Genomic DNA, 84,634 nt, shown 5'->3' with positions numbered 1-84,634 from the left:
TGTTTGGTCACCAACCAGTCTCAGATCTTCAATGTGAGTGAACAACCTTCTTAGATTTCACACCTAGGGTACGGACCTAAAAGATGCAGCGGTGGCGATATGACCGCTCTCCAGACCTCAAGCTGAATAGGCGTTGCAGCGGATGAATTTCGGGACGTCGATATAGCTGCGCATCAGAACGAGCCAGGCTTCGCATTCCGGTTTTGTGTTGAAGCAGCCGGCCTGGGAAATCACGTACCGGACCTCGAAATTATAAACAGTGCCGCTTGCAATGCCCTTCCAGCCGGAACCGGAAAAGTTGCGGCAGTCATATTGCGTGTTCCGGGTGTAGGGAATCTGGTTACGGTCCTTGCTGAAGGCCGGGCCGCCGAAGAGGCCGTAGGGCGTCTGAACCTGCTGGCATGCGACAAGACCCAATGCGGCGGTCGCCACCAGGGAAGCCTTCAAGACGGAGGCGAATTTACGGGCAGTGTGCGTGAGGCTGCGGATCCGTTGACCCATTGAGTGCTCCAGTGAATATGGCTGCATATCCCGTCCGAATATCCAAGAGACTGATTTGCAATAGGTATCACTTGAACGGAAGCGTGGGGTAAAATCAAGACACGATCCGGCGCGCGCGGCCATTTCATCGGGGAAATGGCAATACAAAAAACCGGCGCCATTGGCGCCGGTCGATTTGCTTTTCTGCCGTCAGGTTACTGTCAGTTGACGTTGATCCAGCGCAGCATCAGGAAGTTGTCGGCACGCTGGGTCAGGTCGATGTTCGATTTCGACCCCCAGAGCAGCGGTTGAATGTGCAGCGGGACATAAACCACGTCGTCGCGGACGATTTTCGCGACCTCGTCGAGCATGGCCTGACGCTTGTCGGGATCGATTTCCTTCTGAATCTGCGGAAGCAGTTCATCGACACGGGCGTTCGAGTAGCCGCCGAAGTTCCAGCTGCCGAGCTTCTTTTCGTCGTTCTTGGTGGTGACCAGGAAACGGATCGGGTGCTCAGCGTCGAACGTGCCGGGCGACCAACCGAGCAGGTACATGTCGAAGTTGCCCGCGCGCAGTTCCGGCCAGTAGTTGCGTACCGGCATCGCGTTGAGCTCTGCCTTCATACCGGCCTGGGTCAGCATCGCTGCCATCGCCTTGCAAAGTGCTTCGTCGTTGATGTAGCGGTCGTTGGGGCACATCAGGCCGAAGGAGAACCCGTCGGGATAGCCGGCTTCTGCAAGAAGTGCCTTCGCGCCTTCGAGATCGTAGCCGATGCGGTCGGTGGCAGCATCGCTGTGGCCCTTCATCTGAGCACTTACGAGCTGTGTCGCGACCTCGGCGTTGCCGCGCATGATCTTGTCGACCAGGGCTTCAGCGTTGACTGCCTTTTGAACCGCTTCGCGGACTTTTGCGTCCTGGAACGGGTTCTTGTCGCTCGTTTCGTCCGAGTATTTCAGCGCATCGTGGTTGTGGCCGAAGCCGAGCATGATCACGCGGGCCTCAATGCCCTGATGAAGGCTCAGGCCGTCCTGGCTTTCGATACGTCCAACGTCCTGGACAGGAACCGGATTGATGAGATCGACCTGGCCGCTCAGGAGACCGGATACAGCGGTCGCAGGGTTGGCGATCGGCAGGAACGTTGCCTTGGTGAGGTTGTGCTCCTGTTCGTCCCACCAGCCGTCAAACGGCTCCAAGACGGTCTGGACACCCGGCTCGCGCGAGACGAGTTTGAACGGGCCGGTCCCGTTTGCGTTGAGGGTTGCGTAAGTCTCCTCATCCTTTGCCGGGCGCACCGCGTCGTTCGCTTCCGCCCAGCCTTTGTCCAGGATCATGAAATTGGCAATGCTGTCCGGAAAAATCGGATTGGGGGCATGGGTCAGGAAGTCGATCGTGTAGTCGTCAACAATCTTGACTTCCTTGACCGGCGCAAACCACGAGCTTGTGTCTGCCGCTTCTGACGACGCACGCTCATAGGAGAAAAGAACATCCTCAGCCGTTAAATCCGAGCCATCGTGGAACTTAACACCTTCGCGCAGTTTGAAGCGCCAACCGTCGCCACCAAGGGGTTCCCAGCTTTCTGCAAGAGAGCCCTCGATCTGCATGTTCTTGTCGCGGCGGACAAGGCCTTCATAAACATTGTTGAGGAAGCCAAGGACTGGCGCGGAGTTGACCGCATGCGGGTCCATGGTCTGCGGGTCGGTCGGAGACGACCACTTGAGTTCCGCAGCGCTTGCCATCGAGACGGAAGAGAGCAGGGCGGCGGCAAGTGTAATCGCCGCGGCATAGCCCTTGGGCCTGTTTAATGACTGTGACATGGAACCTCCGATCAACTTAAGTAGAATTTCGTAGCCTATACTTGGACATCCCACAGGCAATGTCATTCCCCATCAGAACGCACCTGCTCACGAAATTTTGACTTGCTGAGGTCTGAAACTACGAGGAGCGGGCCAAAGCAGCATTGAAACAGTTGACGTTTTGGAACGCGCACCGTTCAATTCAGTTATTATGTTTTGTGCGTCTCAGGGAATCCGGAGCCTCGCAATGCGATTTTTGATTTTGCCTGTTTTGATTTTTTTCGCAGCTGTCGGAAGCCTGGAAGCCGCCGAGGAGAGGCGCGTGGCGCTCGTTATCGGCAACGGTGCCTACGAAAACGTGGCACCGCTTGCCAATCCGACAAATGACGCGTCTGCCATTGCCGAATCCCTCGAACGATTGGGATTTGAGGTCATTTTGGGCCTGGATCTCGATCACAGGACCTTTGTCAAACACATGAAAGATTATGCGAGGCGGCTTCAAGGGGCCGATCTTGCCTTGTTTTTCTATGCCGGTCATGGCCTTCAAGTGGATGGCACAAACTATCTAGCCCCCGTCAACACCGAGTTGGCAGACGAAATCGACCTTGAATACGAAACGGTTCAGCTGAATGCGATCATCCGGCAAATGGAAAGGCGGTCGCGAACCAGCCTCATCTTTCTGGACGCCTGCCGCAACAACCCTCTCGCTCGCAATCTCGCCAAGTCCATGGGGACGCGGAATGTCGGCTCGGAGCGCGGCCTTGCGCCCGTAGAGACAGGCATCGGCACCTTGATTGCCTATTCCACCCAGCCGGGCAACGTCGCGCTGGATGGAAGTGGCCGAAACAGTCCTTTCAGCGCAGCCCTCCTAAAGCACATGGAAACCCCCGGTGCGGACATTGCCATGGTGTTGCGGCGTGTCAGGCAACAGGTTCTGACCGAAACCGGTGGTAGACAGGTACCGTGGAGCAATTCGTCTCTGACCGGAGAGGTGGTTCTGAAATCTGGGTTACGTCAGGATTTGGTCGAGTTGAAGCGCCTCGAGGAAGAAGCTTTTTGGACCAGCATAAAAGAATCCTCTGACCCCGGGGTCTTGGAAAACTACATAAAGCGGTTTCCCGAGGGCCTCTTTGTTGACGAGGCGCGCCTTGTCGTTGAAGACCTCATCGCACGTCGCAGTGCTGAAAAGGCCCAGATTGAGCAGATAAAGGCGCAGGCGGCGCAGCAGGCAGATTTTCTGCGCAGGGCGGAACGTGAAAACGAAAAGCTGATGCTACAGCTGCAGGCCGGCACCGAGAGCCAGCGCGCGCGCTTGGAAGAGGCCCGATTGCAGGTAGCGGAGCGCGAGAAAGAACTTGCCGATTTGTCAGAGCAGAACGAGACCCTGAAGGAGTCCTTCCAGCAATCCGTCCTTGCACTGGAGACCCGCCTTCAAGAGGCCGAAGACAGGCAAGAAGTGCGCGAACAAGAGGTCGTCCGCCTGCGCGCTGAAAGATCAAGTCTCGAGAATCAGGTTGAAGCGCAAACGGAAATTCGCCAAACGCTGCAAAGCGCTGTCGAGAGTGCGGAGAAAAGTGCCCTGGAAACCGAACAGATACGTTCGGAGTTGTCCGCTCTGCGGTCCAAGTCCTTGACGGAAATCTCCTCCCAGAACCAGGAACTTGCCCGCGCACGCCAGCAAATCACCAAGGCACGAAAAAGTGCAGAGGCACACAGATCCGAATTGCTGAAGCTGCAGACAGAACGGGATGTGTATATCGAGCAATACCTGCAGCAGCTCCGGAAATCGGAAAGCGAACGCGAAGCGCTTGCTGCGCGCCTCGCTGAGCTGGAAGAAGAGAAGAAGCAGCTTGAGGAGGCGCAGTTTGCCAGCACGTCATCAGCTGCTTCAGCCAAGACGGCGGAAGCCTTCCGGCCAACTGTCAAATCCGTTCATCTTGACAGGGCAGGCAGGATTGCCCTGCAAATGTCCTTAAAGGAATTCGGCTACGATCCGGGTGCAGCAGACGGGAATTTCGGGCCACAGACTTTCCAGGCGATCATGGGTGCAAGGCTGGCTCTAAACCTGCCGGAAGGCAGCCATGTTGACCGCGACCTGATTAAGCTTCTTCCAGACGTTTCCAAGCTTTTCGGCGCCTATGACGGAGCCTGGGTTGTTGTGCGCACCGCTGCCGACCCCGGAGTTTGCGGTTGGACACAAGTCAAACAGAGGCTTGAAATTTCCAGGGGATCGATAAGCGGCCCCGGCTATGTCGGGGAAGTTTACAGCGATGGTTCGATCGAAATGACACGGAGTTTCATCCAGCGTCACAAGAGGAGGCAGTCGCTTTTTGAGGGAAAGATCGGGGAGACCGGTGGTGCGGGAACCTTCGCGTACGACTTCAATGCCTGCAAGGGGGAGTTTGTGCTGCACAAGGGTGACGTTGTCAGTCTGCACGAAGAGGATTTGTTCCAGTTCGACAGGAAGGACAGGGCACTTGTCAGTGCAATCCAGAGCGAGTTGAATCGCCTGGGTTGCGACGTCGGAACTGCGGATGGCATTTGGGGGGGGCGCTCTAGATTGGGACTGCGGACTTTCAGTTCAATTTATGGAAAGCAACCGGACAGTCGCGTTCACACAATGCCGCTGCTGGACATGCTCAAACAATCCCCGGACGGTTATTGCAAGGCTCGCGAAAGTGCGCGCAACTGAGGATGGAGTTTCGGATGCCAGTTCCTCCTGACATCCGAAACATTTTTGTCCGGGCGCAGACTTAGGCCTTACCCGCCACCATCAGCGCAAAGGCCTGATTGAGCGCCACTTCTTTCAAACGGTCGAAACGGCCGGACGCGCCGCCGTGGCCTGCTTCCATGTTGGTCTTGAGCATCAGGAGGCTGTCGCCTGACTTTGTGGCACGGAGCCTGGCAACCCACTTGGCAGGTTCCCAATAGGTGACACGCGGGTCCGTCAGGCCAGCAACGGCCAGGATCGCGGGATAGTGCTTGGCTTCCACGTTGTCATAAGGCGAATAGGACGCGATGTACTCGTAGGCCGCCTTGTCCGTGATCGGATTGCCCCATTCAGGCCATTCAGGCGGCGTCAATGGCAGCGTATCGTCCAGCATCGTGACCAAAACGTCGACGAACGGAACTTCCGCGATGATGCCGCCGAATTTTTCGGGCGCCATATTGGTCACCGCACCCATCAGCATGCCGCCAGCGGAACCGCCATGGGCCACGATACGCTCATAAGACGTGAAGTTTTCCGCCACCAGATGGTCGGCCGCCGCGATGAAGTCGGTGAAGGTGTTCTTCTTCTTTTCGCGCCGGCCATCCTTGTACCAGCGGAAGCCCTTGTCCTTGCCACCGCGAATGTGCGCGATCGCATAGACGAAACCCCGGTCCACCAGAGACAGGGCGTTGGTGTTGAAGCTTGCCGGGATCGTGATGCCGTAAGAGCCGTAGCCATAGAGCAGCAGAGGCGCCGATCCGTCGAGAGGCGTGTCCTTGTGGTAGAGAAGTGACACCGGCACCGTTTCCCCGTCTTCGGCAGGCGCCATGATCCGGCGCGTAACGTAGTCGGATGCGGTGTGGCCGGACGGAACCTCCTGTTCCTTCCTGAGGATACGATCGCGGGTTTCGACATCGTAGTCGAAGGTCTGCGACGGTGTCGTCATGGAGGAATAGCTGAACCGGATGGTCGTGGTGTCGAATTCGTAGCCGCCGCCGAGCCCGAGAGAATAGGCTTCTTCGTCAAACTCGACGGAGTGCTCGACACCATCTGCCAGACGGCGGATGACGATGCGCGGCAGGCCGTCCTCGCGCTCCAGCCTGGTCATGAAAGTCTTGTAGACACAGTGTGACAGGATCAGGCAGCCCGGCTTGTGCGGAACATAGTCTGTCCAGAACTCCCGTCCGGGTGTCGCCTTGGGTGCCGTGACGATCTTGAAATCTTCCGCGTCGCCCAGGTTGGTCAGGATGTAGAGCGTATCGCCATGGTCTTCGACAGAATATTCCACGCCAGTGTCGCGCGGAGCGATCAAGACCGGTGGTGTTTCGGGTTGATCGGCGGGGATCATCCAGACTTCCGATGTCTCGTGGTCGTGGATATCGATCAGGATCGTATTGCCGGACTGGGTTTTACCGACACCCATGAAGAAACCGGCGTCCTTTTCCTCGTGAACCAGCACGTCTTCAGCCGGATCTGAACCGACCTTGTGACGGAAGAGTTTCGACGGTCTGTGATTGTCGTCAAGGCGGATGTAGAAGACGAAATCGCTGTCCGCCGAAAAGACGCCGCCGCCGCCAGTGTCCGCAATGCTGTAGTCCAGGTCCTTGCCGGAAGCGATGTCACGCAATTGCAGGGAATAATATTCCGACCCCTTGTCGTCATATGCCCAGGCAAGCAGCTTGTGATCGGGAGACTGGCTTGCGCCGCCAAGTTTGAAATAGGCTCTGCCGTCCGCTTCCTTGTCGCCGTGCAGGAGGATGGTTTCCTCACCGCCATCACGCGGCGTGCGGAAAAAGATCGGCTGCTGACCGCCGGTTTCGAATTTCAAGCCATAGGCAAAGGGGCCGTCGGGTGATGGGACGGAACTGTCATCTTCCTTGATCCGTCCACGCATCTCGGCAAACAGCGTATCCTGAAGCTCTTTTGTCGGCTCCATGGTCGCGTCCTGATAAGCGTTTTCCGCTTCCAGATAAGCCCGGATGTCGGCATCCAGCACCGAGGGGTCACGCATGACCTCCTGCCAGTTGTCCGCGCGCAGCCAACCGTAGTCGTCCTGCCGCGAAATGCCGTGGGTTTCGTAGGTTTTGGGGCGCGCCTCGGCGCGCGGGGGAAAAGCATCTTGTTTCATGGCATCGCAGGTAGGATCTTTGACCGGTGAAGGCAAGTGACATTCTCTACAGGATTGGTTCGGGCAGAGGCTTATTCTGGATCGTTGGGAATTTCGATTACAAGTGGCCCGTCCTCCGCCTCCCAGACGCCCCGGGAGGCGGCTTTGCGGCCGGAAAAGACGATGTAGCTTTGGCGTCCGTAATGCGGCAGGGGACGCGTGATCTGCGAAAGCGCGTTGCTATCGACTGCCGAAATCAGCAAAACAGGCTCGCCGTCCTCCCTGCTGCTTGTCCAGACGGTGGCAGATGCGTCTTCCGACCCCGCTGGCGGCGCATCCAACTGGTGCTCGGTAACAAACTCGGCCAGTTTGTCAGGTGTGCCAAAGACCATGAGGGCACCTTGCGGCAAGTCTTTACCGGCATCTTCCATTGATGGTCGCGTACCGGGTGCCGCAAGCCTTGCCACGATCTTCTGCGATGCCCTTGTGAACGCGTCATCGTCGGACAGCACATTTACCGAAACGTCCTCGGCAAGCATCACGTCCCTCAGGATGGGCGGACTTTCGCCCGGCAAAAGGTCTCGAAAAAGATCGAACTCGGGGTCGACCCGCACGCGGAGCGGTTTGGCTTCGGTCCTCAGCTCAACACTGGTGTTTGGCCCCGTCACCAGAATGTCCTCGCGAACTGTTCCCCTTTCGGTTTCAACCTGGACCGGCACCTTCAGTCTGTAGGCCGGTTGCGTCTGCATCAGCGACATCTCGGTAACGTAGCCCTCAGAGCCGGTTTCCAGTCGGACATCGGCAACGGAAAGGGTGGGGGCACCCGTGCGGTCCAGCCATTGCGCGAAAAACCAGCCAAGGTCACGGCCAGATGCTTTTTCAAAGGCAGCCCGCAAATCCTGCCAGCCGGCGATAGACAAGCGATGGTCGGACCAGAACTGTTTGACAGCATCGGAGAATGTGTCGGCGCCGATTTCGTTCTTCAGCATGTGGAACAGATAGGCGGCCTTGTTGTACCCGATGATCTGGGATGCCTGATGCCGTTTGGCGACAAACGTCCGGACCGGAGCATCGGCTTCATCTGGAAGGGCCGCATAGTCCCGCAGCCAGCCAAGCCGCATTTCGCGCGCGCGATCCGGGCCTGCCTTTGCGGCCAGTCCGTAGTCAGCCATGTAAGTGGTCAAGCCTTCGGCCCAGTTGCCCTGGCGATAATCGACCTGGACCCCGTTTCCCCACCAATTGTGCAGGATTTCATGGGCAAGCGACCTTCCTTGCATGAACGGCAACGGGACGATGCGCCTGTCGATAAAGGTCAGGTTGGGAAAACCCAGACCGACGGGCAATGGTGCGGAAACGATGAAGAAGTCCCTGAACGGGTAAGCTCCAATCTCCTCCTCAAAGCCGCGCAAATAATCAGCGGAGTTGCTCAGATACTGCTCGGTGAAGTCGGACAAGCCTTCGTGAAAATAGGTGCGCAGCCGGACCCCGCCGACACGTTCTTCCCGGATGTCATACGAACCGGCGAAGATCGATGGACGGTCAAACGCGAGAGCCGATTCAAATGTTGCCGCATAGCTTTCCGCCGACACCGTTTCGTCCGTCAGTTCACCTGTTGCCACCGCCCGAAAGGAAGCCGGTACGGAGACTGCCAAGCGGTAGCTTATGGTCGTGTCGCCACTATCCGGCATCCAGCCGGAAGATCCGAAAAGATAAGCCCCGTCGGGACCAGCGCCCGCTCTGGACGTTGCCTCAGCCGGGATCTTGCCACTCAAGCGCACCGTCAACTTGTTCGGTCCAGGTTTTGAAAATGTTGCGGTGAGCCGCGGGGCACCCTTGATCTGACGCGCGGTCCCATCGTCAACTTCGACGTCTTCCACCGAGAGCCATTCGGCGAAGGCAATTGTGAGTTTGTCCCGGTCATTGACTGCGAGCGTGCTTTGAACCGTGACCGATCCGGTTTCGGGATGAAGCCAAAGGTCGATATCATGGTGGACTGCTGGCTGAGCCGCTGCACTCGCCGCTTTCGAGACCGCGAGCAACACAAGCGTCAGAAACGCAAGTGAGAGAAGCCTCACTGGCCCGCGTCCGCTTCAGCGGGAAACTTCGCAATGATGGTCAGATCTTCACCGTCTCGCCTGATGTCGAGTGGCAGCCAGGTTCCGGGGGCCTGCCTTTCGATTATTGTGACGAGATCGCGTGTTGTTGCAACGGGGGAGCCTGCCGCGTTCAGCACGATATCACCCGCATTGAGGTCCGCTTCTTCGGCGATGCTGCCTTCGACGATGCTGCTCAAAAGCAACCCGCCTTCGGAGGCCGGTTCAATATAGACACCGAGCCTTGGACGGTCCCGAACAGGCTCTGAACTTTCTGACCTGTCAACGACAAAGACTGCGTCCGCCAGGCCAGCCTCAAGGGACGCGCAGCCACCGTCCGGCGTCACCGGCAGCAAGCTGGTTACTGTGTCGATGCCGAGATCGGCCAGCTGATGGGGAACGCCATGCCCGTGTTCCACGTGGCCGCGTCCCATGATCCCAACGACGACGGCTTCAGGATTGTCCCTTGAAGCTTCGGCCAGCGCTTCCGCCATAGCGCGATCCCAGGTCAGCTGCGCTTCTACAAACCGGACAAATCCCGGCTGCTCTTTTATTGGCAGATCCTCACCTGAGGTACTCTTGGTGTCGTCGCCACCCGAGGCGCGGCGCAGCTGGGCCTTCTTCGCGTAAACGTCCGCGAGTGCATCCAGATAGCCGGGACTGGCTGGCGCAGGGTCGCTGAGGCCTTCGCGTTCACCGGCCGGGACAGATGTCCACCCATTCTGACCGACTTTCGAGACCAGCGACCGGTCGACATTGAGTGCGATCACGGGAACTCTGTTCTGCCGAGCAAAATCGAACATCGGCATATAGAAGTCGGCATCGTAGCCCCAGACTTGATCCCATCGTGTTGCTTCCAGGAAAACGGGCTCTGTGAGTGAGCCGCTTGACCACTCGTCGAGCGACGTCTGGACGCTTCTTGGAAAGGCCTCGAATCCGACGATGAGCTCAGGCTGGTGCGCGTAAAGACCGGCAAGGACAGATGTTTGCCATAGATGGTCTTCGCTGGATGTGTGAGATTCGCCGAGGAGCACGACCTGACCGGCGGCGGCGCGTGACAGTACCGCTTTTGGTCCCAGCGTCTCGCCGGTCGCCGGGTCAAGCCATTGACCGGCGTCTGCGCAGACGGAGGCATCGGCTTCGGAGGATTTGGTGCCGCTTTTGCCGAAAGCGAATGCCTGGCCTCCAGTTGCCAATGCAAGGGCAATTGCCAGGGTCAGCTTTCCGGCCAGATGACGGCTTGGCGTGATCGCCAGAAAGTTGGCTGAGCTGTTTTGATCGGTCACCTGCGTTTCTCCGGTTTCATACGCGATGCGTGAGCGCCGCGTGAAGGTATCGAACCGCCCGTCCTGCGATTTGCCAGCATGCCCCTACTGTTTGATACGAATTGGGACTAGCCGCAGATTGCCGGAAAACTCCAATGAGCGCACAGTGGCCATAGGACGCGGCAACGCCTTGTTGCGCTACGGCCTGAAGGCATCTGCCTTAATGCGGCGTTCCGGCTATCAGTGAACCAGTTATGGCCGTGCTGACCTGATGGCAAGTGACATTTTCTTCACGATTGCCGTTCAAAGCCCCCAAGACAGGGTATCGCTGACGGCAGCGTTCGAAAGGGTCTAATGGGTCAGGTCGGTATCGTGTCTGAGGGCATCGGCAAAGAACTTCAAAAGGGTTTCGATACTGGGTTGTTGTCGAAAGTCCCTGTGAGTTGCCACCCAGAGATCGATCTCCGGACCGCTGCCGATTTCAAGGCAGCTTCTCAGGTGCTCGGAATTTCGACCGACAAATCCGGGAAGCATCGCGAGCCCAAGTCCCCGATTGGCCAAGGCAGCGAGCGTCAGAAAACTGTCCGCAGAGAACTCGGAGCGGGTCCGGACGTTGGAGAATTGCCATTTACCAGCAGTAGACTGCGCAAATCCAGGTGCGACACCCAACCATTTGTGCTGTTCGATCGGAAGACTGGTGTTTTCGTTCAGGTAGTTCCGCTCACCGAAGACACCGAACGTAACGGACGCCGCACGGATGCCGCTGAGCTCAGAAGGCAGATCAGCCCCTGGTCTGATCAGGATTTCCGCGCCTGAAAGTGACATGTCGATCGGGTCATTCGAGACAGCGATTTCAATGTTGATGTTTGGGTGTTTTCCCCGAAGAGCCTCAAGATAGCGGGGCAGCAGGAGGCAGGCTATGGCGTCTGTTGTTGCGAGCCGAAAAGTGCCCTCGATACCCTTTGAGGTGGAATCCAGATGTCTTCTGATTCTTGCAGAGGCGTCTTCCATCAGTTTCAGAGAAGCCAGCAAAGCACGCCCTTCCGGCCGCAGCCGGTATCCGTCATTGGCCCGGTCGAAGAGTTTGACGTCGTGCGCGGCCTCAAGCAATGCGATCCGTCTCAGGACTGTCGCATGATTGACACCCAGGATGCGGGAGGCTGCTGACAGAGAACCGTGTTCAGCTACCGCATGAACGTATTGCAATTCATCCCATCGGATCCTGTGCATGAGTGCACACCCTTCTACCTGTTTTTTCCGAATTTACGCAGTATTCCTATTATGAGAATAACAGGATGTTTAATTTTGCACATCCTGGGAGGGTGCGATGAGCCCCAGAATCTTGACGATTTTCTCGCTTGTTCTTGCTGCGATCATTGGTCCAGGCCTGGCAAATGCCGCCGGTGAATTCGACAACGCAATCAAGTCGCGCAAAGCTGTGATGACACTCTATGCCTGGAACCTCGGGCAATTAGGGGCAATGGCGAAAGGGGAAGCCGACTACGATCCCCAGGCTGCCAAAACAGCGGCTGAAAACATCAGGATACTCGCCACAATGAACAATGGCGCATCCTGGCCTCAAGGTTCCGACAGCACCGCATTACCCGGTCAAACCCGTGCCAAGGTGGAAGCCTGGACAACCTATCCGGAGAGCGCGGAGATCAACAAACAGCTTGCCGCCGCTGCGATCGCCATGGCCGAGGTTGCCGACACCGGTCTGGAAAACGTCCAGGCAAATATCGGAGCTATTGGCGGGGCCTGCAGTGCGTGCCATACGAAGTTCCGCGAAAGCGAATAGTCCGGCTGGAAAGACAAAACATGAGTTGGTGGCTGAAGCTAGGTGGCCTTGCCACCGCAGCGTTGATGCTTGCAGGACTGACGATCGGAACTGCCTACACCGCGGATGAGCGTCTCCCCAAGCGGGATGGCCTTGTGCCTGCGACGACCAAAGGTGTGCCGCACATACAGATCGGTGCAAAGCCGATCCCGGCGCTCTCCGAACGTTTGCTTGGCCGGGTGTCAACGCTTCCGGGTGTAAGGCTCCGCCCGACCGTTATTTCACTGCCGGGCGCAAAAGGGTTCTGGTTGAGCGAGAGTTTGGACCTGGCGCGTCCCAAGGCAATTGTTGGCGGCAGGGAATTCGCACATCTGCACCCGGACGGCAGCCTCCATGCGTCCTTGCCGCCCAAAAGAGCACATGAAGCGGTCGTGGCCGGTTGGGCAACAATGCACCCATGGGCAAGCAGAAGGCCCGGCTGGGAAGGGTTCGTCCTGCTTTACACGCCAAGATCCGTTGACGAAGCGGACGTTGTTTTTCAGCTCATTGTTGACGGCTACAACTACGTAACCGGTCAAAATCACGTCGCGAATGAACTTTGACGCGGCATCTTTGATGGCGCTCGCTGCCCCGGTGCGCTGCGTTTGCAAATCGTCAAATCGAATACAAAGTTGTTGGGCGCTCTACAGAACCACACCCATTCGCCAGGCAAGCTGATCGAGCCTGTCCTGGCCGTAAAAGGGCTCACCTTCAAATACGCAACAGGGCACGCCCCAATGCCCTGCATCAAGCAGGGCCTTGTTGTTGGCCAAGAGATCGGCACGAAAGTGATCCTTTTGAGCGTCGATCAAGTTATCGAGTTCTGCCAATTCCAATCCAGCGGCAGAGACGGCCTGGGCAATGTGATCGCCGAGGTGCCAGTTTCGGGTGTTTCCATCCCAGATCAGGCGCATCAGCCTGTCGTAAAGCTCTAGCCCGGAGCCGAGAAAGCTTGCGGCCATCAGCAGGTCCAGAAGCCGCCATACCCGAGGCTGATCCGGTTCCGCAATCCATAACGAGCCAGGTTTGAAGGCGACTGGATACGGGTCAGCTTCTTTATATGGAATACCAAGAAACTGAGCCGTTCGCTGAACGTCCAGGATGAAATAATCCTGTTCCATGGTGTCGCGGTCTGTGAAGGCGTCAGCAATCCTGAGGACACCTGGCATGACCGGCTTAAACTGCACCGAAACCGCCGGGATTTCCGCCAAACGCTTCAGGCGAGGGACTGCGAAATAACAGTATGGGCTCTGGATGGAGAGGTAAGCGTCAACGCTCTTATTCATGTGCGGCGCCACCGATCGCGTCTGAATGCTGTGGCCGGCTTTCATGGGCCTTTCCGGCGCGGATGCGCGAGACGGTGCCCTCGAATTGCGATCTGTTTTCCTCATCCGTGTTCTGAGCCATCAGGGCCTCTAGCCTGAGGTCGACTGTTTCGGGTGCAAGGTGCCCGGCATGGCGAATGCCTTGAAGGCGCGCTCCGAGCGCCAGTTTTTTGCGAAGCTGATGCGGCTGAAAGCGGTCCATGTCCCTCGGGGAGAGTGATTTCTCGGCCGTCAGATATCCCGCTTCTATTGCCTCGTTCAAAAGGGTTTGCCCGCGCGAACTCCGGGCCAGCACCGCGTTGCTGCCGGGATCCTTGTGGTGATCCGATGCCTGCTCAGGCGAGGGGGCGCCCCCGATCCAGGTGTCCGACGCAGCGATATCCGCAGCTTCTCCGATGCCGTCAGGGCAGATTTTGCAGCGCCAAGGCAAGGACCAGGCGCTTTCGTCTTCGCCCCAGAAGTCGAGATACGTCTTTTCGACAGCTTTGCCATCGTCCTGCTCCATCCGTGTCGGACCAGGGCATCCGTTTCCGCGATATTGCAAGCTGGCCAGTCGTTCGAACGCGATGCCGAATTCGCCGACACGTTTGCTTAGCGCCGGCGTTTCCATGAAACCACCGCAGACAGGTGTCATCATGATCCGGCAGAATTTGTCCACGCGCTCGTCAAAGCGTGCCAGATTACGCAAGGCGGTGACATCGCAAGGGGTGCCGACAAATGCGAAGGGTCGTTCTTCGGCGAGCCTGTCGTCAATATCGATCAGGGTCGCTGTGGGTCCGTATCGTGAGCCGGCGCCCTCAAGGACTTCGGCGCGCGTCCGGCTGACGTGCGGCGCGCCGAAACTAGGATGCGTCTTCGATGCCTTCGCGTGGACAATAAAGTCCACCTGCCCGCTTTCCAGGAGATAGAGGGAGAGTGCCGTCAGCGCACCGCCCGTTGCTGCTCTGAAACGGACATCCTGATCGCTGGCATGAGTCATCAGGATCTGCCGATAGGGGCCCCAAACGAGATCGGTCTCGGTCTTTGCGTCCACAAGGGTGTCGGGAAGACTTGCGATGCGCGTGCCCGGGCAAACTTCAAAAATCCTGTCCACGAGCCCAGCATCGAGAGGACGATCGAGGAAGGGGCGCAGGCTCCCGTCCTTGGTCGGTCCAACCTTTATTTCGTTGTCAGAGAGCGCCTCGCACAAACCGCATCCGATACAAAGTGCATCCTCGACGATGCGGAAAAACCGGTCTTCGGGGGCGAGTTGCGTCATCTGGTGCTCCAGGGAAGGGCGACGGCCTACCAAAACAGGCGAGGAAGACCCTCTCCGCATCGATGCGTCACTGTTTGAACCACGTCAATCCTTGTACTCCGGGCACCGCTGGTCCAGCAATCGCAGAAGGCCGGCCCATTCGGTTTTGCCGTTGTAATTGTAATGATCCGACTTGGCCATCTGGTCCTGATACCGGGCTACCTTTTGCGGATTGATCAGATGCAGGGGCCGTCCCATCGACAGGGTTTTGATCTGCGCCGAACAGGTCTGACGTAGAAAATATGCTCTGAAAAATGCTTCCGAAGCGGCTGTGCCGAGCGCATAGTAGCCGTGGTTGCGGCTGATCAGGATTTGGTTCTGTCCCAGCGTGTCAACGAAATGGCGGCCGAATTCTTCGTCCTCTTCAAATTCGTATTCGATATAGCCGGTGATGTTGCCGAGATAGACCGCGGGTTGGTTGAGCGGCAGCAATCCGTCTTCGATCGAACCGACCGCCATGACTTCTTCTTCGTGCCCGTGGACGAAAAACATGGCCTCCGGCCGCGAACCGAAAATCCATTGGCACAGGTTCTGGACACCATCATTCAGCCAGGGCCCGTCTGTTGCAACCGGCTGTCCGTCCGGACCAATCTTGATCATCGCCGAGGCTGTCGCTTCCTCCCAGAACATGCCGTATGGGTGCACGAGGTAATGATCCGGCTGATCCGGAACCCGGGCTGCCACGGCTCCATTGGCTAGGTCCGACATGCCGTAGTGCGCAAGGATACGGAAAGTGGCAGCAAGGTCGACCCGGGCCTGCCATTCCGCGTCGCTACAAGGATGCTGTGAGAGTCGCGTGATGCCGTTCATGGTTTGATTTCCTGTTTCAAGATGCGTTCTGCAGCACGGACCGCCGAGTAAAGATCGTCGCGGTCGGCATAGATCCCTTCAATGAACCTGCTGCCTCCCGCCGCGTCATAACCGTTGCGCCCGTGAAGCGCGCGGCGGTTGTCAAATGCGAGCAGGTCGCCAGGCCGGTAAGCGAACGTCATCTGGTAGCGGGCCTGCTGGGCCCGGGCAGCGAATGCGCGATAGCTGCGATAGGCCCGGTCTTGCTGATCCAGAGACGCTACCAGGGGTGCCCTTAGCCAGGTGTTGTAGCGTATGCCGGTAACAATGCCGTCGCGATCGCGCTCGATCACCGGACCGCTTGCCTTGTAGCTCGTTGTCCTGGAGCGGTTGTTGTAGGTCCAGTCGATGTCGCAGAGCGCCCGAAAGTGCTCAGGTTCTTCAACGCGCAAATCTTCGGCAATCTTGTAGCCATCCACATAGATGCCTTCGCCGCCGCTGGTGGAGTTGGCCCTGCAGAAGAGAAACTGAAGACCGTGGGGGCACTCACGTGTCGGCATGTCGATATGCTGCAGCAGTGCGTCGGAGGTAAAGGCGTTGCTGTCCGGGGCGTCCTTGATTTCCAGGGTGTACATGCGCCCGAAATTGGATTCGCGGATCGCGCCAATGCGTTCGACGACACTTTTCAGCAGCCCGTCCGCATCAGGCAATCCTTCCAGGCGGGCGACGCCATAGTCGCGCAAGGACACAAGCCAGTCATGCCAAGCCTGGATATTCTTGAGTGCATCAGGACCGTTTATCGTAGGTGGTTCGGGCTGATCCTGGCCAGTCCAGAGGACCGGGGCCTGTTTTTTGCCGTCTTCGCCGAACCAGCCGTGGCTCCTGAGCCAGCCGGCGTGAAAGCTGGTGGGCGGGCGCCCGTCCGACCAATGAACCTGGACGGCACCAGTCGACAGAACGGCTGGCGCAAAAACAGTCAGATCGTCGGGTAAAGAGAGCGGTGACAACGTGGTTTCGCGCGAAAGAACATGCAGCGTTTCAGGTGAGGGGTCGTTCTCTGCCAGCAGGAACGGATGGTAGAGGCTCTTCCTGCCATCAGACCAATTCACGCAGAGCGCGCCGTCTTCAACCGAGACGGTTTCCGGCAAATGTTCAACGGGCCAGACATCGAAATCCGGAGTGATCGGATAAGGTTCCGCGGTTTTCAATTTTCCGTCCTCCCTGTTTCCAGAATTCTAGCTGGGCAATGCCTGTTCGGATTGATATGAAACAACAAAAATCTGACGCTAAAGAACAGTCTCATGAAGAGTGTTTGCATCCACATTGCCGACGGTTTTCCGATCCTGTCGCTGACGCTGGTGACAGAACCGCTTCGCGTGGCTAACCGGGAAGTTGGGAAGACTGTGTTCGAATGGGCTCTGGTGTCGGAGACTGGCGGCACCTGCCGGTCATCAAGCGGCCTTGCCCTTGAAACGTCGACGCTGCCGAGTGGCGTGCCCGATGCCGCTGTACTCCTGGCATCCTACCAGCCGGAGCGCTCTGCCACGGAAACGACGCTGGCGTGGCTGCGCCGTATCGACCGGCATGGCGGCTTGTTGGGCTGCGTGGATACAGGAGCGCTGGTCTTTGCGCGCGCTGGGCTGCTTGAGCGCCGCCCCGCTGCCGTTCACCCGGAGGCGATTGCCGGTTTACAGCGCCAGTTTCCAGGAAGCCTCTTTGTGGACCGGATGTCGGATTTTTCACCGCCGCGCTTCTCAAGTGCAGGCGGCGTTGCGACGCTCGACATGACGCTGGCACTCATCTCCCATTTCGCCGGCGCCCAGATTGCACGTCGCGTCGCCGACATTCTCACCTACGCACCGCGCTCCGGCAGCCTGGCCTCTGCGCAGCTTCCAGGCAGCGTCCCGCGAGAGGTGCGCGATGCCGTCGCGATCATGGAGGCCAATCTTGCGGACGGGCTGCCCGTTTCCGAGATCGCCAGGCGGGTCGGTGTGCCGGTCTGGAAACTGCGCCGCCTGTTTCTGCGCCATCTACATGCTGCGCCGACACAGTATTTTGTCGACCGCCGACTTGAGCGGGCGCGTGACATGCTCCGAAACACGACGCTCTCCGTTGCGGAGGTCGCCTCTGGCTGCGGATACAACAACGCGGAAGTTCTGAGCCGCGCCTATCGTGGGCGATATGGATGCGCGCCTTCGGAAGACCGCCATTACTAGAATACGAAATTGGTCACCCGGCATCTTCCAGAACGGTATCCGGCATTGCCTCCGGCGGAAGAATTGCGCCTTGGGCGAGCACGACACGGGCCGCGAGTGCATGCCCGGAGGCGACAGCACCGGCAATGTCTGCGCCGTTTAACCGGCTTGCAAGAAAGGCGGCATTGAAGCTGTCGCCGGCTCCAGTTGTGTCCACTGGTCTGGCGACCCGCTCAAGCGGAAAACTTCGTTGTCCTTCAGGGCCCGAATAGTGCACGGGCCCACCACCGGTCTTTAAAAGGACTGCGGGCGCGCCTAGAGAGCGCAGGGTTTCAAGTGCCTGGACCGGTGTGTCGGCGCCCCAAAGTTCGCTCACATCGTCAAGTGAGGGCAGGGCCAGCGTCGATGCTGCAACGGCATCGGCAACCGAACTGCGCGCAAGATCCGCATTTTCCCAAAGCGCGGGGCGGTAGTTAAGGTCGAAATAGACAGGGCGGCCGCTCGCCTTTAAACGCATCATGTGCCTGACAAGGCGGGCGCGCGCGCCCGGGCTGATAATGGCGAGCGTTACCGCGGACACGAAAAGAGCAGGTGCTTCTGCAAGTGCAGTGTCCTCTGCGGCGTTTTCCTGCAACAGCTTGCGGGCGGCTGATTGTTCCCGCCAATAGGTGAAGGAACGTTCCCCGTCGGGCGCGCATTCGATCATGCTCAGACCGGGTGTCTTTCCAGGCATCCGCATGATCGAGGCCGTATCGATGCCTTCATCGGCAATCTTTGAAAGGATCCAGTCGGAGAGCCGGTCGTTCCCAAGGCGGGTGACATATCGTATCTGCCCAGGGCCGAGCATGCGGGCCATATATACCGCTGTGTTGAGCGTATCTCCGCCAAGACCCTGTCGAAAGACACCTGGCTTGTGGATCGGTTGCGTCAGTTCGACGAGAGGTTCGCCAATCAGAACCATTCGGGTCATTTTTTGACCTCCAAAGGTGTGACAAGCGGGCGTCCGTCGAAAAAGGCAGCCAGATTGTCGATTACCAGGCGTCCCATTGCGCGCCGGGCATCGGTCGTTGCCGAAGAGACGTGCGGTGTGACTATGGTGTTAGGCAGATCCATGATTTCATGCCGTGGGCTTGGTTCATCCTGAAAAACATCAAGGGCTGCCCCACCGACCTCACCATTTCCAAGGGCGCTGATCAGCGCTTCTTCATCGACAATGCTGCCGCGAGCGACGTTGATGAGCATGCCGTCCGGCCCGAGGGCTCGCAAAACGTCTGCACCCACAAGCCCGTTGGTTCCGTCGCCTCCGGCGGCCGCGACGATGAGGACATCCGCGTCCCGGGCAAGTGCTTCGGGCGACGCCCGATAACCGGCTTCTTCGCCCGGAACAGCAGCAAGGTCGGAATAGATCACGGTCATTCCGAATCCTCGCGCCAGTTCGGCAATTCGCCGTCCGATACGGCCATAGCCCAGGATGCCGACTGTCTTTCCCTTGAGGCCGAAGCCGAGATCGAGCTTGGCTTTGGCCCAGGCTCCGGTTCGCACATGTGCGTCACCTGCAACAATGCGCCGGGCCGCAGAGAGCAAAAGTGCCAGAGCGTGCTCGGCGACCGCATCGGTGAGCACACCTGGTGTTGTTGTCACTGCGATCTCCCGGTCCCTTGCCTGATCAAGATCGATCCGGTCGACGCCAACGCCATAAACCGCGATCATTTGCAGGGCGGGAAGCCGGGCCATCAGATCGGCGGGAAGGCCGATGTCACCCTTAGTCGCGACCGCTGTGATCCTGGACGGATCGGCGAGTGCGGCCGCTTCGTCCCGGGTGTCGAACCGCGCGCGGATCTCATCGGTGATCTCCTGCGGCTGCAGAGGGCTTCGCAACATAAGCATCAGCGTCCTCCGATCAGGTCCGGCGCGATCCAGTTGGGCAGACCGAGCGCAATTTGAGGAAAGACGATGATGGCCAGAAGCACAAGCAGCATACCGGTGAGATAGACCAGCGTCGGCCCCATCGATTGCAGGAGCGCAATGCCGCCGATCTTGGAGGCGATCATCAGGCAAAGCCCGTATGGCGGCGTGATCAGACCGAAGCCGAGTGCCATGACGCCGACGATCCCGAAATGAACCGGGTGAATGCCGGCGGCGAGCGCGAGCGGCAGAAACAGTGGTGCCAGGATCGCCATGGCCGGAAGGCTGTCCATGAACGTGCCGATCAAAAGCATCACCAGGGCCATGACAATCAAAAGCATCGTCGGGTTGGAAATGGTGATGCCGCCCATCAATGTGCCCGGGATCTGGTAAAACGAGATCAGGTACCCGAAGACCGAGGCGCCGACGAGGCTGAAGAGCGACAGTGAAGCGAGGCGCACCGTGGCACTGGAAGCCTCAAGCACTTTGCGAGCCGTCAATGTCCGATAGATGACAAAGCCGAGGAACAGGGCATAAAGGACGGCGACCACGGCAGCTTCCGTGGGTGTGAAGATGCCGATACGGATGCCCCCGACGATAATGATTGGGATCGCGGCGGCCAGCAGCCCGTCGCGGGCGGACGACATCACCTCCCGCATGGAGGCGGGCTCGTGAACCGGCACGTCGTATTTTCCGACGAACCAGTAGTTTACCGCGAACATGGATAGGCCAAGCAACAGGCCGGGAACGATGCCGGCCAGGAACATGCCGCCGATGGATGTGTTCGTCAGAGCACCCCAGACAATCATGTTGATGGAGGGTGGAATGATGATCCCGATCACGGATGATGCGGCGGTGACGGCTACCGCAAACGGGGTCGGATATCCCTCACGCTTCATCGACGGGATCAAGATGGCACCGACACCTGCGGAATCGGCGGTCGACGATCCCGAGACACCTGCAAACATGATCGATACGGCAACGTTCACATTGGCAAGCGCGCCTCTGAAACGTCCGAAAATGTTCAAGGCGAACCTTATGAGTTTGTCGGTTACCTCCGCCTTGTTGATGAGGTTGCCGGCGAGAAGGAAGATCGGAACCGCAAGAAGCACGAAACTGTCCATGCCGTTGTACATGCGCTGGAACACGACCCAGGCTGTGACGCGATCGTCGAGAACGACCATGGTGATGGCCGTCAGCACGAGGCTGAACGCGATCGGGATGCCGAGAGCGATGTAGAGAAACAGCAGGCCGAACAACAGCCAGGGGAAGAGGAAATAGAAATCAGAGCCCAGCATGTCAGCGATCCTCGTCCTTGTGGCGGAGCGGACCGTCGGGGTCCAGATCGCCTTCGCGCAGCGCGATTTCTTCGGGAGGAAGCGAATTCAGCTCCAGTTCCATCTTGTCGAGCCCCTTGGTCAGAAGGGTCAGGACGCGCTGGAGCATGAACAGCGCCATGACGACACCGGCCGTGAAGAAGCACACATAGATCCAGAACATCGGAAGCTGGGCAGCCGTGGAACGCCGCCGCCAGCCGGTTTCGGCGAATTCCCAACCGGACCAGATGAAAAAGATCGCGATGAGCACCAGCACGATTTCGCGCAGGTACCTTGTGAACCGGTCCATCCGGGAGTTCTTCGGAAAGGCGTCCAGGACGAAGTGATCGGAATGATAAACACCGAGTGCCGTGCCGAGCATGATCGTCCACTGGAAGGCGAACCGTGAGAACTCTTCCGTCCAGTAGATCGGGGGCAGAACAGGCAGGTTGCGGCTGACGATCTGGTAGAGAATAAGGCTCAGGAAAAAGGCCAGAAGTGCCAGCAGCACCCATTCCAGCACCTTTTCGAGGCCGCGATTGAAGGTGTCGAGACCGCGCAGCATGACGCATCCTCCCTTCGGTCTGCGGTGGCAGAACCGTGCGAATTCGTTTGTTCTTGAGATGGTCCGGACCCGCCCGTTGTCAGGACGGGTCCAGGTGTTTTGGCTTAGTTGCCAGTGCTCACGTCGCCGGCGCTTGACTGGATGCGGCTGTAAAGATCAGCCAGTCCCATGCGGCCAGCCACTTCCAGAACGGCGGGACGAACGAGTTCCTGCATTTTTTCGCGATCCATTTCGTAGAGCGTCGCGCCTTCTTTCTTCAGAAGTTCCATGGCCTCGGCATCCTGACGAAGCTGGACCTGACGCGCGAGTTCTGACGCCTCGGCACCGGCACGCAGCACGATTTCACGCTGTTCGTCGGTCATCCGGTCCCAGGTCGCGCCTGAGAAGGTCACCAGCCTAACGGTGATGTCGTGTTCGGACAGACCGATATGCGGAGCGACCTCGTGGAAGCGCATGCGGTGGATCCATTCGGCCTCGTTCAGCAGGCCGTCGATCGCACCGAGCTGGAGACCGGTGTAGATCTCGTTCCAGGCAAAGTTGGTCGGCCGCGTTCCCAGCGCACTCCAGGACGCGATGAGCGGATCGGTCGGGTTTGTGCGCAGCTTCATGTCGGCCAGATCATCCAGCGAGTTCAGCGGGCGGTTGGAAACGACCTGACGCTTGCCGCCGCCGAAATAACCGATGATGTTCACACCGCTTTCGCCGGCGATCAGCTCTGCAATGTCCCGGCCGACATCACCGGACAGCACCGCGTTCCAATGATCTTCATCGCGATAAAGGAACGGGAAGGTGAATATATTGGCAGTTGGTGCGAAATCGGTGATCTTGCCCGGGTTTACGATCGAAATGTCGAGGGCGCCGGCCATTTGCTGCTCGAAGAGCTGGCCTTCGTCACCCAGCACGCCGTTGGGGAAGATCTGCACTTCGATCGCGCCGTCCGAGTACTCCTCGGCGAGCTTCTTGAATTCCTCGGCACCGGCCTGATAGGCCGTGTCTTCAGCGCCCAGATGACCGAAACGCAGTGTCAGGTCGGCCGCCGCAGCAGTGCCTGCGGCATAGGCGAGTGCAGCGCCTGCAATTGCAAATGTGGCTATCTTGGTGAGTTTCATGCTAGGTCCTCCCTTGCTTGTGGACGGGCTTCTTCGCCCGGTACGTAAGCGCGGCACCGCCTTTGGTTGTCAGGCCTGGCGCGGTGCCGCTCCTTCGAAGTCTTAATCGGTGAGTGTTGCTCCGCACGACTGCCTGATGATGAGCCGTGTTGGAATGATGATCCTTTCGCTGGCCATGTTCGGGTTGGCGATCCGCCGCAACAACAGATTTCCTGCCTCGCGCCCGATGTCGTGGCCATGCGTTTCAACCGTTGTGAGCGGCGGATAGGCTTCCGAGCTGGCATCGATGTTGTCGAACCCGGTCACGGCGACGTCACGTCCGGGGACAAGACCGGCGGCCCGTATGCTCGCCATGGCACCAAGCGCGACCCTGTCGTTGAAGCAGACGATTGCCGTTGGCGGATCATCGGCTGCAAGCAAGCGCGCCGCGCCTTCGCGGCCTCCGCGGCTCGTATTTGCTGTCTTGATGATGGTGTCGGCAGGCAGATCTGCGCGGGTAAGCGCGGCCCGGAAGCCTTTCAGGCGCTGACGCGTTGCAGAGTGTTCAAGATCACCGCCCAGAAATGCGATCCGGCGATGTCCCAACCGGACGAGGTGCGAGCAAAGCGTTTCAATGCCGCTCTCGTAATCCGCGCTGACGAAATCGCCCTCGGTGTCGGAAATGGAGCGCAGCATCTGGATAACGGGAATGCCCCAGTTTCGAACCGTTTCGAGCAGGTTCTTGCTTGTTCCGGGGGCGGGGCAGACGATGAGCCCGTCGACGGATTGTTCGCGCATCCGGGTCAGGAGTTCTCTCTGGCGATCAGGGTCTTCGCGCGTGTTCAGAAGAAACGATATCTTGCGCGCCTCACCGATGACCTCGTCGACACCGCTTACCAGTTCGCCGAAGAAGCTGTTCGAGAGCGTTCCAACAACAATGCCAACCGTGTTGGACTGGCCGGTGCGAAGCAGCGCGGCACCGCGGTCGTATACGTAACCGAGTTCCTCAGCCACCTCTTCGACGCGCTGCCTGGTCGCGAGCGATACACCGGAGTTGCCGCGCAAGGCCATGGAGACGGACGCGGTCGAAATCCCCAGTCTCTGGGCAATGTCTCCCAAAGTGACACGTCGCGCCTGTTCCGAAGATTGCTTCATCGATTTATCTTTTTTCCCCAGATTTATCGTCAGTTTTTTTAACGGTTTTTAATTTTTAACTTAATCGATTAAGTTTGTCAAACCACCTGACGACAATGTGAAGGAAAGAGAGATAGTGGGCGCTCGCAGTCGGATCGAGTTCATCACCAGCTCGTGCACATGCACACGCCGGTGCTGCTCAATTGCCATGAGTTTGTCTTGGGGAGCTGAAGAGTGGGGAAGGCTGCCATTTCCGGTCATTGGCTGGTAGGCTTCCGGGTGGTTTCTACGCCCAGATGCGGCACAGGTTGTGATGCTCATTCCGGAGAAAATTCTTTATCCCCTGTTTCAAAAGATAGCCGCACGGCCGGCTTTGGCCGAGCTCGTCTTCTTTTTCGATCCGTGGGGAAATCCTTTGGGCGAAACCTTTGCCCGCGACCCCTCTGATGCGGTTGCGGCAATGCATCGGGAAGGGCCGGTCACCTACCGCGCCCTTTACCGCCACTGGATTGTGACCGGGTACGAAGAAGCGCTGGAGATCTTTTCCCGCGACGATCTGCTTGTTGGCGATCCAATTGGTGTTCTGCTGGGCGTTAAGCCCTACAAAGAGCTTTCTGCGCTGGCAAAGTGGACGTTCCAGAACCTCATCCTTGTAAGCGACCCACCGAGCCACACCCGCTTGCGCCGTGCAGTCCAAAGAGAGTTCACACCCAGCAGGACAGAGCGGCTTGAAGCGCGCATCAAAGAGGTCGCCGAGGATCGCCTGGCACATTTGGCACAGAACCCGAATGCCGATCTGGTGCGCGATTATGCGACGCCCCTCGCCAATGCAGCAGTTGCCAGCCTGATTGGAATTCCAAAGGAAGATTGGGGTTGGTCGCAGGAAATGACGAATGTGATCGTGCAGTTGCTTGATCCACTCCTGCGGTTCGATCCGGAGATTGTCAGCGGCGCAATCGATGAATTATTCGCGTATTTCGAAACTCTCTGTGACAGGCGCAAACAGCACCCGCAACAGGATCTCCTCAGCGCAATGCTGCAGGTGGAAGACCAAAAGCTGAACCGCAAGGAAATCATCACCATGGCGATCATGATGCTGGGCGCGGGCTCGCAAACGACAGGAGGATTGCTCGCCAATTCCGTTTTTGCGCTGTCGCGGTTTCCGGATCAGCAGGAATTGCTGCGCAAACAGTCCGGTCTTTGGCCAAATGCGATCGAAGAGTTCTGCCGCTTCGACACATCTGTAAAATTTGCGCCGCGCACCACTGTCAGTGACCTAAAGATTGGCGGCAAGACGATCCCAAGTGGCTCAAATCTCATGATTCAGATCGTTGCCGCAAACCGGGATCCACGACGCTACGCGGACCCTGACCGGCTTCAACTTGATCGCAAGGATCCGCAGCCTCTGACATTCGGATATGGCATGCATTTCTGCCTCGGCGCTGCGCTGACACGGCTGGTTTTGCGCGTTGGGCTCACCGCTCTGCTGGAAAGGTTTTCAGCGTTCGAGATTGACCAGAAAAGCACAACATGGCGCAAATCGCTGCTGCTGCGCGGTGCGAACCTGATGCCGTTCAAGGGCGTGCAAGCCAGATAGCCGTATTGGCTCCATCAAGTGGCTCCGTAGTCTTCAAAAGGGCTCTTAAACGGCCAAATCCGAAGGACGGCAAAATGGCTGTACCTCGCAGAGTCACCGTGCTTGACCGGGCATAAAGCCCGCTCTGCACACGCTTCCTCCCGAGATTTTGCCATTTCTGCCGCCAAATCGGCTTCATTTATGGGTCCGAACCCTAGTGTGTGGCCCAGCTCGCCTCGCAAACGATGCTTCGCAGCCAGTCGGCTTCCGGTCCGAATTTCTTCAGTTCCTTCAGCGCAAGCGTCTGGTAGGTCCGGCTTTTTTCCACCGCGCCGTTTACGCCGAGCCAGTCCGTCGATGTAAATTTGCCCAGATCCTTGCCCACTTCCTTGCCGACTTGGTCGGCGGTTGCGGTGACGTCGGCAACATCGTCCATGAACTGGTATGACAATCCGAGATAATGGCCGGTCCTCTCCAGCCGGTCGGCGTCCTCGTGATCTGCGCCGCAGATGATCGCACCGGCGCGCGCTGCGGCACCGTAAAGCGCAGCGCTTTTCAGTGTGTAGCAGTCCAGCAATCCATCCGAGGAGCCATCCAGGACATCGCTGGCGAGATCGAGGCACTGGCCTTCGATCATGGCTAGGCCTGCGCTGCTGAGGCTGAGGGCTGCCCGGACGCGTCGTTCCTCCGGTACACGTTCGTTGTTCAAGCTGATGTCATAGGCCATGGTCACCAGAAACACCGGAGCCATGTCGACCGCCCATCGCGGAAAAACAAGGTGGGCGCAGGGTTTGCCGCGACGCAGGGCCGCGTCGTCCATCGAGGGCAGGTCGTCGAGTATCAGCGAGGCGGCGTGCGCGAGTTCCACGCCGCATGCGCCGGGCAATCCGATCTTGAGGGCGTCCCGATGGAAAATCCGTCCGGAGGCAACGGCGACGATCGGCCTCCAGCGATGACCGCCTCCCAACGCGACATATTGTGCAACCTGCCGAACTTCCGTGTCCGGATAGCGGAGAAACCGTTGCTCAAGATAGTGTTCGACCGAGTCTCTGACCTCCGCTTTTTCCGATTTGTAATCAATTTCCTCGTCAATCATTGTGTGCTCCGGCAGCGGTGGATTCCCGCTGCCTTCCCTTGTTGAAAAGTGTTTTGAGTCGAATGGAAACGGGCTTCGTCAATACGTCCAGCAAGACCGGCAGGCGAAGCAGGGCATAGTTGTCGACCATCCCCATCGTTCGATAAAGTGCGGTGATCGTACGTTGGCTCTGCACCCTGATCGCCCGATCGACATACCAGCTGGTGATCCGGTGCAGGATCGTGCGGCGTCCGTCTACGCGGTGTCCGTGCCTAAGGTCTTCGGTCGTTGAGAAGAGCCAAGGCACCGTCAGCATGCGTTCGCACGCCTTTTGTGCAGAACGGATTGCCCGCCGCAACGACTGTCGGTCCCTTAAATTTCTGCCGGCGAGTTCCTGTTTGATCTTCTGAGCCTGCAGGGCCGCGATCGTCATGCCTTGACCGTAGAAGGGGTTCACCGTGCAAAGTGCATCGCCCAGAACGAGCAGACCATCCAGCTTGCGCGACAGATTGCTGAAGGACCTCTTGCGGCTCCCTTGCATCCGGTATCCGACAATGTTGGAAACCGGCTTGCTTTGCCGGATGTGCTCAAGCAGTGCCGGGTCTTCCAGTTTCCGGACGTGCTCCAGAAACCCGTTTTCGTCCGTGGAGGGCCGGCCGTCCAAAGCACCAACCAGGCTCGCAATCCAAATGCCGTTTTCCTCAGGGTAGATTCCACCAGCACAGCGGTTTTTCGGCGGAAACCAGGAGATCGCGGCAACTTTCCAGTCTTCTTTCCAGACCGCAGGGCGTTCAAAACGGCGAGAGGCGTATCCGACATGGGCGTCGACGACCAATTCGGGAACCTTGATCTGCCGGTCTCTTAGCCAATGCGAGGCCACCGATCGCTGGCCGCTGGTGTCCACGACAAGATCTGAATGGATTTCCTCAGGTCTGTTTTCCGGGCCGGAAATGGAAATTCCGGAAACCCTTGAGCCGGCTTCGTCATACAAGAAGCCGGTCACCCTGCTGCGTTCGCGGAAGGTTACATTGCCGAGTGCCGCAACACGTCGGCGGATTTGCCACTCAAGCAGGTTACGGCTCAGGAGCAGACCCTTCAGGTCAGACGAAAATCTGGGCAAACGTCTTCCGCGAACATTGACGATTGCGTCGCGGCACGCATCGCCCGGTATCGCTCCAGCTTCAATGAGTTGTTCCATGATGCCGGGAAACAGATCAACAATTGCCCTGACACCGCCGACGAGCAGAATGTGCCCATGGGCGGACTGCGGCGTGCCCGGCCGGCCCTTTGGGCTTTGCGGAAAACTGTCGCGGTCGAAAATCGTGACTTGGTCAAAGACGTCGGCAAGCACCCTGGCTGCAAGCAAACCAGCTATGCCTCCGCCAATAACGGTCGCGCATGACGTTGGAAATACTGATGCGGAATTATTTGCCGGCGTCCTCATTAGGGAAGTCCGATGAAAACAAAAAACAATGCTTGGCAATTATTTGATCAAATATACCGAGATCAGTCCATTAAAAACGATCATTAGAATGTCAAAGTGAACCCTAATTGGAGTTTTTCAGCTGGGGCATCTTCTAGAAATAGTACTCAGGCAACTTTACGACTTCTAGTTATGCTGAAACAATTGCTTCAAATACTCATTTCTTGAACTGAACGGAGCTCAATTCAACGAAAGAGCCGTTCGAAGGGGGTCTGGCACTTGCCGTCAAGGTCAACGCAGCACCGCGAAGCGACCACTTTGCTCTGTGCTCCAGCTTCTGTTTCGTGCTTGTTTCCTTTGCCTCAAAGGTGAAACTAATCTGGTTTGCATCCTTTCGGCCGGAAATAGCCGCATCGCCTCCACCGCGAGGGACCCGCCAACGTCCCGTGACACGGTTCGATGAAGCTGAAACAGCAATAAGACCGTCCAGCGTGAATGTCTTGTTCGCAACAGCGCATCTGCCGGTCGTCTTAAGTTCGCTCTTGTCTTTCGAAAGCGCATTGCGAATACGGCAGAAGACAGCTTCCTTCGGTGCTTCCAGGCTTTGTTTCGCCCATCCGCGGCCGGTCCAGTTTCCCGAAAGGTCGGCAAGCAACGTGTCCGCTTGGGCCGGCAACAGGACTAGGGGGAGAGCAACTGCTGCGATAAAAATTCTTGCCAGCAACTGTATAACCTCCGATCGGCGAACCAGCGCCTCTGTTAAAAACCGTTCAAGAAAAGCGTGGCTATGGCAGAAATGTCATGCAGATAGCCTTTTATACTCCATGAATTCTGACAAACTGTAGCATCACTTTACGTGAGGCGTGCATATACTTGGCGAATTTTGAAACATAGCATCATGGGTGCGGGCTGTTTTAGGCGATAAAGGAGGGGGCAGTGCGGGTTTTGTTGTGGCCAGGACTTTTTACTCTGTCGCGGCCGCTCCTGTCTCTTTTCGTGCTTCTGGTCCTGTCCGGGCTGATGTTTGTTTCCGTCCTGCAGCTTCGATTTGAAGACGATATCACGGCGAGCTTTTCGTCAGGCAGCGGACATGCCGAGGCTTATTTCGACTTCTTGCAATCCAATGAAGGGGTCTCGCCCCCAATTCTTGTCGTTGTCCGTTCACCCGAGCCCTTTGATGCGGACGGCTACGGTGCGCTTCAGGAAATGCAGTTTGACTTCGCGCTTATCGAAGAGGTCGCTACCGTCGTTTCTGTTGCATCTGCCAGGTTTCCTTCTTGGCATCAGATCTACCCGGACGAACCGGTTTTGCCTTTTGAACTGGACCTGGATGCGATTGAGGAGAGGGCAGCCGCCTATGAAAACCTTGGACTTCAGCCCCGGCTCGCACTCTCGCCCGACAGGAGAACGGCGCTCTTTGCCATCGGACTTCGGGGTGGCTTTACGGATGGTCTCCTGTCTGAATTCAGGCAAGTCGCTGACCGGGCATCATTGGGCGGTTACAGCATCGACGTGACAGGTGCCCAGACGATCGGCCCGGAAATGGTCCGGGCGCTTCAGACGGATTTGCTTGTGTTCAACTCCGCTGCTGCGGTTGTTGCCCTGGTTGTTGCCTGGCTGGTGCTCGGCAATCTGCGGCTGGTAGCCTTGACTGTTGTTCCGGCGTTTTGCGCTGCCTATTTCTCGCTGGCATTGTTCTTTCTCCTCGGATTGAAAATCACTGTTTTGAACAACGCAATTCCGCTGTTGGTGATGGTGTTGGCGCTCGCAGATGCTGTCCATCTGATCTTGAACATGCAAAACAGGACGGGTGTCAGCGGGACGATGGAACGCGTCCGAAAGACCTACCTGGAAGTCGGACCTGCCTGTGCGCTGACGGGCGTCACGACATCGATTGCCTTTTTCATGATCGCAATGACCGACAATGCGCAAACAAGAGAAATGGCACTGCTCGGGGCTGCGTCGGTGCTTGTCGGGTATGTTGTCGCCATGGCCGTTTTCTGTCTGCTGGCGCCCAGACTTTGGCCACTTGAAGCTGGACAACGCATTTCTATCCGATTTGCCTTGCCGCCAAGCCTTATCTCTCTGATTGCGACGAAATCCCGCGCCATCAGGTTACTCAGCTACCTGATTTCCGTCGCCGCTGTCATTGGACTGATCACGGTCGAACCCTGGTTCAAGATGGACGACAACTTGCCCGCGACCAGTGCGATGAGGAACGTCAACGAGGTGATCACAAAGGATTTCGGAGGTTTTTACCCGCTGTGGTTCGAGCTCGAGGCGCAAAATGAACAGGGGTTTGAAGCACCCGACGACTGGCAGCGTTTGGTTAACTTGGTCAGCGTCATCGAAACGGCGTCGCCTCACGCCACCAACCTGTCGCTTGTGTCGCTGGCCAAGTGGCTCGATCGCCCGGATCGCCTGCCTTCGCGCGAGGACATCGAGAACTGGCCGTCGGATACAAAAGACGTTTTCCTGTCTCCTGACGGGAAGATCGCGCGGGTCATGACGCTCGTTCCGGAGCCGATGTTTGACAGGCGGATGCTCGCAGCGCAGGACACGCTGGAAGAGGCTGTGAGGGGTGCATCGAATGCCGCCATTGTCGGGCAGCCGATGATCATGCGCTACGACACGCTGGATCTTGTCAGGCAACATGCATTCGGTCTTGCTGCGGCCTGTCTGGCAACGGTGCTGGTCATTGCCGCCTACTACCGTTCCTTCGGTCTTGTTCGCATATTGCTGTTGCCCAATCTCCTGCCGGTCGCCATTGCGATCGCGGCCCTTCACATCATCAATGAAGGTCAGTTGACACCGGCAGCGCTGCTGGCAGTGACGATCGCCTTTGGAATAGCGGTCGATAACTCAATTCATTTCATCAATCGGTATTCGTTGGAAAAGAAGAAACAGGACACACAGCAACAGGCTCTGGAAGCGACGATCGCCGAAACCGGCCAGGCGATGATCATCACAACCGTCCTGATCTGCTCCGGGCTCGCGGTCACGCTTGCGAGCGCATTTTTCACGGTGAAGCTGTTCGGCATGTTGCTCATCGTAACCTTCCTGGCGGCTCTTCTCGGCGACCTCTTGCTGCTGCCGAGCCTGATCGCCAAGCAGGAGCGGAGCGGCGCTGAGCGCGTGGGGCCCGGTTCACGGAACAGCTAGCCAAATGAGATTGTGGTAGGCTTGAAACGAAACCTGAGAACAGCGCCAAGCATATGACGGCGCTTGAAAATCAACCGTATCCCGGAGTTTTCGGTAGTTTTTTTCATAAGTTAGCGGTGCCCATGTGACCGACAGTCCTGACCGGAAAATTGAGTATTACGAAACTGGATCCGGAGCCCCGGTTCTCTTCGTGCCGGGTTCTTTCAGCACGTCCGTTGCCTGGCGGTCCATGCAGAAATGTCTGCCCGATGGGTATCGCTGCATCGGCACCAGTATTTGCGGGTATGGGGAAACTTCAGAAACGCGAAGTGGCGACGATTTTGATATCGCGCACGAAGTGGCCGTGATCGAAATGGCTGCTCAAAGGATCGGTTCGCCAATTCATCTCGTCGGGCATTCCTTCGGCGGGACGGTTGCGCTGGCGGCGGCATTAAGCGGCCGGATCGATGTGCGCAGTCTCGCGACCTTCGAGGCCAATCCACTCAATCTCATGCGCGAGCATGGTGACATCGACCTGTATGAAAGCGTTCAGCGCATGGCGGCCGACTTTGAAGAGGCACATGACGCAGGCGAGCGGGATGCGGCTGCGCGCATTATCGACTTCTGGGGTGGCACCGGCTCGTTTGCAGCGCTTCCTGAGAGTGTTCAGGACTATTGCAGGCAAACGGCGGCTGCAAACGTGTTGGACTGGCACACCTGCTTCGGATTTACGCTCACGCGACAAGATCTCTCGCGCTTGGGCATACCTGTCCTGATCGTGCGTGGTGGACTTGCCAACCCGGCAATGGTGGTGATCAGCGGCGTGCTCGACGAGGGCCTGCCAAAGTCACGTCAGGAAGTGGTCGAAGGCGCAAGCCACTTTCTGATCAGCACGCATCCAAGCGAATGCGCCGAGCTTCTATCCGGCTTTCTGGCTGCCAATAGCGGCTGAGAATTCGCCTTAGCTTCGTGACGCGAAATCCGCATCGCGCGGATCGCCATGCGTGACGCTGTTCAAGTACGCTTTCTTGATCCGTTTGCCTTCGAAATTAAAGAAAGCAATGGCACGCGTTTCGAACTTCTGGCCGGTGACCAGCGACTTGCCGCGCGTGTAATGCATACTGAAGAGCCTGTCGCCATCCTCCATCATCTCCACGAAGTCCTGTTCCTCGACGTCCGCGTCTTCCCGCATCCGGTTGATGCGGCTTTGAAACACATCGCGCGACAGGCGGTGCCCGTCGATTTCCGCTGAAAAGTCAGGCGTGAAATAGGTGTCCATGACTTCCTGCGGGCTTTTCTTCGGTTCAAACACCCAGTCGAACATGAAATCCTGAAAGACCGTCTGGAGCGGTCCTGAAAAACCGCCTCTGTTTTGCTGTCCCGACATTTGTCTTTACTCCACGTTCCTTCTCCGCAGACAGTTTACCAGCATGGCCGGTTCGAACCCAGAACAAGTCCGACAGGTGTCACTTTTTGACCTCTGAAGGTCTGGTGGAGATAATGGATGACAACGGAAATTGAATAGATTACGCTACGTGAATCGAGGATCTCAATTTTAGGAGACCCTCGAATAACCAGATACTTATTGATTATTGAATAGCAACAAAAACCGTCGCTGAAATCGAGCCAATTGTTTTTTCCGGTCTGATGAAGCGATCCTGAATTTATAACTATAAAGACGACTCTCCCGGCTATTCAGCTGTCCTTTTGGAGATCCGGAATGAATTTTGAAATTTATAAGGAAAATGACATTTGCATACTCAGGCCCACTGGCCGAATGGATAAAGAAACAATTCCAGAGTTTGAAGAACTTCTTTTCAGCCTGATCGACAGCACGCCGGTCAAACTCCTGATCGACATGCAAAGAGTGACCTTTCTTGCAGGAGCAGCACTTGGTGTACTGCTTGCTGTCGCCAAGCGGCTGAGCGGTGGTGCTGACAGACTCTGCCTTTTCGGACTGTCGGGCCGGACCCGGGAAGTTTTTGAAGTGTCCGGGTTCGTTTCGATCCTGGAAATCCACAGCGACGAAATTAGTGCACGCGGAGAAGTCCGCTGACACAGGATGGTTTTCAGATCGCCGCAACGATGTTTGCGGGGCTTGGCCTGTTTTTCTTCGCCATGCATTTTCTTTGCGTCAATCTCAAGCGCCTGGCCGATCAACGGCTGAGGCAGCGCATCGCAAAGCTCACTTCGACCACGCCGGCTGCAATGCTCGTCGGCGCGGTCATGATTGTCATGACACAGAGCGGATCCGCGCTTGTTTTCCTGCTTGTCGGTCTTGTGCGTGCAGGCATGATGACACTGAAGCAGGCGCAACCCGTCGTTCTGGGTGCAAATGTCGGGGCAGGGCTGGTCGTTCTCTTTCTGACCATGGATATTCGCATTGCCGTCTTGCTGCTGATCGGCGTGGCAGGTTTGCTCTATGCCTTCAGTGCACAAAACCGGGAGCGTGTCACCGGGGCTGCAATCAGCGTGGGACTGCTTTTTCTCGGCATGCAGATCATGCGGGACGGAGCGTCGCAGCTGGAGGCGACCGACTGGTTCGCGCGTTTCGTGGAATCGTCCGCAGGATCTCCCTTGTTGGCGTTTTTCGCCGGTGCAGCTCTAACCTTCTTTGCGCAATCTTCGGTCGCCGTAACGGCTGTCATGATTGTGTTTCTTCAGTCAGGGCTGATGGGGCTTCAAGACGGCGTCATGTTCGTTTATGGCGCGAATATCGGCGGGTCGCTGCTGATGATGGTGCTCTCGGCAAACCTGTCCGGGGTGCAGCGGCAGGTGGCACTTTACAAGTTCGGATTCAATCTGGTTGCCGCACTGATATTGGTGCCGCTGTTTTACGTAGAGCTGTTCACCGGGGCGCCGTTGGTGATCGCCTTCGTATCGGCGCTGAGCGAAAATGCTGGCACGCAAGCAGCATTGGCCTACGCGTTCTTTAACGCATTTCCCGTTCCCTTGTTCCTGGTTCTGCTCGGACCGACTGCCAGTCTTCTCAGAAAGATCAGTCCCGAGACGCGCTCGGAACTCGGAGCAAAAGCCAAGTATCTCGCTTCTTCAGCACCTGACCAGCCTGCCATTGCGCTTCGGCTGGTGGACCTTGAAACCAAACGATTGCTCGACCTGATCTCGACCGGATTTGAAGCGTTGCGACAAAGTCGCGACGTCAAGAAATTGCGAGAACATCTCGACGCAGCTGAATTGTTGAGAAAAGTCATTCTTGAGGCGCTGAACGACGCTGCCTCCCGGCGCTCACTGAGCATCGAGGACTACGAGCGTATCGACATGCTCATGCGGGTTCACTACGCCATCGGGGCAATGCGCGATGCCCTTGAAGAACTTGGTGCCGAGCTCGCCTGTTTGCGCCGGAAAAGGCCGGACCTCTCTTTTTCGGATTCGGTGGTCGAAGGGTTGGACGCCATTCTTGCTGTCCTGATTTCGGTGGCACGGCGGCGCGATGAACATGACATTGAGGTTCTGTTGAGACTGACGTCCAAGGAAGGGAACGGCATCAACACGATCAGGCTTGCCTATCTCCAGGGTGAACATCTCCTGAAGCCGCAAGACAGGGAGCATCTGCTCAATGCGATGAATGTGTGTGAGCGTTTGATCTGGCTCTTTGGCGAAACGGGCAAGGCATACGGTTCTTTGGGCCGCGCTCAGGTGGAACTTCTCGCTCCATTTCTTGAGGAGCAGCGCAGATCCGGAAGGGTCACTGCATAACGGCGAAGAGTGAGCGCTGCGACAGGTATATGCCTGCCGGTGCGTTAAGGGCCCGGTCCGCGCTCCAACGAAAGGGGTGACTGAAACTCCGTTGACAATCGACCTCGATTTCGTCACACAAGATGAGATGGTTCTCGAATCCGGAGCCGGATCGAGATTAAAAGGGAACACGGTGAGGCGTAGCCAGAAGGCACCAAATCCGTGACTGCCCCCGCAACTGTGAGCGGTAAGCGAACCTGAAAGCGCCACTGGGAATGCCCCCGGGAAGGATCAGGCTAGCGATGACCCGCAAGTCAGGAGACCTGCCATTGCACTTTCAACTTCAACCCGGACGGGGTGTTCCGGAGGAGCGGATGAGATGGCAAATCGGCATAAGCTGACACAGTTCGACATTCGGTTCTTCAACGCCCCGCGCAATCGCGGAGGGCGATATGAACCGGATACAAGACGAACAGACTGAATTTACTCCTCTTTTTTTAGCCAAAGCCAGGAGCCTTAGCGAGCGTGCTGCGCGAGCGATGTGCCCGAACGGCACCATGCCGGGTGTTGCATCGAACAAGAAATGTAATGTAATAACATTACAAAAATCGAATTCCTCCAATCTGTCGGGGGCTGCAGAAAGTCCGGACCTAAGTGCCGGACCAATTTCGAGGGGCGAAGCGAACCATATGGGTGGATTGGAACGCAAACGCCGGGGGCTGCCGGATGAGCGCTGAAACACACAAGATCTTTGTCTGCACTTCATGCCGCCACAAAGGCACGAATTGCCGGCCGGGTTACCAGCTGATCAAAACCTTGCAGGAAGCCTTGAAAACCGCCTTGCCATTGACAGGGGACGACTTCGAAGTTTCGGGCATCGCATGTATGGCTGGCTGTTCCCGTCCTTGCACGGTCGCCTATCGTGCGAATGCGAAGGCGACATATCTCTTCGGTGATATTGATCCGGAAGCGGACATAGACGATCTGGTCGCGTTTGCCCTGCAATACAGGGAACTCGATGACGGCTGGTGCAACTCCGGCGATCGACCCGGCAAGCTCAGCCGGACAGCTTTGGCTCGCATTCCCGCGGCGATTATCGTCGCGGAAGCGAACGAGGCAGCCGTCTCATGAGCGGCGCGACGCTTTCGGTCAGGCAGGCCAGCTGGAAAGCCGGGCAGGGCGAAACGATCCTGCATCCGGCAAGCTTTGACCTTCCGGCCGGACAGGTTCTGGGATTGGCCGGGGCAAATGGTGCCGGCAAGTCCACGCTGCTGCGTCTTCTCTACCGGTTCCACAAACCAAGCACCGGTTCGATCCTCCTGGACGGTGAGGATATCTGGAAAATGTCTGCAAGATCAGCGGCGAGAAAAGTTGCTGCCGTTTTGCAGGAGCAGCCGACTGATTTTGCTCTGACCGTTTGGGAGATCGTCGCACTCGGACGGCGCCCGCACGGGTCCGGCTTTGCCGGTAACGGCAACCGTGACCTGGAAATCACGGAAGGTGCACTGGACCGAATGGGACTGTTGCCGCTTGCTGCGCGATCCTTTGGAACGTTGTCAGGAGGTGAGCGCCAGCGGGTCATGGTGGCACGCGCCCTGGCACAGGAGCCGCAACTGCTCGTTCTGGATGAGCCGACCAATCATCTCGATATCCGGCATCAATTGGAGATTGTTGCTCTGATCAGCAGCCTCAACATCACCATCGTCACGAGCCTGCATGACCTTAATCTCGCGGGCCGCGTCTGCGATCGTGTGCTGCTGCTCCACCGGGGCGCAATGGTCGCCTTCGGGGAACCTGAAGACGTGCTGACACCGTCGCATATCGAGAAGGCCTACTCCGTCCAGGCGCATCTTGAACAGCTCGCGCCGAGCGAACAACCGCACCTTACCTTCCATCTTTAGACACTGGAGAGTTTCATGAAACACATCGCCCTTGGCCTTGCGGCCTCACTTTTTGCAGGATCCGCTCTTGCAGAAACGACCGTTCAAAGTTGCGACCGAGAAGTGTCGTTCGACGCACCGCCCAAGGCGGCCATATCCAACGACGTCAATCTGACAGAAATGATGCTTGTTCTTGGCCTGCGGGATCACATGGTTGGCTATACCGGGATTTCAGGCTGGAAGACATTGGATGAGGAAATGCGCGACGGCGTTGCCGAGCTGCCCGAGCTGTCCGCGAAATATCCCACCAAGGAAGTTCTGATCGGAGCCGATGCGGACTTTTACTTTGCCGGCTGGAACTACGGCATGAAGGTGGGCGGCGAAGTGACGCCGGAAACCCTGGAACCCTTCGGCATCAAGGTCTATGAGCTGACCGAGTCCTGCATTCACATCGGCGAAAAGCCGAAGGTTTCCATGGCGGACATGTACAACGACCTGCTCAACCTCGGTAGGATCTTCGAGGTTGAGGACCGGGCGAAGGACCTGGTTGAAGGCTATAAGGCTGACCTTGAAAGCTACAAATCCGCTTTGAAAACCGGTGACGACCCACTGCGTGTGTTTGTCTATGACAGTGGTGAGGACAAGCCCTTCACAGCAGGTCGCTACGCGATGCCGACAGCTCTGATCGAGGCAGCAGGTGGCGTCAACGTTCTCGATGATTTCGACAAGAGCTGGGCCAAGATTGACTGGGAAACCGTCGTCGAAAAAGACCCGGAATTCGTGGTGATCGTGAACTACGGCAACGTTACCGCGGAACAGAAGCGCGATTTCATGAGGCAAAATCCGGCGCTGGCGGAGATCGACGCGGTCAAGAACGACAGGTTCGTCACTCTTGAATACGTGGAAGCAACACCGGGACCGCGCAACATCAAGGCTGTCAAGAAGCTCGCAGAAGCCTTCTGGGGAGAGTGAACCTTGTTGCAACGGCCGCACGAAAAGAGCACGCAAGTCAGCGTTCGTGGAATTGGCAACCGTTCGTCGAACTGGGGCTTCGGCTTCATGTTGCTGACAGGTGGTCTGGTTCTCATCGTGTCTGTCGTGGTGGCCGTGTCCGTCGGTGCGATTTCCGTTCCCGCCGGCACGGTTTTCGGGGTCGTTGCAAACAAGATTGTCCCAGGAGCTGTTGAAGTTAACTGGTCCAAGGGCAGGGAGGCGATTGTCTGGGACATTCGCCTTCCGCGCACTTTGCTCGCCGGATTTGTCGGCGCAGGTCTCGCTATCGTCGGGGCGGCGCTGCAGTCGGTGACACGCAACCCGCTGGCCGATCCTCATCTGTTGGGGATTTCGTCCGGTGGTGCTGCGGGTGCCATTCTGGCTCTTTTGCACACCGGTCTTTTCCTCGGACTGCTGACAGTCCCATTGATGGCTTTTGCAGGAGCACTCGTGGCAACGCTTGTGGTTCTCGGCATCACCCATTTCGCCTCGGCAACCAGCGCTGACAGGCTGGTGCTGGCAGGTGTCGCAGTCTCCTTCATCATCATGTCCTTTGCGAACATTCTGATTTTCCTCGGCGACCCGCGTGCGACCCATACAGTTGTCTTCTGGATGTTGGGCGGGCTCGGTCTGGCGCAGTGGAACCATCTCTTGTTTCCTCTGGGCATCCTCGTCCTGACCGTGCCTTATCTGTTGGCCAAGGCGGCCGATCTCAATGCCATGACGATCGGTGATGAAACAGCGTCCACGCTTGGCATTCCTGTCGCGCGCTTCCGGCTGGCCGTATTTGTGGTCGGCGCGCTGATCACCGGGGTCATGGTGGCTTTTTCCGGGATCATCGGGTTCGTCGGTCTCATGATCCCGCATATCGCCAGATTTCTGGTCGGAGGCAACTACACGCGTGTGCTGCCCGCCAGTCTGCTACTGGGGGCGATCTTCCTGATCTGGGCGGACATTTTGGCGCGGACGCTTATGGCTCCGGAAGACATGCCGATCGGCATCGTGACCGGCCTGATCGGCGGCGTCTTCTTCATCTTCCTGCTGCGGTCGCGGGCCGAGCGCGGCGGCCGCTGAACAGAATGAAAATCATGACGGCCATGTTCAGGAAGTTCCAGGCAATGCCGTTCAGGAACGCTGCCTGATAGGACCCTGTCAGATCGTAAATCAGACCCGACAGCCAGCCGCCGAGCGCCATGCCGAGGATTGTCGACATCATGACCAGTCCGACCCGCTGGCCGGCTTCTTTTGCGGGCAGGTATTCCCGCACGATCACGGCATAGCTCGGCACGATACCGCCTTGCGAAAGGCCGAAGATCAGAGAAACCAGATAGAGCGATGCCAGGCCATTGAAGGGTATGTACAAGAACAGCGCTGCGCACTGGAGAACCGACCCGATCAGGAGCGTCCTGACGCCGCCGATCTTGTCGGCCAGGAAACCGGACACAAGACGGCTGACCACGCCCGCGCCCGTCATCAACGCGATCATGTCTGCTCCGGGCGCAATTCCGTAGCCGAGATCAACGCAATAAGCGACGATGTGGACCTGCGGCATCGACATGGCCACACAGCATCCGAGCCCGGCGATCACCAGAAGGATTTGCAGCGCTGTCGGTGACAGTCCGGTAGATTGTTGCCCGAAGGCCAGAGCTGCAGGCTGCGCGGCAAGAGCTGCCTCCGGTGGAGGACGTCTCAGGATCAGCGCCAGCGGAACCATAGTGATCACGCATATTGCCGCGATCAACAGGTAGGTTTCGCGCCAGTCATTGGTCAACAGGCTCCACTTCACGAAAGAGGGCCAGAGGACACCGGCAAGATAGTTGCCGGATGCGGCACAGGCGACCGCGAGACCGCGGCGTTTCAAGAACCAGTGCGATACATCGGCCACCAGCGGGCCGAATGTTGCCGCTGTTCCAAGGCCGATCAACACGCCCTGAGCAAGTGTAAACAGCCAGATGTCGCGGCTGACCGCCGCCAGCGAAAACCCGGCTGCCAGAAACAATGCAGATGCGATCACGGGCGGCACGATCCCGTACCTGTCAACGAAGCGCCCGAGAATGTAGTTGCCGACCGCGAACCCGGCCATGGTCGCTGTATACGGTATGGACGCTCCCGCGCGGTCGACGCCGAAGTCGGCCTGGACGTCCGGCAGCACAATGACAACCACCCACATGCCCGCACCGCCGATTGTGCTTAGCAAAATCGAGATCGCCAGCCGGAACCAGGCATAAGGGCCGTCTTGTGTGAATGGATCTGACGCGGGCTTAGGAGGCATTTCAAGGCTTTCAAACTGGCTGCCAATCTCTGCCTATCAGCTCACGTGCAACGGGACCAACAAATATCCTTGAAGTGTATCACTCACGTTTTGAATGAATCGGCGGAGGCTCGCGAAAGCCTCCGCCCTTTTTTACGGAACATGGATGTCGAAAAGTCAGGCGCTGGTCTTCGTTGGTGTGAGCGCTTCGGCGACAAAAGAACTTAAGCTTTTCGTCGGATGGCCAAGGATGCCCCGCAGCGCTGTCGATGCGTTGAAGAGTTCGCCGTTTGCCGCCCCGCGATCGGCATCAGCAAGTGCTTTTGCGAAGCCCTCGGGCAACCCGGCGCCGGTCAGCATGCCCGCGTAATCTGCTTCAGACAGGTTCTGAAACGGGATGGTCCTGCCACTCTGCAGCGAGATCTCTTCCGCAAGATCGGTCAAGGTGATTGCCCCATCCCCGGCAAGCTCGATTGAACGCGTCGAAAGGTCATCACCGGCAATGATCCGGGCGGCGGCCTCGGCGTAATCTTCCCGGCCTGCAACGGAAATCCGGCCACTTGCGCTTGCGCCAACAACAGCGCCGTGTTCAAGGGCTGCGGCAACCGTTCCGGCATAGTTTTCCAAGTACCAACCGTTGCGAAGCACGGCATGAGGAATTCCGCTGTCGATTAGCAGTTGTTCCGTTTCGATGTGCTCAGCGCCGAGGATGAGGCTGGAAGACGGCACATTGAGCAGACTGGTGTATGCGATGAACTTGACCCCGGCGGCCTTTGCCGCATCGATGACTGCCTTGTGCTGACCGACACGTTGACCGACTTCAGAACCGGAAATCAGCAGCAAACGCTCGACACCCTCAAGAGCCTTCGGAAGCCCCGCAGGGTAGTTATAGTCGAACTGTGCGATGCTGACCTGATCGGACGAAAGGTCCAGCGCTTTTTCAGGTGAGCGAACCAGCGCACGAACCGGTGTGTTTGTAAGGCCTGCGAGATGTTTCAATACGAGCCGGCCCAATTGTCCGTTCGCACCGGTGACCGCAATCATGGCAATTCTCCTCGTTGTCGGTGATGGATTTGATCCGATGCGGCTGATGTAGACTCAAAACTTACTTTTTGTTAGTACGTACAAAAAGGTTAGTTTTGGAAGATCTGAGTTTATGACCTCTTCAAAGCATCACAAATCGCCGGAAAGCCCGCCTTCAGGGGCCATGCTGCAAGAGCCGGACGGCCACAGACTGTCCGACATGCTGCGGCGCGGAGAGCTGTTCAACCAGAACTGTCCCTCCAGAGAAATCCTGAAGCATCTGACCAGCCGATGGGGCGTTCTGGTGCTGATTGCGCTCCTTGAGCGAGACCATCGATTTTCAGATCTCAGGCGGACTGTCGGAGGGGTGAGTGAAAAAATGCTGGCGCAAACGCTCCAGACGCTGGAAGCCGACGGGTTTGTCGACCGGTTTTCGCATCCCGTTGTTCCACCTCATGTCGACTACAGCTTGACGCCCATCGGGCGCGAAGTTGCGCTCAAGGTCAGAGACTTTGCCGACTGGATCGAAGTGAACATCAACCGGATTCTGGCAACGCAGCTTGAGCGAAGCCCCGAGCAAACCGGGTAGGACTGGCGGCAAGGCAGAGTTACCCGGATGGGCAGACCTCCGCGACTTTACGGTCTTCCAGAAGCATCTGGACGCAACCGGTCGAGGAAGAATTACCGGACCGTTTTGCAGACTTGACCGGCGACCGGAATGTTGCCCGATGGAGTTCTTCAGCACGGCCATTGCGCAAGCCGATCACGCGCAGCGTCCGCCGGTCGTTGGAGGGGACAACGATGTCGGTCTTGCCGTCGCCGTTAAAGTCGAGATCTGCGGAAAGGGCTTGCTCCCGGGCCCCGATCTTGTGGTTCGAAAAGCCGGCAACGGAGGCTATCGGCGCCAGTGATCGACCCTGCCATTCAACGAAGTAAAGCGTCCCGCCGATATGCGGTGTTTCAACGTAGGCTATCTGCGGCTTGCCGCGGCCCGCGTAGTCGGCAATCCCGGCAATGTTCAACCATCTGTTCGGAATGCCGATCGGAGCCGTCGCTGCCAGTTCCACGAGCCTGCCGTCTCGCAAACCGAAGATCGCGACGCTCGCGCCCGCGTCAAGGTAGGCCCGGATCGTGATGATCTCTACCGCGCCGTCACCGTCGAGATCCATGATCCTTGGGGTCCGGTCTTCGAAGACTTCGTTTTCAGGAAGCGTAAGCTCGTAAGTGCTGCCGTTCTTGACGGCGACATGCAGGGAGCCGGCCTCGATGGCATCACCCAGGATGCCGTGACGATAGCGGCGTGTGGGCGATCCATACCAGGCCGCGACTGTCTGGCCGTCGTCCCGATACAGCGCATAGTGTCCGTCCGGCAGACCGTTTTGCGGTTTTGTCGGCTCACCTGACCAGACGTTGACGGGTAAGGAGGACGAAGCCGCCTCGCCAGGAGGAATTGTGATTGCAAGGAATAAGAAAGCGAACAATCCGGCGAACAGTCTCAAGGCTCCCTCCTATTCGGCTGCAGTAAGGTCTGCGGACTGGCCTGCCGACTTCAACAGGCAACTCTCCGTCTCCACATCCATCGGCACCATCATTTCGATCGTCATGCCTTCGATAACGGCATCTTGCACGGACACGAGTTGTCCGAGCATAGATGTCACCCGGAGCTTCGATCCATCCGGACCGAGCACCTCAATCGGTACAAAAACGGGTACGTCCTCCCGAAAGGTCTCGTCGAGGCCATCGAGCAGACCGCTTGCGTGGGCCTGTTCCAGAAGGTCGGCAAGGTCGGGATCTTCCGCCGCCTCCCGATAAAGCCGGGAGGCAAAGACCGGCGCTGCTTCATTCCAGTTCAAAATCCGCTGCCGGAACGCGGGTGACAGGAAAATCCGGAAGAGGTTGGGCGGTTCGTTCTGATCGCCGACAAAGCCCGCCAGAAACTGCTTGCCGGGTGTATTACTCCGCAGGATCGTCCAGCGCTTGTCGAGCACAAATGCCGCGAAGGGCCAGTTTGCAAGGATCCGTGTTTCGATCAGGTTGAGCGCGTCCTGGATGTCCGGCGCATCTTCCGCCCGGCACTTGTAAGGGCCGGCAAGCCCCGCCGTCTCGTAAAGCACTTGGCTGCGGCTGACGGGCAGGGCGAGCTCGCGTTCAATCCGCTGGATCATGTAGCGCGACGGCTGCGCACGGCCGGTTTCCAAAAAAGAGATATGGCGCTGGGTTGACCCGAGCCGGTCGGCGAGGGCGGTCTGGCTGAGACCGCGTTCGGCGCGCAATGATTTAAGGGAGTTTCCGAATGCCTGGCTGTGCACGTTCATGTTCAGATCCGTGACCTTGCGTTCTATTCCCTGCAAGGGAATTGCTGCGACTGCAGAAAAATCTAGGCTTGCGGCCGAAATCATTCAACACACGAACGCTGGAGCAACCAATGACAACGTGGATCCTTGCCGTTCTGGTGCTTTATTTCTGCCAGATCTATCTGACTGCCCTCATGTATCTGCCGACGGCTGGATTCGTGCGTCTCGCGGGGGGACGGGACGCGTTGCCGGACAAGGGCAAGTTCGCCGGGCGCGCAGACAAGGCGCTTGTCAACATGAAGGAAAATCTGCCGTTCTTTCTCGTCCCGGCCTTACTGATCTATGTCGTGCCGAACGCCAATCTCGGCTTGGCGGTGCTGGGAGCACAAATGTTCTTCTTTGGCCGGCTGATTTACATTCCTCTTTATCTTTCCGGTATTCCCGGACCGCGATCCATTGGCTACGGGATTGCGCTGATCGGCAATATTCTGATCGCCTTGTCGCTTCTTGGTGGATGATCGAGAGGGGGCGCACTGCGCTGGTTGAAGTGACCGCCTGACCCAGTTCGGTCAGGCGGTTTCGTTTGGAGACGTTTAGGTCTTGTCTTCAGACTTTGCCGGTGGGCGCCCGCCATGGACGAAATTCATCGCATGCCCGTTGAGGCAATAGCGCAAACCGGTCGGGGCCGGGCCATCCGGAAAAACATGGCCCAGATGGGCATCGCACTGATTGCAGCGGATTTCCGTTCGGACCATGCCATGCGACTTGTCTTCAAGTTCCCTGATGGCGTCTTCGTGGACGGATTCAAAGAAACTCGGCCACCCGCAGCCGGCATCGAACTTGCTATCGGACATGAACAACGGGGCATCGCAGCACACACAGTCGTACCGGCCGACCAGCTTGTTGTCCCAATGGGGACCGGTGAAAGGTCGTTCGGTTCCAGACTGACGCGTTATGTAGAACTGCTCAGGCGTAAGCTGTTCCATCCACTCGGCAGTGGTCTTTCTCACTTTGGGAGGCTTTTCGTCCATTTGGGTGACGTTATCACTCATTCTGATCTTCCCGATTTTTAGCGTTTTGCAATGGACATAGGAAAAAGAGCAAGACTAGGCAAGAACAGGCCGATCACCAGTCTGTCAGCGGGTTAGTTTGTGCATGACTGTCTTGACTCTGTTTCCACCTTCCTGACGAGCCTGAAAAACACAGTTTTCCGCCGCAGCAAGGATGAATTCCGGGCTTTCCGAGATGCCGGTCTGTTCCGCCACAGCACATGCGGCACCGACGGACGCGGTCATGACGCCGTTGCCGGCAGTGTTGCCCGGATTGGGAATTCCCAGATCCTCGATGGCAACCTGAATATACGCGCTGATCGTCTCTGCACCCATTTCGTGGGTCCTGGGCAGAAGAAGTGAAAACTCCGAGGAGGCGGTGCGCGCAGCGATGTCGGCCGGCCGCCTTGCGGTTTCGTTCAACAGTTCAGCGACCTTTGCCAGACAGTCTTCCGCAGCTCCAGGTCCGTAGTTTTCTGCAAGCGATTCAAAGCGATCCAGCGTGACTTTGATCAGGCTTGTATGGGTCTTTTCGCGAAGCGCGATCGCCCATTCCCGTTTCAGGCTGTCTTCAAACGACCGTCTGTTGTGAAGACCGGTGAGGGGATCTGTTTGCGACGCCGCCTCAAGCTGGCTTTCCAGTTCGCGCAGTCGCGCGATGCTCCGGAAGAAGATCGCGAACGCATATGGTTCTGCGTTTTTGTCGGCCAGCAGATGTGTGGTGACCTCCGCCCAGACTAGGGGGCCGAAGGCTGATCTCACCTGAAGGTCTGCATGGGGAAGGGGACCGGCAGGATCGCCGCTACCAGACAGGATCCGGTGTAACGTCTCAGCGTCCGTGTTCAGTTCCTCAACGTAAACCAGGTCGCTCAGTTGCTCGGCGAGCGCGCCCGCATTCCATCCAAACAGTTTTTCCGTCGCCGGGGATATATAGGTTGGTGCACCGTCAAGCGAGAGCAGGATAACGGCGTCCTTGCTCAGTTCCACGATCGTTTCAAAATCTATGTGCGGCGTCCGGAGCAGATCTGTTCCCACAGAACTGTTCTTGTTGGTTTCCAACGCCATAACTGCCTCGCTCAGCATTGCTGCGACAATGCTACGTTCTTGGCTTCGCTGTCTCAAACTGAACGGTATTTACGCTGTGAAATCAAGTGGCTTGGGCCCTGGTCAATTGGCTGATTGCCTGATTTTACTTCCTCTTTTGGTTAATTTGCACAATTTAACTAGAGTTCGGCCCCGGCAGATTTATGCATGCTTGGTGATACTGCCGAACTCTCCGTCAACGCATGCGACAAAATCCCACGCTTGACCCACTAGACCAGCATAGATCGTTCGGTTCGTCGAAAAATCGTTCCGGAAGTGCTTGAAGACGCCTATCCATGTCCCTAAGACATGTCATAAGTCTTCCGGCCCGCTATGATCTGGCGAAAAGGTGTTGATTCGAACAGGTTTGACACCGGTCGTTTTATGAAAAACGTGACGAAAGCTCAGTATGACGCCAGCAGTGATCGACGACACTACTTTATACGCCGTACTTGCACCGTTCGCCGCAGCTCTCGTTGCGCCTGTTCTGACTCGCTGGTTCAAACACAATGCGGCGTGGCCTCTCGCGCTTGTTCCGGGGCTCATCTTCCTGCATTTCGTCGGCTTCATCGGGCCGGTTTCACAAGGGGAAACCTTTGTGGCCGCGAAAGCCTGGGCACCCAGCTACGGCATTAATTTCTCCGTCTATGTCGACGGGCTGTCGACGTTGTTCGGCCTTCTGATCTCGGGCATCGGCACCTTTATTATTCTGTACGCCGGAGGTTACCTGAAAGGACATCCGCAACAGGGCCGTTTCTTTTCGTTTCTGTTCCTGTTCATGGGCGCGATGCTCGGGTTGGTGCTCGGCAACAACCTGATTTCGCTGTTTGTTTTCTGGGAGCTTACCTCGATCACATCATTCCTGCTGATCGGGTTCGACCATCTTCGCGCCGCCTCCAGAAGAGCTGCCATTCAGGCGCTTGTCGTTACCGGCGGCGGCGGGCTCATTCTGCTGGCCGGGTTCATCCTGATCATCGCTGCGACAGGCGAGATTGAAATGTCCGTCCTGCTCGCCTCGCCGGACATTATCAAGGATACGGGTCTCTACCTGCCGATCTTCCTGCTGGTGCTTGGTGGCGCCTTTACAAAATCGGCGCAGTTCCCGTTTCACTTCTGGTTGCCCAACGCGATGGAAGCGCCGACACCTGTTTCGGCGTATCTGCACTCCGCAACCATGGTCAAGGCCGGTGTCTATTTGCTCATGCGCATGCATCCGCTCCTTGGCGACACCGTTCTCTGGACGACCGTGCTGCCATTGTTCGGCGGTGCGACGCTCCTCGTTGGGACTATCCTGGCCATCCGTCAGACAGACCTCAAGCTGATGCTGGCCTATACGACCGTTGCGTCTCTCGGGCTTCTCGTCATGCTGACGGGTACAAGTTATGAAAAGGCGCTCGAGGGGGCTGTGCTCTACCTTCTGGCGCATTCGCTCTTCAAGGGCGCGCTCTTCATGGTCGCTGGCACAATCGACCACGAAGCAGGAACGAGAGACATCACCAAGCTTGGCGGTCTCAGGGGCGCAATGCCGATCACGTTTGCAGCGGCCTGTCTTGCCTCTCTCTCCATGGCCGGTCTTCCGCCATTCATCGGGTTTATCGCAAAGGAAATCCTTTACTACGGTACCTCCGACATTGATGCCTTGGGTCAGCTTGGCGTGATGGTCACGATCGTTGCCGTCGTCGGTAATGCGCTGATGCTGGTGATTGCCGCTGCCGTGGCAATCAGACCATTCCTGGGCGCCCAGGTGGAAACGCCCAAACATGCTCATGAAGGCCCGATCCTGCTTTATGCCGGACCGGTTGTCCTTTCGGTCACCGGCATCATCCTCGCACTGATTGCGCACACGACCGGCGTGCTGTTCATCGGCCCGACCCTTTCGTCCCTTCTTGGTGAATTCACGCAGATCGATCTGCACCTCGTGCCGACAAAGATCAACGCCCCGGTGATCCTGTCCTTTGTCACGGTAGGCCTCGGCATCGCGCTTTATACCCAGCTGGACAAACTGCGGAGCATCACCGCGTCGGTGCTTCAGGCGATCGGCTGGGGACCGGACAAGGGCTTCGATCAGTTCATCAGCGGGACCGTCCGTATTGCCACGGTGCTGACGCGGGCGTTGCAGACCGGCAAGATGCAGACCTACATGCTTCTTACATTCGTGTTCACCGCGCTCGCAGTCCTGCTTCCAGGCTACCTGACAGACAGTTTCCCGGCGATGCCGAAAATGCCTGAATACCGCTTCTATGAGTGGGGCATCTTCCTGATTGCTGTACTCGGTCTTATTGCGGTTCTTATTGCCAAAACGCGCCTGACGGCGATTGTTTCACTCGGCATTCAGGGCTTTGCCGTTGCGTTGATCTTCATGATGTTCGGCGCACCGGACCTCGCATTCACGCAGTTCATGGTGGAAACACTGTCCGTTGTTATCCTCGCGCTCGTCATGACGCGTCTCAACTTGTCACCGCGCGATCACCGGTCAGTACCGGCGCGCGTTTTGACAGGCGTTGTTGCAGCCACGGTCGGGCTTGGACTCACCCTCACGATGCTTGCCATCACACAGCAGCCTTTCGACAGCAGGCTTTCGGAGTTCTTTACGGAATTCAGCCGTTCGATCGCTCACGGCCGCAACATCGTCAACGTGATCCTCGTCGACTTCCGTGGCTTTGATACGCTCGGTGAAATCGCGGTCGTCGTGCTGGCGGGGCTGTGCGTGCTGGCGCTTATCCGGATCAGGACCAGACCGGAACCGGACGAGGACGCTTCGCCTGACGAACCGAACCAGACTCAATCAGTGGAGGCACGCTGATGCGCACGGTCATTTTCCGCACCATCGCGCCTTACCTGGCCGCACTGATGGTCCTCTTTTCCATCTTTGTCCTGTTGCGCGGGCATAACGAACCGGGTGGTGGCTTCATCGGAGGGCTCATTGCAGCTTCCGCGCTTGCCATCTTCGGGATTGCCTGCGGTGTGGCGTCCGTCCGGCGGGCCATCGTGTTTCATCCGATGGGCATTTCCGGTTTCGGATTGTTCATCGGAGCGCTGGCAGGCGTGCTGTCCTTCTTCAACAACCAGGCTTTCATGACCAGCCAGTGGCTGATCTTTGATTTCTTCGGCGTCGAAGTCCCATTGTCCACGCCCTTGGTTTTCGACATCGGCGTCTATCTCGTGGTTGTCGGAGCCATCGGGTCAATTGCCCTTGCGCTTGAAGAAAGGGAGGCCGACTGATGGAAACAGGCGTTGCTATCCTGATTGGACTGTTTTTCACGGTCGCCGTCTACCTGATGCTTTCCAAGCAGCTTGTGCGGATCCTGCTGGGTATCGCCATTCTGGGCAACTCGGTGAACATGCTCATCTTCACCAATGGAAGACTGACACGCGAAATTCCGCCGCTCATCCCCGCCCATCTCTACGTGCCGGAGACAGCGACGGCCAACCCGCTGCCGCAGGCGCTCGTTCTGACCGCCATCGTGATCTCGTTTTCATTTTTTGCGTTCTTGCTGGTGCTGGCTTTCCGCGCCTATCAGGAACTTGGAACCGACGAGATCAACAAGATGCGCGTCGCAGAGCCTGAAAACGAACAAACTCCGCCTCAAGGGTATTAGACTGAATGGCCGGTCCCTCTGTTTCCGTTGATTATGCCGATGCAATGATCACCGCGCCGATTGCGGCGGGTGACTGGCTCATTGTGGCGCCATCGCTGATTACCATGATCGGTGGCGCGCTGTGCCTGATGCTGCGCAAGAATACCGACCTGCAGCCGAAACTCGGAATTGCGCTTCTTGGCGCACTGGTGCTTGCAAGCCTGGCGCTGCTGATACGGGTTCTGGATCATGGTGTCATCACCATGGTCATGGGCAACTGGTTGCCACCCTTCGGTATTGCCGTAACGGCGGACGCGCTCGGCGCGACGCTGACGTTCATCGGCTCGGTGGTGGCCTTTTGCGCCGGCCTCTTCGGTATGAAGACCGTCAACAGTTCCGGCAGGCGGTACGGCTTCTATCCGTTCCTGCTGTTGCTCATGACGGGTGTTTGCGGGTCGTTTCTGACAGCTGACGTCTTCAATCTCTATGTCTGGTTCGAAGTGCTGCTGATCTCTTCTTACGGACTGCTTGTGCTCGGCAATGACCGTATTCAGCTTGATGGTGCGGTGAAATACGGTGTGCTCAATCTGGTCGGGACCAACCTGTTCCTGATTGCAACGGGTCTGCTTTACGGCATTTTCGGAACACTCAACATGGCCGACATCGCCACGAAGGTCGCTGCGTTGGACAACCCGGCCTCCGGTACGCTGGCGACCGTTGCAGCGCTCTACTTTCTTGCCTTTGCGATGAAAGCGGCAGCTTTTCCGGTCAATTTCTGGCTTCCGGCTTCCTACCACACGCCAAACATCGTGGTCTCGGCCGTCTTTGCCGGATTGCTGACCAAGGTCGGGGTTTATGCCCTGATCCGCATCTTCGTGCTCATTCTTCCTGCATCGCGTGAATACATGGCCGATGTCATCGGACTTGTGGCGATCCTGACGCTGATGACTGGCGCACTCGGCGCGCTGGCGCAAACCGAATTGCGCCGGCTGCTCGGGTTTCTTGTGATCGCAGGTATCGGTTCGATGCTTGCCGGACTTGCAGTCGGATCGACGCTTGCGATCTCCGGAGCGATTTTCTACGCGGTCCATTCGATCATCGTCATGACCGCGCTCTATCTGGCTGCAGGCATCATGAACATGATGGAAGGGTCTTACAATCTCAGGCAGCTCGGCGGGCTTTACCAGAGAAACGTGGCCTTTGCCGGCGTGTTTCTCGTATTGGCGTTTGCCGTATCGGGCTTGCCGCCGTTTTCCGGTTTCTGGCCGAAGGTGATCCTTGTCGATGCGGCATTCGGCGACGAGCGTTTCTGGCTGGGGGCAGCCATTCTCGTCAGTGGTTTCCTGACCACCATGGCGATGGGACGCGTCTGGATCTATGCTTTCTGGCGCGGGGGACCGGAAGGCACAGCAGATGGCCAAAGTGTCGCCGTGACAGCGTCTTCGCCGCCGGAACTGGCAGGTGGAGCCGTTTGGTTGCCGCTTGGCGTTCTTACAGCTCTGGTCGTCTATTTCGGTATCCAGCCGGAATGGATGATTGAACTTTCAACGCGAGGGGCGAGCGGTGTCGTTGACCCGCTCGGATACCTGCGCTCAGTCTTGGGAGAGCAGGGATGACCAGTCTCTTTCTGATCAACATTCTCATGGCGCTTGCCTGGGGCGCGGTCACGGGCAACTTCTCGGAGATCAATCTTGCCTTCGGCTTTGTGCTTGGCTCCGGCGCGCTTTACCTGATCCGCGAACAGGTCGGCACGTCGGTCTATTTTCGCCGGTTCGGTAAATCGATCGGGCTGGCCGCCATGTTCGTTTACGAGCTGGTTTTGTCTGCCTGGCGTGTCGCGATGATCGTGTTGCGGCCGAAGATTGAATTGGAGCCGGGTATCATTGCGCTTCCCCTCAGTGTCGACAGCGATTTCGAGATCACGATGCTGGCAAACCTCATCACGCTCACACCGGGTACACTGTCCGTCGACGTGTCGGAGGACCGGAAGACGCTTTACATTCACTGTATTGACGTTCCGGATCCGCAAGCAACGATCGACGACATCAAAAACGGATTTGAGCGCAAGATCATGGAGGCGTTCAGATGACGGGATTTGAGTCATTTGCGGCAGAGTTTCTGGCGGGCGCCGTGAAGATTTCGCTCGGTATCCTGACCGTGTCTTTCATTGTCATTGTCTATCGGACGGTGCGGGGCCCAAGTCTGCCGGATCGCGTGATCGCGCTGGACATGCTGGTCGCCGTCGGGATCGGGTTTATTGCCGCAATCGGCGTTTCGACAGGGATCTACCTCTATATCGACATTGCCATCACGCTCGGTCTCGTCGGTTTCCTGGCAACCGTCGCCTTTGCCCGGTTTATTCTCAGCAGAGGCACGGCGGGTGACGAAACCATCATGCAGGAGGTTGAGGAGAGCATCAAACGCAGGGAGGCGGGACAATGATCGGTGCCGTCGTCGACATCGTCACCGGCTGCATGCTTGTCATTGGTGCGTCTTTTGCCTTTGTCGCATCGCTTGGGCTGGTCCGGCTGAAAGACGTCTACATGCGCACGCATGCCGCTTCCAAGGCGGGTACTCTCGGCTCCGGCCTCATGCTTCTGGCGCTTGCCGTTGAGGCAGGGGACCTTTCGGTCATGACCCGCGCGGTTGCAGGTGTCGTCTTCTTCTTGCTGACAGCCCCAATTTCGGCCCATTTGTTGGCAAAAGCTGCTTATGCGGCAGGATATCGTCCTTGCGCGGACACAAAAGTGGATGCTTTGGCCGAAACTGTTCGGCCAAACGAATGAATTCGCGCGCATAGCAGCCATGCGAAACTAGAAGACTGGCGTAAGGGAATACTATAGGATCATTGTCAATACCGAATTGTCGGAAATAGTCGGTATCTATAGAATTTGATTTATATTGGCAATGAGAGGGTTTTATTTGATTTTCGGGGTTGTGTGAAAAGGAAAGCAGCGATATAAGGCTGTGACAATCACCTGCAAAGTAGAATCGTTTTTGATTTCTAATTCCGCAAGTAACGTAGATTTCTAGGCGTTTTCGGGACAAATTATTTGCAGGGTTATACCGAAGCACAATTCGAATTTGGAAGAGAACAGGTGAAATATGACTGACAATCCGGTGGATGCTAATCTGATTGATCTTACGGCGGACATTGTCTCTGCGTATGTGAGCAACAATACGGTTGCTTCGACCGACCTGCCGAGCCTGATCAATGAAGTGCATGGTGCATTGCAGAAAACAGCATCCGCTTCCAGCGAGCCGGAGCCGGAGCCGCTGAAGCCCGCCGTGCCGGTCAAGAAGTCTGTTATGCCGGACTACATCATCTGCCTGGAAGACGGAAAGAAGTTCAAGTCGCTCAAGCGCCACCTGCGGACTCATTACAACATGACGCCGGAAGAGTACCGCGAGAAGTGGGATCTGGGCGCAGATTACCCGATGGTTGCGCCGAACTACGCCGCAGCGCGCTCCGAGCTTGCCAAGAAGATGGGCCTCGGACAGCAGCGCAAGCGCTCGAAATAAGATTCAGACTTTCTGAAAAGACAGACAAGCCGCCTTCGGGCGGCTTTTTTGTGCGTTGGAGCAGGGATGCGCGATGAGGTGAGAGGTCCTTTTTCGTTCGCCCGATCCTGTGACCGCGAGGCTTATGTCCCGGACCTGGGGATCAGGCAGCTGCCAGTGCTCCCTGCGCATCTGTACGAATGCGTCCGACCATAGACCGGAGCCCGTTGGACCTCTGGGGCGTCAGGTGATCCTGAAGGCCAAGCTTGGCAAAAATGCTCTCAACATCCGTATCGAGAATATCCTGCGCCGTTTTGTCGTTGAACAGGGATGTAACAATCGCAACGAGACCTTGAACGATCAACGCATCGCTGTCGCCTTTGAAACTCAGCACCGGTTTTCCGTCCTGTCCAGGCGTGACCGTGGTAATCAACCAGACCTGCGACACACATCCGCGCACCTTGTTCGCATCCGTGCGCTCAGCGGCGCTCAATTCGGGCAACTCCTTGCCCAAATCGATCAGATATTTGTAACGGTCTTCCCAATCGTCGAGAAAATCGAACGTCTCAAGAATTTCGCTGATGCTTGTTGTCATGTCACCGGTCTTTGAAGGTCTGTTTCGCCTTCATATAACTCGCATCACTGAAAGTGCAAATATTGGATCCGGTGCAGGTTCTGCTGTTTGGAAAGAAGTCTGTTTGAAAAGAAAAATACGCCGCAGATGAAATGGGCAGCTATCCATCTGCGGCGCAGCGGAACGAGCCGCTGAAGTTTAGCCGTCGCTGCTGCGGTCTCACAGCATCGCACTAGCGAAGTGAAATCTTTGGCATTCCGGACAAGGCAACAGCTGGAACTGTGGCCTTGCCGCTCAGGAGTTGCGGCCTGAGCGCGGCTTGGGTCTGGGGACGGGCCCTTGAGCCGTCTCCACCTTTGACAGTGTTTTTTGAACTGGAACCGGAGGCAGGAATGCTTGCGTTCCGGTTTGGACGGCAAGCGGACGTTCCGTTGCGGTTGAACCGGTCACCAGCACGTCACCAGCCGGATCGTCAGTGATCTGCGTGTCCAGGAAGTCAAAGACAATGCGGGCACCGTCCTTGGCGCGGCTGCCGATGACGGTCAGTGCATTGCCTCCGGTTTCACAAGCTTGCGGATTGCGGCTACAAAAACCGCCAATGTCTGAAACCGTTGCCTGCGCGGCTATAAAGGCGGACACCGGGTCCACAGCCGCGGTCTGTTCTGCCGGGCGCTCTTGTTCCGAACCGAGCGGAATCAGAACGAGCACCAAGGTGAGCCAAAAGGCCGTCCTTAGAAGAAACAACATATCGCTACCCATAGTCTGTTCAGAGTTGCGTACCTTTTTTTGCCGGCACGCTTGTTATGATCAGACCCTAGCAGAGACATAAGAATGTCCGGTTGAGTGCGTCAGAGCAATTTTCATAAAATAAATCAGGTATTTGAATAGAGTTTTCTGAAAGATTGATTCAAATTTTATCTAATTGGGCGCAACGCACTGGATCATGAGGGTTTTTCAGTTTTTTCGCGCCTTTGGATTCATCCTTTATCGTTCATTAAGCGCTCCAGCCGACAATGACCACACAGGAGTTGTAAGCGGAAGAATCCGCTAGTGTCGTGTGGTAGTATAGAGTGCGTAACCTTCTGAATAGTATTGGGAAATTCTGGAAGCTCTGGTCCGTTCGCGTTGATGGAATGATTCATCCGCTTGCTGCGGCCGATACATTTCAGGCGCCGCTGCACCGTTCTTTCCTGATCGGATGCCTCATAAGCGGCTCCACCGCACTCGTAATTCTGCCCTTGCACCTGGCGTTTGCCGGCGCTCCGCATGCCGCAACGACGCTGGTGCTGGCTTGGATGCTAAGTCAGTGGCCGCTTGCAAACTATCTTTCACGCTCCGGCGCGCTTAACCGGGCAATCGGAATTTCGTCGACATTGTTTGCAAGCTTTGTCGCGGCCTTTTGTCTGGTGACAGGTGGAAGCAATTCTTTCGCACTTCTGTGGCTCCTCGTGCCACCGATAGAGGCGGCTCTTTCAACAAACCGGAAAATAGCTGCCGGGGTCTCGGTCTTGTGCCTTACACTTCTGGGCGGCTTGTTCCTGTTCTCTGCCAATGTACAATATGGCGGCGTTCTGCCACCTGAAGCTCAGGTTTTGATGACGCTTGGGGCTCTCATCTATGTCGGACTGCTCGCCGTCCGGATATCGTCGGACCGCGGTCATGCGCTGCGAGTGATCAAATCTTCGGTGCAAAGGCAGGAGACGGCCTGTGGCAGTGTCTCCGATGCGCTGTTTGAACTTTCGCAAACAGGCCGCCTTTCTACGATCGGCGGGCCCATCGGCAAATATTTCGGGGTCGTGCCCAAGGAGAGCGATGAAGACTGGCTGTTCCATCGCCTCCATGTCGCCGACCGCCCGCTTTATCTTACGCAGCTTGCGTTCGTACGGGTTGGAGAAAACGTCCCGTCGTTTCCTGTGCGCCTTCGCGTTGGTGCCGCAGAGCCCGGTGAAGCCGGGCGCGCTCGGTTCCAGCGGTTCGAGATGCGGCTCAAGCCGGTGGCCGGCAATGAGCAGCGTGCGCATTCAGGAACGATCGTGCTTACGCTCAGCGAGCGTGAAGATAATGGCATCCAGACTGTTGCGCCAACGCTGGCCAACCTGCAGGATGCCCTGAGCAACGCTTACGGCAGTGCCCTTGAAGAGGCGGTTGATACAGTCCGTTCAGAAGCTTCGGACGTCGTCGATCTGACGGCCAGGGTAGAAAGCCGGGACGATGTGCTTTCTGAAGGTTGCTTCGACCGGATGGCGAGGCAGCTCGAGGAAGTGGGGCAAACCGGTGCCGACTCACTCAATGCCATATTGGACCTGGTGCCTGACGCGCGTACCGGCACGGAAACGGATTATGGCCGGGTCGATATCGCAGCCTGTCTGGATCATAGCTGCAATCTGATGCGTCCACTTGCCGACCGCCTCGGCGTTGGTATTGAGCTGGAAGCAAGCGCAGATCTCCCGGAAGCGCTTTTGGACCGGAAAAAGTTTAGGCAATCCGTGCATCTCCTGTTGTCCGATCTGGTTGAATCCGTCGGTGCCGGAGCCGTCGTTCATGTCAGGGCCTCTCAGCAGTCGCAGGGGCTGCAGGTGAAAGTGACGGTCTCAAATCGGATGTCCAACCCGGGCCGGAACGCGGAAGGCTTGAACCTCGTCCTGGAACGGGCTGCCACGCTGCTTGCTGAGACGAGCGCGCATCTCGAAACCCGATCCGAACCGGGGAGTGGGGAAAGCATTATCATTCAGGTGCCCGTTCGCGCGAGCAGACCGGAGCATCCGCCCGTGCCGAATGAAACAAACAAGCCTTTGGCGAAAACGGCATAGGCGACGATATGGCAAGAGCAAAGAAAAAGAACGAAACTCAGAAGACATCTGAAACCATCATGGCAAGGGCCGGACATATCGCGCTGGACAATCCGGTCGCGGCAGGAGGGGCGGTCGTCATGGGCCTGACAGCCTGCCTGATCATCGCCAATGCGATCGGCTTGCAGCCTGGCCGCCATCCGGCTCCCATTTTTGCAACGCGCGACCGACCCGAAGCACCGCGGCTGCCGGAACCGGACGATCGGCGGAGCGGCTTGCAGGTTCAGGAAATTTCCACTCTGGTCCTCGATCTTCAAATCTCGCTGCGCAAGATCGGGCTCTATGAAGGTCCGCTGGATGGGCTCAGCGGTCCGGCCACCGAGCGCGCGATACGGGCCTTTGAACGCCGGTCCGGACAGGCGGAAACCGGCGAAGCCAGCGAAGCTTTGCTTGCTCTGATCCTTTTGCATGGCGATGCACCTCAGGCCTCCTTCGTACCGGTACCGCGTGCCAAACCCGGATCTTCAGGTACTGTTATGCAAGTCGAAGACCGCGTTGCGTCTGCGGACGTGGACACGGATCCGATGCTGATGAGAATTCAGAAAGCTCTTTCCGAACTCGGTTACGGACCACTGAAGGCAGACGGGGTCATGGGGGCCAACACGACGGCCGCCATCAAACGTTTCGAACTGGACCGCGGCTTGCCATTGACCGGGGAACCGGGGCCGAAAACGATCGAAAACCTTGAGATGATCAGCGGCCGGTCCCTGTCCGGGTAATTGCGGCGGCGCCGGTTCTGGCGTAAATCCCAAATCAGATAAGACTTGGAATGTGCTGCCCGGCGCGGGTGGCGCGGGTAGGTAGATGCGGGTTACGTCAGAGTTTTTTGTCAGCGCACTTGTCCGCCGGATATTCGGCGAAGGAGGGTTTGCGGCTGTCTCAAGGCGCGGTGCGGAGGAAGCCGGCGCAGTTTTCGTCAGCGTCGACCGCCTGGACGGTACTTTCGACCTTTATGGGCCAGCGCCTCAAGCCATGTTCAGCGACCAGCCGCAGGGGCGTTTGTTTGAAGCGGTGTTCTCGCAGACCGACCAGCCGACCATCGACGAGCGCTTGAAGCGCGAAGCCCGCATGGACCCCGACTTTTGGCTCGTTGAAATCGAGGCGCGCGACGGCAAAGTAGATCTGCCGCTCGCACAGGAAGACGAAAAGTCGGATGATCCGGGCGCTGGCTTCTTCAAGACATGACGCCAGAACGGCCTAATTTTCAGCCGAATTCGTGAACCGGATTTTCTTGTCGGCGTTTTTGCTGCGGCCAAAGACCGGTTTGGCCGATGCTTTGCGGCCGCCTGCCTCCTGGTACTGCGAGGAGTAATGCGCATTCGTTTTCTGAACGCCCTGGTCGTGCAGCAGCCACTGGCTCACGAGGGCTTCCGCCGCTCCGTGGGTGAGTGTCCTGTGCATGCGCAACAGGCCACGAAGGTCCGAGAGCTGCGTTTCGTCACCGAGCAGCCGGACCAGAATTGTGGTTGTCTGAAACTCCGGAAGGCCGAGCGCTTTCAAGGCAATCGTCAGGCCTTCGCCCTGATCGCTGCGCAGAAGAAGGTCGCAGGTTGATCGCGACAGGCCAAGGCCCTGGCCGAGAAGATCGGCAAACCGGGATCTGTTCTGATTGAGCGCTTCCTGAACCAGGGCTTCCTGGATCCGGAGACGGTTCTTGTCGGGTCGCTGAGACATGTTTCCACCTGGTGTCTGTGCCTGTTTGACGAGGCTGGTCATTTCAGCAGCGGCAATCGCCTGCTTCTTCAAAGGTGCCGGCAAGTGTAGGAACTGACCCATGAGGCCGTCGGGATTGAGAGCGTCCTGACCGGCAAGTTCGAGGCCGAGAGTCGCGATGATTTCGCTTCTTCGGCACAGTTTGGCCTGATGGGTTTTGCTAAGGGTGATGTCGTCCCGCTCAAGCAGAATCGCGATGACGCTCGCTTCAGCATGATCGCAAAGGACCGAGATGATCGATTCGCGCAATGAGGGGCGGGTGGCAATGGCCTGCCTGGAGATTTCAGGACCGTTCTGTGCGATCGAGGCAAGGAGATCCACAGAAAGCCTCGGGCTCTTGCGAAGTGCCGGCGCGGCAGTTTCGGGGTCTTCGTCCCGTGCCAGGCGCTCTTGCAAATCGTCCGGAATTTCCGGGTGGCCAGCAAGTAGGCTGGAGATCCGCCGGCGGTCCTCGACCGGTGTGGACGGAAGCAGATTTCGGGCGAGCTCCAGAAAAATCCTTTTTTCTTCAATGTCATGCGGCTGCCGTCCAACAAAGAATTCTGTCGCCGGAAGCAAGACCTGCCGGGCGGGCGCTGCCGTGGGCCTGGTGCTGGAGACCTTTTTTGAAGGAGGCTCATTGGGATTGAAACGTTGGCTCTGCCGCATGACACCCGTCTACGAAATACAAAAGACCGATCGACCGTCGAAACTTGTTTCCTTCAAATTGCAGCAAAAGCGTTAGCATGCTGTTAACCCTGACAGCTTCTTAATGAACTCGCAGGAAGTAATGCGTCGCCCGTTTGACCGTTTCCGCTCGGTAATACGCCGTTGAGGAGACCGGAACCGAAGGAGGAGACGATGGGCACTTTGTTGGATTTTGCATCCGCTCAACGGCCCGCTGCGCGTGTGGGCCATCGTTCCAGACAGGAACAGTCGGTGGGACGGGAGAGCTTCGGCGAAGTTATCCTCTTCCCAGGTGTCCGATATGAGCGTCACGACCTTGATCTTGCCGCACGAATCAACACCATCGGAAAGGCAGCTGGACCTGCTGGTTCCGACAAGGACTGACGGTCCAAGCCTCTCCAGCCGCGTTTGGGCGGAACATCGCCCGGGCAAAGACAAGAACATGCGGTTCGGAGATGTGCCCGATGGGCAATGGCAATGCGGCATTACATTGCGCCGCCTCGATGAGAGGAGGGGCGCTCAGCGTCAGACAGGGCATCCTGTCAATCGCTCTTGTTGCCATTTGTCTTTGTCTGTCCGCGTGCACGCGCCCGACCGGAGACTTTGACCGGGCAGAACCATCGGTCATTCATGATGATCTTATGCCGGCGGTTGGAGAAAACGCGGCGCGTCTGCGCGGCGACCCTGTCTCCAAGTTCAACTACACCAACGACGAAAAACTGCTCCGTGATCGCGGCTGGACGCTGATCCGTCCGCCCTGGACCAAGGACTGGATAGGCGGAACGATGGTGGAGCTGTCGCGCACGCGCGTGCTGCCTGAGACCGAAGGCCGGGTTCCCCCAGATCTCTATCTCATCTATCTGCGCTCAGACAAATTCCGGTCCTCGGATGCACGTTACGACAAAATCGCTTCCGACGCGTCCGGCGACGCAGAACTGGTCATGCCCTTTTGCGAGGTGGCGCTTCGGGTACAGAAGGCGGACGATGAACGCCTGAGAGTATTGCGCAACCAGCCGGTGACCACTCAGGAAACCTATGACGGTGCGAAAGCCAGGGTTTGGGAAAACCGGGTCATGACCAAATGGGTCGGACAGGCGCTGCGCTACCGTATCATCGCCTACAAAAAAGCTCTGAAGGGGCTGGAGATCGAAACCCCGAGCGAGAACCGCGTCTGGAAGGTCAACAATGCCATCCGGGAACTGGAAGGGCAGGTGCGTCTTGCCGAGGCCAGCTGCGAGGCGGGCAGTCTCTACGCGCAGGAGCAACCGGCCAAACGCTCACGCATTTATACTGGCTGGAGCACGGAACGGCCTCCCGTGACCAAGTAAGTCGTCGATCCGTACCCGTCGCCAGGCAGCCCTGGTCAGATTAATAATGCGCCTCTAGCAGATTGCACTTTTCCGGGCACAGCATTATTGCATGGGTTAGATGAAGCGGCCGGGTCAGTCGCGAAATCCGATGCCGGGCAAACCGCCGCGATTGCCGGCGGACCACAGTTTTTCAGGAGACTTCATGAATCAGGGTGTGACACAGCTAGTGCAGGAAGCGCTGAGCCATCAGCATGCCGGGCGGATTCCGCTCGCGATGACCTTGTTCGAAGAAGTTTTGCGCCTTGATCCGCGCAACCCACAGGCCAATTTCTCGCTCGGTATTGCAGCCTATCAGGAAGGCAGGATCGGCCTGGCGATTGAACGGTTTCAACTCGCGGCCAAAAAGGCCGGGAAACACCCGCAAGTGCATCAGCTGCTCGGAATTGCGCTGATGAATTCGGGTGACCTCGACGGAGCCATGGCGTCCCTGAAAAAAGCGGTGTCGCTCGCCCCCAAGGAAGCGGACATGCACGCCCAGCTTGGGGACGTTTATCGGATCAAGCGGATGCCCGTGCTGTCGCGCCAAAGCTATGACCGCGCGCTGAAGCTCGATCCGGAAAACGGCTACGGTCTTGTCGGCATGGGACAGCTGGAGATCTCGGTCGGCAATATCGACGCCGCCATCGTCTGCTTCGAAAAGGCCATTGCTTGCAAGAAGGAATTGCCCACGGCTTTTCAGTGTCTCAGTCTGGCCTGTTCCTTCAAGGAAAAGCCGAAAGAACTCGATCAGATCGAAGCTCTTATTGCCGATGGCGTGCCGCGTCCGGGACCTGACCAGGCCAATCTGCACTGGGCAGCGGGCAAGATTTACCAGGACATTGGTGAGACCCCCCGTGGCCTTGAGCACTATCAGAAGGCGCGGCAGCTCCATTACCCTCCGTTTGATGCAGGGGCTTACAAAGCCCGCATCGATTTCATGAAAGACGTTTTTGACGAAGACTATTTTGCCAGCCGCGCAGACGTTGCGGAGGGGTCCGAGAAACCGGTCTTTATCTTTGGTCTCCCGAGATCGGGCACCACGCTTGTGGAACAGATCATCAGCCGTCATTCGCGGGCTGCGAGCGGCGGCGAGATTTCCTTTTTCCGGCACCTGCAGGAGGATATGGGTCTCAAGGGCAAACCAAGCGCGGCGCTGGAAACCCGTTTGAAGAACATGGAACCCAAGGAATTCAAGCGGATCGCCCGAAAATACCTTGCCGTGCTGGATGGCGTGAACCGCCGGGCCGACCGTGTTACGGACAAGATGCCCCACAATTACGAAATGATCTGGCTGATGAGCCTGCTTTATCCCAAGGCAGCCTTCATACATTGCTACCGTTCACCCGCCGATACCTGCATTTCGCTGCTCTCGCATCCCCTGTCTCCGGCGCACAATTATGCGCTGACACAAGAGACTGTCGGCAACTACTACCGTACCTACATGTCCTTGATGGACCATTGGGAAAAGGTGGTGCCCGTTGAAATGCACACGCTCACCTACGAGACCCTAGTCGACAACCAGCGGAGCGAAAGCGAAGTCCTGTTGGCGAAGTCCGGACTGGATTGGGAAGACGCGTGCCTGGAGTTTTACAAGAACGAAGGTCCGGTTACGACCTTTTCCAACACCCAGGTGCGCAGGCCGATCTTCCGGTCTTCGGTCGGCCGCTGGCATGGCAAGGAAGCGCACTACAAGGAGCTGTTCGACGCCCTCGGTCCGCTGGCGCCACAGCAATAACTGCAGCCTCAATAACCGGCGCCAAAGTTCCTGTTCAGCCGATTGTGCCGCAACTCGCGTTCTGAAGGGCCCGGTCGACAACGTCGGCTCTGGCCTCATCCGGCGTGTAGGCCCTGAGCAACGCAAAGCCGCTGATCTCGCCGGTTTCGATCACGATCAGGTCTTCGAGATTTTCCGGCGGGTTCTCGCGCAGGATCGACAATTGCGGGGATGTGAGCACCAGCATTGACAGGCGTTCGGCACCCGCTGTGCGGTTGTTGAGGCTGTAAATGGCTTCTCCGGCGGAATTGAAGAGGCCGATTGACCAGAATGACGTGGGGATGCTGGCGTCAAACAGCACCGGTCCATCAGACAGCTGAAACCTGCAGGCCGCATGTTTCATGGCCGGATCGAGATCCGGCAAAGCCTCTTCGCCCGGGTGCACATCCGGAAGCAGGTTGAACTGGCGGTCCGGGCCGTGGGTTGCCACGTTGTCATAGGCGCTGTGCCGGACATTCAGCGGAATGCTCAGCACCACGAGAATGTGAATGATGGTCGCCAGGAACAGGATTGCCACAATCGTGAGCGTGAGCGTGAAGCGCGGTGACAAGGTCATGGACAGCCCTGCCTTTCGATTACCGGCAGGCTGACCCCGTCCAGTGCGGCGCCCGTCGTGACCGGGGCATCATAAAGGCGCAAGACGAAACGCAATCCATCGCTCGCATTTGCGCTTGCAGCCAGTGGCAGCCAGTTTCCCGAATGTGGCCGGCTGGCGGCGTTGATAACGAATGTGCCGTCGGTCTCACGCAGCAGGTTCTGGCTGTCCAGGTGAACCCGGCCGGGCAGTGTCTCGACAAGTCGGCCGTTGCCGTCCGTAACCGTCAGCGTCCACAGCCTTGCCGCCGGGGTCTGGCCCGAAATCCGATAGATGCAGGTAGGATCGAGAAGATGCCCCCGGTCGTCCTCGCGGGCGACCATCGCCAGTCCTTCACCCGACGCCAGCGGAATCACGGCGCCGCGCGTATAGATGGCGACCGAATACGGGTCGGCTTCTGACGTGCCGGCTTTTGGATAGGCCCGCCACGATCCTATGGTGACCGCATTCAAGGGTTGCTCCCGCTCGATCATCAAATAAGCGGAGCTGATGCCGATGAGGGCTGCAGAAACGAGAATTATGGAAAGGAGCACCAGCGTCCGAATTGGATGACTTCGGTGAGGCCGGATCGCGCGCGGCAGCTCCTGCTCGTACCAGTCCGCTTCGCCGTATCGCGTGCCGTTCGTGCCCGATGCCGTGTCGGTCATTGCGCCGCCGCGAAATCGGTTGTTTCGGTGCCGGATCCGGTTTCTGCTTCGGCACTTTCCTGCTCGATCAGGCGCCTGAGATCACGGCCGATCCCAAGCAGCAGCCCCTGCGTGCTTCGCTTGAGGACACGGGGCTGCGAGAACACCGTTTTCTTTTCTGCGACATTCGTGCTGGCTGGTCTGGAAAGGCGGGGCAGGGACTCTGGGTCGACACCCGGCATCCCGGCAAGCTCGATACCGTTATGCGCATAGGCCATATAGAGCTGCCAAGTCATGGCCGGAAGGCTGCCGCCCGTAACGCGCCGCGTCGACGTGAAGTCGTCGTTCCCGACCCAGACCGCGGTTGAGAAGTTTCCGGTGTAGCCGACGAACCAGGCATCCCGGTAGGCGTTGGTCGTTCCGGTTTTGCCGGCCGCAACGACACCGTCGATCTGAGCGCGGCGCGCCGTACCTGCCTCGACCACGTTGACCAGGATACTGTTCATCATATGGACCTGCTCCTCGGGCAGGACGCGCTTCGGCTCGATCGATTCATCGCGCTCACGCCGGTACAGCAACTTGCCATCGCTGTTCCTGACTTCCAAGATCGCGTAAGCGGGTGCGGCGTACCCTCCGTTGGCGAAGGTTGAATAAGACGAGGCCATGTCGATCGCGGTCACTTCCGATGACCCGATGGGCAGTGATATCGAGTTCTCCAGCTCATGGGTCAAACCCATCGCATAACCCGTCTCGATGATTTTATCCCGTCCGAAATCAAGCGAGAGGCGGACCGGAATGGTGTTGATGGATCTTGTCAGGGCGGTCCTGAGTGTTACCGGACCGCGATAGCTGCGGTTGTAGTTTTTCGGAGACCAGTTTCCGATCCAGATCGGCCGGTCGGGAACGATACTCTCCGGTGTGTACCCATTCAGGAAGGCCGTCATGTAAACGAACGGCTTGAAGGAAGAACCCGGCTGACGCAGGGCGTTGACGGCGCGGTTGAACTGGCTCTCGCCATAAGACCGGCCGCCGACCATCGCGACGACGGCGCCGTCCGGGATCATGGAGACCAGGGCCGCTTCCTTGGCATCGCGCAGTTTGCCGTTTTCGCGCAGGATTGTCTCCACCGCGAGGTCTGCCTGACGCTGCAACGCGGGATCAAGTGTCGTGCGTACGGTCACGATGCGGTCACGCGCGAGCGCCGGGTTTCGGCGGGCAAGTTTCTTGACTTCCTCCAGGGCCCAGTCGAGGAAATATTCGGGGAGCTGGTCCTGGGACCGGTCGACAGCAAGCGCGGGATTTCGGCGTGCGCCGATGACCTGTCCCTCGGTCAGAAGTTCGGCCTGAACCATGTTGGTCAGCACTTCGTTGGCCCTGGCGCGCGCAGCCGGCAGGTTGATGTGAGGCGCATATTTTCCGGGCGCCTTGTAAAGACCTGCAAGCATGGCGCTCTCGGCCAGTGTCAGTTCGCGAACATTCTTGTTGAAGTAAAATTCCGCGGCCGCGGTCACACCAAACACGCCGCCGCCCATATAGGCCCGGTCCAGATAAAGCTTCAGAATTTCCTGCTTGGTGAGATTGGCTTCCAGCCACAGCGCCAGATAGGCTTCCTTGATCTTTCGGCTGAGGCTGCGTTCGTTCGTCAGAAACAGGTTCTTTGCAAGCTGCTGCGTGATCGAGGAACCGCCCTGGACCACTCCGCCGGCCCGTGCGTTTTCCACCATTGCCCGGAACGTGCCGACGGCATCAATGCCGAAATGGAAGAAGAACCGGCGGTCTTCGGTGGCGAGTGTCGCCTTGACGAGTGAATCGGGAATTTCCTCCAAAGGCACACTGTCGTTGAGAACGATGCCCCGGCGGCCGATTTCCTGGCCGAACCTGTCCTGGAATGTGACCGCAAAGTCGTCCGTGGTTTTCCAGTCGGCGTATCGGGTTGCTTCAAAGGCCGGTTGGGCAAAGGCAAGGACAACCACGAAGCCGGCAACGCCCAGGGTCAGGCCTTCCGAAGACAATTCCGCGAGCCCGCGCCAGATCCCCTTCGCCCGGAACCGCCGCAAGAACGCATCGTAGCCTTCGAACAGCCGGCGGAAGCCTGAACCGGTCTTCCAAAGGGCCGTGTCGACCAAGGCGTCGATCGATAGAAAAAACCGGCGGATACGCTGCCCAAGTCGAGGGCGCGCATTATCTGCGGAATCATTCGATTGCGGCTGTTCTGTCACGCGAGCAGTCTCTCCGGATCAATCTTCTCTCAAACCAGGGTTAGGACCCAATTCTGCCGCCAAATCAACATCGTCTAAGCATCGCACCCTAACGCTTTTTGGCGGAAGAGAAAACTGGTCTTCAAAGGCTTTAACTATTGCTCCCAGTTTATTGATCCTGCTTCTTGAACGCAAAGGCTAACGCAGGGTGATTTTCCATTGCTGTTGCCGCAGGAGATGTTGCGTGATAGGCGCTCAAATCCAGACACAGGGAACTGACCCGGCCAATGGACATTCACAGCAGCGAAGAAGACACTCCTTACTGGAAAAGCAAATCCCTCGAGCAGATGACGCCTGCCGAATGGGAGGCGTTGTGTGACGGCTGCGCGCGTTGCTGCCTGAACAAGCTTGAGGACTGGGATACCGGCGAGATCGTCTGGACGAATGTTGCCTGCACACTTTTGGATGGCGAGAGCTGCCGCTGCAAGGACTACGACAACCGGGCTGCGACAGTTCCGGACTGCATTCAGCTTACACCTGGTGAAGTCCGAACACTGACGTGGCTGCCGCCCACGTGTGCCTACAGGCTGGTCGAAGAAGGCAAGGATCTCTACTGGTGGCACCCGCTGGTGTCGGGCGACAGGGAGACCGTTCACCTTGCGGGAGTATCGGTGCGCGGAAAAACCGTACCGGAAGACGGCATCGAAATCGAAGACTATGAAAATCACGTTGTGATGTGGCCCGGCGAATTGCCGTCGGGCGATTAATCCGGCTATTTGGCGGTGTCCGCCTTTTCAGCGGCAGTGCCGGCCTGGCGCTGCTTCCGGTCGTTATGGAAGACAACGTAGTACTGATAGATGTTGCCGACATATTCGACCGGCTGGCGCCCGACACGGGCAGCGACAATCCACTCCACGTTGCCGAACCACTTGTTGGGGTCGTAGCCTTCTTTGCTGGCCTGATCACGGAATTTTCCGAAGCGGCTTGGTCCCGCATTGTAGGCAGCAAGCGCAAAGAATGTCTGGTCTGCCGGGACATGGGCCAAATCAGGAAAGTACTGGTCGGCGATATAGCGCAGATACTTCACACCCGCGTGGACGTTTTTGTCCTCGTCCGTTGCAATCCCGTTGATGTTTATCGGATTTCCTTCGGCGGTCGAAGGTTTGATCTGCATGAGGCCAACAGCCCCGGCGCGGCTGTGGGCCTTCGGATCGAATTTCGATTCCTGAAAGCTTTGTGCGGCAATCAGCAACCAGTCGAAGTCGTATTCCTCGCCGTACTTCCGAAAAAGCTTGGTGAACTTTTCAAGGCTGGCCTCGTAAGTCTCGTCACGCATGTTTCTGAGGTATTCGGCTTCCTTCAGGTACCGCTTGAACAGCAGGTTCCCGACCAGCGTGCCTTTTTTCACCGTGTCGACAAATCCGTTGATGACCTTCAGGAGATCAGGAGCATCGCTGCGGACGGCAATCGCGATTTCGCCGTCTGTGCGAACGGCGGCCTCGGGGTGCAGCTTGAGACCGTCAAGGACCTCCAGCCAAAGCTCTGCCTTGTGCTGGTCCACAATTGTCGTCGGGAATGTGCCAGCCGCAACCATCTCCAGGATATCTTCGTCTTCCAGGCGCTCGTCGGCCAATTCAACATCGACGGTTTTCTTGCCGTCCCGCGCCAGCTTTCGGTTCAGCGCTTCCAGGCTCTGGTAGTAAGACGCGGATTTGCGGACATAGACAGAGCGGCCGGAAAGGTCTGCCGGTGACGTCATTTCGGGCACGTCGCTCGTCGTCACGGGAACCTCGTGCACGTCTTTCAAGAGCGGCCTTGAAAACGTCGCCAGTTTCTTGCGTTCGTCGGTGATCGTGAGATTCCCGATGGCGATGTCACCTCGGAATTCGGCCAACTCGGAAAACAACTTGTCCCTCGGTGTGGGGATAAGCACGATCTCGAAGTCGCGGGTTTTCTTGCCGTAGGTCTTCTCCAGGTATTTCTCGAACTCCATCATCAGTTCGGCAGAAACACCTCGTTGAACGCCCTTGTCGATGAAAAACCCGGTTTTTGAGAAGGGAATGAGAACCCTGAGAAATCCGCGCTCGAGTATCGCATCGAAATCGCCCTTGAAGGGACGCCGGAGCGTCTCTTCGAGCGTGTCGGCAAGTTTGGTATCGGCAGCCCGAGCTCCGCTCTTGCTGATTGTGACTTCACCAAACAAAAACAGCGCAAGTATCAAGAATGTGTTCGCGAAATAAATCGCGCGAAATTTTATAAACATACCGCCCCCAAAAGAATAACTCCTTCAGAAAGCTAATCGTAAGACATGTCTTTGATCAAGCTTGAAGAGCTGGCAATCAGGTTCCTTTAAGTCACTTTTTGAAGATCAGCTCGACAGTGCCTACCGTAAATCCGCCCTTCGTCACCTTTGCGGTGTTCTTGACAGTTCGGCGGTCGACCTTCGTAAGCGTGTCGTCGAAGCGCAGCAAGAGGGGCCCGTTTTCGGTTTCAATCTCTGCGATGTAGGAGAACCTCAATGCGCCGCTGTCATCGGTTGTCACGTTGGTGGGTGCGATCACATCTGCCCGTTGCCCGACGTAGCGTCCGTCAGCCACCTTCTGGAAGAACCAGGTCTTGGTGTCTCTTTCGCCATCTTCATAGACAAAGTCCTCGCGCAGACGCAGGGTGAAGGTTCGCTGGTTCCAGGTGCCGTTTAGGTAGACCGTGAACGGCCGGTAGACGCCCGCCAGCTTGCTTTCAAACACACCCTTGCCGACGGTCTTGCCGCGGAAGAAAGATTCCAGAACCAGTTGTTCCGCTAAAGAAGGTGCCGCCGGAATGACGGACAGGCAGAGGGCGAAGAGGAGGGCAGTGCGGAACCGTTTCATTTGGCAAGAGACCTTTTGAGCTGATGCTTTGCTCAGGGATACGGTTCCTGCCGGTGTTCAGATTGGATCAGGCCCCGAATTTCTCCTGCCAGGTCGGTACCGGATCTCCCACGGCTGGCGTGGCATTGTATATGCCGCGTGCAATCGCCCTTGCGAGGCAGGACGCTGCAGCCGCGCCAAGACGCACCATGTCTTCCAGCCCGCTTTCCAGCTTTTTCTGGCCCGTTGAAAGTGCAAAGACGAGATCACCGTCGAGCGGTGTGTGTGCCGGCCAAAGGGCCCGCGCAAGGCCGTCATGCGCCATGACCGAAAGGCGTTTGGCCTCACTCTTTGTGAGCACCGCGTCGGTGGCCACGGCGGCAATCGTCGTGTTTGCGCCGGCTTTCAAAGCATCGAGTTTTGTCCGCACATCCACGGCGTCGAGAGGGAAGGGATGCGCCATCCCGTGCCCGCCGAATTCGTCGCCGATTTCGAACGGAGCGGCCCAGAAATGGGGGCTGTCACCGATCGTCGCGCGGCCAAGCGCATTGACGGCAACAATCGCGCCGACGGTGACGCCGTTATCGAGTACCTGCGACGCTGACCCCAGCCCGCCCTTCAGGTTGGCAGTGGTTGCGCCTGTGCCGGCACCGACGGAGCCGAGAACAAAGTCATCCGAAATCGCATCCAGTGCCGAACGGCCAAGGTCCCGGTAAGGGGCAGCCTGTCCCCAGCTCTTGTCGCCGCCGTTCAAGAGGTCGAATAAGATGGCGGTCGGAACAATCGGCACGCGGACAGGACCAACCTCGAACCCGTAGCCCAAGTCTGCGAGCCGGCCTTGAACACCAGCGCCGGCATCAAGGCCGAATGCCGAGCCGCCAGCCAGAACGATCGCATCGATCTTTTCGACCGTCTGTTCTGGTTCCAGAAGCGCAATTTCCCTGGTTCCGGGAGCACCGCCATGGATGGCGACGGACGCAACGGCAGGCTCGTCCGGCACGAGCACCGTCGCACCGGATTTCAGCTCCTGATCGGAGGCATTTCCGACCTTGAGGCCTGGAACGTCGGTAATGAGATTTCGGGGGCCGGGCATGAAACGCCTTTCCGAAATTGCGGGAAGAGAAGCTCAGTTTGAGCCGAACAGGCTCAGGTGTCGAGGCTTTTGTAGCCACGCCGGACATAAAGAAGGGACCGCCCGGGGTCGGTCATGCGCAGGTCGACCACCGTTCCGACAATGATGGAATGCGTGCCCATCTCTGATACGGAGAAAATCTCGCAATCGACGCTGAGCCTTGCGCTGTCGAGAGCCGGACAACCCGTGGCAAGATTGGTCCATTCACCTTTTTCAAACCGTTCCGCCATGTCCAAATTCTTGCGGCCCGCAAACGCATCCGAGATTTCCTGGTGGTCGTCGCCAAGTGTATTCAGGCAAAAGCACCGGTTCTTGAGAACAGCCTCGTGCATGCGTGTCTGCCGGTTCAGGCAAACCAGTATGCTTGCCGGATCGTCGCTCACGGAGCAGGCGGCGGACACCGTTGCCCCGAGCCTGCCACCGTCGCCGTCCGTCGTTACCACATGAACGGCGGCAGCAATGCGGCTCATCGCCTCGCGAAAGCTCTGTGTATCAAGGGGAAGCCGGGCCTGCTCTGAGGTCGGTGTGGACATTTAAACTGCTCCTGGAGCCGACGGCGGAATCATCGCCTTTCCGGTTCATGACGGGAGTTTAGACACACGCTCATCCCGTGCCTAGGAAAAAGAGGCAGCAAACCGCGTTGCCACGGGACCCGTCTTTCGTGCCTCTTTTACGGTCTGCTCATTGAGATTCACGCCGACCGGCGATAGGGATTGTTGAACGTTTTTGCAAAGCTCTGGAGAACCGGATGACCTATCGCCAGATTGCGGCCTGCGCTGCGCTTGTTGCCGGCACCGTTGTGTCCACAACAACGCATGCCGACATTGCGATCGCCATCGCCGGTCCGATGGAGGGGCAGTTCCGCGATCTCGGGCTTCAGATGCGAACCGGCGCCGAGCAGGCGGTCGCTGACATCAATGCAGTGGGGGGTGTCAACGGTGAAATGCTGGTTCTGGAAATTGCCGACGATGGTTGCGATGCGGACAAGGCGGTTGCGGTTGCCAATCAGTTGATCGGGAAAGGCGTCGTCTTTGTCGCGGGGCATTTCTGTTTCGGGGCTTCCATTCCGGCCAGCGAAGTCTATTCGGAAGCGGGTATCGTCCAGATTTCGCCTGCGACGACCCTGCCGAAATTCACCGATGATCGGCCCGGCAAGGGTACATTCCGGCTCGCGCCGCGCGATGACCAGCAGGCGCAAGTTGCGGGGCAGTACCTTGCCGACAATCACTCCGTTGATCGCATTGCATTTCTGCACGACAAGACCGCGTACGGAAAGGGATTGGTCGACGCGGTCAAGGCCAAGATGAACGCGCTGGGTGTCAATGAAAGCCTGTCGCTTGGGTTTGACGCAGGCGAAGACGACTATCGATATCTGGTTTCACAGCTCGGGCTTGAAAATGTCGGCGTCGTTTTCCTGGGCGGCTATCATCCGGAAGCCGGACTGATCAAGCTGGAACTGGAGCGGCAGGGATTGGATACCTTGCTGGTTTCGGGCGATGCCCTGATGACCGATGAATTCTGGGCGGTTTCCGGTCCGGCGGGCAACGGGACGCTTCTGACTTATCCCATGGATCCGCGCGATGTTCCTGAAGCAGCTTCTGTAGTCAGTGCTTTGGAAGGAGACGGCAAGTCCGCGGATCGCTATGTCTTGACCACATACGCTGCAATCCAGGCCTGGGCGCAGGCGGCAGAACAGGCCGGGAGCACCGGCCTGGAGGACGTCGCCGCGGTCCTTGGCGATGCAGAGTTCGACACGATCCTCGGACGGGTCCAATTCGACGGCAAAGGGGACAGCAACCTGCCGGCGTTTGTCATTTACGAATGGCGCGACGGGGCACCTCGCGTGCAGTAAGAGGTCCATGGAATCAAGAAAGCACGCAACTTTTGCATGCGTGCTTTCTTTGAAAACAGGGGTGAAGGGCGATCAGCCGCGGCGGCCCGTTCCGCTTATTTTCAGGTTCACCTTGTCGGCGTAGATCGGAAGCCCCGCTTCCATACCGAAAAGGCTGCGGAAAAAGCCGCCTGAAACTTCAAAGCCGACGTTGCCATTGCTTCTGGTGTCGGAAATCTTCACGGCAAGTTTCGTGTTTTTCCGTTTGCCGCGCATGGACAAGACACCCTCGACCTCGGCTGAGTACTTGCCCGTGATGCGAATTCGCGTGCTCTGGAACTTGGCGACCGGATATTTGGCGACGTCAAACATGGCAGAGCTTTTGAGGAAACCTGTGACCTTGTCGTTGTTGGTCTGAACGCTGGTCATGTCGATCGTCACGTTGACACGGCTCTTTTCAGGCCGGTTCTGGTCAAGGATCATCTTTCCGGAAACGTTCCCGAATTCGCCCTGCACCGGGCGGCCACCGAGAACTCGGACGGAAAAGCCGGTGGCAATGTTCGCAGGGGTGAGGTTGTAGGAGCCGGTGATCGTGCCCGCAGTGGCAGGTAGCGCGAGCGTTACGAGCATGCTGAGGCCGGCAGCGGCCTTGGGCAAAGCGGAGAATTTAGAACGAATGGGCGGCATTTCAGGGTTCCTTCCTTGAAGCAGGGTATGCGCGGCTTGCATCGGCATTTTCACCAGGGGTGAAGTGTCAGCTTTGCTTGCTGTTGACCCTTCGAAGAATGGTTTTCCCAGCGCCCAGGGCATAGTGATGCGCGACACACCCAAAACCCATACACGTTCAGGTTACGCCTTGTGTGCTGACCCGGATCTGGCTGCGGCCGACCCCGAAACGGTCAAATTGCCGAGATTTGAGCGTTAACCTTTTGTTAAGAAATTGAAGACCGCAGGTTCAAAGGGACGGTTCGAAGCGCTATTTTTCCCTGAAATCAGGGAAGTATCATGGGTTTCAATTCCTGTTACCGGATTGGGCTGTTTGCGGTCGCACTCAGTTTGTTGAGCAATAGTCAAATGCCTGCGATGGCGGCCGAATTGGTCGGGTTTTCCGATCACAGGTTCCGCCCGGGGACGATCGTGATCCGCAATTCCGAAAAACGGCTGTATCTGGTTTTGCGGGGCAAGAGGGCGATCCGATACAAGGTCGCGGTCGGAAAGCCCCGCAAGGCCTGGACCGGGCAGGCACAGATCACGGCGAAATATGTGAAACCGGACTGGTCGCCCTCGGCAGAAGTGCGGCGCGACTTTCCGCATCTTCCAGCGGTGATCGCAGGCGGTGCGCCCAATAACCCGATGGGTGTTGCCGCGATGACCTTGTCCAACGGCAATTATGCCATCCACGGGACCAACAGGCCGGGATCGATCGGACGAGCGGTTTCCTATGGTTGTATTCGAATGGCCAACCACGACATCCAGGACCTGTTTCAGCGGGTGGGCATCAGAACGCCGGTGGTGGCGCTGCCTTAGGTCGTCCCATCTTCATCAGGAAATTGCCAGGCTGTCACAGGGACAGCTTGCCGCATTTAGTTTCGAATATATGAAAGTATAGTGAGTGCCGGGTCCTCTCCGGCCCAAGACAAGACCCTACCGGTTTCCAGTGCCCCAACACGGAACCGGTGGGGTTTTTTGTGTCTGGAGGCCTTGCCGTTACATCTTGCGACAAAGTCCCCCCTGTTCCGGCACAGCTTTGCGACAGAACCGCGTTATGGTCATCCCATTGTCGGGTTGCAAACGCAAATAGGTGGAGCGGGCAGTGCGTATCAGAAACATCCTGGATTCCAGAGCTTTTCTCTGGACCTTGCTTGCCTTGCCGTCTGTGCCGATGGTGCTGGCACTCGTGAATGGCGCAGCTGCAGAAGATGGCCGGCCGGTGACGGAGTTTTTGTTGCACCCGACTGGTGAGTTTGCCGCCCGGTTCATGATCATTTCCATGATCATCTCACCCTTCCGGATCATGTTTCCCAAGAACGGGTTTTGGATCTGGATGCTGCGGCGACGGCGGTATTTCGGTGTTGCTGCCTTCGCCTATGCGGCGTTTCACACCGTCCTCTATCTCATCGATATGGGATCGTTGCAGGCGGTGCTTGGTGAGTTTTGGGCATTTGGGATCTGGACCGGCTGGCTCGCGTTTTTCATCTTCCTGCCGATGGCGATCACCTCCAACGATGCGTCTGTCAGGTTGCTTGGCCGCCGCTGGAAGCCGTTGCAGCGAACGGTCTACCTGGCAGCCATCGCAACTCTTTTGCACTGGATGTTCGTCCACAACGAGTTCGGACCGGCGCTGGTCCATTTTGTTCCACTGGCCCTTTTGGAAGCTTACCGGATCCACAAGACGTTTTTGTCCGGTTCTACCCAAGCCGCTGCTTGATCAGTTTTTTCAACTCGAAAGGATCTTGTCATGAATTACACACTCCACACGGCAACATCACTGTTGAGCTGTTTCTTTGCTTTGCCTGCCTGCGCAACCGGAATGTTCGAATGCGAGGCAACAGAAAAATCTGCCTGGCTGACGGAGACCCAGGTCACGGAGAAACTGACCTCGGACGGCTGGCAAGTGCGAAGAATGAAGGAAGACGGCGGATGCTGGGAAGTCTATGGAACAACGCCGGAAGGTCAGCGCGTTGAAGTTTACGTCCACCCGGTATCCGGCGAGGTGCTGCTGATCAACCAGCGGGGGACAATCCTTTACCGCAAGGAAGGGTAATCGCGTTCAAAGCCAGTTTCTCGGATCGTTCGCTGTCGACTTGGTCTGCTTGCCGGCCAGCGCCGCGGCCAGGTCCGCGACGGCGTCCAGGGAATGCGCCGCGCGAAACTCGTCGACATGCGGCAGCATGGCACGGATCCCCTTTGCCTTGGCTTCAAAACCTTCGAACCGCAAAAGGGGATTCAGCCATATCAGGTGACGGCAGGAGCGGTGCAGCCGGTCCATTTCCCGTTCCAGATCCTCGTCCGTGTCTCTCTCAAGACCATCTGTAATCAGCAAAACTGTCGGTTGACCGGACAGCACCCTACGTGACCAGTGCATATTGAAGTTGCGCAGCGCCGTTGCGATCCGGGTCCCGCCTGACCAGTCCTCAACACCTGCGGAACAGGCTTCTAGGGCCTCATCCGGATCCTTCATTCGCAGTTGCCGGGTGACATTTGTCAGCCGCGTTCCGAACAGGAATGTGTGCACGTCGCGGCGCTCTGCCGTCGCACTGTGGAGAAAGTGGAGCAGGAGGCGCGAGTACTGGCTCATGGAGCCCGATATGTCGCACAACACCACAAGCGGCGGTCGTTTTTCAGCCGGCTTTCGGTATTTCAGGTCGATGATCTGGCCACCGGCGCGCATTGAAGCGCGCAGTGTCCGTCTTGGATCTATCCGCCCCCTTGGTGCAGAGGTGAGGCGCCGCAAACGGATCTTGTCCATTGGCAGCGCCATCGACCGAAGCGCCAGTTTCGCGGCGGCGACTTCTTCGGCCGTCATCTGGGCGAAGTCCTTCTTCTGCAAAAGCTCTCTGCCCGACACGGTGAATTTCGCGTCAACCTCGACTTCCGGAACAGTTTCCTCGGCGATCCTCTCTTTTGCCGCCTGAAAGGCCTGTGACACGCGGGTCTGGCCGGCCTTGGGCTTTTCCGGCGCACCGCGCGGTGGTGCGACGGGCGAGAGAATGGACAGCATCTTTTCAATCAGGCCGCGGCTTTGCCAATAAATGCGGAAGGCTTCGTCAAACAGCACCTTGTGTTCGTGCTTGCGCACAAAAACAGCGTGCAGCGTCCAGTAAAGATCGTCCCGGTTTTCTATCCCTGAGACTTCGACTGCACTCACCGCGTCAACAACAGAGGCCGGTCCTACGGGAACGCCCGCTTTTCGCAACGTGCGGGCAAAATAGACGATGTTGTCGGTAATGCGCGAACGCAGTTCAGGAGAGGCCTGCATGAGCACCTCCGGGTTGACGGCGCAAACGGCGGACCAAGCTCCTCCCTGGCCCTTCTCCACAAAGGGGCAGGGAATACTCTGCCGCGCCATCGGAATTCCTATCCTCCTTGCGGGCAGGCGCTAAGGGCGGGGGTATTTGGATGGTAATGATTTCCAATTCAAACCGCCGGCATCGGTTGTTGCCGCGAAGCGTCCTTGCGGATCTCGTCAATCATGTGGCGCAGTTTCGAACCGCGTACACGTTCGATGTCGTCCTGGTACTTCAGCAGGACTCCCAGCGTGTCGGAAGCCAAATCCGGATCGAGTGCGATTTCATTGAGCTCCGAAAGGGCGGTCGCCCAATCCAGCGTTTCGGCAACGCCGGGCTGTTTGAAAAGATCTTCGTCTGCACGCAGCTTCTGAACAAAGGCGACAACCTCCAGCGCCAGACGTTCCGCCGCGCCCGGAACTTTCCGGCGCACAATCTCCAGCTCCCGTTCCGCGTCCGGATAGTCAACCCAGTGATAGAGGCAGCGGCGTTTCAGCGCGTCATGAATTTCACGGGTGCGGTTGGTCGTGATGATAACGATGGGAGGTTCTTCCGCCTTGACTGTGCCGAGCTCGGGGATCGTAACCTGGCTGTCGGCAAGCACCTCAAGAAGAAAGGCTTCGAAGGCTTCGTCTGCCCGGTCCAGCTCGTCGATCAGAAACACCGGTGGGCCGCCAAGCGCAGGTTCGAGCGCCTGTAGGACAGGGCGTTTGATCAGAAAGCGTTCATCGAAGATCGACTTCGACAATTCCTGATGGTCGGTATCGCCACTTGCCTCCGCTACCCGGATTTCCACCATCTGTGCCTGGTAGTTCCATTCATAGACCGCAGACGCGACGTCCAGACCCTCGTAGCATTGCAGCCGGATCAGATCGCGGCCGAGCGTCGTCGACAAGACCTTGGCAATCTCCGTTTTGCCGACACCAGCTTCACCTTCCAGAAAAAGGGGCCGTTTCAGTTTGAGGGCAAGATGAAGGACGGTCGCCAGAGATCTGTCCGCGACATATCCGGCCTGATCCATCAGATGAAGCGTATCGTCAATGGACGCGGGAACGGGTGTCGGGCTCATGGATCCTCCGGTTTGTCTGGTTATTCGCTCTTATTATAGGGGCGATCGCGGACAGGTCAGCCCGGACCAAAGTAGGCCGGTCGGAACGAAGAACAACCATTGCGACCTCTGTATCAGGGTATGACCTAATGGGCATGGGCACGAGAACAATCTATAAAACGGACAGGCGATTCAAGGGAGAGAGGGTCTCGTGGTGAACTGCAATCCAATCTGGGTGTCCGTGGTTTTCTTTGCAATGGGTGGCAGCGCCCTTGGGTCCGACGGGTCCTATCCCTCCGATCCCGTAAGCCTGGCAACCGGACAGGAATTGGCAGAAATTCACTGCGCGACGTGTCATGCGGTCGGAACCGACGATACCAGTGCGCAGCCTGGTGCGCCGGCCTTTCGAGATTTGTCAAAACTCTACCCTCTTGAAAGTCTTGAGGAACCCTTGGCCGAAGGGATCGTCACCGCGCATGAAAACATGCCCGAAATCGCATTTGAGCCAAACGATATCGACGCCTTCTTGGGGTATCTGAGCTCCATCCAGACCCGCTAGGGTACGGACTCATAAATGAAGTCAATTTGGTTTGGATCGTTTTGACCAGCTGCAAGGAGCGAAAGCGCAGGAAATGTGGTTCATTTTCAAGCCTTTCGCGACGCAGCAGATGGCCAAAACGGCCAAATCCGAAGGACGGCAAAATGACCTTACCTCGCAGCGTCACCGTGCTTGACCGGGCACAAAGCCCGCTCTTCGCACGCTTCCTTGCGTGATTTCGCCATTTATGCCGCCAAATCGGCTTCATTTATGGGTCCGTACCCTAGAGTTCTGCCGTGCGACAAGATGCGGATTGTTAGCAGACATGGGATCCTGCTGCTAAAGTGCTGTTTATAAACAGATATTCGCAAAAAGTTGGATTTGGTTTACTGACTTTCCGTGACACTCTTTTCTTGGCAACAAAGAAAGGATTGGCATGACACCCAGCTCAGACTTTGAAAAACGCTTTCTTGGATATGGTCTGCTGACTGCCGAGATTCTCTACAGACTGCCCGACCATCCCAAATTCCTGCAGAGTTTTCTCTGGCAAACCGAAGATCGGGCGCCACAATTTCCAGAGCTGACAAGATTTCTGGAATTCTGGGAGAGGGAAATCGAAGGGCGCATACACTCGGTGCGCGTTGCTCATCAGGGCCTGATCGAGCCGGTCGACTTCCGCTTTGCGGATGGAGAAATACGGGTTCACTAGAGGACTAAGCGGATCAACGGGGAACCAACCCCAATCCCATTCCGTCGCGCATGATGCCTTGTGACTGGCTGGTGAAGTCCGAGCCATCGCCTTCGTGCAGGACGAATCCCGGCATCAGCCGCAGGGGAGCCTTGCTGGCCCGGATTGCACGGATCAGCACTCGTGTCGCCGGCGCATCTGGTCTCGGCCGAAGCGGTATCACGTCAATTGAGCCAAAACGGCCGCGCAAAACATTGAGCAGATCCTGCAGGCCGTCAGCGCGATAAATCACGGTCAGGCTGCCGCCTTCTTTCACAATATCGGTGGCGGTTTTCGCCCATGGCTCCAGTCCGCGTTCATCAAGCATGTGCGCTTCCGCGCGTGCCGAATTGGGGGAGGCGCGAAAGCGATCCACTTCGTAGTAGGGCGGGTTCATGATCACATGATCGGCGATCGAGGGTGTGAGACCGGCCGCATGCCGCAAACTGCCCTTGGCAGTGATATCGGCTTCCAGCAGCTTGACCCTGCCAGCGAAATGCGCGTTTTCGCGGTCTTGGAGAGCCCGGCCAGCGAGTGACAATACGGTCGCGTCAATCTCAACCAGCGTGACTTGAATAGCGCTCAGTCGGGCGGCAGCACAAAACCCGGCCGTACCGACACCGGCGCCGAGGTCGACGACATGTCCAATCGTTTCGTCAGGCAAAGCCGCCGCGAGATAGACCGCATCCAGACCCGCGCGATGCCGCCCCCTTTTGGGCTGGTAGACATAGACCTGGCCGCCCAGAAACGCGTCATGAGTGATGTCCTGAGACGCATCGCCCTTTGAGCCGACCATCAGGACTCGTTTCTGTCAGGCCGCAACTCGTGCTCAAGTCCTGCGTCCCGGACGAGGCTGCGTGCTTTTTGGATCTGATCGGCATCTACCAGGATACGCCGCGGGATCATGGCCAGAGATCCCTCCATGATGCTCATATTGCCATCTGCGACAAAATGCTTGATGCCTGCCTCCCCAAGAATTGATTCCAGAAAGGAAATCAGGACCGGATCATTCGTTCTGACGAGTTCTTCCATAAGTTATCCGAGCTTAACGCCTTCTTCGACGGCGCTTACAACAAACGCCACATTTCTTTGGTGTACAGCAAAACCAGCTGTTTGTGGCATTTCAACAGTTTGTCAATGGATTGGCGTCTTGCCCCGGGAGCGTTCGCGCCATATTGTCCGCACAAATATTCAGGGGAGTGCCGTAAGTGGCCGTTGTCGCAACATATTCTGACACTCAATCGCGTCGTCCGAGCATACAGTCACTTGTTGACCTTGTGTCCCCGGGCATGGCCGACGTGAATGAACTGATCCTGTCCAAGGCGGGATCCAATGTGGAGCTGATCCCTGAGATCGCAAAACACCTGATCTCTTCCGGCGGCAAACGGCTGCGCCCGATGCTGACACTCGCCCTTGCCGATATCTTCAACTATCAGGGCACCGGCCACGTGACGCTGGCAGCAAGCGTGGAATTCATGCACACAGCCACGTTGCTGCATGATGACGTTGTCGACGAGAGCGACATGCGCCGGGGCAAGCTTGCAGCGCGAAAGCTGTGGGGCAACCAGGCGAGCGTGCTCGTCGGCGACTATCTGCTGGGCCAAGCGTTCAAGATGATGGTCGATGTCGGGTCGCTGGAAGCGCTCCGGATCCTGTCCACGGCGTCCGCGGTGATTGCAGAAGGTGAGGTGCTTCAGCTGGGCGCCGCCAAGAACATTGCGACCACCGAGGCGGACTACTTGCGTGTGATCGAAGCGAAGACTGCGGCCCTGTTCGCTGCAGCGGCAGAAGTCGGGCCGGTTATTGCCGGGCAGGGCGCTGATATGAAACAGGCGGCGCGTACCTATGGCATGGAGCTTGGCTACGCCTTCCAGCTTGTCGACGATGCGCTCGATTATGGCGGATCTTCAGCCGATCTCGGAAAAGACATTGGCGATGATTTCCGGGAAGGCAAAATTACGCTGCCAGTGGTCCTCGCGGTATCGCGCGGCACGGACGCAGATCGTGCATTCTGGAAACGTTGCCTTGAAGGTGATGACATCGAAGACGGTGACCTGGAGCAGGCGATCGAATTGCTCAAGAAATATGATGCGCTGAGTGAAACCGTCGCCCGTGCAAGGGACTACGGCGACAAGGCGTTGAAGGCGCTGGAGGTATTGCCCGCCGGCAGCCACAATGACGCGTTGGGAGATGCGGTCGCGTTCTGCATCTCACGCGTTAGCTAGAGCCTCCCGATTGATAGGGCGGCCTTGCTGGCCGCCCAGGATCAAGACAAGAGGCCGGACGCAATCCACCAAGCCGGGAAATGCTCTCTCAGCGAACGTTCGATATCCAACGCGTCACCTGTCTCGCAGAGCCCGAACACTGTCGCACCGGATCCTGACATTCTGGCAAGAGCGATCCTGTGATCGGATTCAAGCGCCGCGATGATTTCGCCAATTTCGGAACAGAGCTTTATCGCCGGTGCCTGCAGATCGTTGCGGCAAGTTGCGATATATCGAACCAGTGCGTCCAGTGTCTCAAAGGCATCCGGGAACTCGGGCAGGACAGGATTGTCCCGCCTTGTCAGAGACTTGAAGACTTCGGGCGTTGAAACGCCGATCCTCGGATTGACCAGCACGATGCCGCATTTGGGGAGTTGCGGGCCCGGGTAAATCTCGTCGCCGATGCCACACATGCGTTGCGGTTCGGCGCGAAGGCAAACGGGGACGTCGGCTCCAAGCGAGAGTGCGAGCGTGTTGAGGGTTTCCTCAGTCAGCGACGTTCCGGTGTAGTCTTGCAACAGGCGCAGCGTGGTTGCCGCATCGCTCGAGCCGCCTCCAATGCCGGAGGCAACCGGCAGGCGTTTGCTGAGAGTGAGACGTATTTCCGGGCTCGGTAGACCCGCAGCATCTATAAACGAATTGACCGCCTTCAGGATGAGGTTTGCCTCCGGCGGGCCCTCGAGATCTCTTGCAAACGGGCCTTCCAGCCGGATTTCGAGTTTTTCAGCCGGTTCCAGAGCGAGCCGGTCGCCGATCTGCGGAAAGGCGACTAGAGAATCGAGAAGATGGTAGCCATCCGCGCGCTGTCCGGTGATGTGAAGCGCCAGATTGACCTTGGCCCGGGCCAGTTCGGCCCGGAGCTCCGTCGTAACGTTTCGAACCATTGCCCAGTCCGGTCAGCCGCCGTTCTTGTCGCTCTCGGCATTGGCGGCATCGGTCTTGGGAGCGTCCTGCAATCCGTTGGCGATCTTGTCGAGGATCTTGGGAAGTTCCTTTTCATCAGGGCCGAGATCGCGCGCATGATTCCACTGGAAACGGGCTTCATTGCGGCGGCCGACCATCCAGTAGGCATCACCGAGATGATCGTTGATGACCGGATCGGCAGGGCGAAGTTCTATGGCGCGTTCCAGCTCTCTGACGGCTTCTTCGTACCGGCCGAGGCGGAAATAGACCCAGCCGAGACTGTCGACGATGTATCCGTCCGTCGGACGCATCTCGACAGCGGTCTTGATCATTTCAAGCGCTTCGTCGAGCTTGAGGCCCTGATCGACCAGAGAGTAGCCGAGATAATTGAGGACAAGCGGCTGGTTTTCGTTCAATTCCAGCGCTTTGCGGAAGTCGGTTTCCGCCAGATCCCATTTGTCGAGCCGTTCCCGGCTGATGCCGCGGAAGTAGAGGAGCAGCCAATGCTGGCGCTCAAGTTCGGTGATCGTGTCGATCCCTTGCGAATAAATGACCTCGGCTTCGTCATAGATCTCATGCGAACGAAGGATGTTTCCGAGCGCGATTACAGCTTCCAGGTCCGCGGGGTCTGCTGCAATCAGTGCTTCAAGATGCTCTCGGGCCTCGTCGATTTGGTCCAGTGCGTTGAAATTCAATCCAACCTGGATTTCGGCCTCGCGTTTGAGGACGCTGTCTTCCGGAACGCGCATGAAAGCGTCGATAGCCCGGTCCGGCTGGTCCATCCGCTCAAAAACACTTCCAAGAGCGATTGCGGCGAATTCTGCCTTTGGGTCCAGATGCAACGCCAGCTGTAGATAGGATGTCGACAATTCCTCGCCGCCGTCGCGTCCGATCACGGCACCCAGTCCGTAAAGGATCTCTGCCATGCCCTGCGCGGGGTCCGTGACCATCGGCGGGATGACATCGCCGCTTTCCAGAAGCTCTCTTGTCTGCAGGATCTTCGGGTGACCACGAAACTGTTCATCATACTGGTCGAGGACGCGGATTGCGTCCTGCTGACGGCCATTGGCGGCAAGAATTCTGGAGTACGCATCGACGACACGAAGTGCCGCCTGGTCGAGGGCGTAGGCGCCTTCGATCGTTTCCAAAGCTTCTTCGTTCCGACCAGCGGCAAACTGCAGATGGGCCTTGTGGGTCGCTTTGAAGACTTCGAACCAGTCCGGGCCGTTCAGCCTGTCAATTGCTTCAAGGGCCTCGTCAACCTTTCCGCTGCCGTATAGTGCCCAGGCACGCGAGATTCCGATGGACAGTTGGGCAAGCGGGCCGTTTCGACCCTTGGCCAAGGCCTGGTCGGCATCAGTGTAGCTTCCATCAACGATCATTTGACCGCCGAGCGCGAGTTGGGCGAGGAAATTCTCCAATCCGGCCTTTTCGAGTTCACCGGCATAATGAACAGCCTGGTCAACATCTCCATTGGCGAGTTTCAGAAGAAAGGTACGCTCCAGCAGCATCGTGTTCGTCGGATCGGCTGCGAGCGTTTCCTCATAAAAGGCGGCTGCGTGACCGTAGTCCTTCTGAAAGCCCGCCAGACGGCCCGACAGATAGCTCCCAGACAAGGTGAATGGCAGGTTTGACGGTGTACCGAAAGATTGCGCTGTCGCGTCGGTTTCGGCAACCGCGGCAGTCGGGACAAGGGCGATGGCACTGACCAGCGCAAGAACCTTCAACTTTGAAAACCTGCGGTCCATCCGGGAAACGGCGCTGGTTAGGTGTGTCATCATTCCTCGCACTAATCGGTCGATGGGCAAATCAGTTCGTTGCTTATTGTTCTTGAGAATGGCGTCTTTAAGGCCCTGCGGCAAGGCGATGGCAAAACTTTCTGAGGGTTTAAATCCTTTTGATTTTGCCCGTTGCGGGAAATCTTGCGCGTTATTCGTATTCAAAACGGCTTTCTGCCAAAAAGGGCTTGAAGACATTCGTCTGCCGTAGCAGGAATGTGCAGTGCAAAATTTATGGAGGCGAAAAGCCTTCCGCGCCTGGCGAGGAGAGTAAAAAATGGCCAAATGGGTCTACAGTTTCGGCAACGGTGCTGCAGAAGGTGCAGCCGAGATGCGCAACTTACTCGGAGGAAAAGGCGCCAACCTTGCGGAAATGAGCAGCCTGGGTCTTCCTGTCCCGCCAGGGTTCACGATCACCACCGAAGTCTGCACCTGGTATTACGAGCACGACAAATCCTATCCGGATGCGCTTGAAGCTGAAGTCCTTGAAGCTCTTGAGAAAATTCGTGTGATCACCGGTCGTGCCTTCGGCGATGCGGAACGTCCGCTGCTCTTGTCCGTGCGCTCCGGCGCTCGAGTATCGATGCCGGGCATGATGGATACAGTGCTCAATCTCGGCCTCAACGACCAGACCGTTGAAGCGATTGCGACGGAAGCGGGTGATCGCAGGTTTGCCTATGACAGCTACCGCCGTTTCATCCAGATGTACTCGGACGTTGTCCTGGGCCTCGATCACCACGAATTCGAGGAAATACTCGAGGATCACAAGGAACGGAACGACCTGACGCTCGACACCGACATAGACGCGGATGGCTGGCTGGAAATCATCGGCAAGTTCAAGGCGTTGGTCGAGGAGGAGATGGAAAAGCCGTTCCCTCAGGATCCCCGTGAGCAACTCTGGGGCGCAGTCGGGGCGGTGTTCAGTTCCTGGATGGTCCCCCGCGCGGTGACATACCGGCGTCTGCACGACATCCCAACGAGCTGGGGAACGGCGGTCAACGTCCAGGCGATGGTTTTCGGCAATATGGGCGAAAGCTCAGCGACAGGCGTTGCCTTCACCCGCAATCCATCCACGGGCGAAAACGCCCTTTACGGCGAGTTTCTGGTCAACGCACAGGGCGAGGATGTTGTGGCCGGCATCCGCACACCGCAGGACATCACGGAAAAGGCCCGCATCGAAGCCGGGTCCAGCAGCCCGTCGCTCGAAGCGCTGATGCCGGAGGCGTTCGCGGAATTCAAGGGCTACTGCGCCAAGCTGGAAGCGCATTACAAGAACATGCAGGACCTGGAGTTCACCATTGAAAAGGGCAAGCTCTGGATGCTTCAGACCCGATCCGGCAAAAGGACGGCGAAGGCTGCCCTGAAGATCGCGGTCGATATGGTTGAAGAGGGGCTTCTGAGCGAAGAAGAGGCGATCGGGCGGGTTGAGCCGGGCGCTCTGGATCAACTGCTCCATCCAACGATCGATCCGAATGCCGAACGAGACATCGTTACAACGGGCCTGCCTGCTTCACCGGGTGCTGCTTCTGGAGCGATCGTTTTCACGTCCGACGAGGCGGAGAAGGCGAAAGCCGAGGGGCGCAAAGTCATATTGGTGCGTGTCGAAACAAGTCCGGAAGACATTCATGGCATGCATGCCGCTGAAGGTATCCTGACCAGCCGCGGTGGCATGACCAGCCACGCGGCCGTGGTTGCACGCGGCATGGGCAAACCCTGCGTGGCAGGTGCCGGAATGCTTCGGATCGACTACAGGAACGGCGTGATCAATGCGGCGGGCCGCCAATTGAAAGAAGGGGACGTCATCACCATCGACGGCGCGACTGGACAGGTTCTGTCCGGTGAGGTGCAGATGCTGCAACCGACGCTTTCCGGGGATTTTGGCACCCTGATGGGATGGGCGGACAATGTCCGGCGCATGACTGTCAGGACAAATGCGGAAACGCCCCAGGACGCGAAAGTCGCCCGGGAATTCGGTGCCGAAGGCATCGGCCTTTGCCGCACCGAGCACATGTTCTTTGAAGGTGAGCGGATTGTGGCGGTTCGCGAAATGATCCTGGCAGAAACGGAAGAGGGCCGCAGAGCCGCACTTGCCAAACTGCTGCCCATGCAGCGCAAGGATTTCACCGATCTATTCGAAATCATGCATGGCTTGCCGGTCACCATTCGCCTGCTGGATCCGCCGCTGCATGAATTCCTGCCGAAGTCCGAAGACGAGCTTGCCGAAGTCGCAAAGGCAATGGGAGCTGATCCGGAGCGTCTGAGAGATCGCGCCCTGGCGCTGGAAGAATTCAACCCGATGCTTGGTCATCGCGGGTGCCGTTTGCTGGTGTCCTATCCAGAAATCGCGGAAATGCAGGCAAGGGCCATCTTCGAAGCGGCTGTTCAAGCTGCCCAGGATACCGGAGCGCCGGTGGTGCCGGAAATCATGGTGCCGCTGGTCGGTCTGAAAGGCGAACTGGATCTGGTCCGCCGGAGCATCGAGGCAATGGCGAAAGCCGTTGCCGAGGAGACCGGCACCGAACTGCACTACCAGATCGGAACCATGGTGGAATTGCCGCGTGCTGCCCTGAAGGCGGCAGAGATCGCCGAGTCGGCTGAATTCTTCTCCTTCGGCACAAACGATCTGACGCAGACGACATTCGGCATCTCGCGCGATGATGCGGCGTCGTTCCTGGGCACTTACCAGAGCCGCGGCATCCTGGAGCAGGACCCCTTTGTATCTCTCGATCCCGAGGGAGTCGGTGAGCTTATCCAGATCGGCGTCGAGCGTGG

At 57.6% G+C, this 84,634-nt stretch carries 81 protein-coding genes and 1 riboswitch; of the genes, 38 read left to right on the top strand and 43 right to left on the bottom strand.

The window, feature by feature from the left end; genetic code table 11:
- Positions 1–117: 117 nt before the first annotated feature.
- Both RBB47_RS26040 and RBB47_RS26035 read right to left on the bottom strand, forming a co-directional pair.
- Complete coding sequence (locus tag RBB47_RS26040; RefSeq protein WP_305988834.1) at positions 118–501, bottom strand: hypothetical protein; 384 nt, start codon at positions 499–501, stop codon at positions 118–120.
- A 200-nt stretch (positions 502–701) separates the two neighbouring features.
- Complete coding sequence (locus tag RBB47_RS26035) at positions 702–2,294, bottom strand: ABC transporter substrate-binding protein (RefSeq protein WP_305988833.1); 1,593 nt, start codon at positions 2,292–2,294, stop codon at positions 702–704.
- Positions 2,295–2,520: 226 nt separating this feature from the next.
- Here RBB47_RS26035 and RBB47_RS26030 point away from each other — a divergent pair, with 226 nt between their 5' ends.
- Entirely contained in the window at positions 2,521–4,965 is a 2,445-nt protein-coding gene (locus RBB47_RS26030; protein WP_305988832.1) for a caspase family protein, read from the top strand.
- A gap of 61 nt (positions 4,966–5,026) precedes the next feature.
- On the opposite strand, the gene RBB47_RS26025 is transcribed toward RBB47_RS26030, so the two are convergent.
- From RBB47_RS26025 to RBB47_RS26010, 4 genes are all read right to left on the bottom strand, one after another.
- The gene (locus RBB47_RS26025; RefSeq protein WP_305988831.1) at positions 5,027–7,111 is read right to left on the bottom strand and encodes a S9 family peptidase; all 2,085 of its coding nucleotides are present in this window, start codon (positions 7,109–7,111) and stop codon (positions 5,027–5,029) included.
- A gap of 71 nt (positions 7,112–7,182) precedes the next feature.
- Positions 7,183–9,165: a M1 family metallopeptidase gene (locus RBB47_RS26020; protein ID WP_305988830.1), complete on the bottom strand. Its 1,983-nt coding sequence runs from the start codon at positions 9,163–9,165 to the stop codon at positions 7,183–7,185.
- Positions 9,162–10,469: a ChaN family lipoprotein gene (locus tag RBB47_RS26015; protein ID WP_305988829.1), complete on the bottom strand. Its 1,308-nt coding sequence runs from the start codon at positions 10,467–10,469 to the stop codon at positions 9,162–9,164. Before RBB47_RS26015 ends, RBB47_RS26020 begins: the two co-directional genes overlap by 4 nt.
- Positions 10,470–10,799: 330 nt before the next feature.
- Positions 10,800–11,678 (bottom strand): LysR family transcriptional regulator, encoded by an 879-nt coding sequence (locus RBB47_RS26010; protein ID WP_305988828.1) that lies wholly within the window; start codon positions 11,676–11,678, stop codon positions 10,800–10,802.
- Between the two features lie 97 nt (positions 11,679–11,775).
- Between RBB47_RS26010 and RBB47_RS26005 the strand changes: the two genes are divergently transcribed.
- Both RBB47_RS26005 and RBB47_RS26000 read left to right on the top strand, forming a co-directional pair.
- Positions 11,776–12,246 carry a cytochrome c gene (locus RBB47_RS26005; RefSeq protein ID WP_305988827.1) on the top strand — a complete coding sequence of 157 codons (471 nt, stop codon included), beginning with the start codon at positions 11,776–11,778 and terminating at the stop codon, positions 12,244–12,246.
- Between the two features lie 20 nt (positions 12,247–12,266).
- On the top strand, positions 12,267–12,827 hold the full coding sequence (locus RBB47_RS26000) for a luciferase family protein (protein WP_305988826.1): 561 nt from the start codon (positions 12,267–12,269) through the stop codon (positions 12,825–12,827).
- An 81-nt stretch (positions 12,828–12,908) separates the two neighbouring features.
- Here RBB47_RS26000 and RBB47_RS25995 read toward each other — a convergent pair whose 3' ends face one another.
- The 4 genes from RBB47_RS25995 to RBB47_RS25980 all read right to left on the bottom strand — a co-directional run bounded on the left by RBB47_RS25995 (position 12,909) and on the right by RBB47_RS25980 (position 16,883).
- The gene (locus tag RBB47_RS25995; RefSeq protein WP_305988825.1) at positions 12,909–13,550 is read right to left on the bottom strand and encodes a DsbA family protein; all 642 of its coding nucleotides are present in this window, start codon (positions 13,548–13,550) and stop codon (positions 12,909–12,911) included.
- Positions 13,543–14,847 (bottom strand): Coenzyme F420 hydrogenase/dehydrogenase, beta subunit C-terminal domain, encoded by a 1,305-nt coding sequence (locus RBB47_RS25990; RefSeq protein WP_305988824.1) that lies wholly within the window; start codon positions 14,845–14,847, stop codon positions 13,543–13,545. Before RBB47_RS25990 ends, RBB47_RS25995 begins: the two co-directional genes overlap by 8 nt.
- Positions 14,848–14,931: 84 nt before the next feature.
- A complete protein-coding gene (locus RBB47_RS25985; protein WP_305988823.1) occupies positions 14,932–15,696 on the bottom strand; it encodes a class II aldolase/adducin family protein in 765 nt (254 codons plus the stop codon).
- Positions 15,693–16,883 (bottom strand): TauD/TfdA family dioxygenase, encoded by a 1,191-nt coding sequence (locus RBB47_RS25980; RefSeq protein WP_305988822.1) that lies wholly within the window; start codon positions 16,881–16,883, stop codon positions 15,693–15,695. The genes RBB47_RS25985 and RBB47_RS25980 overlap by 4 nt, the downstream gene beginning before the upstream one ends.
- Positions 16,884–16,976: 93 nt before the next feature.
- Here RBB47_RS25980 and RBB47_RS25975 point away from each other — a divergent pair, with 93 nt between their 5' ends.
- Positions 16,977–17,891, top strand: a complete 915-nt coding sequence (locus tag RBB47_RS25975) for a GlxA family transcriptional regulator (RefSeq protein WP_305988821.1) — start codon at positions 16,977–16,979, stop codon at positions 17,889–17,891.
- Between the two features lie 13 nt (positions 17,892–17,904).
- On the opposite strand, the gene RBB47_RS25970 is transcribed toward RBB47_RS25975, so the two are convergent.
- From RBB47_RS25970 to RBB47_RS25945, 6 genes are all read right to left on the bottom strand, one after another.
- Complete coding sequence (locus RBB47_RS25970; protein WP_305988820.1) at positions 17,905–18,840, bottom strand: sugar kinase; 936 nt, start codon at positions 18,838–18,840, stop codon at positions 17,905–17,907.
- On the bottom strand, positions 18,837–19,757 hold the full coding sequence (locus RBB47_RS25965) for an NAD(P)-dependent oxidoreductase (protein WP_305988819.1): 921 nt from the start codon (positions 19,755–19,757) through the stop codon (positions 18,837–18,839). Before RBB47_RS25965 ends, RBB47_RS25970 begins: the two co-directional genes overlap by 4 nt.
- On the bottom strand, positions 19,757–21,073 hold the full coding sequence (locus RBB47_RS25960) for a TRAP transporter large permease (protein WP_305988818.1): 1,317 nt from the start codon (positions 21,071–21,073) through the stop codon (positions 19,757–19,759). The genes RBB47_RS25965 and RBB47_RS25960 overlap by 1 nt, the downstream gene beginning before the upstream one ends.
- Before the next feature lies 1 nt (position 21,074).
- Positions 21,075–21,656: a TRAP transporter small permease gene (locus RBB47_RS25955; RefSeq protein ID WP_305988817.1), complete on the bottom strand. Its 582-nt coding sequence runs from the start codon at positions 21,654–21,656 to the stop codon at positions 21,075–21,077.
- A gap of 104 nt (positions 21,657–21,760) precedes the next feature.
- Positions 21,761–22,765, bottom strand: coding sequence for a TRAP transporter substrate-binding protein (locus RBB47_RS25950; protein WP_305988816.1), 1,005 nt, complete (start codon positions 22,763–22,765; stop codon positions 21,761–21,763).
- 102 nt (positions 22,766–22,867) lie between these two features.
- On the bottom strand, positions 22,868–23,899 hold the full coding sequence (locus tag RBB47_RS25945) for a LacI family DNA-binding transcriptional regulator (protein ID WP_305988815.1): 1,032 nt from the start codon (positions 23,897–23,899) through the stop codon (positions 22,868–22,870).
- Positions 23,900–24,191: 292 nt separating this feature from the next.
- Here RBB47_RS25945 and RBB47_RS25940 point away from each other — a divergent pair, with 292 nt between their 5' ends.
- On the top strand, positions 24,192–25,475 hold the full coding sequence (locus tag RBB47_RS25940) for a cytochrome P450 (protein WP_305988814.1): 1,284 nt from the start codon (positions 24,192–24,194) through the stop codon (positions 25,473–25,475).
- A 193-nt stretch (positions 25,476–25,668) separates the two neighbouring features.
- On the opposite strand, the gene RBB47_RS25935 is transcribed toward RBB47_RS25940, so the two are convergent.
- The 3 genes from RBB47_RS25935 to RBB47_RS25925 form a co-directional block, all read right to left on the bottom strand.
- Positions 25,669–26,550 carry a polyprenyl synthetase family protein gene (locus RBB47_RS25935; protein WP_305988813.1) on the bottom strand — a complete coding sequence of 294 codons (882 nt, stop codon included), beginning with the start codon at positions 26,548–26,550 and terminating at the stop codon, positions 25,669–25,671.
- A complete protein-coding gene (locus RBB47_RS25930; RefSeq protein ID WP_305988812.1) occupies positions 26,543–27,973 on the bottom strand; it encodes an NAD(P)/FAD-dependent oxidoreductase in 1,431 nt (476 codons plus the stop codon). The genes RBB47_RS25935 and RBB47_RS25930 overlap by 8 nt, the downstream gene beginning before the upstream one ends.
- A 196-nt stretch (positions 27,974–28,169) precedes the next feature.
- On the bottom strand, positions 28,170–28,676 hold the full coding sequence (locus RBB47_RS25925) for a hypothetical protein (RefSeq protein ID WP_305988811.1): 507 nt from the start codon (positions 28,674–28,676) through the stop codon (positions 28,170–28,172).
- Positions 28,677–28,888: 212 nt separating this feature from the next.
- On the opposite strand from RBB47_RS25925, the gene RBB47_RS25920 reads away from it, so the two are divergent.
- Both RBB47_RS25920 and RBB47_RS25915 read left to right on the top strand, forming a co-directional pair.
- Positions 28,889–31,114 carry an RND family transporter gene (locus RBB47_RS25920; RefSeq protein WP_305988810.1) on the top strand — a complete coding sequence of 742 codons (2,226 nt, stop codon included), beginning with the start codon at positions 28,889–28,891 and terminating at the stop codon, positions 31,112–31,114.
- Between the two features lie 124 nt (positions 31,115–31,238).
- Entirely contained in the window at positions 31,239–32,045 is an 807-nt protein-coding gene (locus RBB47_RS25915) for an alpha/beta fold hydrolase (protein WP_305988809.1), read from the top strand.
- Between the two features lie 9 nt (positions 32,046–32,054).
- Here the strand turns inward: RBB47_RS25915 and RBB47_RS25910 are convergent, their stop codons facing one another.
- A complete protein-coding gene (locus RBB47_RS25910) occupies positions 32,055–32,480 on the bottom strand; it encodes a nuclear transport factor 2 family protein (protein WP_305988808.1) in 426 nt (141 codons plus the stop codon).
- 333 nt (positions 32,481–32,813) lie between these two features.
- On the opposite strand from RBB47_RS25910, the gene RBB47_RS25905 reads away from it, so the two are divergent.
- The 6 genes from RBB47_RS25905 (at position 32,814) to RBB47_RS25880 (ending at position 38,736) form a co-directional block, all read left to right on the top strand.
- Positions 32,814–33,149 (top strand): STAS domain-containing protein, encoded by a 336-nt coding sequence (locus RBB47_RS25905; protein ID WP_305988807.1) that lies wholly within the window; start codon positions 32,814–32,816, stop codon positions 33,147–33,149.
- A 29-nt stretch (positions 33,150–33,178) separates the two neighbouring features.
- Positions 33,179–34,810, top strand: a complete 1,632-nt coding sequence (locus RBB47_RS25900; RefSeq protein WP_305988806.1) for a Na/Pi cotransporter family protein — start codon at positions 33,179–33,181, stop codon at positions 34,808–34,810.
- 111 nt (positions 34,811–34,921) lie between these two features.
- A riboswitch (cobalamin riboswitch) is annotated at positions 34,922–35,135 on the top strand.
- 380 nt (positions 35,136–35,515) lie between these two features.
- Positions 35,516–35,920, top strand: a complete 405-nt coding sequence (locus tag RBB47_RS25895; RefSeq protein ID WP_305988805.1) for a DUF1636 domain-containing protein — start codon at positions 35,516–35,518, stop codon at positions 35,918–35,920.
- Positions 35,917–36,690, top strand: coding sequence for an ABC transporter ATP-binding protein (locus RBB47_RS25890; RefSeq protein ID WP_305988804.1), 774 nt, complete (start codon positions 35,917–35,919; stop codon positions 36,688–36,690). The genes RBB47_RS25895 and RBB47_RS25890 overlap by 4 nt, the downstream gene beginning before the upstream one ends.
- Before the next feature lie 15 nt (positions 36,691–36,705).
- A complete protein-coding gene (locus tag RBB47_RS25885) occupies positions 36,706–37,641 on the top strand; it encodes an ABC transporter substrate-binding protein (protein ID WP_305988803.1) in 936 nt (311 codons plus the stop codon).
- A gap of 87 nt (positions 37,642–37,728) precedes the next feature.
- Positions 37,729–38,736: an iron ABC transporter permease gene (locus RBB47_RS25880; RefSeq protein WP_305988837.1), complete on the top strand. Its 1,008-nt coding sequence runs from the start codon at positions 37,729–37,731 to the stop codon at positions 38,734–38,736.
- Here the strand turns inward: RBB47_RS25880 and RBB47_RS25875 are convergent.
- A complete protein-coding gene (locus RBB47_RS25875) occupies positions 38,693–39,934 on the bottom strand; it encodes an MFS transporter (protein WP_305988802.1) in 1,242 nt (413 codons plus the stop codon). The two genes, RBB47_RS25880 and RBB47_RS25875, sit on opposite strands and share 44 nt — an antisense overlap.
- A gap of 156 nt (positions 39,935–40,090) precedes the next feature.
- Positions 40,091–40,957: an SDR family oxidoreductase gene (locus RBB47_RS25870; RefSeq protein WP_305988801.1), complete on the bottom strand. Its 867-nt coding sequence runs from the start codon at positions 40,955–40,957 to the stop codon at positions 40,091–40,093.
- A gap of 163 nt (positions 40,958–41,120) precedes the next feature.
- Between RBB47_RS25870 and RBB47_RS25865 the strand changes: the two genes are divergently transcribed.
- Positions 41,121–41,525 carry a helix-turn-helix domain-containing protein gene (locus RBB47_RS25865; RefSeq protein ID WP_305988836.1) on the top strand — a complete coding sequence of 135 codons (405 nt, stop codon included), beginning with the start codon at positions 41,121–41,123 and terminating at the stop codon, positions 41,523–41,525.
- A gap of 19 nt (positions 41,526–41,544) precedes the next feature.
- Here RBB47_RS25865 and RBB47_RS25860 read toward each other — a convergent pair whose 3' ends face one another.
- Entirely contained in the window at positions 41,545–42,435 is an 891-nt protein-coding gene (locus tag RBB47_RS25860) for a hypothetical protein (protein WP_305988800.1), read from the bottom strand.
- Between the two features lie 9 nt (positions 42,436–42,444).
- Positions 42,445–43,251, bottom strand: coding sequence for a helix-turn-helix domain-containing protein (locus RBB47_RS25855; RefSeq protein ID WP_305988799.1), 807 nt, complete (start codon positions 43,249–43,251; stop codon positions 42,445–42,447).
- Between the two features lie 110 nt (positions 43,252–43,361).
- On the opposite strand from RBB47_RS25855, the gene RBB47_RS25850 reads away from it, so the two are divergent.
- Positions 43,362–43,748: an MAPEG family protein gene (locus RBB47_RS25850; protein ID WP_305988798.1), complete on the top strand. Its 387-nt coding sequence runs from the start codon at positions 43,362–43,364 to the stop codon at positions 43,746–43,748.
- Between the two features lie 75 nt (positions 43,749–43,823).
- Here RBB47_RS25850 and msrB read toward each other — a convergent pair whose 3' ends face one another.
- Together msrB and RBB47_RS25840 are read right to left on the bottom strand one after the other, a co-directional pair.
- The gene (gene msrB, locus RBB47_RS25845; protein WP_305988797.1) at positions 43,824–44,282 is read right to left on the bottom strand and encodes a peptide-methionine (R)-S-oxide reductase MsrB; all 459 of its coding nucleotides are present in this window, start codon (positions 44,280–44,282) and stop codon (positions 43,824–43,826) included.
- Positions 44,283–44,366: 84 nt separating this feature from the next.
- On the bottom strand, positions 44,367–45,344 hold the full coding sequence (locus tag RBB47_RS25840) for a diguanylate cyclase domain-containing protein (protein ID WP_305988796.1): 978 nt from the start codon (positions 45,342–45,344) through the stop codon (positions 44,367–44,369).
- A gap of 427 nt (positions 45,345–45,771) precedes the next feature.
- Between RBB47_RS25840 and RBB47_RS25835 the strand changes: the two genes are divergently transcribed.
- The 8 genes from RBB47_RS25835 to RBB47_RS25800 all read left to right on the top strand — a co-directional run bounded on the left by RBB47_RS25835 (position 45,772) and on the right by RBB47_RS25800 (position 52,462).
- Positions 45,772–48,165, top strand: a complete 2,394-nt coding sequence (locus RBB47_RS25835; protein WP_305988795.1) for a putative monovalent cation/H+ antiporter subunit A — start codon at positions 45,772–45,774, stop codon at positions 48,163–48,165.
- On the top strand, positions 48,165–48,584 hold the full coding sequence (locus RBB47_RS25830; RefSeq protein ID WP_305988794.1) for a Na(+)/H(+) antiporter subunit B: 420 nt from the start codon (positions 48,165–48,167) through the stop codon (positions 48,582–48,584). The genes RBB47_RS25835 and RBB47_RS25830 overlap by 1 nt, the downstream gene beginning before the upstream one ends.
- Positions 48,584–48,961, top strand: coding sequence for a Na+/H+ antiporter subunit C (locus RBB47_RS25825; RefSeq protein ID WP_305988793.1), 378 nt, complete (start codon positions 48,584–48,586; stop codon positions 48,959–48,961). Before RBB47_RS25830 ends, RBB47_RS25825 begins: the two co-directional genes overlap by 1 nt.
- 5 nt (positions 48,962–48,966) lie before the next feature.
- Complete coding sequence (locus RBB47_RS25820) at positions 48,967–50,556, top strand: Na+/H+ antiporter subunit D (RefSeq protein ID WP_305988792.1); 1,590 nt, start codon at positions 48,967–48,969, stop codon at positions 50,554–50,556.
- A complete protein-coding gene (locus tag RBB47_RS25815) occupies positions 50,553–51,029 on the top strand; it encodes a Na+/H+ antiporter subunit E (protein ID WP_305988791.1) in 477 nt (158 codons plus the stop codon). The genes RBB47_RS25820 and RBB47_RS25815 overlap by 4 nt, the downstream gene beginning before the upstream one ends.
- Positions 51,026–51,382, top strand: a complete 357-nt coding sequence (locus tag RBB47_RS25810; RefSeq protein WP_305988790.1) for a cation:proton antiporter — start codon at positions 51,026–51,028, stop codon at positions 51,380–51,382. The genes RBB47_RS25815 and RBB47_RS25810 overlap by 4 nt, the downstream gene beginning before the upstream one ends.
- The gene (gene mnhG, locus RBB47_RS25805; RefSeq protein ID WP_305988789.1) at positions 51,379–51,726 is read left to right on the top strand and encodes a monovalent cation/H(+) antiporter subunit G; all 348 of its coding nucleotides are present in this window, start codon (positions 51,379–51,381) and stop codon (positions 51,724–51,726) included. The genes RBB47_RS25810 and mnhG overlap by 4 nt, the downstream gene beginning before the upstream one ends.
- 319 nt (positions 51,727–52,045) lie before the next feature.
- Positions 52,046–52,462 (top strand): MucR family transcriptional regulator, encoded by a 417-nt coding sequence (locus RBB47_RS25800; protein ID WP_305988788.1) that lies wholly within the window; start codon positions 52,046–52,048, stop codon positions 52,460–52,462.
- 142 nt (positions 52,463–52,604) lie between these two features.
- Here RBB47_RS25800 and RBB47_RS25795 read toward each other — a convergent pair whose 3' ends face one another.
- The gene (locus RBB47_RS25795) at positions 52,605–53,036 is read right to left on the bottom strand and encodes a SufE family protein (protein WP_305988787.1); all 432 of its coding nucleotides are present in this window, start codon (positions 53,034–53,036) and stop codon (positions 52,605–52,607) included.
- Positions 53,037–53,309: 273 nt separating this feature from the next.
- Entirely contained in the window at positions 53,310–53,762 is a 453-nt protein-coding gene (locus RBB47_RS25790) for a DUF5330 domain-containing protein (protein WP_305988786.1), read from the bottom strand.
- A 386-nt stretch (positions 53,763–54,148) separates the two neighbouring features.
- Here RBB47_RS25790 and RBB47_RS25785 point away from each other — a divergent pair, with 386 nt between their 5' ends.
- The 3 genes from RBB47_RS25785 to RBB47_RS25775 all read left to right on the top strand — a co-directional run bounded on the left by RBB47_RS25785 (position 54,149) and on the right by RBB47_RS25775 (position 57,049).
- Positions 54,149–55,825: a hypothetical protein gene (locus tag RBB47_RS25785; RefSeq protein WP_305988785.1), complete on the top strand. Its 1,677-nt coding sequence runs from the start codon at positions 54,149–54,151 to the stop codon at positions 55,823–55,825.
- Positions 55,826–55,833: 8 nt separating this feature from the next.
- Entirely contained in the window at positions 55,834–56,583 is a 750-nt protein-coding gene (locus RBB47_RS25780; RefSeq protein ID WP_305988784.1) for a peptidoglycan-binding protein, read from the top strand.
- An 85-nt stretch (positions 56,584–56,668) separates the two neighbouring features.
- Positions 56,669–57,049 carry a DUF1491 family protein gene (locus RBB47_RS25775; RefSeq protein ID WP_305988783.1) on the top strand — a complete coding sequence of 127 codons (381 nt, stop codon included), beginning with the start codon at positions 56,669–56,671 and terminating at the stop codon, positions 57,047–57,049.
- 12 nt (positions 57,050–57,061) lie between these two features.
- Here RBB47_RS25775 and RBB47_RS25770 read toward each other — a convergent pair whose 3' ends face one another.
- The gene (locus tag RBB47_RS25770; RefSeq protein ID WP_305988782.1) at positions 57,062–58,225 is read right to left on the bottom strand and encodes a DUF2336 domain-containing protein; all 1,164 of its coding nucleotides are present in this window, start codon (positions 58,223–58,225) and stop codon (positions 57,062–57,064) included.
- Between the two features lie 192 nt (positions 58,226–58,417).
- Here RBB47_RS25770 and RBB47_RS25765 point away from each other — a divergent pair, with 192 nt between their 5' ends.
- The 3 genes from RBB47_RS25765 to RBB47_RS25755 all read left to right on the top strand — a co-directional run bounded on the left by RBB47_RS25765 (position 58,418) and on the right by RBB47_RS25755 (position 61,327).
- Positions 58,418–58,627, top strand: a complete 210-nt coding sequence (locus tag RBB47_RS25765) for a hypothetical protein (RefSeq protein ID WP_305988781.1) — start codon at positions 58,418–58,420, stop codon at positions 58,625–58,627.
- Between the two features lie 80 nt (positions 58,628–58,707).
- Positions 58,708–59,571, top strand: a complete 864-nt coding sequence (locus RBB47_RS25760) for a hypothetical protein (protein ID WP_305988780.1) — start codon at positions 58,708–58,710, stop codon at positions 59,569–59,571.
- 184 nt (positions 59,572–59,755) lie between these two features.
- Positions 59,756–61,327, top strand: a complete 1,572-nt coding sequence (locus tag RBB47_RS25755) for a tetratricopeptide repeat-containing sulfotransferase family protein (RefSeq protein WP_305988779.1) — start codon at positions 59,756–59,758, stop codon at positions 61,325–61,327.
- A gap of 34 nt (positions 61,328–61,361) precedes the next feature.
- Here the strand turns inward: RBB47_RS25755 and RBB47_RS25750 are convergent, their stop codons facing one another.
- The 3 genes from RBB47_RS25750 to RBB47_RS25740 are packed head-to-tail and all read right to left on the bottom strand — an operon-like array spanning position 61,362 to position 64,806.
- The gene (locus RBB47_RS25750) at positions 61,362–61,922 is read right to left on the bottom strand and encodes a hypothetical protein (protein WP_305988778.1); all 561 of its coding nucleotides are present in this window, start codon (positions 61,920–61,922) and stop codon (positions 61,362–61,364) included.
- On the bottom strand, positions 61,919–62,608 hold the full coding sequence (locus tag RBB47_RS25745) for a DUF1214 domain-containing protein (RefSeq protein ID WP_305988777.1): 690 nt from the start codon (positions 62,606–62,608) through the stop codon (positions 61,919–61,921). The genes RBB47_RS25750 and RBB47_RS25745 overlap by 4 nt, the downstream gene beginning before the upstream one ends.
- Complete coding sequence (locus tag RBB47_RS25740) at positions 62,605–64,806, bottom strand: transglycosylase domain-containing protein (protein ID WP_371932858.1); 2,202 nt, start codon at positions 64,804–64,806, stop codon at positions 62,605–62,607. Before RBB47_RS25740 ends, RBB47_RS25745 begins: the two co-directional genes overlap by 4 nt.
- A gap of 266 nt (positions 64,807–65,072) precedes the next feature.
- Here RBB47_RS25740 and RBB47_RS25735 point away from each other — a divergent pair, with 266 nt between their 5' ends.
- Positions 65,073–65,552 (top strand): YcgN family cysteine cluster protein, encoded by a 480-nt coding sequence (locus RBB47_RS25735; protein WP_305988776.1) that lies wholly within the window; start codon positions 65,073–65,075, stop codon positions 65,550–65,552.
- A gap of 5 nt (positions 65,553–65,557) precedes the next feature.
- On the opposite strand, the gene RBB47_RS25730 is transcribed toward RBB47_RS25735, so the two are convergent.
- From RBB47_RS25730 to RBB47_RS25715, 4 genes are all read right to left on the bottom strand, one after another.
- Entirely contained in the window at positions 65,558–67,048 is a 1,491-nt protein-coding gene (locus RBB47_RS25730; RefSeq protein WP_305988775.1) for a transglycosylase SLT domain-containing protein, read from the bottom strand.
- A gap of 91 nt (positions 67,049–67,139) precedes the next feature.
- On the bottom strand, positions 67,140–67,655 hold the full coding sequence (locus RBB47_RS25725) for a DUF3833 family protein (RefSeq protein ID WP_305988774.1): 516 nt from the start codon (positions 67,653–67,655) through the stop codon (positions 67,140–67,142).
- Positions 67,656–67,722: 67 nt separating this feature from the next.
- Positions 67,723–68,727 carry a P1 family peptidase gene (locus RBB47_RS25720; protein WP_305988773.1) on the bottom strand — a complete coding sequence of 335 codons (1,005 nt, stop codon included), beginning with the start codon at positions 68,725–68,727 and terminating at the stop codon, positions 67,723–67,725.
- A gap of 53 nt (positions 68,728–68,780) precedes the next feature.
- Entirely contained in the window at positions 68,781–69,299 is a 519-nt protein-coding gene (locus tag RBB47_RS25715) for a flavin reductase (protein WP_305988772.1), read from the bottom strand.
- A gap of 215 nt (positions 69,300–69,514) precedes the next feature.
- Here RBB47_RS25715 and RBB47_RS25710 point away from each other — a divergent pair, with 215 nt between their 5' ends.
- A complete protein-coding gene (locus tag RBB47_RS25710; protein WP_305988771.1) occupies positions 69,515–70,618 on the top strand; it encodes a branched-chain amino acid ABC transporter substrate-binding protein in 1,104 nt (367 codons plus the stop codon).
- Between the two features lie 72 nt (positions 70,619–70,690).
- Here the strand turns inward: RBB47_RS25710 and RBB47_RS25705 are convergent, their stop codons facing one another.
- On the bottom strand, positions 70,691–71,284 hold the full coding sequence (locus tag RBB47_RS25705) for a YceI family protein (protein WP_305988770.1): 594 nt from the start codon (positions 71,282–71,284) through the stop codon (positions 70,691–70,693).
- Between the two features lie 387 nt (positions 71,285–71,671).
- Between RBB47_RS25705 and RBB47_RS25700 the strand changes: the two genes are divergently transcribed.
- From RBB47_RS25700 to RBB47_RS25690, 3 genes are all read left to right on the top strand, one after another.
- The gene (locus tag RBB47_RS25700; protein ID WP_305988769.1) at positions 71,672–72,124 is read left to right on the top strand and encodes a L,D-transpeptidase; all 453 of its coding nucleotides are present in this window, start codon (positions 71,672–71,674) and stop codon (positions 72,122–72,124) included.
- A gap of 286 nt (positions 72,125–72,410) precedes the next feature.
- Positions 72,411–73,025 carry a sulfite oxidase heme-binding subunit YedZ gene (locus RBB47_RS25695; RefSeq protein ID WP_305988768.1) on the top strand — a complete coding sequence of 205 codons (615 nt, stop codon included), beginning with the start codon at positions 72,411–72,413 and terminating at the stop codon, positions 73,023–73,025.
- A gap of 30 nt (positions 73,026–73,055) precedes the next feature.
- The gene (locus RBB47_RS25690; RefSeq protein ID WP_305988767.1) at positions 73,056–73,361 is read left to right on the top strand and encodes a PepSY domain-containing protein; all 306 of its coding nucleotides are present in this window, start codon (positions 73,056–73,058) and stop codon (positions 73,359–73,361) included.
- A 6-nt stretch (positions 73,362–73,367) separates the two neighbouring features.
- On the opposite strand, the gene RBB47_RS25685 is transcribed toward RBB47_RS25690, so the two are convergent.
- Positions 73,368–74,576 carry a VWA domain-containing protein gene (locus RBB47_RS25685; RefSeq protein WP_305988766.1) on the bottom strand — a complete coding sequence of 403 codons (1,209 nt, stop codon included), beginning with the start codon at positions 74,574–74,576 and terminating at the stop codon, positions 73,368–73,370.
- 158 nt (positions 74,577–74,734) lie between these two features.
- Positions 74,735–75,673 carry a MoxR family ATPase gene (locus RBB47_RS25680; RefSeq protein ID WP_305988765.1) on the bottom strand — a complete coding sequence of 313 codons (939 nt, stop codon included), beginning with the start codon at positions 75,671–75,673 and terminating at the stop codon, positions 74,735–74,737.
- A gap of 190 nt (positions 75,674–75,863) precedes the next feature.
- Between RBB47_RS25680 and RBB47_RS25675 the strand changes: the two genes are divergently transcribed.
- On the top strand, positions 75,864–76,211 hold the full coding sequence (locus RBB47_RS25675) for a c-type cytochrome (RefSeq protein ID WP_305988764.1): 348 nt from the start codon (positions 75,864–75,866) through the stop codon (positions 76,209–76,211).
- A 415-nt stretch (positions 76,212–76,626) separates the two neighbouring features.
- Positions 76,627–76,899, top strand: coding sequence for an usg protein (locus RBB47_RS25670; RefSeq protein WP_305988763.1), 273 nt, complete (start codon positions 76,627–76,629; stop codon positions 76,897–76,899).
- A gap of 13 nt (positions 76,900–76,912) precedes the next feature.
- Here the strand turns inward: RBB47_RS25670 and RBB47_RS25665 are convergent, their stop codons facing one another.
- Complete coding sequence (locus RBB47_RS25665) at positions 76,913–77,713, bottom strand: tRNA1(Val) (adenine(37)-N6)-methyltransferase (protein WP_305988762.1); 801 nt, start codon at positions 77,711–77,713, stop codon at positions 76,913–76,915.
- Complete coding sequence (locus tag RBB47_RS25660; protein WP_305988761.1) at positions 77,713–77,949, bottom strand: DUF2007 domain-containing protein; 237 nt, start codon at positions 77,947–77,949, stop codon at positions 77,713–77,715. Before RBB47_RS25660 ends, RBB47_RS25665 begins: the two co-directional genes overlap by 1 nt.
- 176 nt (positions 77,950–78,125) lie before the next feature.
- Here RBB47_RS25660 and RBB47_RS25655 point away from each other — a divergent pair, with 176 nt between their 5' ends.
- The gene (locus RBB47_RS25655) at positions 78,126–79,142 is read left to right on the top strand and encodes a polyprenyl synthetase family protein (RefSeq protein WP_371932857.1); all 1,017 of its coding nucleotides are present in this window, start codon (positions 78,126–78,128) and stop codon (positions 79,140–79,142) included.
- Between the two features lie 41 nt (positions 79,143–79,183).
- Here the strand turns inward: RBB47_RS25655 and RBB47_RS25650 are convergent, their stop codons facing one another.
- Positions 79,184–80,065 (bottom strand): 4-(cytidine 5'-diphospho)-2-C-methyl-D-erythritol kinase, encoded by an 882-nt coding sequence (locus RBB47_RS25650; RefSeq protein WP_305988759.1) that lies wholly within the window; start codon positions 80,063–80,065, stop codon positions 79,184–79,186.
- A gap of 12 nt (positions 80,066–80,077) precedes the next feature.
- On the bottom strand, positions 80,078–81,865 hold the full coding sequence (locus RBB47_RS25645; protein ID WP_305988758.1) for a tetratricopeptide repeat protein: 1,788 nt from the start codon (positions 81,863–81,865) through the stop codon (positions 80,078–80,080).
- A gap of 274 nt (positions 81,866–82,139) precedes the next feature.
- Here RBB47_RS25645 and ppdK point away from each other — a divergent pair.
- A partial coding sequence (gene ppdK / locus RBB47_RS25640; RefSeq protein WP_305988757.1) for a pyruvate, phosphate dikinase occupies positions 82,140–84,634 on the top strand: 2,495 nt, incomplete at its 3' end.

The organism is Roseibium sp. MMSF_3544, from assembly GCF_030732845.1.
In the GTDB taxonomy this organism is placed as follows: Bacteria; Pseudomonadota; Alphaproteobacteria; order Rhizobiales; family Stappiaceae; genus Roseibium.
Note: the sequence above shows the minus strand (reverse complement) of the source record. Positions and strands in the feature narration are given on the sequence as shown.

Excerpts from the sequence above, each read along its gene's own strand:
- RBB47_RS26040 (WP_305988834.1), bottom strand. The coding sequence starts at position 501 with ATGGGTCAACGGATCCGCAGCCTCACGCACACTGCCCGTAAATTCGCC.
- RBB47_RS26035 (WP_305988833.1), bottom strand. The coding sequence starts at position 2,294 with ATGTCACAGTCATTAAACAGGCCCAAGGGCTATGCCGCGGCGATTACA.
- RBB47_RS26030 (WP_305988832.1), top strand. The coding sequence starts at position 2,521 with ATGCGATTTTTGATTTTGCCTGTTTTGATTTTTTTCGCAGCTGTCGGA.
- RBB47_RS26025 (WP_305988831.1), bottom strand. The coding sequence starts at position 7,111 with ATGAAACAAGATGCTTTTCCCCCGCGCGCCGAGGCGCGCCCCAAAACC.
- RBB47_RS26010 (WP_305988828.1), bottom strand. The coding sequence starts at position 11,678 with ATGCACAGGATCCGATGGGATGAATTGCAATACGTTCATGCGGTAGCT.
- RBB47_RS26005 (WP_305988827.1), top strand. The coding sequence starts at position 11,776 with ATGAGCCCCAGAATCTTGACGATTTTCTCGCTTGTTCTTGCTGCGATC.
- RBB47_RS26000 (WP_305988826.1), top strand. The coding sequence starts at position 12,267 with ATGAGTTGGTGGCTGAAGCTAGGTGGCCTTGCCACCGCAGCGTTGATG.
- RBB47_RS25995 (WP_305988825.1), bottom strand. The coding sequence starts at position 13,550 with ATGAATAAGAGCGTTGACGCTTACCTCTCCATCCAGAGCCCATACTGT.
- RBB47_RS25990 (WP_305988824.1), bottom strand. The coding sequence starts at position 14,847 with ATGACGCAACTCGCCCCCGAAGACCGGTTTTTCCGCATCGTCGAGGAT.
- RBB47_RS25985 (WP_305988823.1), bottom strand. The coding sequence starts at position 15,696 with ATGAACGGCATCACGCGACTCTCACAGCATCCTTGTAGCGACGCGGAA.
- RBB47_RS25975 (WP_305988821.1), top strand. The coding sequence starts at position 16,977 with ATGAAGAGTGTTTGCATCCACATTGCCGACGGTTTTCCGATCCTGTCG.
- RBB47_RS25970 (WP_305988820.1), bottom strand. The coding sequence starts at position 18,840 with ATGACCCGAATGGTTCTGATTGGCGAACCTCTCGTCGAACTGACGCAA.
- RBB47_RS25965 (WP_305988819.1), bottom strand. The coding sequence starts at position 19,757 with ATGCTTATGTTGCGAAGCCCTCTGCAGCCGCAGGAGATCACCGATGAG.
- RBB47_RS25960 (WP_305988818.1), bottom strand. The coding sequence starts at position 21,073 with ATGCTGGGCTCTGATTTCTATTTCCTCTTCCCCTGGCTGTTGTTCGGC.
- RBB47_RS25955 (WP_305988817.1), bottom strand. The coding sequence starts at position 21,656 with ATGCTGCGCGGTCTCGACACCTTCAATCGCGGCCTCGAAAAGGTGCTG.
- RBB47_RS25950 (WP_305988816.1), bottom strand. The coding sequence starts at position 22,765 with ATGAAACTCACCAAGATAGCCACATTTGCAATTGCAGGCGCTGCACTC.
- RBB47_RS25945 (WP_305988815.1), bottom strand. The coding sequence starts at position 23,899 with ATGAAGCAATCTTCGGAACAGGCGCGACGTGTCACTTTGGGAGACATT.
- RBB47_RS25940 (WP_305988814.1), top strand. The coding sequence starts at position 24,192 with ATGCTCATTCCGGAGAAAATTCTTTATCCCCTGTTTCAAAAGATAGCC.
- RBB47_RS25935 (WP_305988813.1), bottom strand. The coding sequence starts at position 26,550 with ATGATTGACGAGGAAATTGATTACAAATCGGAAAAAGCGGAGGTCAGA.
- RBB47_RS25930 (WP_305988812.1), bottom strand. The coding sequence starts at position 27,973 with ATGAGGACGCCGGCAAATAATTCCGCATCAGTATTTCCAACGTCATGC.
- RBB47_RS25910 (WP_305988808.1), bottom strand. The coding sequence starts at position 32,480 with ATGTCGGGACAGCAAAACAGAGGCGGTTTTTCAGGACCGCTCCAGACG.
- RBB47_RS25905 (WP_305988807.1), top strand. The coding sequence starts at position 32,814 with ATGAATTTTGAAATTTATAAGGAAAATGACATTTGCATACTCAGGCCC.
- RBB47_RS25900 (WP_305988806.1), top strand. The coding sequence starts at position 33,179 with ATGTTTGCGGGGCTTGGCCTGTTTTTCTTCGCCATGCATTTTCTTTGC.
- RBB47_RS25895 (WP_305988805.1), top strand. The coding sequence starts at position 35,516 with ATGAGCGCTGAAACACACAAGATCTTTGTCTGCACTTCATGCCGCCAC.
- RBB47_RS25890 (WP_305988804.1), top strand. The coding sequence starts at position 35,917 with ATGAGCGGCGCGACGCTTTCGGTCAGGCAGGCCAGCTGGAAAGCCGGG.
- RBB47_RS25885 (WP_305988803.1), top strand. The coding sequence starts at position 36,706 with ATGAAACACATCGCCCTTGGCCTTGCGGCCTCACTTTTTGCAGGATCC.
- RBB47_RS25880 (WP_305988837.1), top strand. The coding sequence starts at position 37,729 with ATGTTGCTGACAGGTGGTCTGGTTCTCATCGTGTCTGTCGTGGTGGCC.
- RBB47_RS25875 (WP_305988802.1), bottom strand. The coding sequence starts at position 39,934 with ATGCCTCCTAAGCCCGCGTCAGATCCATTCACACAAGACGGCCCTTAT.
- RBB47_RS25870 (WP_305988801.1), bottom strand. The coding sequence starts at position 40,957 with ATGATTGCGGTCACCGGTGCGAACGGACAATTGGGCCGGCTCGTATTG.
- RBB47_RS25865 (WP_305988836.1), top strand. The coding sequence starts at position 41,121 with ATGCTGCAAGAGCCGGACGGCCACAGACTGTCCGACATGCTGCGGCGC.
- RBB47_RS25855 (WP_305988799.1), bottom strand. The coding sequence starts at position 43,251 with ATGAACGTGCACAGCCAGGCATTCGGAAACTCCCTTAAATCATTGCGC.
- RBB47_RS25850 (WP_305988798.1), top strand. The coding sequence starts at position 43,362 with ATGACAACGTGGATCCTTGCCGTTCTGGTGCTTTATTTCTGCCAGATC.
- msrB (WP_305988797.1), bottom strand. The coding sequence starts at position 44,282 with ATGAGTGATAACGTCACCCAAATGGACGAAAAGCCTCCCAAAGTGAGA.
- RBB47_RS25840 (WP_305988796.1), bottom strand. The coding sequence starts at position 45,344 with ATGGCGTTGGAAACCAACAAGAACAGTTCTGTGGGAACAGATCTGCTC.
- RBB47_RS25835 (WP_305988795.1), top strand. The coding sequence starts at position 45,772 with ATGACGCCAGCAGTGATCGACGACACTACTTTATACGCCGTACTTGCA.
- RBB47_RS25830 (WP_305988794.1), top strand. The coding sequence starts at position 48,165 with ATGCGCACGGTCATTTTCCGCACCATCGCGCCTTACCTGGCCGCACTG.
- RBB47_RS25825 (WP_305988793.1), top strand. The coding sequence starts at position 48,584 with ATGGAAACAGGCGTTGCTATCCTGATTGGACTGTTTTTCACGGTCGCC.
- RBB47_RS25820 (WP_305988792.1), top strand. The coding sequence starts at position 48,967 with ATGGCCGGTCCCTCTGTTTCCGTTGATTATGCCGATGCAATGATCACC.
- RBB47_RS25815 (WP_305988791.1), top strand. The coding sequence starts at position 50,553 with ATGACCAGTCTCTTTCTGATCAACATTCTCATGGCGCTTGCCTGGGGC.
- RBB47_RS25810 (WP_305988790.1), top strand. The coding sequence starts at position 51,026 with ATGACGGGATTTGAGTCATTTGCGGCAGAGTTTCTGGCGGGCGCCGTG.
- mnhG (WP_305988789.1), top strand. The coding sequence starts at position 51,379 with ATGATCGGTGCCGTCGTCGACATCGTCACCGGCTGCATGCTTGTCATT.
- RBB47_RS25800 (WP_305988788.1), top strand. The coding sequence starts at position 52,046 with ATGACTGACAATCCGGTGGATGCTAATCTGATTGATCTTACGGCGGAC.
- RBB47_RS25795 (WP_305988787.1), bottom strand. The coding sequence starts at position 53,036 with ATGACAACAAGCATCAGCGAAATTCTTGAGACGTTCGATTTTCTCGAC.
- RBB47_RS25790 (WP_305988786.1), bottom strand. The coding sequence starts at position 53,762 with ATGTTGTTTCTTCTAAGGACGGCCTTTTGGCTCACCTTGGTGCTCGTT.
- RBB47_RS25785 (WP_305988785.1), top strand. The coding sequence starts at position 54,149 with ATGATTCATCCGCTTGCTGCGGCCGATACATTTCAGGCGCCGCTGCAC.
- RBB47_RS25780 (WP_305988784.1), top strand. The coding sequence starts at position 55,834 with ATGGCAAGAGCAAAGAAAAAGAACGAAACTCAGAAGACATCTGAAACC.
- RBB47_RS25775 (WP_305988783.1), top strand. The coding sequence starts at position 56,669 with ATGCGGGTTACGTCAGAGTTTTTTGTCAGCGCACTTGTCCGCCGGATA.
- RBB47_RS25770 (WP_305988782.1), bottom strand. The coding sequence starts at position 58,225 with ATGCGGCAGAGCCAACGTTTCAATCCCAATGAGCCTCCTTCAAAAAAG.
- RBB47_RS25765 (WP_305988781.1), top strand. The coding sequence starts at position 58,418 with ATGGGCACTTTGTTGGATTTTGCATCCGCTCAACGGCCCGCTGCGCGT.
- RBB47_RS25760 (WP_305988780.1), top strand. The coding sequence starts at position 58,708 with ATGGGCAATGGCAATGCGGCATTACATTGCGCCGCCTCGATGAGAGGA.
- RBB47_RS25755 (WP_305988779.1), top strand. The coding sequence starts at position 59,756 with ATGAATCAGGGTGTGACACAGCTAGTGCAGGAAGCGCTGAGCCATCAG.
- RBB47_RS25750 (WP_305988778.1), bottom strand. The coding sequence starts at position 61,922 with ATGACCTTGTCACCGCGCTTCACGCTCACGCTCACGATTGTGGCAATC.
- RBB47_RS25745 (WP_305988777.1), bottom strand. The coding sequence starts at position 62,608 with ATGACCGACACGGCATCGGGCACGAACGGCACGCGATACGGCGAAGCG.
- RBB47_RS25735 (WP_305988776.1), top strand. The coding sequence starts at position 65,073 with ATGGACATTCACAGCAGCGAAGAAGACACTCCTTACTGGAAAAGCAAA.
- RBB47_RS25730 (WP_305988775.1), bottom strand. The coding sequence starts at position 67,048 with ATGTTTATAAAATTTCGCGCGATTTATTTCGCGAACACATTCTTGATA.
- RBB47_RS25725 (WP_305988774.1), bottom strand. The coding sequence starts at position 67,655 with ATGAAACGGTTCCGCACTGCCCTCCTCTTCGCCCTCTGCCTGTCCGTC.
- RBB47_RS25720 (WP_305988773.1), bottom strand. The coding sequence starts at position 68,727 with ATGCCCGGCCCCCGAAATCTCATTACCGACGTTCCAGGCCTCAAGGTC.
- RBB47_RS25715 (WP_305988772.1), bottom strand. The coding sequence starts at position 69,299 with ATGTCCACACCGACCTCAGAGCAGGCCCGGCTTCCCCTTGATACACAG.
- RBB47_RS25710 (WP_305988771.1), top strand. The coding sequence starts at position 69,515 with ATGACCTATCGCCAGATTGCGGCCTGCGCTGCGCTTGTTGCCGGCACC.
- RBB47_RS25705 (WP_305988770.1), bottom strand. The coding sequence starts at position 71,284 with ATGCCGCCCATTCGTTCTAAATTCTCCGCTTTGCCCAAGGCCGCTGCC.
- RBB47_RS25700 (WP_305988769.1), top strand. The coding sequence starts at position 71,672 with ATGCCTGCGATGGCGGCCGAATTGGTCGGGTTTTCCGATCACAGGTTC.
- RBB47_RS25690 (WP_305988767.1), top strand. The coding sequence starts at position 73,056 with ATGAATTACACACTCCACACGGCAACATCACTGTTGAGCTGTTTCTTT.
- RBB47_RS25685 (WP_305988766.1), bottom strand. The coding sequence starts at position 74,576 with ATGCAGGCCTCTCCTGAACTGCGTTCGCGCATTACCGACAACATCGTC.
- RBB47_RS25680 (WP_305988765.1), bottom strand. The coding sequence starts at position 75,673 with ATGAGCCCGACACCCGTTCCCGCGTCCATTGACGATACGCTTCATCTG.
- RBB47_RS25670 (WP_305988763.1), top strand. The coding sequence starts at position 76,627 with ATGACACCCAGCTCAGACTTTGAAAAACGCTTTCTTGGATATGGTCTG.
- RBB47_RS25665 (WP_305988762.1), bottom strand. The coding sequence starts at position 77,713 with ATGGTCGGCTCAAAGGGCGATGCGTCTCAGGACATCACTCATGACGCG.
- RBB47_RS25660 (WP_305988761.1), bottom strand. The coding sequence starts at position 77,949 with ATGGAAGAACTCGTCAGAACGAATGATCCGGTCCTGATTTCCTTTCTG.
- RBB47_RS25650 (WP_305988759.1), bottom strand. The coding sequence starts at position 80,065 with ATGGTTCGAAACGTTACGACGGAGCTCCGGGCCGAACTGGCCCGGGCC.
- RBB47_RS25645 (WP_305988758.1), bottom strand. The coding sequence starts at position 81,865 with ATGATGACACACCTAACCAGCGCCGTTTCCCGGATGGACCGCAGGTTT.